The organism is Chryseobacterium sp. UYP7 (assembly GCF_056279225.1).
The window spans coordinates 57,672-173,014 of sequence record NZ_JBWBQW010000008.1 but is presented as its reverse complement, the minus strand read 5'-3'; the positions used below and the strand labels follow the sequence as shown (position 1 = coordinate 173,014).

Below are 115,343 nucleotides of genomic sequence, written 5' to 3'. Positions count from 1 at the left end.
TTCTTACAGGAATTTTAATAAAAATCTAATAAATAATAAAAATGACAAAAGGAGCAATGCTTTATGAAGGAAAAGCAAAGCAGGTTTTTGAAACTGACAATCCCAACGAAGTGATTGTCCGTTTTAAAGATGATGCAACCGCTTTCAACGCACAAAAAAGAGGAAGTGTAGATTTAAAAGGCGAAATGAATAACGCGATTACAACGCTGATTTTCGAATATTTAAATGACAAAGGAATTCCGACCCACTTTATTAAAAAGTTAGACGAAAGAGAACAACTCGTTAAAAAAGTTAAGATCATTCCTCTGGAAGTGATTGTGCGAAACTACTCTGCCGGTAGTATGGCACAGAGATTAGGAGTTGAAGAAGGAATTAAATCTCCGGTGACGATTTTTGATATCTGTTATAAGAGAGACGATCTTGGCGATCCTTTGATCAACGATCATCACGCAGTTTTCCTGGGTGCAGCGACCTATGAGGAGCTTGATGACATGTACGAACTGACTTCCGATATTAATGATATTCTAATTGATCTTTTCGACAAAATGAATATTATTCTGGTGGATTTTAAGATTGAATTAGGTAAAGATTCTAACGGTAAAATAATTTTAGCCGACGAGATTTCTCCTGATACCTGCAGACTCTGGGATAAAGATACCGGAAAAAAACTCGATAAAGATCGATTTAGAAGAGATTTGGGAGATGTAACCGAAGCCTATGTTGAAATTTACGATCGATTAAAAAAAGTACTCAATAAATAAAAAACCTTATTCCTTCTCCATTGGAGCGGGTTAGGGTGAGGATAAAAATGAAAGATTTACAACAACAAAGAGAAGATTACTTAAATCAATTCAAAGAAAGACCTTACGGCAGAAATCTGCTGAAAACAGAAGATCCGTTTGATGCACCATCAGAAGAGTGCGGGATTTTCGGTCTGTATTCTGCGAATGATCTGGATACCTTTTCTCTTTCGCAATTTGGTCTTTTTGCCCTCCAGCACAGAGGTCAGGAAGCATGTGGAATTTCCGTTATGAAAGACGGAAAGATCACGAATATTAAAGATGAAGGTTTAGTTCTTGATGTATTTAAAGAGATCCGGAACCCAGAAACCTTTATGGGAAATTCTGCCATCGGTCACACCAGATATACGACTGCGGGCGACAAGAAGAAATATAATTTTCAGCCGTTTTTTGCTAAAAATGAATACGATCAGATCATTCTTTCCATAGCGCATAACGGTAATTTAACGAACGCTCACGAACTTAAAAAAGAGTTAGAAGCAGAAGGAGTCGTTTTCAAAGCAACTTCAGATTCTGAAGTTATTTTAAGACTTATTCAGAAAAATCTGGATCTGGGTTTACGAGGAGCGATCAAAGCCACTATGGAAAAAATTGAGGGCGCTTATTCCGTTGTCGGGATGACGCGTAATAAATTTTTCGCTTTCCGTGATTTTCATGGAATTCGTCCTTTGGTTTTAGGCGCAATTGATGAGAAAACGTTCGTTGCTGCCTCCGAATCTGTGGCTTTAGATGCTGTTGGAGCGCAATATGTCCGCGATATTCTACCTGGAGAAATTGTTTATACAAGCGAAAATGAGACTGGCTTAAAAAGTTTTCTCGTTAAAGAAAATTGCGAAAAAAGAATTTGCGCCTTCGAATATATTTATTTTGCCCGTCCTGATTCTATTTTAGAAAATATCAACGTTCATGAGATCCGCGAGAAATCTGGAATGAAAATTTGGGAACAGGCGCCCGTGGAAGCTGATATTGTAATCGGTGTTCCAGATTCCGGTGTTCCGGCTGCAATTGGTTTTTCAATCGCTTCAGGTATTCCTTTTCGTCCGGTTCTTATTAAAAACAGATACATCGGCAGAAGTTTCATTGTTCCTTCTCAGGAAATGCGCGAAAGAATTGTCAATTTAAAGCTGAATCCTATCGTTTCTGAAATTAAAGGAAAAAGAGTAGTAATCATCGATGATTCGATTGTTCGTGGAACGACTTCAAAACGTTTGGTCAAAATTCTGAAAGATGCGGGCGTAAAAGAAATTCATTTCCGAAGCGTTTCGCCGCCAATTATTGCGCCGTGCTATTTGGGAATTGATACGCCATCCAAAAAAGATTTAATTTCTGCCAATATGAACGTGGAGGAACTCAGGAAATATTTGGGAGTAGATTCCTTGGAATTTTTGAGTATGGACAATCTTAAAGTTATTCTGGGCAGTTCTAATCACTGCTTTGGTTGCTTTACAGAAGAATATCCCGTTCCCGCCGGACCAAGTCCCGATTATACAGATGAGTAAAAATAAAAAAGGTTGAGAATTAATTCTCAACCTTTTTTATTGTAAGTAAAATGCTATTATTTACCAAATTTGTAAGCTAAACCTACTTGGAATACATTATTTTTTACTGAATCTCCTGAGTTGTCTTTAATAATGTCAGACAAACCTGCAGTATATCTTGCAGTCAAACCTAAACTAGGTGTGAAATAATATCCAGCTCCAATCCCTAATCCAAAGTCAAACGTGTTGAAGTTATCTTTATCTAAAGAAACAATATTAGAATTGTTTGTATCTCCGTTTGTTGATGTTTTAAATTTGTCATTAGCACTAACTAAGAATCCAAACTGTGGACCTGCTTCAAGGTAAAATCCAGGAGTTGCGTTGTACTGAAACATTACAGGTACTGAAATATATCCTAAATTTCTTGAATAGTCTGCAGAATAAGTATTTCCAGCTATTGTCGTGCTTCTTGTTACTTTAGATCCAAGATCGTTATACAAAACCTCCGGCTGAATGCTGAAGTCTGTTCCAATTGGAGCATTCATAAATACACCAGCGTTAAAACCGATCTTTGAAGCCTGATCGCTTAAAGAAGCATCTTTTGATAATGATGAAACATTCATTCCACCTTTAACTCCGAACTGTTGTGCAAATGTCAATGAACTCATTGCTACTGCTGCACCTAAAATTAATTTTTTCATAATTCTAATTTTTAATTAAATTTTTGTGAATTTGATAAATATTTTTTTGAAGTCTAATTAATAATGAATGAAGAAACCTAACATTCAAAAAAAACCTCATCAGATTCACGGTTTTAAATTTTGTTTTACTCTGGCTAATTGTCAAAAGCTATGCCAAAACTCAATTCAGGATCAAAAAATTAAACAATGGTTTAAATAACGTAATAGATAATGTATTAATAGTCAGTACGTTAAATTAATTAAAAAATTTAGAACTGAAATATAAACGAGGTGAATAGAATGTCGTAATTATGTCCGAAATTGATAATTATGTCAAATTTTGATAAAAATGTAATGCATAATTGATGTTTTTTTCCGCCACAGAGCAGTCAAATTTACAGTCGCCAATTTTGGTAAGCAAAGAAAAACTGATTTTACCTTCAGAATTCTTTTTATCATTTTTCATTAACGATAACAGGTGGGAATTCTCAAAATCATTAATAGATATATAAGGATAAAACTTTCGGATGTTTTCTATCACCGTATTTGCGGTTTCTTCAGTAATTAGATTTTCGAGAAAAGACAAGTGCGTTTCGCAGATCATTCCCAAAGCTACCGCTTCGCCGTGAGGGATAGATTTGCCTTGCTGTAAAAAAAGACTTTCTACCGCGTGACCGATCGTATGTCCGAAATTTAGAGTTTTCCGAACGTTTTGCTCCGTGAAATCCTGATCCACAACATTCTGCTTGATCTTCATCGATCTTTCGATGAAAGGAAATATATTTTCTGGAGTTAATTCATCAATAGAAATTAAATCATTCCAGTGCTTCTCATCGGTGATCAAACCGTGTTTCAACATTTCTGCAAAACCACTTCTCAATTCTTCAAATGGTAAAGTCCGCAAGAATTCAGAATAAACAAAGATTTGTTTCGGTGTAGCAAAAGTGCCTACAATATTTTTTAGAAACTGGTGATCGATACCGGTTTTGCCGCCAATTGAGGCATCGCACATTCCCAAAAGCGTGGTTGGAATATTGATGAATTTGATTCCCCGTTTATAAGTTGACGCCACAAAGCCACCCAGATCCGTAATTACGCCACCACCTAAATTAATGATTAATGACTTTCTGTCCGCTTTAAATTCCGATAAAATTTCCCAAAGATGTGTTGCCGTTTCAATTGTTTTCAGGTCTTCACCGGCTTCAATCTCAATAATTTCAAAAGGAATGTTGGTTTCAAGATTTCCTAAAAGTGTCGGAAGACAGTATTCATGGGTGTTTTCATCTACCAAAATAAATAGCTGCGAGGGTTTTAAGTCGGCGAGAAACGCATTGAGTCCGGAGAAATCCTGATCTAAAATTGAAATCATTTTTACTGAAATTTGTCACAAAATTAAACTTTAATTTAGTTTTTGCAATTCATATAGTATGATTAAATTTGCTAACAATAAAAAGGATCAATGAGCATTTTCAACAATACCCAAATTGCCTTCGCCGATAAAACGGATTCGCAGTTGCGGAAAGCCTTCTGGATGTTTAAATTAATAGAACAACCCCTGCTGACCAAATTCGGCACAAATATTCTGAATTTTGCAGTTCACAATAGTATTCCATTTGCGGGAGACGTCGTAAAAGCGACTTTATTCGAGCAGTTTTGCGGTGGCGAGACACGCGAAGAAAGCATGAAAGTGGTAATACAGATGTTTAAACGCGGAGTCGGAAGTATTTTCGATTATTCTATTGAAGGTAAAGAAGAAGAAGAAACCTTTGATGCTGTTTGCAAAGAAATTAAAGATATCGTGCGCTTTTCTGTCGGAAATCCTGCAATTCCTTTTATCGTTTTCAAGCCAACAGCGTTCGGAAGAATTGATATTTATGAGGCCGTTGGAAAAAACAGAGAATTAACAACCAGTCAAAAAGAAGAGTGGCAAAGAGTCGTACAGCGTTTTGATGAAGTTTGTAAATTATGTTTCGAAAACAATAAAAAAGTCATGATCGATGCCGAGGAAACCTGGATGCAGGATGCAGCAGACCATTTGGTAGAAGAAATGATGGAGAAATACAACAAGGAGCAACCCATCGTTTGGAACACGCTGCAAATGTATCGAACCGGCCGCTTAGAATATATGCATCAAAATCTTCAGCGCGCCAAAGAAAAAGGATATTTCATCGGCTATAAAATTGTTCGCGGCGCTTACATGGAAAAAGAAAGGGAACGCGCTACCGCAATGAATTATCCGGATCCGATCCAGCCTACGAAAGAGGCATCGGATAATAATTATAATGATGGCGTCGATTTTATACTGGCAAATCTCGACCGCGTTTCCGGTTTTTTCGGGACTCACAACGAAACATCTACAGAATTGGTCATGGATAAAATGAAAGTCAAAGGTTTGGAGAACGGCGATAACCGAATTTATTTCGGACAGTTATATGGAATGAGCGATAATATCACCTATTATTTAGCCGATAAAAAATACAATGTTGCAAAATATCTTCCGTACGGACCTGTAAAAGACGTGGTGCCTTATTTAACAAGGAGAGCGCAGGAAAACACTTCAGTTGCCGGACAAACAGGTCGTGAACTGGGTTTAATTCAGAAAGAATTGGATCGAAGAAAACGCAAATAAGCAGACGTAATTTTTTTGTTTTGAATTTTCGAAATAATGATCATCTATAAAAACGGGCTTAAGCCCGTTTTTGTTTTCAGCAGTGCCAATTGGTTTTAGCCAAAATTTATTTCTAAATTTGTAAATCAAACTTTCATTCACCGTCAAATCATCATTATACTAAATTGACTTTCGCACAAATTATTCTTCCCCTCAATCTTAAAGGAACTTTTACCTACAAAGTTCCCGATGAACTGGCAGAAAAAATCGAAATCGGAATGCGTGTTTTGGTTTCTTTCCGAGGCAAGAAGATCTACACCGGAATCGTTTTCGATCTGCACGATGTTGCGCCGGAAAATTTTGAACCAAAAGAAATTATCAATCTTCTGGATGAGTTTCCTATCTTACCGAAAGAACAAATCTCATTCTGGAGCTGGCTTTCCGACTATTATCTTTGTAATCTAGGCGAGATTTACAGATTTGCTTTTCCGTCTTCCTTAAAACTGGAAAGTGAAACCTATTTAAAATTAAAATCTAATGTAACCGTTGATTTTGAGAATTTAGATGTGAACGAAATGTACCTCATTCAAGCCCTGGAAGTTCGTCAGCTCATCAATTTAACAGAGATCGAAGCATTTATCCCGAAAAAGGAGATCGTAAAAACAATTAAATCATTGATCGATCTGCAATACATTGAGATCGACGAGAAAATTGCGGAGAAATACAAAGCAAAGGAAATCGCTTTTCTTCGGATCAATCAGGAGGAAGTTTCTAAAAACAGTCTTGCTCAAATTTTACTGTTATTAAAAAGATCGCCGAAACAACAGGAATTATTCCTCTTGCTTTTGGAAAAAAACACCGAAGATCCGGATCAGCACGTCAAGAAATCAGATATGTTCGACGAAGGAAATTTTGCACATTCCCAGTTGAAATCTTTAGTAGAAAAAAAACTCGTTCAGGAATATTATCTTCAGAAAGACCGCTTACAGAGTTATGAAGGCGAAATAGAAACCTTAGAGAAATTAACAGATGCACAACTCCAGGCAAAAGAAGAAGTAGATCTGGCTTTTAGTGAGGATAAAAATGTTTTACTGCACGGCGTGACTTCTTCCGGGAAAACTCATATTTATCTGGAGAAAATAGAAGAAACCGTTACGGCCGGAAAAAATGTATTATTTCTGCTTCCCGAAATTGCCATTACCAAACAGATCGTACAGCGTTTAGAAAAAAAGTATGGTAAACAGTTAGGATTCTATCATCAGAAACTGACCGATTTTGAAAGGGTAGAAGTTTGGCGGAAAGTAAAGAATAACGAACTCAAAATTTTGATAGGAACGCGAAATGCACTTTTTCTTCCCTACCATAATTTAGGTTTAATGGTGATTGACGAGGAACATGATTCTGCCTACAAACCGCGGGAAGTTTCCCCTTTTTTCAATGCAAAAGATGCTGCTCAGGTTTTGGCAAAAATGTATGGAGCGAATGTGATTCTGGGTTCAGCAACGCCGTCGGTAGAATCTTATTATCTGGCTAAAAAGGATAAACTGAAGTATATTTTTCTGGGTGAAAGGTTTGGAAATGTAAAACTGCCCGAGTTCGAACTGATCAACTTTAAAGAAGAGCAGGATTCGAAAAAGATCATCGGGAACTTCTCTTTAAAACTGATCGACGAAATAAAGATAGAATTAGAGCGAAAAAAACAAACCATGATCTTGCACAATCGCCGCGGTTACGCCAACGTGATCGAGTGTGAAAGTTGTGGTTACGTAAATTACTGTTCGAATTGCGATGTAGTGATGACCTATCACAAATTTGCAAATGAGATGAAATGTCACTATTGCGGTCAAAAAGCCTCAAAACCAAAAGTCTGTCCCAAATGCAATTCGGAGAATCTTAATGAAAGAGGAGTTGGAGTGGAACAGATTCATGAAGAAATGGTAAAAATTTTCCCGGAATCCGAAGTAGATCGAATGGATGTGGATTCTATGCGAAAGAAATTCGCCTACGAAAAACTTTATGAAAGACTGGAAGAAGGGGAAACTGAAATTTTAGTAGGAACTCAAATGATCTCCAAAGGACTTGATTTCGATAATATAGAACTGGTTGCGATTCCAAGAGCGGATTCCATGTTATATGTTCAGGATTTTCGTGCAGAAGAAAGAGCTTATCAACTTATTACGCAGGTTTCCGGCAGAGCAGGAAGGATTTCCGGGGAAGGAAAAGTTTTGATTCAAACTTATAATCCGGAGCATTCTGTTTTTCAGTTGATTAAAGAAAATGATCCCTCAAAAATTTACACGCATTTTTTAGAAGAGCGAAAGAAATTTCTTTATCCGCCCTTTGTAAAATTAATAATGATCGAACTGAAACACCGAAAGGAAGATAAAGTAAACCGTGCTTCTCAGTTTCTGGGTTCTATTCTGCATAAATATCTACCGCCGGAATGCATTTTAGGACCGGAGAAATCGCCTATCGGGAAACTCAATTTGTTGTATCAATATCAAATTTTACTCAAGCTTCCACGTGGGAAAAACTACAGTGAATATAAAAAACTGGTGTTGAAAAGTCTGGAAGAATTCAACGAAATAACTGCATATCAAAGCATTAAAAAGCTGATTTTTGTCGATTTTTAACAAAGTTTAACAGTTATTTGATTGTTTTAATAAGGTGAAATCACTGTTTTTCGATAATAATTAATACTTTTGACCGTTGGAAAGATGTTGCATTATTAATAAATACATAATATCATCATTCTGCGATAATCAAATAAATTAATATTAAATGATTAGACTTAAAAATATTTTTGCTTCCTCCGCACTTGCTTTCTCAGCTTTTGCATTCTCTCAGGGGACATTTACCAATTCAAATTATCCTCAGTCTTACGAAAATCAAACCTCAAATTCAGTTAAGGATTTTTCGTCCTCTTCTGCAGAGAAATTGATGACCGCCAAAGAACTGGTCGACATTAATATCAATTCTATGATGAGCGATCCCGTTCTGCGAAATGCGAGCTGGGGTTTTGTTGTTTATGATCCGAAGACGAAGAAGATCGTAAGTTCTTATAATGAAAACACGCCTTTGGTTCCGGCTTCCACGACCAAGTTGTTAACGACGGAAACTACAATGAATTTACTGGGAGAGAAATTCCGCTGGATGACTCAGTTAGAATACTCCGGTACTATTGATGCAGACGGTGTTTTACAGGGAAATTTATATATTGTAGGAAGTGGTGATCCGTCTTTAGGGACCAACAAAGCTGGCGCTTCTACGTACAAAAATATCGTTTCCGATTTTATTTCAGCAACTTCGGGAAAAGGAATTAAGAAAGTTAATGGCGATATTATTATTCAGACCGGCGTTTTTAAAATAAACAAATCACAGAATTTACCGCAAAATATCGTTTGGCTTGAAAACGGTAATTATTATCTTCCGGTCGGCTCCACTTATGAGATTAGTCCTGCGAGTGAAAAACTGATCGCGAAACAGGCAAATCCTTTCTCAGAAAATAAAAATTTCTACTACATATCTCCTTACATCAAACAAATGGTGTATGCTGATAAATTTGAAGGAATTGGCTTAACTACAAAATTACCGGATGCTCCGGCTTACTTAGCAAATTCTTTAAGAGCGACGATGTTGAAGAGTGGAATTCATGTTAGTGGAAAAGTAATTTCTAAAACGACCGATATAAATCCGGAAAAACGTGAAATTATTACCGCTTACCAATCTCCGACTTTAAGCGATATCATTCAATACACCAATCAGCACAGCGATAATGCGTTAGCAGAAGCTTTTCTAAGAACGGTAGGTTTCCAAAAAAATGGAGATCAAACTTTAGAATCGGGTAGAAGTGTTGTGGTTGAGCATTTAAAATCAATCGGTTTCGATACCAGCGGTTTAAATTATATGGATGGAAGCGGATTGTCCAGAAGTAATTTGGTAACTCCCATTTCTCAGGTTAAATTTTTGACAGGTCTAATGGATGAGAAATATTTTCAAACGTATTTTGATTCTTTACCGATCGGCGGACAAACCGGAACGTTGAAAAGAATGTTTTATGGAAATGGAAACGGCCAGATCTTCGCAAAAACAGGAACGTTAAATAAAGTAAAGACTCTAGCGGGATATATGAAAACCAATACGGGGAAAACATTAGTATTCTCCCTTCTCATTAATAATTATGCTGGTTCTGTAGATCAGGTAAAAAGCAAAATGGAACAGCTTTTACAGCCAGCGTTGAGTTTATGATAACGATTTAGTAAAAAGATTGACCTTTCAATAATTATTGGAAGGTTTTTTTTATCTTTAGCGCTAAATATTTTTTAAATGAAAAAGCTTTATGTCCTAATTCTTGCCTTGATATTTGTTCAGATTTATTCGCAGAGAAATGAAGAAGCCGAACGAAAAAGTTTGATAAAAAATGAATTGGATCAATATTCGAAAATGATTGATTACAATGAGAATCCAAATACCTTAAACTACGATTTAAGATATCAGCGGTTGGAATTAGAATTAAATCCTTCTCAACAATATGTAAAGGGTACGGTAACAAGTCATTTTGTAGCGAAACAAAATATGTCCAGTATTTATTTTGATCTTTCTAATGTACTCACTGTTTCTGAAGTTAAATATCACGGTGCAAATCTCACGTTCACCCAATTGTCTACTAAACAGGTTAAGATTGATTTCCCAGCTAGCATTCCGGCTGCTACGACAGATTCCTTATCTATTAAATATTCCGGCGCTCCAGATACTTCTGGCAGCGCGGGTGATGCATTCACCATTTCTACGCAGGGCGGAACTCCGGTTTTGTTTACGCTTTCTGAACCTTATGGCGCTCAGGAGTGGTTTCCTACCAAGCAGAGTATGAATGATAAAATTGAGAAAGTTGATATTAAAATTACAACACCATCGCAATATAGCGTAGCGTCAAACGGGAAGCTTTTTTCAGAAACCATTGTAACGGGCGGAAAAAAACTCACCTTCTGGCAAACGAACTATCCAATTCCGGCCTACTTAATTGCTTTAGGAATTACGAACTACACAAAAATTAATGACACAATGGGAACTCCGCCGTTTCCGTTTGTGAACTACCTTTATCCGGCGACGACTTCAAATACGACCACCATGTCGAATATCGCCTGGACTAAAACAGTAATGAACACCTTCGAAGAATATTTTGGCCCTTATCCGTACCGAAATGAAAAGTATGGACACATGCAGTTCAGTTGGGGTGGCGGTATGGAACATGCAACAATGTCATCAATGGGAGCCTGGAGCCGCGGAATTATTGCTCACGAACTTGCACACCAGTGGTTTGGCGACAAAGTAACCTGTGGAGCCTGGAATGACATCTGGCTGAATGAAGGTTTTGCCACTTTCGGCGAACATGTTGCCAACGAAAAATTATTAATGACGAATGCCCAGTTCATGAATTATCTTATTAATGAAATGGATTATATCACCGGTTCTACGGGTGGAAGTGTGTATGTTGCAGATAGCAATTTAGGAAATACCAATGCCATTTTTAGTGGAAGATTAACTTATTCCAAAGGCGGTTACGTTCTGCGAATGATGAAATGGATCCTGGGTGACGAGGCTTTTTATGCTGCTTTAAAAGATTATCATTCCAGACCAAACCTTGCTTATAATTACGCAAAAACAGGCGATTTTACAGCCTCCGTTTTACAATCGACAGGAAAAGATTTTACCGAATTTTTTAACGACTGGATCTATGGACAAGGATATCCAACGTACCAGATCCGTTGGAACCAGACCGCCGATCAGGTACTTAGATTTAAAGTGAGCCAAACGCAGAGCAATTCATCGGTAAGCTTTTTCGAACTTCCTTTACCGATCAAAGTAAATGGAACTGGTGGACAAGTCGCTTACGTAGTTTTAGACAACACGGTTAACAATCAGAATTTTGCAAAAACGGTTGGTTTCCCAGTCGCTTCAATACAATTTAACTATGAAAATCAGATTGTACAGCGAAACTCTACGGTAACGAAAGACACCGGAATTCTTGCAGTGGGCAATTCAGAAAAAGAAGCAGTTAAAATTTATCCAAATCCAGTGAAGGGACAATTATCACTTTCTGGCATTACCAGAGATCAGCCTTTTGAGATCTATAGTTTAGATGGCAAATTGATCAAAGCCGGAAAATACACTTCCGATCAAAAGATCAATGTAAACAATCTTCCAAAAGGAGTTTACCTCTTGAAAATAGAAGATCAAAATCTTAAATTTATTAAAGATTAAATCGAAAGCCTTCAGAAATGAAGGCTTTTTTCTTAAATTAGCAGTTCTAAAAATTCAATTATGATTTCTAAAAATTATCTGGAAACCCTACAGGCAGAACTTCAAAATATTAAAGATGAAGGTCTTTTTAAAACCGAAAGAATCATCACGTCGCAACAGTCCGCAGAGATTGAGGCGAACGGAAAAAAACTTTTAAATTTTTGTGCAAACAACTACTTGGGACTTTCTAATAATCCTGAAGTCATGAAAGCTTCTCAGGATATGGTTGATAGTCATGGTTATGGATTATCTTCCGTACGTTTTATCTGTGGAACTCAGGATATTCATAAAACGCTGGAAGCGAAACTTTCCGAGTTTTTAGGAATGGAAGATACTATTCTTTATGCTGCTTGTTTCGATGCAAACGGAGGAGTTTTTGAACCATTGTTCACCGATCAGGACGCGATTATTTCAGACTCCTTAAATCATGCTTCCATTATTGATGGCGTTCGTTTGTGTAAAGCAGCTAGATATCGGTATCAGAACAATGATATGAAGGATCTGGAAGAGCAATTAAAAGCGGCTTCTGAAAAAGATCACCGTTTCCGTATTATTGTTACCGATGGCGTTTTTTCTATGGATGGTATTGTGGCGAACTTAAAAGGTCTTTGCGATTTAGCAGATAAATACGATTGTATGGTGATGGTTGACGATTGTCATGCCACCGGATTTATTGGTAAAACAGGTCGTGGAACTCACGAAGCAAATGATGTAATGGGAAGAGTAGATCTAATTACTTCGACTCTTGGGAAAGCTTTAGGTGGTGCTTTAGGCGGATTTACTTCCGGTAAAAAAGAAATCATCGATATGCTGAGACAGCGTTCCCGACCGTATTTATTTTCAAACTCGTTACCTCCCGGAATTGTGGGTGCAGCGACGAAAGTTTTAGAAATGATCTCCAAAGATACTTCTCTTCGTGATCAGGTGATGGAAAACGCAGCATATTTCCGAAAAGAAATGAAAGCCAAAGGATTCGATTGTCCCGACGGTGACGCTGCAATTGTTCCAGTGATGCTTTATGATGCGCCTTTAGCTCAAAAAATGGCCGAAAAATTAATGGATGAAGGTATTTACGTTATTGGATTCTTCTATCCTGTTGTTGCGAAAGGGAAAGCCCGGATCCGCGTTCAGCTTTCTGCGTCCCATACCAGAGAACACTTAGACAAAGCCATTGCCGCTTTCGAGAAAGTGGGTAAAGAGCTGGAAGTTATTTAAAATGTTTAAAAAAGGATATTTTTCGTTAGGTTTATTTCTAATTTTTTCTTGTTCGCCTTCAAAAATCAACCAATATATAAAGGTTGAAGGCGAAGTTCAAAGAAGAGATGGGAAATGGATTGAAGAATATTCCTCCAGTGACGGAAATTTAGTGTCGAAAGGGAACTATGAGAATGGTGAAAAAATTGGTGTCTGGAAGACGACCCTGAACGGAAATGCTTATCAAAAAGATCGGTACCGAAAAAGTATAACCAGAACAAAAGTTTATTATCCAAGCGGAAAAATTAGAGAGAAAGGTCAGTCTAAAACCGAGATAAAAGATGATTTCAGACATTGGTACTACAGCGGCGACTGGAAATACTATGATGAAAATGGAAAATTGTGGTATATTAAAAGATATTATGGCAATAATAAATTCGACAGTATTGCTGTTGGAAAGTAAGTTGATTCATAGAACTGTTCAAGAACAAATTGTATAAATGTTTTCTAAACAAGAAGCCCAACAATTTAGAAAAGAATTCTGGATCGCTTTCGGGAAAAGTTTTCCCAGAAAGTGGATTTTATACAATACTAAAATCAAGGATTTCTCTTTTAAATTTAACGCAGATCCAAATAAAGCCGAAGTTTCTTTAGATATAGAAATGAACGACGAACTTTTCCGCAATGCCTATTTCGAAAAGATCTGGTCTTTAGAAGACCTGTTGAAAGAGGAAATCGGTGCCTTTCAAAAAGAGGAATTTTACACTTTAGAAAACGGAAAAGTTATCGCAAGAATTTGGGTAACAAAAGAAAATGTGTCCATCTACAACAAAAAAACATGGTGTGAGATCTTCGAGTTTTTTGTGGAAAAAATGGATGGTTTCGAAAGATTGTTTTACGAGTATGAAGATTTTATTAAGGATGTTTGATCGCAGCTAATTGGGCGAAATTTAAAGGGTTAAACTCAAATGGTCAACGCTAAAAAAATGATTTATAAATTGAGAGCAAACTCATTATAATAATAAGGCAGCCGATGATCACAAACATTTTTTTAATAGGAAGTTTAGAAGTAAGCATGGCGGAAAAAGGAGCGGTGACGATTCCGCCGATCAGCAATCCCAAAATAATATTCCAGTGTTGAACGCCAATTGTTAGGGCAAAAGTAAAAGCACTTGTCACCGTCAAAATAAATTTTGCCATCGTAGAACTTCCAATGACATATCTTGGAGTTCGCCCTTCTTTCAGTAAATTTCCTGTAACCATAGGACCCCATCCACCGCCTGCAAAGGAATCTATAAATCCGCCAACCAGTCCCAGAGTAGTTATATTGTGACGTGATTTGTGTTTTAAAATCTTCTTTTCTTTCTTTTTAAAGGCATTTTTAAGAATATTGATTCCTAAATATAGCGTATAAACAGAAATAATCGGTTTTACAAAATGTACAAAATGTTCACCGAGATAAGAAAGTGAAATTGCTCCAATAATTGCTCCAACAACTGCCGGAATCGCTAAAGCTTTGACCAGTTTTTTATTGACATTTTTTAATTTAAAATGGCTGATGCTTCCTGCCAAAGAAGTAAAAGATTCAGCTGAATGAATGCTCGAACTGACGATGGGTGGTGCAACATTCATCATTAATAAAATACTCGTACAAATTACGCCATAACCCATACCCATGCTTCCTGCAACAATCTCTGCGAAAAAACCAACACCCACCAATTTATAAAATAGATGATTATCCTGATTAAGAAATTGAACAGTAGCTGGCAATAGCTGCCACTCAAAAAGTACAAAAGATAGCAACGCTAAGGAAATTAAACTACCGATAATTCCGAGATAAATATTGGCGCGTCTGCGAACGGCTTTATTTACTTTAGAAATATTTTCAAATTCTGAATCGGAGAGTTGAGTTTTCTCTTTTTTTTCCGTAATGCGATCGAGGTTTTTTAATCCTTCCTCTTTATTCATTAAAGGATACTTTCTAGCAAAATTGAGTTTTTTAATAATTTCATCAAGATCAATTGGTAGGCTGCGTTCTATTATATTATTGATCCTTTTTTGAACTTCTGCAGAATAGTCATCAGAGGAAATACCGAGTGTTAAAGAGTCTTTTTTAAGCAGAGAAACCAGAGAAAAATCGCTGATCTGTGGTTTCCCGACAACGTGAATGAGAACGTTTTTATCTTGAGAAATTTTTAAAAGAGATTCTTCATACTCGAAATCATTAGTAGAAATGATTAGAAGTGAAAAACTTTTTAGATCTTTTTCTTCCAGATTTTTTTTTATCAGAACTAAATTGGGTTTGTCTGAGCAAAACTGAGTTAATTCTTTCGATAGATCAGAATTAAAAATCCTAACATCATTGATAATAGAATTTCCCCAAATTTGTTTTATTATGTGGAAAGCAGAATGGTTATTGCCAACAATTAAAAGTAGAATCCTTTCTAAATCCAGAAAGAATGGGTGCATTTTATTTTGTTGACTTCCGTTCATTGTTTTATAAAATCAAAAGCGCTCCAACCGTTGAATTGCTGGTTTCATCAATAAGAATTGCGCTTCCTGTTGTTTTATTTTTATCAAAAGAATCGAAAACCAGCGTCGTTGCAGTTTTTAACCGAACTTTCACAACTTCATTTAATTTTATAGAAAGATCAGCCGGAATTTTTTCTAAAGTATTGACATCAATTTTATACTCTATTTCTTTGATAATCGCTTTTACAAGCTTGCTGTTGTGTTGCAGAAAATATTTATTTCCAGGTATTAATTCTTTTTGATCGAGCCAACAAACCAGAGCTTCAAATTCATTTTCTGTTCTAGGTAATTGATCGGTTTTTACTAAAAAATCTCCTCTCGAAATATCAATATCATCATTTATTTGAATGACGGCGGGTTGTGGAGCAAAAACTTCTTCAACTTCTTTTCCAGCTGTTTCGATTTTAGAAATGGTAGTTTCTATATTCTGGGGCAGAATTTTAATTTTATCACCTTTCTTGTAAGTTCCACTGATGATTTCGCCGGCGTAACCTCGGTAGTCGTGCAACTCTTCAGTTTGTGGACGAAGAACCAGCTGCACTTGAAATCGCGAGTCCTGTATGGAGTTTTCCTTTTTTACTTCTATTTTTTCAAGATAATCGAGTAATAAATCACCTTTGTACCAATCCATATTTTTAGATCGATCTACGATATTGTCACCATCTAACGCTGATATTGGAAAAAATTCAATATTCTCTAAATTTACTTTATCGGCAACCTTCTGATAGTCTACTTTAATTTGATTAAAAACTTCTTCCGAATAATTCATCAGATCCATTTTATTTACCGCAACTACAATATGTTTCATTTGTAACAGTGATGCGATAATGGAATGTCTGCGTGTTTGTTCGATAACGCCTTGTCTGGCATCGATAAGAATAATCATTAAATCAGACGTTGAAGCACCTGTGATCATATTTCGGGTGTATTGCACATGTCCTGGTGCATCTGCAACGATAAATTTGCGTTTTGGCGTAGAAAAATAGCGATATGCCACATCAATGGTAATTCCCTGTTCGCGTTCTGCCCGTAAACCATCGGTGAGAATCGCAAGATCAATTCCGTCCGCATTTTTGTTCTTAGACTGTTGTTCTAAGACTTCTAATTGATCGACCAAAATACTTTTGCTATCGTATAAAAGGCGGCCAATTAAGGTACTTTTACCATCATCAACGCTTCCTGCTGTTATTAATTTTAATAAATCCATGTATTTTATTTATGATTTGTGATGAGAAATAAATTTTTAACAATCATTAAATTGCCCATTGTTTTCGATAATCTCTCATTAAAAATACCCACCTTTTTTTCGGTCTTCCATTGCGGCTTCGGTCACTCGATCATCAATTCGTGTTTCGCCACGCTCAGAAATTCTAGAGGCTGAGATTTCACTAATCACTTCATCTAAAGTTGCGGCATTGCTTTGCACTGCAGCGGTGCAAGTCATATCACCAACCGTTCTAAACCGGACTTTTTTGGTCGAAACAGAATCATTTTCTTCAATCTGTATGAAATCTGAAACTGCCAATAATTGTCCTTCATATTCCAAAACTTCCCTTTCATGCGCAAAATAGATGGAAGGAAGCTGAATTTTTTCTTTTTTGATGTAATTCCAAACATCCAATTCCGTCCAATTTGAGATTGGAAAAACGCGAACATTTTCTCCTTTGTTAATTCGTCCATTGTAGGTGTGCCACAATTCTGGACGTTGTAACTTTGGATCCCATTGTCCGAAATCATCTCTTACCGAAAAAAATCGTTCTTTAGCGCGGGCTTTTTCTTCATCTCTCCTTGCACCACCAATACAGGCATCGAATTTAAATTCTTCTATCGTATCGAGCAAAGTATGCGTTTGAAGCCAATTTCGTGAGGCAAATTTCCCTTTAGGTTCTGCTAATTTTTTTTCGCGAATCGTATCTTCTACGTTTCGTACGATTAATTCTGCACCAATTTCTTTAACCAAGTCATCCCTATATTTAATCGCTTCCGGAAAATTATGTCCGGTATCGATATGCACCAAAGGAAAAGGGACTTTCATTGGAGCAAATGCTTTTTGAGCCAAATGAACCAACGTAATCGAATCTTTTCCACCACTGAAAAGCAATGCTGGTCTTTCGAATTGTGCGGCAACTTCGCGCATGATATAAATACTCTCTGCCTCTAACTGATCAAGATAGTTTAATTGTTGTTGTAACATATTTTGTTATTTTGTTTCAGAATGCAGACCGCATTCTTTTTGAGATTCTTCCCACCACCACCGGCCGGCGCGTGGATTTTCACCAGGGTCTATCGCTCTTGTACATGGCTTGCAACCAACGCTTATAAAACCTTTTTTGTGAAGTGGCAGATCTTGTATATTATTTTCGGTGATATATTTTAAGACTTCATCATAAGTCCAGTTGATGAGCGGATTAAATTTGAAAAGATTCTTTTGATCGTCCCATTCTATAATTTTTGTCGCATTTCTACTTTCAGATTGCTCACTTCGCAGGCCGGTGATCCAGACTTTCGCACCTTGCAAAGCACGATTCAATGGTTTTACTTTTCGAATATTACAACATTCTTTTCGGTCTTGTACAGAATGAAAAAAAGCGTTGATTCCCTTTTCATTCACGTACTTTTCCACGTCATCCGAAGCTGGAAAGTAGACTTCTGTTTTCTTTTTATAACGGGCGTTGTTGTTTGAAAGTAAATCATAATGTTCGTAAAATAATCGTCCTGTGTCTAGTGTAAAAACTTTAATGGGAAAGTTATTTTTAAATATAACATCGGTAATAATTTGATCTTCCTGCCCTAAAGAAGTTGAGAAAACAATTCCGTCGGGAAATTTTTCGCAGATTCGCGAAATGCTGTCTTTCAAAGATCTTTTTTCCAGATCTTGAATTTCTATGGGTGAAAACATACTTTCTTTATTGTAGTGGGCAAATTTGCGATAATTTTATAAACCTACCAAATTGGTAGACTATTAAAACAAATAAAGAGCAGTGATTAATCAACCAGATCAAGTAGAGATTTTTTTTCTAAAATAGCCAAACTTGCATCCCGAACCTCAATTAAAACATCGTGTAAACCGCAGTGCTCCTGGTTGCAATTAAGGCAACCTTCGTAAAAATTTAAACTCACACAAGGGATCATTGCGATGGGACCGTTTACGAGACGAATAATTGTTGCAAGATTGACTGCCGCAGGATTTTGATGAAAGAAATAACCACCTCCTTTGCCTTTTTTACTATCTAGAATTTCTGCTTTTTTTAATTGAAGCAAAATACTTTCTAAAAATTTTAAAGGAATATTTTTCTTCTCTGAAATTTCTGAGATCAAAACAGGCCCATTGTTTTTTTTCTGAACGAGATAGGAGAGGGCTTTGAATGCATATTGGGATTTTTTGGAAAGCATAGCGCAAAATTAAGTAAAATGTTATTAGCAAATTACCCAAATTTTCTTTTTCTCCACCAGAAGAAAAATCCGCCCAAAAGTCCAATAATCAGTAGAGGAAGTAAAAGATTGATCCATTGCCATTTTGTTTGTTCTTCATCAATTCTTTGTCGGTCCAGTAATCGCGCTTCAATGTTGCGGTTTCTCAATTCCATAATGTTGGAATCATCTAAAAGAAAATCTAAAGCGTTACGCAAAAATTGTTCGTTTCCGTAGGTTTGTTTGGTGAGCAGGTCTTCGCCCAAAGGCAACGCTTTTCCTTTGTAGACTTGATTTTTTCCCACATCACCATCTGCAATTACGATCATTTTATTGTCGGAACTTTGCGCTTTAAAATTGGGATATGCATTCCTTTCGCTTCTTGTCGCGTAAGCAGAGTTGAATTTCCCTTCTAAACTTACGGCGAAAATTTTCGGTGAACTTTGCTGATTGAAATCGTTCAAAGAATCTGTCTGCACAATTTCTGCCAGGGAAACATAATTTGGAACCTGTTTTACGATGGTTCTTTCGCTTGATTCAAAAAGTACTTTTGTTTTAATATTTTTCCTCCCTAAAGTATCGATTGATGTCGGAAATTCAAATTTTACAGGATTAATATTTTTCGTTATTGAATTTTTATTCTCTGCGATTCCCAAAGGAAAATAGGGCCAGAGAAAACTGCTGTACTGAGGGTTTCCCGCAACTTCTCCGGAAACAATTCTAATTAGCGAAGATTTTTTCATGTCTTTCACCAAACCTGGATTAATACGCAGTCCATAATTGAAGAAGAAATCCGTCAGGTTAGTATCCATCGGGTAAGCCATTATTTTTTTGGATTGAAAGAGCGTGTCCATTTCGGCATTTACAGCATCGATCATCCACAAAGTTTTTCCGCCGTTCATGATGTACTGATCCAGAATAACTTTCTCATTTTCTGTGAAAGCTTTCCGTGGTTTTGCGATAACAAGCGCATCCATTTTTTTAAGTTTCGGAACGTCGGCAAGAGAAAGTTCATTTTCATTTGCCGGAATAATGGGTCCAGCATTGTAATTTTCCAGTGCCATATTCATGAAACCCTGAAATTGACCTGGTCCTAATTCATCCTGATTAATTAAAATCCCGACCGTTTTTTTATGTTCTTCCGTGATCAGTTTAATATTGGAAGCGAAATTATATTCCAGATTTTCGATGGACCGGTTCAGTTGCTCGGAAGCATCGATGCCGGTTTGATTAATAATTAAAGGAATAGAGGAGCCACGCGAATTATATTTGAGCGCAGCAAAAGGAAACATAACGATCTCTGAAATTTTGCCGTCTTTCATATCAGGCAGAACAGAGGGCTGCATTCCCATTGCTGCCAAAGTATCTTTCGACATTTTTGTTTTGATGGGATCAATAAATTGAAATTCGATATTTGGATTTATTTTTCTGAATTCCTCCAACATGAATTTCGTTTCATTTTGAAGCTGCCGAAAACTTGCCGGAAAATCTCCTTCCAGATAAACCACCACGTTCAAAGGCTTTTTTACAGACTTCAAGATCTTAACAGTAGAATCGGAAAGTGTATATCTTTTTTCCTGCGTGAGATCGAATCTTTTCGAAAAGATGCCGAAAACGCCAAGCAGCAAAAAAATTCCACAGAGAAGAAAGATGATATTTTTTTTGTTCATTTTGTAATTTCTAAAATCGGATTTTACTTTTTCTTTTCAACAAAGATTTTAGCCAGAAAAAGACAGATCCCGATAATCAGAAGAAAATAAAAAACATCGCGGGTATCAATTAATCCTCGTGTAAAAGCGATAAAATGTTGATAAAATCCAATAGTACTTAGGAAATAATCTGCGCCACCCAATAACTTATAGCTTGCCAGCTGTTCAATTCCGAAATAGAAAAAGAAACACATAAAAACGCCCAGCAAGTAAGCCATAATTTGATTCTGAGAAAGGGAAGATGATAATATACCAACGGCGGAGAACGCAGCGATTAAAAGAATTAATCCAAAATAACTGCCGAAAGTGGCACCCAGATCGACATTACCTTCGGGAATTCCAAGAACATAAATGGTGTACAAATAAATGAATGATGGGATTATGCATAAAATTCCAACAAGCCAGACCGAAAGAAATTTGCCACCGATGATTTCTGATATCTTAATCGGTTGGGAAAAAAGCCAGTTCAAAGTTCCGGACTGTTCTTCTTCTGCCAAAGTTTTCATTGATACTGCCGGAATAATAAACATTAATAACCAGGGCGCTAAAACGAAATAGCTTTGTAAACTTGCGGTTCCAATATCGAAAATATTAGAATCATTTTCAAAGAAAAATAAAAAGAGCGATCCGATCAAACTGAAAGCCCCAATAATTAACCATGCGCTCCAATTCCCGAAATAGCTCCAAAGTTCCTTTTTAAATATTGAAATCATAAACTCTATTGATTTTAAAAACTCGTCGTTACCTCCAATTTTTAGTTGTGCTTTCTTTTGTTTACCAGCTTTACCGTTGCCATGATCAGCACAACCAGAACGAAAAATCCGGTAATTAATTGCCACCAATATTCGATGACCATGGATTTTAAGATGACCGTAAAAATGACGAGGAATAAAATAAAAGTGGCGATTTCGTTTGCCTGACGAAGTTTAAGATTTTTAATGGATAAACTTTCACCGTTAAGATCCCGCAACTGCAGCACTTTTTTCCAGCACCAGTAATGATAAACAGCCAGTCCGACCAAAAAAGTCAATTTAAGATGAAACCAGGGAGTTCTCATCAATCCGAAATTAAGAAAAATCATCGTAAGTCCGCTGACCAGCATAATAATTCCGGCTGGTACAGTTATGATATTCCATAATCTTCGCGCCATAAAAACGTACTGTTCCCGAAGAACTTTTTTCTTCGTCTTCTCAAAATCATCTGTATCCTTATAGTATACAAATAATCGCACAAGATAAAAAATCCCTGCAAAATAACTGACCATGAAAATAAGGTGAATAGCTTTGATGACGGTGTAAAGCATCTAAAAAAATTTAAGCAACAAAGATAAAAAATTAAACGGTTACAAGTTTATATTGTTTTCCGTGGTAAATGTTCCAAATCTAAAAATCGTGTTTTGTTGGCTTTTTTAAATATAATTTAGTTATTTTGCAAAATAATAATATAAAGTTTAATGATTATGAAAAGAATTTTTCAATTGTGTTTCACTTTGGTATTTTTCGCTCTCGGATTTTCGCAGAGTTTAAAACCCATTGCTGAAAAAGTTAAACAGTCTCATTTATCAAACAAAGTTTTTGGTAGTTACAATTTTTTCTCTGTCGATGCGTCAGGGCAAAAGCAACATGCTTATGATGCGGCTGCAGAGGGAATCACGGTAATGAAATTAAATAAGACTGAAATTCAGAGAATTAACTCTGAAAGACCTGAAGCTCTGGAAATGAGTTTTCCTTTTGAAGGAAAAAATATTATCCTGGAACTGGTAAAAAATAATTTTTTTACACACGATTTCAAAGTGAATACCAATAAGGGTTATGTGAACTATACGCAGGGCGTCTATTATCAGGGAATTGTAAAAGGTGATAATGAATCGATCGTAGCCATCAGTTTTTTTAACGATAATGTTATTGGAGTAACTTCCATTGCAGATGTTGGGAATATCGTGATCGGAAAAGCTAAAAATTCAGAAGATTTTGTTTCGTACAACGATCAAAAATTGAAAGGTTCTAATCCGTTCTCTTGTGGTACTGATGAGTTGATCGACAATCAAAAAATGTCGCCTCCTTCTTACGATCCTAAAACAATGACCGCAAAGAAAACCGATAACTGCGTTAGAATTTATTACGAAGCAGGTTACGGACCGTACACCCAAAATGGTTCCAGAGTGAGTACTACTGTGGACTGGGTTACGGCAATGCATAATAATATTTCTACCTTATATTCCAATGATGGCATTACGGTGGCCTTAAGTGAAGTTTTTGTTTGGACCACTGTAGATCCGTTTACAGGAAGTCCGTCAGAGATTTTAAATAAATTCAGAACAACGCGTACTTCCTTTAATGGCGATGTTGCGCAACTATTAAGAAATCCGGCAACAACAAGTATTGCTTTTGTAAATGCGCTCTGTACGAATTCCAGATATTCCTATTCGGGAGTTAATTTTGAATTTGCTCAGATCCCAACATACTCCTGGAATATTGAAGCAATGACCCACGAGATCGGACATAATTTAGGTTCTCCGCATACGCACGATTGTGTATGGAATGGCGACAATACCCGAATCGACGGTTGCGGTCCTGCTTCTGGAAATGCTGGAAACGGAACCTGCCCGAGCGGACCTATTCCTTCGAACGGCGGAACGATCATGAGTTACTGCCATTTGCTATCTTCTGTTGGAATTAACTTTACCAAAGGATTTGGACCACAACCTGGAGCGTTAATCAGATATACTATTAATTCTAAAGGTTGCTTAGGAACAGACTGTATTGCTTCTTGTCCTGCAACGATAACGGGTTTAACGGTCAGTAATCTTACCAAAACTTCATTAACTGCAACGATTGTGGATGCAACCGGAACCAGCTGGAAATACAAACTGGCAAAAATGGATGGTACCATTGTTTCCTCTGGAGTTACAAATACCAAAGTTTTAAACTTTACTGATCTTGTACCAGGTGCTTATTATACAATTGCCGTTGGAACAGATTGTTCGGGACCACAAGCTTATGCTTATGAGCAGCTTGTTTTAACCGATGCAGACTGGTGTAGTGGAGTGGTATTTACAGATTCCGGTGGTGCAGACGCTCCTTACGGAGATAACCAATCGTATGTGAAAACTTTCTATCCTAACAATCCTGGCGATAAAGTAAAGCTGACTTTTACTCAGTTTGATACGGAACCCAGTTTCGATTTTATGAATGTGTATGATGGACCAAATATTGCCTCGCCAAGATTTGCTGGCGGTACTCAAATTAGCGGAACTACCATTCCGGGACCATTTGAATCTACTCATGCTACTGGTGCGGTAACGATTCGATTTATTTCGGATGCCGGTGCTGTAGGCGCAGGCTGGAAAGCTACAATGGAATGTTTAACTCTGGCAACTGGGGAAAACGCAATTGCTGCTGATCTAAATATTTCAAAAACTTCCGCAAATGGGGTATTTGTAATTACTTCGAAAGATAAAATTCTCTCTTACAAAGTATTCGATACTTCAGGAAAACTAATAAAAAATTCTAATCAGCTGAACAGTGCAGAAGAAAGAATGGATATCGCTAAATATCCTGCCGGAACTTACATGGTAAGTGTTACCACTGCAAAAGGAACTGTAACTAAGAAAATTATTAGATAAGTATCTTAGAATAATACAAAATAGCCGACTCCATTAGAGTCGGCTATTTTTTTTAAATTTTTTAAAACTTATAAAAACTCGATATAAATATTTTCACCCACTTTTAAACCGAACAATGTTTTGGCACCATTGTGTTCGTTGCCTTTATAAATAGTCAGTTCCAGCAAGCCGGCATCATTAAAAACTGCAGCAGATTTACCGTGATATTCGTGTTCGTTACTCCAGTCGTTTACAAATTCGGTATATTGACTGTAGATTTTTGAAAGGGCTAAATTTCGGAATTTGATGATGAAATTTTCGAGTGCAATATTATTCTTTTCGAAAAATCGCCTGCTGATATTAGACACGACATTCCCGAAATTATCGATATACATAATTTCCCCGATGATCATTTTTTCGCTTTCGTGATAAACCGCTCTCGGAAAAGAAAGCTGCTTCGGCGTTTTAAATTTTCTGCCGATCACTTCCGGCAGACCGCCATTGTGAAGATGAACAGCAACCGGCGCAAAAATATCTGTTGAGGTAAAACTTACTTCGTCGTCAAACCTGTTGTTTAAGGTTATTTCATAGACTGATTCTGGCTTAATGTCATAAAAAATTAAACTCAAAACTCCATTGTCTGCAGCGATAAAATAATGCCCGTCCGTTTTATAAAGGATACACTTTCGATCTTTCGTAAAAAAACTGTCTACCGCTATAATATGAACAGTGCCTTCCGGAAAAAAAGAGTAAGAATTCCGAACAATATAAGCGGTTTGAAGCAAATTATAAGCCTGGATCTGATGCGTAATATCAACAATATTCACTTCTGCATTTAAGCTTAAAATTCTGCCTTTCACAGAGGGAACTCTGTGGTCAACTAACCCGTAATCTGAAGTAAAAGTGATAACTGCCATGAATAATTTTAGAGGATCACAAATTTAGTTTAAATATAATATTTAGAACCCCTTTGTGGAAAAGTAAAACTTGTTATTAAAAATAAAATTGATACATTTAATTAAAATATAAACCCAAATAGTCAATAAATGTTTGAATTGAATTATGAACTGAGCGGCATTGATGCCAAAACTTTTTATGGGATCAACAACCAATATTTTAACTTGCTGAAATCCAGTTTTCCAACTTTAAAAATTACGGGCAGAGACCATTTTGTTTTTGCTATTGGAAATCAGGAGACGCTGGATATTCTTCAGAAGAAATTAGATGATATCGTAAGTTTTATATCGAATAATAACGCCATCAATTTAAAGGATTTCGAAAGCATTCTTAAAATTAAAGATGAATCTGAAAAACAACTTGTTTTTGATCAGGATATCATTGTGAAGGGCATCAACGGAAAAATTATAAAAGCTAAAACCTCCAACCTTAAAAAACTAGTGCGGGCAACCGACACGAAAGATATGGTTTTTGCAATTGGACCCGCCGGAACTGGAAAAACGTATACCAGTGTTGCGCTTGCAGTAAGAGCACTGCGCGATAAAGAGGTTAAGCGAATAATTTTAACGCGACCTGCAGTGGAAGCCGGAGAGAGTTTGGGTTTTCTTCCAGGTGATCTAAAAGAAAAACTTGATCCTTATATGCAGCCGCTTTATGACGCACTTCGAGACATGATTCCGCATGAGAAGTTAGAAGGTTTCATGGAAAAACGTGTGATTGAAGTAGCGCCGCTCGCTTTTATGAGAGGTCGAACTCTGGATGAAGCTTTTGTTATATTAGATGAGGCGCAAAATACCACTCACGCGCAAATGAAAATGTTTCTGACCAGAATGGGTATGAATGCGAAGTTCATCATCACAGGAGATCCAAGTCAGGTCGATCTGCCAATGCGACAAAAATCTGGTTTGCAAGAAGCGATGCGAATCTTAAAAGATGTGAAAGAGATAGGATTTGTCCATCTTACTGAAGAAGATGTAGTTCGCCATCCAGTGGTAAGAAAAATTATAGAGTCTTATAATAAAGAAGAACAGAGAATGCGGGAAGAGTGATTTGTTTATTTATTAATTTTTAGTGAAAAAACAACACTATTAATTGTTAATTTTTGTTAATTGGGAATGTTTTTATATATTTGCAACTAATTAAAATTAAAATTATGAAAAAAGTACTATTAGTTGGTGCGGTTGCGCTTTTCACAGCAGTAAGTGCACAAAAACAGAATCCTGCATTAGTGAAGGGAAAATGGTTAGTGGAAGCAAATACAAACTTTGGAGTTTTGAGTCCTTCAAATACTTCTATCGGTTTCTATACAAATGATGGAAATACATTATTCAAAATTGGTGGTGAAGCTGGATATTTTGTCGCAAATAACTTGGCGCTAAAAGTAGGTTTGGGTATAACCTCTATAACTGCTGACAATTATTTAGGAGATTCAGAAACATCGTCTGCGTTTAATTATAAGATAGGAGCAAAATATTATATTGCTAGTATGTTCCCAGTTCAAATTGATTTTAACGGAATAACGAGTGAAGGAGAAAATATTAATGCTGTTGGTTTTCAAGGAGGATATGCTTGGTTTGTCGCACCAAATATTTCTATTGAACCAGGACTGAGATATGATTTAGGAACGGCTGAGGGATCAACAGGAATTTTTTCTGGAAATGTTGGTTTTGCGATTCATTTTTAAAGATAAAATTTATAAAGACGAAGTCCCGATTCAATCTGAATCGGGATTTTTTTATAGAAAAAGTAAATTTGGTCAAAGGTTTACTAAAAATTTTAATATACAAGTTTCGATATTTTCTTCTGAGGTGGAGACACTGCTTTGAAAATATTTCGGTCGAAGGTAGAAATACATTTAATTTAACAAATTACTTAAAACTGGTTGTTAAAGAATCTTCTACAAAAATGAATTTTTTTCAAATAGATTTAGGATATAAATTCTAGAAATAAGTTTTTCCCTTATATTTTGTAAATCCTGCTTTTAGCGGGATTTTTTATCTATAAGATATTACTACAATTTATTTCTGAAAAGCGTCAATCAAAATTCACTAAATTTGTTACTTACTCAAAAATATACTTCTATGAAAAATTATTAATGACGATGGTTTTCGCTGTAGTGGGAATCAACGCAAGTGCGCAGTTACAAAAAGGATATTACATGATCGGAGGCGAATAGTTGCGGCAAACTTTGGTCTTAATACCGGTTACGGATATAATTTTTCGGTAAGTCCGCAAGCTGCATTTTTTGTAAAAGACAATTGGGCAGTTGGACCCTGTTTAAGAGTAGGAGTTTCCGGTGCAAAAGATTCACCTATCACTTTTAATTATGGAGTAGGCGCTTTATCACGCTATTATCTTTCTTCAAAAGAGGGGTTAGATAACCTTTTAAAACATGGGCGGTTTTTCTTAGAAGGTAATGCCGGAATTGGTGGAACTTCTATTTCTGATGGAGGTGATTCTGCAAATGGTTTAGATTTAGGATTCGAACCTGGTTATACTTATTTTATTACCGAAAATATTGGCTTAGATGCCACCCTAAAATTAAATGGGAATTTAGGTTTTGGAAACAAGGGAGCCACTTCAGATGTAGGTTTTAGATTAGGACTTAATATTTTCTTTCCTGCAACAAAGGCTGTTCGAAATTTAAAATCTGAGTAATAAGTTTTTGTGCTTTTTTAAAGATATTTTTATTCGGCATATTATTTAGACTATTGATTATTACTGCTATAATTATCATTTAGCAATCATACGACTCTACAAATCTTTTCATTTCTCATTTCATAATAAGGAACTTTTTACGATCATTTTAATCATTTATATGCACTTATTTTTTAGCTATTCTTAAAATCTATTAATCACTTTATAAAATTGGCATAAATTATGTTAAGTATTGAGAAATTTAACTATTATGAAAAAATTATTATTAGCAGGAGCTGTTGCATTTTTCGGAATCACAGCTAATGCACAATTACAAAAAGGAAATATTATGGTTGGTGGCGAATTAGCTGCTGCTAATTTCGGACTTAACGAAGGTGCTGGTTATAATTTCGCAATTACTCCACAAGCTGCGTTCTTTGTACAGGATAACTGGGCAGTTGGACCGTATGTAAGATTAGGTATTGCAGGAGCTAAAGGTGCTGATACTCAGTTCAGCTATGGCGTAGGTGCTTTATCAAGATACTACTTTTCTCCAGGTGAGCAAGGTGTAGACAGTCTTTTGAAGCATGGTAGATTCTTTGTTGAAGGTAATGTAGGAATAGGAGGTAAAAACGCTTCTAATGGTGGAGATTCTGCAAACGGTCTTGATTTAGGTTTCGGACCTGGTTATACTTATTTTATAACATCCAACATCGGACTTGATGCTTCTGTTAAAATTAATGGTGACTTAGGTTTCGGAAATAGAGGAACTACCTCTAATATCGGTTTCAGATTAGGACTTAACATTTTCTTACCACAAGGTAAAGCGATGAGCAACATGAAAACTGAATAATCCATCGGAATTTTATATATTAAAAAGGCTGAATCATTATTGATACAGCCTTTTTTTCGTGAGTATTCGTAATCCTCATTGCTCTTCTGGCATAGGTTGTTTTGAGTCGATTTTTAAAATATTTTTATTAAATTGATTTTCTGAAAACAGATATTAATCACACAATTTATCGCCAGAATAACACGAATAATCACAATTGTATTAATTAGATAATTGCATTTTTTCAATTCATGCATTAATGAAAATTAAAGTCTATTTTTGCCGATTAAATTTTAAACTATGTGAAAATTACTACAAGTTGGTGCTGTTGCACTTTTCGGAGCAATGAATGCTCAAATGGAAAAAGGTTCCTGGATCGTTTCTGGGAAAACTGGAATTGGATTTAATTCTGCAACTTCAAAATATTCTGCAGAAGGACAATCATTTGACGGTCCAAAAATTTCTACGTTTACCATTACTCCAAGTGCAGGTTCTTTTGTAATGCCTAACCTTGCAATTGGTGTAGATCTAGGTTTCAATTCTACGAAAACGACCTTTAAAAATTCTGATTTAGATATGGATTTTGAAGATAAATCTTCTACTTTTTCCATTTTACCTAACGCCACTTATTATTTCCCGACAGCAAGTAAAGCACGTCCTTATCTTGGAGCAGGTGTTGGTTACGGAAGTTTAACTTCTACTGATTTTTTCGAAGATAAACAAACAACAAAAGGTGGTTTGCTTTGGGGCGTGAAAGGTGGATTTGTTTACCTTTTGAATTCGAATGTTGGAATCGATCTGGGAGCAGGTTACAATAGTTTTACGACGAAACAAACCGTTGAAAATGTTGAAATTAAAACGGTAGCAAACACTTTTGGTGTTAGCGCTGGTGTTTCTTTGTTTTTCAAATAATCTTTTGTAAAAAAGACCAAAATAAAATCCCGAATCGAACGATTCGGGATTTGTTATTTCTTGTAAATTTTATATTTATTTTCCGAAAAGGTTTCCGCCACCTCCGGGCATTTTTGGCATTCCTTTGCTCATCATTTCCATCATTTGTTTTCCTTGTGGTCCCTGCATCATTTTCATCATTTTCCCCATCTGTTCAAACTGTTTCATTAAAGCATTTAGATCTTCAATTTTTCTGCCGGCACCTTTTGCAATTCGATTTTTTCTTTGCGTATTGATGATCGACGGTCTTCTTCTTTCGTCCGGCGTCATCGAGTGAATCATGGCTTCGATATGTTTAAAAGCATCATCTTGAATATCAACATCTTTCATAGCCTTTCCAACTCCCGGAATCATGCCCATCAAATCTTTCATATTACCCATTTTTTTGATCTGATTGATCTGTTTTAAGAAATCATCAAAACCAAATTCATTTTTGGCAATTTTTTTATGAAGTTTTTTCGCTTCCTCTTCATCAAACTGTTCCTGAGCTCTTTCAACCAAAGAAACAACATCTCCCATTCCAAGAATACGGTCTGCCATTCTTTCCGGATAGAAAACATCGAGTGCTTCCATCTTTTCTCCCGTCGAAATAAACTTAATTGGTTTTTCAACCACAGAACGAATCGTTAAAGCCGCTCCACCTCGAGTATCACCATCTAATTTCGTTAGTACAACACCATCAAAATTTAAAGCATCATTAAAGGCTTTAGCCGTATTCACCGCATCTTGTCCCGTCATGGAATCTACCACGAACAAAGTTTCATTTGGTTTAATGAAATAATGAACCGATTTAATTTCGTTCATCATTTCCTCATCAATCGCCAAACGTCCTGCGGTATCCACGATCACAACATCGTGACCATTTTCTTTTGCAAATTTTACAGCGTTCTCCGCAATAGATGACGGATTTACTGCACCTTCTTCAGTATAAACAGGAATTCCAACTTGCTCTCCTAATATTTTCAACTGTTGTATTGCAGCCGGACGGTAAACGTCACACGCAACCAACAATGGTTTTTTATTTTTCTTCTGCTTTAAGAAATTCGCCAGTTTTCCGGAAAAGGTAGTTTTACCAGAACCTTGTAATCCCGCAATTAAAATAACGCTTGGTTTCCCGGAAAGATCAATTCCTTCGTGCGTTCCACCCATTAAATCGACCAGTTCCGTATGAACGATTTTCGTCATTAACTGTCCCGGACTTAAACTCGTTAAAACATTTTGTCCTAAAGCTTTATCCTGAACTCTTTTGGTTAGATCTTTCGCAACTTTATAATTTACATCGGCATCAACCAATGCACGGCGAATTTCTTTAACCGTTTCAGCAACGTTAATCTCTGAGATTTTACCACGCCCTGAAATATTATGAAGCGCTTTGTCTAATTTATCCTGTAAACTGTTGAACATTGTTTTTAATTTAAGAATTGCAAAAATAGGGAAATAAAAGAGATTTTATTTATTCAGGATTATAAAATTTATTTTGGCAGACATTTCCGTACTCCATTCCCGCTTTTTTGCCATACAATTTGTTTAAAAATTGGAAGATTTCGTTTGGCAAAAAGAGCTCCATTCAGTCCGGGCTGCAATTTTTCGCCCACTCCAACACTCTTTATAAAAGAGAATGTTTAGAAAGAAAAAACAATAAAGGAAAAATATTTGGTGTATATTTACATCACATAAAATTTCAAATCATGACAAGACAAAGTATCACATTAGCAGAAAAAAACGATGAATGGTTAAAAACCCAAGTCGCAGAGCAAGAATTTAACAGCAAAAGCGAAGTAGTAAATTTTTTAATCAAAAAAGCACGAGATCAAAAAGAGTATGATGATTACGTACAAATCAAAATTGATCGCGGGTTGAAAAGTGGTTTTAGCACCAAAACAAAAGAAGAACTTTTGGTTGAAATCAAAAATAAATTAAAAATTGTATAGTTACAAACTGTCTTTGCAAGCGGAAGATGACCTTCTAAGAATTTATAATTATGGGTTTTATCGCTTTGGTTTAAATCAGGCAAATAAATATTACGATTTACTATTTGAATCTTTTAATAAAATTGCTTTAAATCCCTTCATGTTTCCTGAAGATTTTAATCATAGAGGTGTTGACAGATTTTGCGTATGTGGTTCTAATACCATTTTTTTTAACATTGTTGATTTAGAAATTGAAATTATTACAATCATCGGAAGACAAGATTTTTAATATTTCACACCTATATTTTTCCCTATTTTTGCAAAAATAAATAAATGGCCGACGAAAATCCTTCCAATCAGGAATTCAACGAAGAAGACCAGAAGAATTATAATAAAAATGGACTTCGACAATACGGCGTTTATTCCGCGATTGTTTTTCAGATGTTGGCAACGATGGGATTGGCTTTCTGGGGCGGAAATAAACTGAATGAATATTTAGAACTTCCAAACAAATTGCTAACCGTTGGAATCGGTTTTCTGGGAATGGCACTTGCCTTTTACAATCTTTTAAATCAACTAAAAAAAGTTCAGAATAATGAAAATAAAAAGTAATACTTTATATATCGTCCTTTATTTCTTTATGTTTTTCATTCATTTTGGGATTTGGCAGGTTCTTGATATCGGTTTTGAAACTACTTTTGTTCGATACTATTTATTTCTAACGCTATTGTTCGTCATGGTTTTGACCATTCTTTCCATCATCAAGAAAATTTATCCAACTTATATAGGTTTTGCTTTCATGGGTTTAATTTTGTTCAAATTGATGATCATGTTTCTGATTATGAAGAAATTGAATCTTGGCGAAGTTCCTAATTATAAAATTCATTTTATTGTTCCTTATTTAATTTCACTTATTCTTGAAACTTTGTACGCCGTTAAGTTGATTCCAAAAGATGAAGTAGTAAGTGGAGCAAAAGATGAATAAAATCAGGTAGAAAGGATTTTTATATTATGATTATTTGTCCTATTTTTGCAAAACTTTAAAATAAGATATATCAATGCTGAAAAGAGTAGTACTTATAATTGGATTTTTATCGACATTTTCGTCATCGTTCGCGCAGAACGATTCTAAAGTTATTTCTGCAACGGAAACAGCGGTAGGTGATGACAATTCTCAGAAAGTAGCATCTGAGCTTTCTGCACCAGATGAAATTAAAAATGAAAATAAAAACTACATTGATCATCACCTTTTAGATAGTCACAGTTTTGATCTTTTGGTTTCTAAGAATGATGATGGTACTGAAACACATGTTGGTTTTCCTTTACCCGTAATTTTTTATGACAGCGCAAACGGAATGCATGCTTTTATGAGTTCTAAATTTCACCACGGTGAAGAAGTTGTAGAAAGTAATGGCGGACACTACGCTCTATCTCACGAAAAGATTTATAAAACAGATTCGAACGGAACATTAACTCTTAATGAAGAAGGTCACGCAACCAACGATAAAGTTTTAGATCTTTCTATCACTAAAAGTGTTTTCATGATCCTAATTACTTCGTTGATGTTGATTTTAATCTTCGTTTCAATCGCAAGAGGTTATAAGAAATCATTAGTTCCATCGGGTACTGGTAAAATTTTCGAACCGGTGATCTTGTTTATTAGAGATGATATCGCAAAACCAAACATTGGTGCGAACTACAAAAAATACATGGGTTATTTGTTAACCATCTTTTTCTTTATTCTATTTTTAAATATTTTTGGATTAATGCCTTTCGGGATTAATGTTACTGGGAACATCGCGATCACTTTCGCTTTAGCCTTATTAACATTCCTGATCACTCAATTTACAGCGAACAAAAATTACTGGCAACATATTTTCTGGATGCCGGGATTGCCTTGGCCAATGAAAATTGTAATGATGCCGATTGAGATTATTGGATTATTTATCAAGCCTTTCTCTCTGCTTATTCGTCTTTTTGCGAATATGTCGGCAGGTCACATTATCGTGATGAGTTTGATCGCTTTGATTTATTATTTCCAAAATGTAATTGCGGGAATTGCTTTTCCTTTCTTGACATTCGTTATTTATTTGTTGGAAGTTTTGGTAGCGTTTTTACAGGCGTATATCTTCACCATGCTTTCTGCGGTATATTTCGGTATGGCAAATGAAGAGCACGGTCATGAGGGAGAAGAAGGAATGGCTCATTAATAAAAGAAACTAATTTTTTAAAATTTATATTATGCAAGAAATGCCAAAAATCATCGGTGCAGGTTTAGTAGTAATCGGAACAGGTATCGGTATCGGTAAAATCGGAGCTGCTGCTTTGGAAGGAATGGCTAGACAACCAGAACAAGCTGGTAAACTTCAAACAGCGATGTTGATCGCTGCAGCTCTTGTAGAAGGAGTTGCTTTTGCTGCATTATTCGCAGTAAACTAAGAAGTTTCTACACAATTTATCACTTGTCGGGAACGGTTGGTTACGGCAGGTGATTTTTTAAAAAATTAAACGAATTAATTACACTATTTTATTATAACTCATATGGGATTATTAGAAAATTTTTCATCAGGTTTATTCATCATTCAGACAATCATTTTTTTGATCTTACTTTTAGTTTTAAGAAAGTTTGCCTGGAAACCGATTATGGATGCTGTTAACGAAAGAGAAGTGACCATTGTAGATTCTTTGAACCAAGCTAAATTGGCAAAGCAGGAAGTTTTAAATTTAAAAGCAGAAAACGAAGTAATTATCCGTGAAGCGAAAGTAGAACGTGATAACATTTTAAAAGAAGCCAGAGAAATTAAAGACAGAATCGTTGGTGAAGCAAAAGAATTGGCACAAACAGAAGGTGATAAAATGATTGAGCAGGCAAGACAGTCTATTCAGGCTGAGAAAGCTTCTGCAATGTCTGAAATCAAAAACCAGATTAGTACTTTATCTGTCAACATCGCAGAAAGAATTTTGCAACAGAGATTAGACAACGATGGTGCGCAAAATGCTTTGGTAGAAAATATGCTTAACAAATCAAACCTGAACTAAAATGCTTACAAGTAAAGTAGCAAAAAGATACGCGCAGGGTTTGCTTAATTTCACACAGGAATCTGGGAGCACTGCTTCTGTTTTCGGTGAAATGGGAGACATTGTGAAAACCATCAATAACTCTAGAGAATTGCAAAACTTTTTCAGTTCTCCGATCATCGATGTAAAGAAAAAAATTAGTATTGCGTTGGAAATTTTTAAAAGTTTTTCTCCGGTTTCTCAGAATATGATCACCATGGTCATTAAACACGGTAGAGAAAGCCAAATGCAGAATATTGCTCAGGAATTTGTGAACAAAGTAGAGGATTTAAATGGAGTTCAAAGAATTACTTTAACTGCTGCAACTTCACTTTCTCAGGAAAATATTCAAAATATTTTAAAATCGTCAGCTTTGGTAAATCATGACAATAAATTTGACGTGAAAACCATTATTAAGCCTAATATCTTAGGAGGTTATATTTTGAGAGTGGGTGATCAGCAGATTGATGCTTCGGTAAAATCTAAACTGACTCAACTTCAAAAAGAATTTCAATTAAATTAAGACAAAAACAACCATAAAATGGCAGAAATAAATCCGGCAGAAGTATCTGCAATTCTTAAACAACAGTTAGCAAACTTTGATACACACGCAAATGTGGAAGAAGTAGGAACTGTATTGACTATAGGTGATGGTATCGCTTTGGTGTACGGTTTAGAAAATGTTCAGTACGGTGAATTGGTAAAATTCCAAAGCGGTATTGAAGGAATCGTTCTTAATCTTGCAGAAGATAATGTTGGAGTTGCACTTTTGGGCGAGTCTAAATTGGTGAAAGAAGGAGATACGGTGAACAGAACCAAAAGAATTTCTTCTATTAAAGTAGGAGAAGGAATGTTGGGTAGAGTAGTTGATACTCTTGGGAATCCTATCGATGGTAAAGGTCCTATCACCGGTGAATTATATGAATTGCCTTTGGAAAGAAAAGCTCCGGGAGTAATTTTCCGTCAGCCTGTTACAGAGCCACTTCAAACGGGTATCGTAGCAATTGACTCTATGATTCCGATCGGAAGAGGACAAAGAGAGTTGATCATCGGTGACCGTCAAACTGGTAAAACAGTGGTTGCGATTGATACGATTTTGAATCAAAAAGAATTTTATGATGCGGGTGAACCTGTATTCTGTATATATGTAGCGATTGGGCAAAAAGGTTCAACCGTTGCACAAATTGTAAAAACGTTAACGGATAAAGGAGCAATGGCTTACACAGTTGTTGTTGCAGCAAATGCTTCTGATCCAACTCCAATGCAGGTTTACGCGCCAATGGCGGGTGCTGCAATCGGTGAGTTTTTCCGTGACACTGGTAGACCGGCTTTAATCATTTATGATGATTTATCGAAACAAGCTGTTGCTTACCGTGAACTTTCTTTGTTATTAAGAAGACCACCGGGTCGTGAAGCGTATCCAGGAGATGTATTTTACCTTCACTCCAGATTATTAGAGCGTGCTGCAAAAGTGATCAAAGATGACAAAATTGCTTCTCAAATGAACGATTTACCGGAAGCTTTGAAACCTATTGTAAAAGGTGGCGGTTCATTAACTGCGCTTCCAATTATTGAAACTCAAGCAGGTGACGTTTCTGCATATATCCCTACAAACGTAATTTCGATTACAGATGGTCAGATTTTCTTGGAAACAGATTTGTTTAACTCAGGAGTTCGTCCGGCGATCAACGTAGGTATTTCTGTATCCCGTGTTGGAGGAAATGCTCAGATTAAAGCGATGAAAAAAGTTTCAGGTACTTTGAAATTAGATCAGGCTCAGTATAAAGAATTAGAAGCATTTGCTAAATTCGGTTCTGATCTAGATGCTTCTACACAAGCAGTAATTTCGAAAGGGGAAAGAAACGTAGAGATCTTGAAACAGCCGGTAAATTCACCACTTCCTGTAGATTCTCAGGTTGCAATGATTTACGCCGGAACTGAAAATCTTTTGAGAAATATTCCTATTAGCAAAGTAAAAGAATTCCAAAAAGAATACGTTGCTTTCTTAAGATCAAAACATCCTGAAACAATGGCAGCCATTAAAACAGGGAAAATTGATGACAATATTACAGGAGTTCTAAAACAGGCAGCTGCTGAATTAGCTTCTAAATACAACTAAAAACATTTAATTTTCAGTATTCATTATTTCGGTTTTGAATACTGAATTTTTTAAACTTTGAATTCAAAGAATGGCAAATTTAAAGGAAATACGGGCAAGAATTACTTCGATCTCTTCCACAATGCAAATTACGAGTGCGATGAAAATGGTTTCGGCAGCGAAACTAAAGAAAGCAACCGACGCCATTGTGATGTTGAGACCATACTCCGAAAAACTGCAGGAAATCATCGAAAACGTAAGTTCCACTACAGATCTGGAAGGCGTTTCTATGTATACTGCGCAAAGAGAGGTGAAAAAAGTGCTTTATATTGTAGTAACTTCAAACAAAGGTTTGGCCGGTGCATTCAACTCTTCTGTAATTAAAGAATTGAATACTGCCATTAGCAATACTAATCACGAAGTTGAAATTCTTTCGGTTGGTAAAAAAGTATATGATGCGGTTAGAAGAAACCAAAAGGTGTACGATAACCAAAGTGCAATTTTTGATTCGATGAGTTTTCAGGGCGTTTCTAATTTTATGGAAAACGTGATGAATGATTACAGAGAAGGACAATTTGATAAAGTTTTTGTCATCTACAATAAGTTTATTAACGCGGCAACGCAGGAAGTTCACTCAGAGCAGGTTTTACCAATTGCTTTTGCTGAAAAAGAAGGCGCCGGGAACACTGATTATATTTTTGAGCCTAATGCAGGAGAAATCCTAAATGTATTAATGCCAAAGTCGATTAAAACACAGGTCTACAAAGCAATTCTTGATTCTGTTGCCTCTGAGCACGGAGCGAGAATGACTGCGATGCACAAAGCGACAGATAATGCTGAAGCCTTAAGAAGTGATCTGAAGATATTCTATAATAAAGCCCGTCAAGCTGCAATTACCAATGAAATTTTGGAAATTGTAGGAGGAGCGGAAGCTTTGAAGAATTCTTAAAAAAAAGATTTCTAAATAATATAAAAGACTGTGATTTTTCACAGTCTTTTTTGATTTAACTGTATTGCGTGATATCACTTATTGATAAAAGGTTATTACATGAATTGAGCCTTGTGTTATACTTCTAATTTTATGGCGAATTATCGTTGGAGGTGGAGTTTTATTAAAATCAAACGAAGGAGGTGTTTTTAGTAACGATATTTCTTTACAACAAAACCCAGTTTAAGACGACCTCAAATTAAATGTTCAAAAATATTTCAAAAATTTAGTTTTCGAAATTTACGACGCCAGCGGAAAAATCATAAAAAAAGAAAATAAGATGAATACTAAAAGTGATTTCAGTGTCGATGTCAGAACCTTATCTCCCGGAATGTATCTTATCATTTCAATTAAAAATGGCGATCGCAAACAAACTATTAAGATTTTTAAGAAGTAAGAAATTATTCTACTAATAAAGAAAGCATCGAATCATTTTCGACGCTTATTTCTTGACCACATAGATTTGAAAGTAACTTTTCCCTGTTTAAAATCAGAAATTTAATAATTAATTTTTCTCTATCTTTGCATCAAATATTTCAAAAATTAAATGGACTCAGACGTCGTCAAGCTTTTATTAGCTTTATTCTTAGTAGTACTCAATGGTTTTTTCGTAGCCGCAGAATTTTCTATCGTTAAAGTTCGTTATTCCCAAATTCAGATCAAAGCTGCCGAAGGTAATTCGATGGCAAAACAAGCGGAACATCTAATCAAACATTTAGATGAATACCTTTCTGCCACGCAGTTAGGAATTACATTAGCCTCTCTGGCTTTAGGTTGGGTGGGAGAAAGTGCCATGCATCACGTCATCGAGAAGTCCTTCCACTATTTCAATATCGCTATCGCAGATGCAACAATTACAACTGTTTCCCTCGTAATCAGTTTCTTCTTGATTACCGTAATGCACATTGTATTTGGTGAATTGATTCCGAAATCCATTGCGATCAGAAAATCTGAACAAACTGCAATGATCATCGCCATGCCTTTGCGCGTATTTTACACCGTTTTCAAACCATTTATCTGGACGATGAATCAAATGTCAAACGGTTTTTTAAGATTGGTAAAAATTCATCCCGCTTCAGAACAGGAAATCCATTCCACGGAGGAGCTTCAGCTTTTAGTAAAACAATCTGCAGATTCAGGAGAAATTGAAGAGGAGAATTACGAGATCATTAAAAATGCCTTTGATTTTACAGATCATTCAGCGAAACAAATCATGGTTCCCAGACAAAATATTTCTTCCATCGATATTGAAGATCCAGTAGAAGAAATTATCGCTATAATAATGGATGGCGGTTATTCCCGACTTCCTGTTTACAGAGATTCAATCGATAACATTATCGGGATTTTCTACGCAAAGGAAATTATTCGGGAGTATGTAAAGCGAAAAGGTGAAATCGATCATAACGATCTGCAGGAATTAATGCGCGAAGCCTTTTTTGTGGTCGGAAGTAAAAAGATCTCTGATCTGTTAAAAGTTTTTCAGCAGAAAAAACAGCATTTAGCAGTTGTTATCGATGAATTTGGTGGAACTGAAGGAATTGTTACGCTCGAAGATATCTTAGAGGAATTGGTGGGCGAAATTCAGGACGAAGAAGATGACGAAGAAAAAATTGTAGATAAAGTAGGAGAGAATATTTTCTGGGTTCAGGCGACTCAACCCTTAGATGAAATTAATGAACATTTGCCTAAATTATTCCCTTTGTCGGAAGATGGTGAATACAATACTTTAGCCGGTTATATTTTACATGAATTGGAAGATATCCCAGGCGAAAATCAGGAGTTTACAATGAACGAATATCACGTAAAGATTCTGAAAATGCAGAATAAGAGTGTCGACCTGGTAGAATTGGTTTACGAAGAACCGAATATTTCCAGTGAACTTTCTTCTGAAATGGCAGAACTTTAATTGCCTGAAAAATCAATATAACTTTTACACTTATTAAAATTCAGATTATGTTTAGTATTATTTATAATTCTAAAAATTACGATAAACCACAGCGCGAGTACGAAGAAGACGTGGCGCTGCTCGAGAAAGAAGACGAAATTTACAAAATTGTTCTCTGGAATGACGATGTAAATACCTTTGATGATGTTATTGACGCATTGGTCGAGATCTGTGAACATACTTTAGAACAGGCAGAACAGTGCACAATGCTTGTTCATTATAAGGGAAAATGCACCGTAAAAACAGGCAGTTTAGAAAAACTAAAACCCATGCACGAAAAGTTACTTTCGCGAAGTTTAACTTCAGAAATTGTTTAACTAAAGTTTCGATTTTCGAAACTTTTATTTTATAAAAAAATATGAATTCAGTCCTAATCATCGTTATTGCAGTCACTGCTATCATAAGCTATATCGCTTTTAATAATCAGGCAATTTTCGAGAAATATAAATTTAATGTTGGAGCGATCCTTCAGAATAAAGAATACGTAAGGCTTTTATCAGCGGGCTTTTTACACGCCGATTATATGCATTTACTGCTGAATATGTATGTTCTGTACATGTTCGGACAGCCAATTTTTCAGACTTTCGGCACGTTTGGTTTTATTATTATTTATTTTGGATCGATCTTGCTGGGCAATTTATTCAGCCTTTATCTTTACAAAAACCAACCTTGGTATTCGGCAATTGGTGCCAGTGGCGGGGTTTCCGGGATCATCTTTGCGAGTGTGGCGCTTTTTCCAGACATCATTAAGATCGGCATTATTTTTCTGCCCTCAGAATTAAGTTTGCCCGGTTACATTTTTGGATTTCTGTATTTTAGTTACTCGGTTTATATGATGCTAAATCCAAAGCACAATGATAATGTTGGTCACTCGGCGCATTTGGGAGGAGCATTTTTCGGTTTAGTTTACACCGTTGCACTTTTCCCTATGAAATCAATTGAGAATGCGTTTTTCTTAGGAATTATGGCTTTACCGCTGTTATACATGTCTTACATGGTTTTTATTAAAAAGAAAATTAGATAATTTTTTAGGAGCCCGAAGAGTTTTTTGCCGTTCCAACATTGTACCCGTTTTCCGTTGCAATCTTTTTAATAATTGTTTTCAACAACAATTAAAAAGGATTTCCACTTCAACCGGGGCTAGAATTTCAGGAATCTCTTCTCCGAAAATTTTCAATACTTTCCTTGCCCAAAATTTTCTGCAATAATTATAAAGATCTGTCATTCTGACTAAGAATCCCCAGTGCAGAATATTAATTAATTTATCTCAACAATTCACCTTGCGTTTCCTCCAAAATATTTACCTTCTGACTTATCGACCCTCGCTTCGCTCGCGCCTAATCTATATTACTTTCCTTCCCAAACATCCAGCATCCAGCATCCAGCATCCCGCATCTTAGCATCGAGCATCCATCATCCCGCATCCAGCACCCATCATTTCCTTCCCCAAACAAACCGATTATTCCCCGACAGATCTTTCATCAATTCGACTTCCGATAAAATATTTACAAACAATTCCCGCGTTTCTTTTCCTAATTTCTGATTAATTTCCAGAAAAACCATTCCACTTTTCGAGAGATAATTCTCGCAGTCTTTTGCGATCTTTTCGTAAAACACAAGTGCATTCTCTGTCGGAGAAAATAGCGCCATTGCAGGTTCAAATCCTTTCACCGAATTTTCAATTTCCGATTCCTCATTCATTCCAATGTAAGGTGGATTAGAAATAATGATTTCGTAAACCTGGGCTAAATTTTCTTTCAAATAATCCGCATGAATAAATTTAATCTCGACTTGATGAAAATCTGCATTTTTTTGAGCTACTTTCAAAGCATCTTCCGAATAATCGATGGCAGTAATACTCGCTTCGGGGAAATTCTTTTTCAACACGATCGGAATTATTCCGGAACCAGTTCCAATATCCAGTATTTTAAAATTTTCCTTTAATCCGGATTTTTTTATTTTTTGAATTGCGAGTTCCAAAAGCTCTTCGGTTTCCGGACGTGGAATTAGAACATGCTCATTCACAAAAAACGATAGACCGAAAAATTCAGTTTCTCCCAAAATCTGCTGAAAAGGTTTTCCTGTTTTGAGCTCAGCAATGATTGCATGTAATTTTTCAACTTGATCTGTCGAAAGGATTTCATTTAATTGCTGTCGCTGCTGAAATTTATTTTGCCCCGTTAAATTTTCAATAAAAATAGCGTAGAGTTCCGCACATTCCGAGCTGCTGTACATAGAAATTAATTCCTCAGTAAAATATTTTTTAAATACTAAAATAGTCATGTTTTTCTCCAGTTTGATAGTTTTTAAATATAAATCCTTTTTCTTTAAAAGTCAGAATAAACTTCTAAAACATTTATTAAACAAGGAAAATTTATAAAATTCTGGCCAAATGGAAATAATTTTACTATTTTTGAGAAATAGCTAAAATAAAAAATGAAAAAGTGTTTATTTACAGTACTTGCATTCCTGTTTCTAGTTTCCTGTGGAGCTTCAAAAACAGTTGTTAAAAGAACGATACCCACCAAAACCGTTGCGAAAAGTCCGGACCTTAAAACTTTGGAATCCAATTTTTCGGGTAATGTGAACGGAGACATCAAAGAAATTTTGAAAGACGCCGAAAAGTACCTCGGCGCTCCTTACAAATACGCAGGCAATACTTCTTCTGGCTTTGATTGCTCTGGTTTTACAACCAAAGTTTTCGATGAGAACAGTACTAAACTTCCACGCCGGTCTGAAGATCAGTCCAACACAGGAAAAGAAATTGCCATCAAAGAAGCGAAACCTGGCGACCTGGTATTTTTTGCAACTTCCGGCGGTAGCAGAGTTACGCATGTTGGAATTGTTCACGATATTGGCAACAGTGGTGAAGTTAAATTTATTCATGCTTCTACATCCAAAGGCGTGATCATTTCTTCGCTCAACGAAAAATACTGGAACAAAGCTTATCTTTTCGCGCGCAGAGTTTTGTAAATTTACGCCTCAAGATTATTTAAAATAGTAATCAATCATCCATCAATAAAATTATATGTTACAAGAAACGATAGAAAATATTTGGGACAACCGCGAGTTGTTGCAGAATGAAGAGAGCAAACAAGCGATCCGCGAAGTAATCCGTCAGCTGGATTTAGGCGAACTTCGGGTTGCAGAACCTACAGAAAATGGCTGGAAAGTTAATGAATGGGTGAAAAAAGCCGTTGTGATGTATTTCCCTATTCAAAAAATGGAAACCATCGAAGTTGGTCCTTTTGAATTCCATGATAAAATGCCATTGAAAAGAAATTATGCAGAAAAAGGAGTTCGTGTTGTTCCACCTGCAGTTGCACGTGAAGGCGCTTATATCGCACCCGGCGTAATTTTGATGCCGTCTTATGTTAATATCGGTGCATATGTAGATTCCGGAACGATGGTCGATACCTGGGCAACTGTTGGGAGCTGTGCACAAATTGGTAAAGATGTTCACTTAAGCGGTGGAGTTGGAATTGGCGGCGTTTTGGAACCTCTTCAAGCTGCTCCCGTAATTATTGAAGATAACGTTTTCATAGGTTCCAGATGTATTGTTGTGGAAGGAGTTTACGTAGAAAAAGAAGCGGTTTTAGGAGCAAATGTCGTTTTAACTGCCTCCACAAAAATCATCGACGTTACCGGCGGTACTCCAGTCGAAATGAAAGGGCGCGTTCCTTCCAGATCTGTTGTGATTCCTGGAAGTTATACCAAGAAATATCCAGCCGGAGAATATCAGGTCCCATGTGCTTTGATCATTGGACAAAGAAAAGAATCTACAGATAAAAAAACCTCGCTTAACGACGCGTTGCGAGAGAATAACGTTTCCGTTTAGATTTTTTATCTCCACCATTGAAAGATAAATTCTTAAAATTCATATCAAATCCCAAATATATTTTTGGGATTTATTTGCTTGTTTCTATTTTATCTGCCATTGCAAAGTATCGCGGCGGACCTTTAAAATATAACAATTATCTGATCTTCAAAAACGTTTTTTTCAATACGTTGCATGAAAAAAACATCTATCTTTTATATCCTGATTTTCATTTCGACTCAAATCATTACGGCGTATTTTTTAGCGTACTCATCGCGCCCTTCGCTCTTTTACCGGATTGGTTCGGCATGGTTTTATGGAATATTGCGAACACTTTAATTTTTCTTTTTGCCATTCATAAACTTCCATTTTCAAATGCGAAAAAAGCTTTTTTTGCCTGGTTATGTTTGCAGGAATTTATCACGGCGGCAGTAAGTTTACAGTTCAATATTGCCTTAACAGGACTTTTAATATTGTCTGCTGTTTATATTTACGAACGAAAAGAAACGCAGTCAGCGATATCTATTATGATTGGTTTTTTTGTGAAATTATACGGAATTGCAGGACTTTCGGCCTTCTTCTTTGTAAAAAATAAACTAAAATTTATCTTAGCTTTAATTGGCTTTGGAGTGCTGTTTTTAATTTTACCAATGTTGTTTTCCAGTCCACATTTTGGGATCCAATCTTACGCAGACTGGTTCCAGTCTCTGTCCGAAAAAAATGCTGCAAATCAGGTTTTAGGGAATCGTCAGGATTTTTCATTAATGGGAATTGTAAGAAGAGTTTTGGGCGATGCCTCCATTTCGAATCTTATCTTTTTAATTCCCGGATTGGCAGTTTTTGCTTTACCTTATTTACGAATTAAACAGTTTAAAAATCTTTCCTTTCAATTAATGATCTTAGCTTCAACGCTTCTATTCATCGTGCTTTTTAGTTCGGGATCCGAATCACCAACCTACATTATTGCGGTTGCTGGAGTGATGATTTGGTTCATTATGCAGAAAGAAAAAACACCCTTAATTGTCGGTTTATTAATTTTTGTCATCATTTTAACTTGCTTTTCATTTTCGGATCTATTTCCCAAATTTATTAAAGATAATTATATCATTAAATATTCCTTAAAAGCCTTACCTTGTTGTTTCGTTTGGTTTAGAGTGATTTACGAATTGCTGACCAAAGACTTCGAAAAAGATTATAAATTAGATTAATTCTGTGAAAAAAATTTCCATCGTCATTCCTGCACATAACGAAGAGGATAATGTCGCTTTGATCCATCAGAGAATTAAAGAAGTCTTCTCGCGTTTAGAGAATTATCGTTTTGAGATTATTTTTGTGAACGACGGAAGCCGCGATCAGACTCAGGCAAAAATTGAAAATCTGGCGAAACAGTTTGACGAAGTAAAATTTCTTGAATTTTCCCGTAATTTCGGTCATCAACCTGCCGTGAAAGCTGGTATGGATTTCTCCAGTGGAAATGCGGTCATTTCTATGGATGCAGATCTGCAGCATCCGCCTGAACTCATTCCCCAAATGATTAAAAAGTGGGAAGAAGGTTTTGACATTGTCTACACGATTCGCAAATATCCGAAGCAAATTTCTACTTTTAAAAAGCAAACTTCCTCTCTTTTCTATAGATTTTTATCGAAAATTTCCGACGTTAATTTGAGTGAAGGTGGCGGCTCTGATTTTAGATTGATGGATTCATCTGTGATCGAAGTCATGCGAACCATGAACGAATCCGACATATTTCTTCGGGGATTATCAAACTGGATGGGATTCAGGCAAACCGGAATTCATTTTACAGCAGGAGAAAGAGCATCGGGTGAAAGCAGTTACAATCTGCAAAAAATGATGCGTTTTGCTTTTACTGGAATCACAGCATTTAGTGTGAAGCCGCTTTATTTAGCTGCTTATCTTGGATTTATTTTCTCTGCGATCGCTATTCTAGGCTATGGAATTTACGTTATTCATTCCTTTATGGCACAAACAGAAATTTCTGGTTGGGCTTCTCTAATAATGACGGTCGTTTTTTTCGGCGGCTTACAACTGATCATTCTGGGAATTATCGGAATTTATTTAGGTAAAATTTTTAAGCAGGTAAAAGAACGTCCGAATTATATTATTCGTTCCAAAAATTTTTAACAATGGTTTTACTGAGTTTTGATATTGAAGAATTTGATATGCCTTTCGAATACAAAGGCGAAATTTCCTTTGAAGACCAGATTGCCATTTCCCGAAAAGGTTTGCAGAATATTTTAGTACTTTTGAGAAAACATGGTGCAAAAGCAACTTTTTTTTCAACCGTAATTTTTGCCGAAAATAATAAGGATTTAATTACTGAACTTTTAAATGAAGGTCATGAATTGGCTTCTCATACTTGGTTTCATTCAAAATTTGAAGTGGAAGATTTAAAGAAGTCGCGGAAAAAATTAATGGAACTTTTTAATACAAATATCACTGGCTTACGAATGCCAAGAATGATGGAAGTTGATCCCAATGAAGTTGAAAAAGCAGGATATTCCTATAATTCCTCCGTTAATCCTACATTTCTTCCGGGACGGTATAATAATCTGAAAGTTTCCCGAACCTATTTTAAGGACGGAAATGTGATGCAGATTCCGGCTTCGGTTTCTCCAAATTTTCGAATTCCCCTATTTTGGTTGAGTTTTCATAATTTCCCCCTCAGTTTCTACAAAAAGCTCGCAAAAGATGTTCTGAAAAAAGATAATTATCTCAACGTTTATTTTCATCCCTGGGAATTTGCAGATATTAAAAATGATGCATTTAAACTGCCGGCTTTCACGACCAAAAAATCAGGTAAAGAAATGGTTCAAAGGTTTGATGATTTTTTACTTTGGTTAAAGACTTCTGGCTATGAATTTGGCACTTTTCAACAATTTCAAAAAAGTCTAAACTCATGAAAATTGCTTATGATGGAAAACGTTTTTTCAATAACAGTTCTGGTTTAGGCAACTATTCGAGAGATCTGGTGCGTGTTTTAGCTACTCATTTTCCGGAAAATAAATATGTACTTTTTAATAAAGAAAAGTCTGATAAAGGAAAGGAAATTTTGAATTTGACTAACGTTTCTTTTGAGCAAACTTCGAAAGGAAATTTGTCCCGTCAATTCAAAATGGGTAAGGATGCACAGAATTTAGATGCTGATATTTTCCACGGACTTTCCGGCGAATTGCCTTTAAAATGGAATGAGAAATCCATTAAAAAAGTGGTTACAATCCATGATTTAATCTTCATGAGATTTCCCCAATATTACTCATTCTTCGACCGTAAAATTCATTTCTGGAAATTTAAAAAAGCCGCTGAACAGGCGGATTTAATTATCGCGATTTCTGAACAGACAAAACGCGATATCATTCAATTTCTAAAAGTTCCGGAAGAGAAAGTAAAAGTCGTTTACCAAGGTTGTCACAAAGCTTTTAAAGAAGTTCAGAGCGAAGAATTCTTAGCTTCAGTTAAAGAAAAATTTAATCTTCCGGAAAGATTTATTTTGAATGTCGGAACCATCGAAGAACGAAAAAATGTGTTGAATATCGTAAAAGCGATTAATGGAACAAAAATTCCTTTGGTTGTCATCGGTAAAAAAACAAAGTACTTCAACAAAGTTCGAAAATTTATTAACAAAAACAAGTTAGAAAGTCAAGTCTATTTTTTAGAGAATGTTTCTATGGAAGAGCTTGCCGCGATTTATAAACTCGCAGATATTTTTGTTTATCCAAGTTTTTTCGAAGGTTTCGGCATCCCGGTCATAGAATCATTATTTTCGAAAACGGCTGTTATCACGAGCAATCTAAGCTGTCTTCCGGAAGCTGGTGGAAAAGATTCTGTTTACATTGATCCTCATAATTTCGAAGACATCAAGGCAAAGATTTTATTTCTCTGGACTAATGAATCGGAGCGAAGTCGAAGAGCTGAAAAAGGTCTGAGATTCGTTCAAAAATTTAGAGATGAGAATATAGCAGAGGAGTTGATGAGTCAATACCAAAAGTTAGTAAAATGTTAGTTTAATTAATCAGATGTTTCAAAAATTATTATCGCCATGCAGAAAATTTTAACTGTGATCTTCTCTCTTTTTACGGTGTTTTTATTAGCCCTAATTCCCCAAAAGAAAATTACAGAGAATACTCATGAAAGGCAGCTTCCCAATGATGTTTCCGAAAAATTGATTACCGAGAGCCAAAGAAATTCGAGAAATAATTCGGTAGAAAATTTAAATCAATTGAATGAAAGATTTGATTTCAATTTTGTAGAGAAGCAAAACTTAGAATCAAAATTGAATAATTTAGAAGAGAAAAAGAATACGTAGAAAGCAAATTACTGACGTCTAAATCTGAGGAACAAAGCACTAATTTTAAAGAAAAGATAGAGAAAATAAATTTTGATCTGGAGAGATTAAATGAAAGGTTGAGAAACAATGAAAAAGATTTAGTAGAACTTCAGACATTATATAGTAATCTAAAAAAGTAGTTGAGTAAAAAATAGCAGTTAAATCTGTTAGGATAGCAATTTACTTACATTCATAAGATTCAATAATCGTAATTTTAAATTTTATGCATTGTTTTTCAGCTATTTATCAGAAATTATATGTAAAAGTTTGCATGATAACTTTTTTATTAGATATATTTGCACCAGTTATTACAACATGAAAAATACAATCGCTTTATTCCATCACCATCATCTCATCTAAAGACGAGTTGATTTAATATGGTCCAAAGTGACTACAAATAATAAAAACCGTCTGAATAAGATGGTTTTTTTTTGTATACAACATAAAAAGCATTTGTTCAGACCTAATCTCAAAATTGAAACATGAACAAATTAAAAATAGCCATCCAAAAAAGCGGACGCCTAAGCGAAAAGTCCCTCGAACTTTTAAAAGAATGCGGAATTAAAATCCCTGATTTTAAAAGCAAACTCAAAAATTCAGCTACTAACTTTCCTTTAGAAATCCTTTTTCTTCGTGATGATGATATTCCGAAATATGTAGAACAAGGCATTGTCGATATTGGGATCATTGGAGAAAACGAAGTTCTGGAACAGAATAAAAATGTGGATTTGGTGCGTAAATTAGGTTTCGCCAGCTGCAGATTATCATTAGCAATTCCGAAAGATCAGGAGTACACGGACGTGAATTTCTTCCAGGGAAAGAAGATTGCCACCTCTTATCCGGCAATTGTTAAAAATTATTTTGAAAGTAAAAATATCACCGCCGAGATCGTAGAAATTTCCGGAAGTGTGGAAATTGCACCAAGCATCGGTTTAGCAGACACGATTGCAGATTTGGTAAGCTCCGGAAGCACTTTATTACACAATGGTTTAAAAGAAGTGGAGCAGGTTTTGAAAAGTGAAGCCGTTTTAATTTCCAGCCAAAATCTTCCTGATGATATTTCAATTATTCTAGAATCTTTTCTTTTCCGTATTCAAGCAGTCATTAATTCACGTGAAAATAAATACATTTTGCTCAATGCTCCGAACGATTCCATTGAAAAAATCATAGGAATTTTACCCGGAATGAAATCTCCCACTGTTTTACCTTTGGCACAAACTGGATGGAGTAGTATTCACTCTGTAGTTCGGGAAAATGAATTCTGGAAAATTATCGATGAGTTGAAAAAATTTGGTGCAGAAGGAATTTTGGTGATTCCAATTGAAAAAATGGTAATGTAATTTAAGGAAAAATGAAAAATATATCTAAATATCCAGAACGAAACTCTTGGGAAAGTTTATTACAAAGACCAACGCTTGAGAAAAAGGACTTAAGAAATACAGTTCAGGAAATTTTCTTGAAGGTTAAAAACGAAGGAGATTATGCTTTAAAAGAATTGTCGGAAAAATTTGATCAGGTTAATATTGAAAAGTTATTGGTTTCTGAAGAAGAAATAGAATTTGCGATTAATGAAGTTTCAGAAGAGTTGAAAAAGGCAATCAATCAAGCCAAAGAAAATATCTATAAATTTCACGTTGCTCAAAAAGGACAAATCGATGAAATTGAAACCACAGAAGGAGTTATTTGCTGGCGAGAATCCAGAGCGATTGAAAAAGTTGGATTGTATATTCCAGGCGGAACAGCGCCGCTTTTTTCAACGGTCTTAATGTTGGCTGTTCCCGCTCAAATTGCAGGTTGTAAAGAAGTTGTTCTTTGTACACCACCGCAAAAAGATGGTTCCATAAATCCCGCCATTTTATTTACCGCTCAATTATGTGGAGTAACAAAAATTTTCAAAGTAGGTGGAGCTCAAGCAATTGCGGCCTTAACTTTTGGAACAGAAACTATTTTAAAAGTTAATAAAATATTCGGTCCAGGAAATCAATATGTCACTCAAGCGAAACAATTGGCGATGGAATATAATGTGGCCATCGATTTACCGGCAGGACCAAGCGAAGTTTTAGTGATTGCTGATGAAACTGCAAATCCTGAATTTTGTGCCGCAGATTTACTATCTCAAGCGGAACATGGAACTGATTCTCAAGTGATTTTTATTTCGACGGATGAAATGATTTTTAATGAAACTTTAAAAGAAATTGAAAAACAATTAGCAGAACTTCCGAGAAACAAAATTGCGAAGTCAGCTTTAGAAAACAGCCGTTTTATTTTATTAAAATCGATTGATGAAGCGCTTGAAATGAGTAATTTTTACGCACCGGAACACTTAATTTTATCCGTTGAAAATGCAAGAACATATATTTCAAAAATTACCAACGCAGGATCTATTTTCCTCGGAAATTACACGCCGGAATCAGCCGGAGATTACGCCAGCGGAACCAATCATACTTTGCCAACGAACGGTTTTGCCAGAAATTATAGTGGTGTTTCTTTGGATAGTTTTATAAAGAAAATTACCATTCAGGAAATTTCAAAAACAGGAATTCAGAATATTGCAAAAACAATCGAAATCATGGCAGCTGCAGAAGGTTTAGATGCTCACAAAAATGCAGTTTCGCTTCGCTTAAAATCTTTAGAAAATGGAATTTAATTTAAATAATAGGATTCGCCCGCATTTAGCGGGAGTAAAATCTTACCAAACTTTACGCGATTCATACCTCAATAAACCTGCGATTTATCTGGATGCGAATGAAAATCCATTCGGTGAATTTAACCGATATCCGGATGGTGATCCGATTCAGTTAAAAAAGAAATTAGCCGAAATTAATCAGGCAAAAACAGAGAATTTATTCTTAGGAAATGGCAGCGACGAATTGATTGATTTGACTATGCGAATTTTCTGTGAACCAAAGAAAGATTCTATTCTGATGATGGATCCAAGTTTTGTGATGTACGAGATTTACGCCAGAATGAATAATGTTCAAGTTGAAAAACTGCAACTTAATTCAGATTTTGAATTAGAAAAGGACTCATTTTTAAATACAGCTTCTAAAAGTCAGGCTAAAGTTTTATTTCTCTGTTCACCAAATAATCCAACAGGAAATTCGATTACTGATTTAGAATTTTATATTCAAAATTTTAACGGAATTGTAGTTGTTGATGAAGCTTATATAGAGTTTTCACCTGAAATTTCTGCAGTCAGTTTATTGAATAAATATCCGAATTTAATTGTTTTAAAAACTTTATCAAAAGCTTTCGGAATGGCAGGTTTAAGAATTGGAGTTGGTTTTGCCTCAGCAGAAATTGCTAATCTTTTCATACAATTGAAACCGCCATACAACATCAGTTCGGAAAGTCAAAGATTGGCTTTGGAACAACTGAACAACGCAGAACACATTGAAAATAATATCAGATTTATTCTTGAAGAAAAGAAAAAATTGAAAGAAGGATTAGATCAAATTAATGAGGTCGTGAAAATATATCCTTCCGATGCTAATTTTTTCCTGATTGAATTTAAAGAGGCAGAACTGGTTTATCAAAAATTATTAGCAGAGAATATTTTAACTAGTTTAAGACATCCAGCCTTAAAGAATTGCCTTAGAATTAGTGTTGGAACCGCGGAAGAAAATTCCAAATTATTAAACGTTTTATCAGAACTATAAATCATGAAAAAAGTTTTATTCATCGACCGCGACGGAACTTTAATTTTAGAACCGCCTACGGATTTTCAAGTTGATTCTTTAGAGAAATTAGAGTTTTATCCAAAAGTGATTCAGAATCTAGCTAAGATCGTAAAAGAATTGGATTACGAATTAGTCATGGTCACGAATCAAGACGGTTTGGGAACGGATTCTTTTCCGGAAGAAGATTTCAGAATTCCACAGGAAAAAATGCTGAAAACTTTAGCCAATGAAAGTATTATTTTTTCAGAAATTTTAGTTGATAACAGTTTTGAATCAGAAAATTCACCCAATCGCAAACCGCGAACCGGAATGCTTCAAAAATACATTTACGGAAATTATGATCTGAAAAATTCCTTCGTCATCGGTGATCGTAAAACGGATGTTGAATTGGCGAAAAATCTCGGTACACAATCTATTTTTATTGCAGACGAACAATTAGATGAAGCGACTTTGACGACTAAAAGCTGGGATGAAATTTATCAATATTTAAAGCAAATCCCACGAAAAGCGAAAGTAAACCGTAAAACGAAGGAGACAGAAATTACGGTTGAACTCAATTTGGATGGAAGTGGAAAATCAAATATCAATACGGGTCTGGCGTTTTTCGATCACATGTTGGAACAGATCTCGAAACACGGTAATTTCGATTTAGAAGTTGTTGTTAATGGTGATTTAGAAGTTGATGAACATCACACGATTGAAGATACGGCTTTGGTTTTGGGAACCTGTTTTGAGCAAGCTTTAGGTTCAAAAAAAGGAATTGAAAGATATGCTTTTGCTCTACCTATGGATGATTGTTTAGCGCAAGTCGCTCTTGATTTTGGCGGAAGAAACTGGTTAGTTTGGAACGTCGATTTTAAAAGAGAAAGAATTGGCGATGTACCAACGGAATTGTTTCATCACTTCTTCAAATCGTTCACCGACACTGGAAAATGCAATTTGAATATTCAATGTGAAGGCGAGAATGAACACCACAAAATTGAATCGATATTTAAAGCATTTGCGAAAGTTTTACGGGATTCTGTAAAGCAGGATCAGAATAATTTTTCCATCCCAAGTACCAAAGGAATATTATGATAGCGATTATTGATTACGTTGCGGGAAATGTAAAATCCGTTGAAAACGCGGTGAGAAAATTAGGTTTTGAAACCATCATCACTTCAGATTTTGAAGAAATTAGAAATGCCGTAAAAGTGATTTTTCCTGGAGTTGGAGAAGCTTCGACAGCGATGAGTTATTTGAAATCTTTAAAATTAGATCAACTAATTCCAACTTTAAAGCAACCTTTTTTAGGAATTTGTTTGGGACAACAATTATTATGTGATTTTTCCGAAGAAGGGAATACAAAATGTCTCGGAATTTTTGATTTGAAAGTAAAGCAATTTCCAGCGACAGACATTGTTCCGCACATGGGTTGGAATAATTTACAAAAAACGCAAGGACCTCTTTTTCACGGAATTTCAGAAGATGATAATTTCTATTTTGTGCACAGTTATTATTGTGAAGTAGGAGAAAACACCACTTCTGAATGCGATTACATTTTACCTTTCAGTGCGACTTTACAGAAAGATAATTTTTATGGAACGCAGTTTCACCCAGAAAAATCTGGTGATGTTGGATCCAAAATTCTTCAAAACTTTTTAAAACTAATATAATTTAAACACATTAGTCACATTAGAGTTGATGAAAATATTGCTTATAAAAGTTCACATAAGTTTCTAAAATCCAAGATTTTCAGCTTTGTGTTCTAAAATTTTTCAAAATAAGAACTAATTCTTATGTAACTAATGTGTTTTATGAAAACTGTAAAAAAGCCCTAAAACTGTTAAAAAAAAAATAGAAAATGAAAATAATTCCTGCTATAGATATCATCGACGGAAAATGTGTTCGACTTTCAAAAGGTGATTATCATACGAAGAAAATCTATCACGAAAATCCTTTAGACATTGCGAAAGAATATGAAGCCAACGGAATCCAATATTTGCACTTAGTCGATTTGGATGGTGCAAAAGCGAAAACAATTAAAAATTTGAAAACTTTAGAGATCCTCGCATCTGAAACAAATTTAATCATCGATTTCGGTGGTGGAATAAAAACCCGTGAAAGTTTAGAAAGTGCTTTTAACTCCGGAGCCAATCAAGTAACAATTGGCAGTATCGCTGTCGAAAATCCAGAATTGTGTGAAGAATGGATCAAGGAATTTGGTGCGGAAAAATTAATTTTAGGCGCAGATTGTTTGGACCGAAAAGTGAAAACTTCCGGTTGGTTAGAAAACTCAAATCTTGATGTGATTGCCTTTATTCAATCCTATCAAAAGGAAGGAATTAAGGATGTGATTTGTACCGATATTTCCAAAGACGGAATGTTAGAAGGACCTTCATTTGAATTGTATCAAGAAATTTTAAAGGAAAGTGAAGTTTCATTAATCGCAAGTGGCGGAATTTCTTCCATTCAGGATTTGGAGGATTTAAAAGAACTCGGTTGTTCCGGAGCAATCATTGGAAAAGCTTTATACGAAGGAAAAATTACTTTAAAAGAACTTCAAAAATTTTTATAGGATGTTGAAAAAAAGAATTATTCCGTGTTTAGACATCAAAGATGGAAAAACGGTGAAAGGAATTCAGTTTGAAGATTTGCGAATTGCCGGAGATCCAGTGGAACTTGCAAAAAAATATGTAAAAGATGGCGCAGACGAATTGGTTTTTCTCGATATTACGGCAACTTTAGAAGGACGAAAAACTTTAATTGAACTCGTTGAAAAACTCAGTTTAGAAATCAATATTCCTTTTACGATTGGAGGCGGAATTTCCTCAGTTCAGGATGTAGAAGCTTTATTAAAAGCTGGAGCAGATAAAGTTTCCATCAATTCTGCTGCAGTACGACGTCCGGAATTAGTTCGGGAAATCGCCCAACAATTTGGAAATCAATGTGTCGTAGTTGCAATCGATACCAAAAATATTAACGGTGAAGATTACGTTTTCATCAATGGTGGAAAAATTCAAACCAAATATAAAACTTTAGATTGGGTGAAAACCGTCGCAGATTTAGGAGCCGGCGAAATCTTGCTGACTTCTATGGATTTTGACGGAACAAAAAATGGTTTCGATATCAGAATGTTACAAAACGTTTCAGAAGTTTGCCAACTTCCAATCATCGCTTCTGGTGGTGCCGGAAAGATGGTAGATTTTACCGAAGTCTTTACCAAAACCAATGTTACCGGTGCTTTGGCAGCAAGTATTTTTCACTTCAACGAAATTAAAATATCCGACTTAAAAGAAAATTTAAAACAAAATAAAATATCTGTAAGATGAACTTAGATTTTGAAAAAGGAAATGGTTTAGTTCCTGTAATTATTCAGGACGACCGAACGCAGCAGGTTTTAATGTTGGGCTATATGAACGAAGAAGCTTTAGAACTAACTCAAAAAGATGGACGTGTTCATTTTTTCAGCCGCGCCAAAAACCGAATTTGGCTCAAAGGAGAAACTTCTGAAAATTATCTTTTTGTAAAAAGCATCAAACAAGATTGTGATTCCGATGCGCTTTTAATTCAAGCAAAACCAGCAGGAAATGTTTGCCATACCGGAACTTTCAGTTGTTTCGAAGATAAAAATTCAAAAGGTTTTTTATATGAATTAGAAGAAACGATTTCAGAAAGAATCGATCAAAAAGTGGAGAAATCTTACACTTACGATTTGTATCAAAGAGGCATTAATAAAGTTTCGCAGAAAGTAGGAGAGGAGGCTGTAGAATTGGTCATTGAAGCGAAAGATGACAACGCCAAATTGTTTAAAAATGAAGCTGCAGATTTATTATATCACTTCTTAATTTTACTCAAAGCGAAATCATTTTCACTGACGGATATCGAAGAAGTGTTGCTGGAGAGAAATCGGAAATAGGTGAGAATGTTTTGAACCACAAATTCACGAATAATATCTGTTAAATTATTCTGATAAACTTTTCAAGAATTGAAATACAACTGCCTTTTGTGAATATCGAAATCTTTATTTTCACATAATTCGAAAATCGAAAGATTTTCAAACTTTGTGTACTTTAGCAAAATAGTAATCACTTAAATCTTTTGTGACTTTGTGGTTAAATTTAAACGGTATTTTACTGAATGCTTTATTTTAAAATTTTATGATTTGCTATTAGCAGTAAGAAAACTCATGTACTAGTGCCAAAACCCTATTTTTTAATCATCAATTTTTTCGTCACTTTCTGATCTTCAACCGTCATCGTTCCCAAATAAACCCCTGAAGAGAGTTTCGAAACATCGATCCGGTTTTCATTCTTAGTCTTAATTAAAGTTCGTCCGCTCAGATCTGTGATCGTAAAACTGAAATCTTTTTGGTTGAGATTCACCATTTCGATCTGCACAAAATTCTTCGCTGGATTTGGGAAGATCTTCATAGATTCTAACATTTTTTCCGGCGGACAATCAACCGCAGCCAAAGTGGTCGTATTCGCAGTTGCAAAATGTTGAACCGCACCCAAAGCAGCTTTTCCAACATTAAAAACATACACAGGATCCATATTGGCGTAAGTGTCATTGGGAGTGTGCGGTTTGGTACTGATGTTATGCTCGTAAAAACCAGTAATTATTTCCCCGTTTTGCTGGAACGGAACATAATCTGAAGCATAAGCAGGATCGAAATCCGTTAAAAGAGGCGAGTACAATCCTACGCAATTGGCGAGTTGCTGCGTAATTGCTGCAGAAGCCGCGTTATTACTGGAGGGTGAACTTTCATCCCGGTCACAGAAAATGGTATTGTTCACCATTCCTGCAATTCCACCCACTTCATCAATGTTGAAGACGAGTTTAATATCCATTTTTGGACTGGTAGAATTAACAACGTTCTGCACATAATGACGACTTCCATAAACACCCTGTTCTTCCCCAGAGAAATTAATAAACCGGATTGAATATTCAGTCGGAACGTCTTTCAAAATTCTTGCAATTTCCAGAATAATAGAAACACCACTTCCGTTATCATTTACACCGGGACCTGCGATCGTATCGAAATGTCCACAAACGATCACAAATTTGTTCGGATACAAAGTTCCTGTCTTAGTCACCACCAAATTTTTGGAAGTGTAACCACCTCCTGTCCAGGGATCTTCTACGATTTGTTCCGCGGTATATCCGAAAGAAGCATACTTTGCTTTCAACCAATTCAGTGCATTGGCGTTGGCAACAGATCCGGTTCTCTTTACGCCGTAAGTCGCAAATTCGGTAAGATAGGTGTTGATGTTTGTTTGGATGATTAAATTCGCGCGATCCTGATACGTTTGAATAAAACTTTGAGCAGAACAAAACACAGAGAACAGAGCGGTACCCAACAAAAATACTTTTTTCATAAGAATAAAAATTATTGTCAAAGATAAATAAAAAATCCCTCAACGAATTGAAGGATTTATAATTGATAACAAAAAATTTTACATTTATTTTAATGAATCTACGATCGCTTTGAACGATTCCGGGTGATTCATTGCTAAATCAGCTAAAACTTTTCTGTTCAATTCGATGTTCTTCGTTTTTAGAGCGCCCATAAACTGGGAGTATGACATTCCGTGTTCTCTTGCACCTGCGTTGATACGCATGATCCATAAGCTTCGGAAACTTCTCTTTTTCTCTTTTCTACCGCGGTAAGCATATTGCATTGCTTTTTGTACGGCATTTTTTGCTACGGTCCAAACGTTCTTTCTTCTACCGAAAAAACCTTTGGCAAGCTTCATTACTTTTTTTCTGCGAGCTCTGGAGGCTACTGCATTTACTGATCTTGGCATAATTTAAATTTGTTTTTTTGAAAAGGGCGGCAATTTATTTCATTGCACTTTTTTGCACCGTTTCAGGGTTAAATTTTCTGAATTTGTTAATTCTTATAAACCGGTTGATTTATAAAAACTATCTTAAAGCTAATTGACGTAAAACGCTCTTTTTGTCCACTTTTGCAACATAAGAAGTCTGCGTAAGATTTCTCTTTTGCTTCGTTTCTTTTTTAGTCAAGATGTGGCTTTTAAAAGCACCTTTTCTTTTAATCTTTCCGGTTCCGGTCAGCTTAAAACGCTTCTTAGCACCTGATTTAGTTTTTAATTTTGGCATTTTGCTTAATTTTATCTATTTGTTATCAATGTCATTTTTCTGTAGATGTGGGAACCTCGCGGTATTCTGCACATTTTTCAGACTGCAAAAGTACAATTTTTCACCCGATTAAAAAAGAGATTCTATTTAATTATTTCAATATTTTGGGCGTGTCCTTCAGTCGTTCATTCTCTCGTCTTGAGGACGAGACCATTCACTCCTTCAGGTCGGGCTATCCACTCCTACTCCTCACGCCAATGCTTTTCCATCCGCTTGCTGTGGGGTAACCGTTTCTATCCCTCACGCGGGAACGAGAGAATTTATTTATAGACGAATATTTTAAATGTTATAACTTTATAAAAATTAGAATAGCAGGTTAACACTAGATTTATTAAAGTAATTTGTATTTTTTTTAAATTCTTTTTCTAAAATATTCATTAATCAAACTTAAATTAAATGATGAAATTAATTTTCTTTTTTTTAACCCTTTTCTTATATTCATGCGAAAATAAAACATTGGTAGATTCTGCTGAAATTATCAGCAAAAATAATTCTGATAAAAATTTAATTCAAAGCCAAAAAATAAATAAATCGCAAGATTCTCTTTCTATCAATTATTTAGAACACAAAAATCTGCTCGATGTCTTGACAATTTTACCAGATAGTACTTTCAGTAGTTGGAGCTGGAAAAAAGATGATCGAAAAGAATTTGTGTCAGTTATTGAAAAAAATAATTTCACTCCAACTTCCAATAAATACTTTTCAAAATTTTCTCTTATTGGTCCAAATACTATAGGAATTCAAGTTGTAGATGGGTTTTGGACCTTGGCAATTTATAAGATCAAACCAAGCAATTATATAGTAATTACAGATGATCGGGTGGGAGATGGAAATGAATTAATGGCTTTCGAATATAAAAATGAAGATCTAAATTATATAAAATTTGATGATTTGTTTGCTAAGTCATTTTCAGAATCATTATTATCTGGCAATGAATTAAGTTGCAAAGAATTATTTGAAGATAATTTGATAGGATTTGACTATGATTTTACGGATTCAAAAAAAATATCGATTTCGAATTCTTATTTAAAGAAAAAAGCAAGTTGTTTTAAAGGAAACACTTTAGAATATCAGTTTAATGCGCACACTAAAAGATTTGATCTTGACAAGATAAAATGGGTGAAAGAAAATAAATGAAATCGCGATTGAAAGCTTTAATTTTATCAAAAATTGCGGTAAGATCGAAATAGAGTTCTGAATTTATTTTCTAATTGTTGGGAAATAGATCCATAAAAATCTATGATCTGCCAGGATGTAAACTTTACGAGATAAATTGTAATAAAACTTTCAAAAAATGAACATAAAAATTCTGACTTTAATTTTTTCACTTTTTATTTTCCTGCAATCGTGCGAAACCAAACAGGAAAAAGTGAATGAAGCAAAAACTGTTAAACGCGGGAAAGAAAATCGTGCTAACAATAGTAATGCCGTGAAGCAGAGTGATGAGATTACTGCTGAAATCAAAGAGAATTCTAAAGAGGATGAAGATGAAAGCAGTCTCCGGGAAAAAGAGTTTGTTTTTCCTAAAACGGGAAATAAAGCATCAGATTTTCTACCTTCATCGCGTATTTACAAAATTCAATATGAAACAACAGGAGATTTAAATAAAGATGGACTCGATGATCTTGTTATTGTTCTGGTTGATAAAAAAGTAAAGACGGCAGAACGCCCGATGTTGATTTTGTTAAAGAACAAAGATCAGTCTTATCGCTTAGATCAACTTTCTAAAGTAGCCTTTCCCGTTGAATACAATGAGTATGATTACAAACATTTTGGTACGGAAGACATTAATGTTAATAAAGGAGTTTTGCAAATTAATCTTTACAGTATTGGTCCCGATGGAAATATTTTCGCAGCATTTAAATATATCGGCAAGGAATTTATTCTTATTTATGCGGAAGGAGATTTTCGAGGTGCGGGAGGAAGTTCAAGCGTAACGTATGATCTTGCGAAGAGGAAAATAATTGAGACTGAAACCAACACCATGAAAGAAGAGATGCCGACAACAACCACGACAACTAAAATTAAGAACCAGGCCCATTCTTTTGAAACGACTTCAATCACTGACTTTTTTCAGAATGTACAGTAAAATGGCTCTCTAATAATTAAGTACAACTTTAAATAAAATGATTGCAAACATCCTCCTTAACTCTTTATAATTTGGGCGTGTTCTTCAGTCGTTCATTCCGTCCCGTCTTGGACGAGACTTCATTCACTCCTTCAGGTCGAGCTATACATTCATACTCCTCGTCTCGTCCTTAGAGACGAGACTGTGGGGTAACCGTTTCTATCCCTTACGCGGAAGCAATTATTAAGAATTAACATTATTGTAAGAAATTTAAAACTTGCGTATATTTGAGAGTTGGTGGCAATATTAACCCAAAATGACGAAAAAATTGATATTCAACAATCCCATTTTATCTGATCAAACTTCATTAGATTTCTCTGAAGATTTTAGAAAATTAATGACTTTTCAGGAATTACCTAGCAAACATCTGTTGCACTGCGAAGGAACGATTTGCGATCATTTTTTTATCCTTCACAAAGGATTGGCAAGAGCGTTTTATCACAAAGACGATAAAGATATCACTGCTCATTTTGCGATAGAAAACACAACCATAACAGCGATTGACAGTTTTATACAAAGAAAAAAAAGTCGTTATAATATTGAGGTATTAGAAGATACTTCTTTGTCTTATATCAACTACGAAGATTGGAAGAACTTGCTAAAAGATAAGCCACATTATGAAAAATATGCGCGTATGTTTTTAGAAAACATTTACATCGATATTGCAGAGCGTATTGAAGATTTACTCTTTCATTCCGCAAAAGAGCGATATGAAAAATTACTTCATAAATTTCCTACCCTTCAACAAAGAGTAAATCTTGGACATATTGCTTCATATATAGGAATTACACAAGAAACATTAAGTAGAATTAGAGCGGAAAAATAAAATACGATTTTGATATTTGTCAAAAAGAAAGCAGGTTACCAAACAGTAACTTTGTCAAAAAAAATTATGGAAAATATCGTATTCGAAAGTGCAACAGCACTCGTTAAGAAAATAAAAAATAAAGAAATAACAGTAGTAGAAACTGTAACCACTTTTTTAAATCAAATTGAAAAATATAATCCTAAAATTAATGCCATATCAGATTTAAGGGAAAAAGAAGAAATTTTAAAAGAAGCAAGAGCAAAAGATTTAGCTATTGAACACGGCCAAGAATTGGGATTACTTCATGGATTACCATTAACCATAAAAGATAGTTTTCTAGTAAAAGGATTAAAAAACTCAAATGGAGATCCTTTTTTAAGAAATTATATTGCCACAGAAGATGCAGAATTGGTTAAAAGATTAAAAGATGCAGGCGCTATTATTATTGGCAAAACAAATACTGCGCTTTACTGTATTGATTGGCAAAGCACAAACTTTTGGAATGGACAAACCAACAATCCTTATGATATTTCGAGAGTGGCAGGTGGTAGTTCTGGCGGTTCTGCAGTTTCGGTCGCTTCTGGATTTAGTCCGTTAGAATTAGGAGCTGATGCGGGAGGATCTATAAGAGTTCCAGCTCATTTTAATGGCATTTGTGGAATGCGTCCATCAGAAAATTTTCTCTCAAATAGAGGTCACCTCAAGGTTAAAAACAAACCACAAGGAAGACGACATTTTATTACACCTGGTCCTTTTGCAAAAAATGTAACAGACTTAATTTTAATGATGGAAGTTTTAGGGAATAACTCAAAATATGAACTTCCAGAATTATCACCTACTAATTTAAACAACAGTAAATGGAACAAAAAATCATTAACTATTGCTTATTCTGAAACCATAAATGATACAGAAGTCGATGCTGAATATTTAGATTTGTTTAGGACTTTTATAAACAAAATCAGAAATGAAAACCATGTTTTAAGTATTGACCATCCAAAATATGACGAACAAAAAGCCTATTTAGAATGTAGTAAGATCATTGGATTTGAAATAGGAATTAACAATCCCAAAGTACCATTATTAGCAAGTTTTATGTTTGCATTTATTGGTTTGAAATACAGAGACTATTTGTGGGCAAAAGGAATGGCCCTGGGACAACGTTTGACGAACATCAATTATGCAAAAGCAATAGATTATAAAGATCAATTTTCTGAAATTTATAATTCTTTTTTGACAACTTATGATATATGGATTACTCCTGTATGTTCCTTTGAAGCCTATAAACATCAATCTGCGGGAAAACCCTTTTCAGTTAATAATAAAAAAATAGGTTACACAAAAGCTATTGCTTCTTTTAACTTTACGACTGCATTTTCAGGACATCCAATTGTCGTTATTCCTATTGGGAAAAATAAGAACGGAATGCCAGTTGGAATTCAAATACATTCAAAAAAATGGACTGATAGGAAATTACTGGAAATCGCTCAACATTTTGAAAAATTTACTACTGGATTTGAAAAACCATTACTGTAAAAAATACTGCCACCAACAACGTATTTCTATTAGCGGGCCGAAAGTTCCTATCATTAAGATTTTCGCTAATTGCTTAATTTGTTATATTTACAAAGACTTGTTAAACAAGTCCCCGCCAACAGAAATACCCAACCGTTATACGACATCTCAAAACACCTGAAATCAATGAATAATATTAACCAAACTGAATTTTTTGAATATCTTCAAAACAACAGCAAATTTCTATATGAAGATTATAAAGAATTTGAATACACTGGCGAATTTGATGGATACTGTAACTATTGCAAAAAAGAGGTATTTCTAAAAATTATTTCAAAAAAATATTTATCAGGTATATTTAAGGACGACGTAGAGTTTCCTGCTTTTTATACTTTACAACTAAAATGTCCGAAGTGTTTAAGAATCGTCATTAAACAACTTGTCAAATTAAAAATAAAAGAAATTTATAATTCCAAAGAGGAATTAATGGAAGCAAATATAGATATCGATGATGTTAAATATGATGATGAAGAATTCACTTATAAATACAAATTTATCATGTATGAAATTTTATCAATTCCTACATCAGAAATAACTGAATCATTAGATAATATCCCTTCAGAATACTTATCGTTGAAACAAACGATATCAGAAGCATTATTTGCAATGAATCATGATAAAAATATTTCTGCTACGATGATGTTTAGAAGAGGTCTTCAAATTATTGCGAGAGAAATTTTAGGAGCGGAGGGAAAAACACTTTATAAACAATTAGAATGGCTAAAAACCAACGATAATAAACTTAAATTCGACTTATCAGAAATTTTTCATGAATATTCTAAACTTATTAAAGACGTTGGAAATCAAGGTGCTCATCCTGAAGATGATATTGAATTACTAAATTTTTCAAAAGACGACATCAATTCTTTGCACGATTTATTTTTAGTGATAGTTTTTGAAATTTTTGTAAAACCTGAAAAAATAAAACAAATGAAAGAAGAGTTAAAAAATAGTAGAAAATTATCAAACTAGAAACGTAGTATAACAGCGGTTTTGCAATAGTGCGGAGGAATCGGAAGTTGAACATTTCAGATTTGCTGAAGTCTACTTTATAATACAAACAGTTGGCATATTAATTCGCACCATCGCAAAGCCACAAAAAGATACCTACATTTCATTAAAAACAGTCTCCTCCAACAGTAATATCCAACCGTTAGCAAAAATTTTATGAGAACATTCGTAGCAGACATAATACCGAAAATCCAAAGGTTTTCACAAAGACTCGACAATTTAACATTATTGACAAATCAACATTGGGTCGTTTTAGATGAAATTGGTCAGTCGAAAACTGTTTATATTTTTAGGTCTACAAATGAATTGATTATTTCTGTAGATGGTGTTGTCGAAAAGGCTAAATGGGAATATTTAGGACAGAATACAATAATGATTGACCTTAAAGACAGGTCATACTTATTTAAACATGGTTTTTTCGATGAAAATGTTTTAGCATTAAAAATTGATAGTAAAGATGAGTATGCTTTGCTTATAAATGAAAATAAATATCACGGTGAATTAAATAATTTATTTGCTGTATCTGAATTCCTTCAGCAAAAATATATTCTGAATGCTTTTCCAACTAGAAATCAACTTGGGGAACAAAAAAATCCTATTGTTGACATTCAATATAAAAAAAGTAGCTACTCTTTAAAAATGGGCTCTTACAAAGAATATGTTATTAAATTAGCTAATGGACAAATCTTTACAATAAATGAAAAGATATCTAATGGAAAATATTTTATTTATTTAAGAGGTGAAATTAACCTTTTTGCAAATCAGGAAACCTGTTTAAATTATATTAAGCAACAAATTTGTTAATGAAAAAAAGTTCTTCTATCTAGACATTTTTACATCTCCAAAGTGGTAATCCTTATTATCTTCAAATCCTAACCATCCATGAAAAGAAGCGATTTTTTAAAGACCACAGCTTTGGCCGCGATCGGTATTCCAACACTGTTGGTCACTAACTCTTTAACCGCAAAAACACCAAATTCTAAATTAAAGAGTATTTCTGAAGAATCCGACAATAATTTTGAATTAGATGAAATCACTGTTTCAGAACTTCAAGATAAAATGAAGAAAGGAACTTACACGTCTGCGCAAATTACTCAACTTTATCTCGACAGAATTGAAGCCATTGACAAAAATGGACCGAAGATCAACTCAATGATCGAAATCAATCCAGACGCTTTAAGTATTGCAAAATCCATGGATCAAGAAAGAAAAGATGGCAAAATAAGAGGACCTTTACATGGAATACCGGTGGTGATTAAAGATAATATTGATACTGCAGATAAAATGATGACGACCGCCGGAGCACTAGCCTTGGTCGGACATATCGCAGAAAAAGATGCTTTTATTGTGACGCAACTTAGAAATGCGGGCGCCGTAATTTTAGGAAAAACCAATTTAAGTGAATGGGCTAATTTTCGCTCCACTAATTCCTCGTCCGGTTGGAGCAGCCGTGGTTTACAGACAAAAAATCCTTATATTTTAGATCATTCGCCGTGTGGTTCAAGTGCAGGTTCCGGTTCGGCGGTTTCAGCAAATTTATGTGCGATCGCCGTTGGTACAGAAACGGATGGTTCGGTAACTTGTCCGGCTTCGATCAATGGCACAGTCGGTATAAAACCAACGGTTGGTTTGGTGAGTCGTTCCGGAATTATTCCCATTTCAAGTACGCAGGATACCGCAGGACCGTTGACGAGAACGGTCACCGATGCAGCCATACTTTTGGAAGTTTTAACAGGCGTTGACAGCGCGGATTCTGTGACTAAAGAAAGTCGTGGTAAAAATACCAATTACACCCAATTTTTAAATAAGGAAGGTTTAAAGGGAAAAAGAATTGGCGTGGAAAAGAAAATATATAACAATCAATTCCTCAATGAATTACAGGACAAAGCTTTAGATGTTCTCAAAAAACAAGGTGCCACAATCGTAGAACTCGATTATTTAGACAGTATCAATGCATTGGGAAGTGACGAATTAGAAGTGTTGAAATATGAGTTCAAAAGTGGCGTAAATAATTATCTTTCAAATACGAACGCTAAAATGAAAACTTTGGCAGACGTGATAAAATTTAACAAAGAAAATGTAGACGCAGCAATGCCGACTTTTAAGCAAGAACTTTTGGAACAAAGTGAAGCCAAAAAAGATTTAAATGATCCTGTTTATATTAAAGCATTAAAAAATAGTCATAACGGATCTCAGAAAATTATTGACAGTATCATGAAAAAAAATAATCTGGATGCGATCACTGGTTTAACAATTGGACCCGCATGCAGTATCGACGTTATTTATGGTGACAAATGGGGCGAAGTTTCTCTTACCGCGCCGGCTGCAATGAGCGGTTATCCTCATATTTCTGTTCCTTGCGGGAAAGTTTATGATTTGCCGGTTGGTTTGTCTTTCTTTAGCGGACCTTATCGCGAAGGTGAAATTATTTCTTTAGCCTACGCTTTTGAACAAGCGACCAAACACAGAGTGAAACCGGAATTTAAAAAGTCGTTTTTGGCTTAAGGGTTTGTTTAAATTTTTAATATGCTTCCGTTTTCACTCATAACCTGATAACGGTGCTCTCAAAGATTCTGTCTCCAAAATATCGCCGATTCAATACATAAACGGATTTATTGAGGTAGAGTTGTAAATTTTTACGTTTTATTTTATCATATTTTCTTTAAAAGTTTCTCTTTGTATCGCTTATAAAGATTTGAAACTGCTCTGTAAAGTCTCCGGACTTCAAGACGTTTATCAAACTATTTCATTTATTGTAGTAAAAAAAAGAGACTCAAAAAAGTCTCTTTACTATTTTATAATTCAAGCGATGTAATCATCAAATTAACACATCACCAAATTTTGAAATTATTTAACCGGTTTTATCAAATGCTCATTTCCGTGTAAAAGGGGTAAACATTATTTGCTATGCTTTGTTTTATTTCCCTCTGTTTTATTTATGTTCGGCAATAAGTTTTGTACGCCTTTTGCCCGGTCGATTGAAATGCTTAAAAAGAGTAACGATAAATGAAGTGCCATTTTCTTCTGTATTTTCCAGTTTAATATTTCCTCCATGTGCTTCTGCCACCATTTGAGCTAAAGTAAGACCCATTCCCCAACTTTTCCTCACTTTGCAGCTGCTATTGTTATCTTTTCCTAAAAATTTAAAAATGTGCGCTCGTTTTTCTGCAGAAATAGGTTCGCCATAATTCTGAATTACAATCTCTATGGCATCTTTACTGTCTTTAAGACTAATGGTGATAGGTCGTTGCGAAAATCCATGCTTTACCGCGTTGGATATAAGGTTTTCTAACAGACGCCTGATTGCAATATTATCAAAAACACCTCTAATTTGATCTTCCTGACATTTTAAGAATATTTCGCTTGCGTAGACTTCTTTCGATTCAGCAAATACCCATTTAATATCTTCCAAAATGTCGACATTTTCAAAATGGAGCATCATTCCCTCGCCCGCTTTTACGGAAATACCGTCCATGAGATTTTCAGTAAGGCTTAAAGCGTTATGCACACTTCGATGGGCTGTTTCAAGCATTTTTGCGGAGTACTCATTATCCTGTACATCCTGTATCATTTTTATAGATAATTGGGCAGCTGAAAGTGGATTTCGAATATCGTGTGCAAGGGTTGCAATCAACTTTTCCTGCATTACCTGTATGGAACGGGAAAATGAACCGACTGATTTTAGAATTGAGTTTTCGATTGCATACTTAAGTAAATCCAAAACTTGAATGACATAACAATCTTGAGATTTTATAAATTCACTCAAAGTATGGTGAAAGATAATGTATTCGTGTACAATCTGTTCAACCGTGTAGTTGGGTGAGGTCGACCTGTGTCTACCATGATTTTCGCTATTTTGAAAAATTTCTTTAAATTTTTCATCTTCGTAAATATTTTGCAATTCAGGGTATCGCGACATGATGTCGGCGATATCGTTTATGAGATTTGGTAAATGGTCATATAACGCAACTGAGTTTGCTTCTCTGCTAGCAGGCACTTCTTGCAAAACTTTGTCCTCCCAACGTTTCATGATTTCGGCGTTGTTTTCGCGCAGTATTTTTGCGATTTTTTTCATTTGTGTGTAATGTATTTACAAATCTAACATTTTACAGATATATTTTAAAAGTTTAATCAATCTGCTGCGCAAAATCTCCCGACCTTGAGCCTTCTTAAATATTTCTTTTTGCCAATAAAGCAATACTCATTAAAAATGATTATTTCTAAAAACAAAAAAAAGAGACTCCAAAAGAGTCTCTTTAATATTATAATTCAAAGCGATGTACTCATCAAATGATCACATCACCAAATTTTCAAATTATTTAGCCGGCTTTTTAGGGCTCATCATCATAATCATTCTCTTACCTTCTAATTTAGGCAATTGATCAACTTTTCCGACGTGCTCTAGTTCCTGGGCTAATTTTAAAAGAAGGATTTCTCCCTGATCTTTAAATATGATTGAACGTCCTTTAAAGAAAACGTAGGTTTTCAATTTTGAACCTTCTTCTAAGAATTTTTCTGCGTGTTTTTTCTTGAAGTCGTAATCATGCTCATCAGTTTGAGGACCGAATCTGATTTCTTTTACGACAACCTTAACTTGTTTCGCTTTTAGCTCTTTTGTTTTTTTCTTTTGCTCATAAAGAAACTTTTTATAGTCCAGAATTCTGGAAATAAAAGGTTCTGCTTTGTCTGAAATAACCACTAAATCCAATTCCAGGTCTTTAGCTATTTCGAGAGCTTTTTCTAGCGGATAAACGCCGGGTTCCACATTATCACCTACTAAACGAACTTCTCTTGCACGGATCTTTTGATTGATCTGGTGCAAATCTTCCTGAACTCGTCTCTGTGGACCTCTACCTCTGTAATGAAATTTCTGTGCTATGGTTTTAAATTTTAATTGGTTATATTTTAAATTTTAATTTTTGCTTCTTTTTTGAAGTAACTGATGAAGTCTTCTACGCTCATTTCGCCCAAATCGCCTTCGCCTCTTCTTCTTACAGAAATAGTGCCATTCAATTCTTCGTTTTCTCCTACAATAAGCATAAATGGTAGTTTGTTCATTTCCGCATCGCGAATTTTTCTACCCGTTTTTTCGTTTCTTTCGTCAACTATTCCGCAAATATCGTGATTTTCCAGCAATTGTGAAACTTTTTTTGCATAATCCAAATATTTTTCGCTGATCGGTAAAATCGTGAATTGATCCGGAGCTAGCCACAATGGGAAATCTCCCGCAGTATTTTCCAGCAAGATCGCGATGAACCGTTCCATAGAACCGAATGGCGCTCTGTGAATCATGACCGGTCTGTGTTTTTCACCATCACTTCCTGTGTACCAAAGATCAAATCTTTCGGGTAAGTTGTAATCAACCTGAATCGTTCCTAACTGCCATTTTCTACCCAACGCATCTTTTACCATGAAGTCGAGTTTTGGACCGTAGAAAGCGGCTTCACCATATTCTACCACATAGTTCAATCCTTTTTTGATGGCGGCCTGAACAATTGCATCTTCTGCTTTTTTCCAGTTTTCATCGCTGCCAATATATTTTTCTTTATTATCAGGATCTCTTAGAGAAACCTGCGTCACGAAATCTTCGAAACCTAATGATTTAAAAACATATAAGGTTAAGTCAATTACATTTTCGAATTCTGCCATCAGCTGATCTGGTGTACAGAAAATGTGCGCGTCATCCTGAGTAAATCCGCGAACTCTGGTTAAACCATGAAGTTCACCCGATTGTTCGTAACGGTAAACGGTTCCGAATTCTGCGAAACGTTTCGGAAGATCGCGATATGACCATTGACCGACTTTATAAATTTCGCAGTGGTGTGGACAGTTCATCGGTTTCAACATAAACTCTTCGCCTTCGTTTGGAGTTTTGATGGGTTGAAAACTGTCGGCGCCATACTTATCCCAGTGACCGGAAGTTACATACAATTCTTTGGACCCAATATGTGGCGTCATCACGAATTCGTAGCCTGATTTTTTCTGTGCTGCAGAAAGAAAATCTTCTAATTTTTTTCGTAGAGCGGTTCCTTTTGGTAACCACAAAGGTAAACCGGCACCAACTTTTTCAGAGAAGGCGTAAATTCCTAATTCGCGACCGAGTTTTCGGTGATCACGTCTTTTTGCTTCTTCTAAAAGTTCTAAATATTCGGTTAAGTCTTTTTGTTTTGGGAAAGAGATGGCATAAACTCTTGTAAGTTGTTTGTTCTTCTCATCACCTCTCCAGTAAGCGCCGGCTGCGTTTAATATTTTTACGGCTTTTACAATTCCTGTTGCTGGAATATGACCACCACGACATAAGTCGGTAAAGTTTTCGTGGGTACAGAAGGTAATTTCACCATCGTTTAAGTTGGTGATCAGTTCTGTTTTATAAGGATTGTCGAGATATTCCTTTAATGCGTCGGCTTTTGATACCGGATAAATACTGAAGGTTGCATTTTTCTTCGCGTTCTCCAACATTTTCTTTTCGATCTTCTCGAAATCTTTCTCCGATAAAACCTCATCACCGAAATCAACGTCATAATAGAAACCTTGCTCAATTGCAGGTCCGATCGTTAATTTAGCTTCCGGATAAAATTCCATGATCGCCTGCGCCAAAAGGTGAGCAGAAGAATGCCAGAATGCTTTCTTGCCCAAATCATCATTCCAGGTGAGCAACTGAACCGTAGAATCTGTCGTGATCGGCGTGGTATTTTCAACCTGCGTTCCGTTTACCAAAGCAGAAATAACATTTCTTGCTAAACCTTCACTGATTGATTTTGCGACTTCAAGCGGAGTTACTGCGCTTTCAAATTCTTTGATGCTCCCATCGGGAAGAGTAATTTTTATCATTTTGAACGAGAAATTTTAGGTTGCAAAAATACGGATTTTCTATGAAAGAGGCTTTTAGTTTTAGGGTTTTTATGAGGTTCTGATTTTATTTCCTCTGAATTTTTTTGAAATTTTGTCTGAAATTCCTCGGAAGAAGAACGAAATGTAATTTTAGCCCAGATTGAACGGCGTGTTTGAGCTCTCCCGATTCATCGGGAAGCGAGTAGTGAAAGCTGGTGGAATCTTCGGAATATACAATACTGTTATAGCTCCCAAAAAAAAACCGGCTTCAAAAAATTGAAACCGGTTATTATCTGATATCTTTTTAGAAAGTATTTCTGCTTCCGTCCGGATCCATATCTGATTCCATACCGTCGCTCGTTGCGTCATAAAATCTTTTATCGTCGGTCATGTAAAGATTATTTTTTGCTTTACTGATGATTCTTGCATGTTCTCTTTCACTTAAATCAGTACTGTTTTGCTGATTTGGATACCGATCTTTTGTAAATTCATTCACGTTGATCGCTCCCTGATCATTCATGATATCTCTTGCTTTTTCCGCACGCTCCATATCGTCCGCATAAACCGTTAAGAGGTTGCTTTTGGTTCCTGCATAACTGTATTTATTCTTTTCGTCTTCGTCATCACCAAAAAGCCAGTTCCAAAATCCAGATGTTTTTTCGTCTTCTTTGTAATGATAATTGCTGGTTGATTTATCGTAATTTCCGGTGGTAGAGTAGCCGGAGACCTGGTATTCTTCTTTTGCAAAACCGGAGTTATCTAATTTATTTGATGCTTTATCGGCATCTTCGTTTGTTGGGAACATTCCTACGATTGTGTACGACATAATTTAATTTTTAATGTTAATAAATTTTGATTTGGTACTTGATAGGTATCAAATACCGTGACAAAAGCGGGGATGCGCATAAAGTTTAAGGGTTTTTAACAGAGTTTAGAATTGATGCGCTCATGATTAACTTCTTTTATCACAATTCTCATTACGTGTGAGGTTTAGGTTCTCGGAAATAAAAAAGCGAAAAATTAATTTTCGCTGTTGTGTTCGTTGTTATCGGTTTTTCCTTCATTTTGAAGTTTAGAGGTTTTCTTGATCTCCTTGTGTGCGGTGTCTCCGGATTGAATTTTTTCTGAAGCTGCAGGAATATTGGGGAAATCCTCATTCTGCTTCTTAACTTCGGATTCCGGAGTTTCTTTTTTGTCTTTGTCCTGGTGCATTATTTTATTTTTTTGGTTATTTATTTTGATGAGGTCGATCTTCTGCAGTCTTTCTTCAAAGCCTTTGTCAAAGAATAGAATGATAAATTTAATGATTTATAATTAAATAAAAAGGCGCCTCAAAAATTTTCATTTCCGGGCGACTTTTTTCTTAGTTTTAAATACGTGCGTTTATTTTTTTGTAAACTTATTGGTCGTTTTGTCACCGTTTCTGTCTGTAAGTTCGATCAGATAATTTCCGACCGGTCCTGCCACATGTATTTTTAAGCACCTACAATTTTAACTACTTCATTAAAGGCAGTTGTTGTAGAGATTTCCGGGTAATAGACCTTGGGATTATCCTGAAAGATTTCCCCGTTTATGTTTACTAAATTTCCATTTTGATAATGAAGATTATAAATTCCATCTTCCACCTTTACGTTTTGTAATGAAACTGATATTTTTGTCCACAAAATTTCCGGTGAAATCCTTTTCTGAATTTACCAATTTTAATTCTTCGTCTTTGGTCAGCTTTAAGATCTATTGAAAATGTCTTTCGCAGAATCCGAATTTATTTCAGAATTTGCTTTAAAAATCAGGAGACTAATGCCACCATTTTAATTGGTGATTTTTTGTGCGACGAAGTCCTGGGCAGAAACGCTTTCGGAGCGCTATAGAAAAAGACCCAAGATTCCAAGCGTGACTAATCGTTTTTTCCTAATTATTGTTTTAATTGGATGTAAAAATAATATTTTGTCTCTTTTTTTATTGAATTATTGAATTATTGATAGTGAAATTTGCGTTCAGTTAAGCAATAAATATCAATAGTTCAATCAAAAACTTTTGGCAAAATGGCAACGCGTTTTTGTCCAGAAAATTTAATTTCTGAATTTATTTTAAGATTGTAAAGATTTGGATCTGAATTTATTTACAACTTGCTCGCATCGAAAGTTCCGGTTTTGTCTTCGATGGTGTATTGAAGGGCTTTGGCTAAAACAAAAATATTGTCTAGATTTTCCAGCAGTTGTTTTCGGCCTTCGTTGCGCAAACGGGTCTGGTTTACGGTTTTGTAGGCATTATCTTTCGCAGATTTTGTGATCTTTTGAAAATCTTTTTGATCGAAACGGTTGAAAAATGAATCATCTAAAGACTGAATTTCTACACTTGGTGTAATTCGAATATCAGCGTCGGGTAATTCTTTGATGATCAGTTTTTTGTTTACAGAATCCACTTCGATCTTCATTTTATTAAGATCGTAAGAAACCTGAGCATTAGTCTTGGTAAAAGTGATGATTTCTTTTTCGCTCTTTGGAAGCATTCCACCAAAAAGTTCCGACGTCACTTTGGTTTTCTGGATGCTCGAAAAATCCTGTTCCATCACCACCATTTTGTTCATCTTTCGAATCTGATTGGTAATAATGTAATAGTCGTTCTGAACTTTATCTTCGGCTTTCTTCGTAATGCTGTTCCAAATGAAAAATAGGAGCAACATTGCGGCAGCTCCTAAAACAAATGATAATATCTTTTGGTTCGTTTTCAATTTATTTAAGTAGATCTTTAATTGAGGTGTTATCTTTTTTCAAAATTTCGACCAGGTCGCGTTCTAAATAGCCGGACTGTGGACTTTCGATAATCCTACCAATTTCTTTGCCATATTTTTGAACGATAACTGTGGGAACTTTCTGTATGTTCAAAGGGCCATCTTCACCGTTCGGCGCTTCTTTTTTTCGGTTAACAGCGATCATGGTCAATTTGGTATCCGGAAAATCAACCGCTTCCAGGATCTTAAACAATCGCGGCACTTCCCGGTGACTGTCTTCACACCATGTTCCCATGACCAGAGTAATATTGTAAGAACTCAATTTTGCTTTCTTTAATTCTGCAACTGCATTTTTATCAATTGCATACTCATCGTGTTCGTTTGTATACCATGAACTGTAAGGTTCTTTCAGCAACTGGTTTTTTGTTTGGTGTCCTAATAGCATTTTACCGTCGTTTGTGGTTTCAACTTCGCGGTTAACAACGATCTTCTGCGTTTCGCAGGATTGAAGGATTAAAAATAGAGAAGTTGCAGTTAATAAGATCTGAGTGATTTTTTTCATTTGATCAGAGAACTTTAAATTGAGGGAAATTAGTTTTCTAAAATAGTTTTTAGGTCAGCCGGAGAATAATATTTATTTTTCAAAACTTTATGATCGGACTTTCTGTGAACATTAATTTTATCGCCGGAGAATTCAGAGAAAGCTTCTTCGCCTTTTTCTTTGTAAAACTCGATCGTGTCGTCGGCTTCCTTTTGATTGGAACAAGCTTTAGACATGTTCGACCGTTGAACTTCATTAAAAAGGGCTGGGAATTTTTCTCCCAAACCAAACTCTAAAACAGCACCGCTCAAAACATATTGCAGATCGCATAATGCATCGGCGATCTCTACCATGTCGTTATCTGCAATTGCGTCCTTCAACTCATTTAATTCTTCCTGAAGCAGAGAAACTCTTAATTCGCATCTTTCTCTGGAGGGAATTTGAGGAGTTTCTAAAATCGGAGCGTTAAAAGTTTTGTGAAATTCTGCAACCTGATTCAGCGCGTCTATTTTTTCCATTCAATTTTAATTTGAACAAAGATAAACATTCAGTTTAATAAATAAAAAACCGCCTCAAATAAATTGAGACGGTTTGTAAAACGAATAGATTTTAATTTATTCTTTAATAAATCTTTTTGAAACGTTTCCGATTCTAATGATATAAACTCCTTTTGGCAGGTTGTTTACATTCACTACTTTGTCAGAAATTTCGCCTGATTGCAATAATTTTCCACTCATGTCGAAAATTTTGAAATCATTTGAAGCCGCATTAGAAATATTCAATACTTGTCCTTTTAACGGATTTGGATAAATTGAAAGATCTTTTGTAATAACTACTCCAACTGCTGATTCTTTCGCAGCAGAAGTTACATTAACTGTATAATCTTCAACCTGACCATAAGTATAAGTTCCGCAAGGTGAAGTTGGTACAGAATTGTACTGCATCATTAGTCTCATTCTTGTTGCGCCTAACTTCGCAGTTGTAGGAATTGTAACAGAACCAGTGACTGGAGAAGTTGTAGAACCAGTTTTGCTCCAAACTTTTTCACCTGTATCTGTAAATACTCCGTTTCCATTATAATCAATGTAAACCGCGTAAGCTTCTTTGTATTTTGTAGAAGTCCAAACTGGTGTAATTGATAATGAATAGACTTTTCCTCTTAAAACATTTGTTGAAACTGATGTAAAGTTTTCATATCCAGCTGTTCCTGTAGAACTGTTATTAATGGTATTGAATTTTACATTTCCAATTCTTTCATCTGCGGTATTATTTGCAGAAGCGGTGCAGTAATTTACAGAATTAGCAACCGTAATCACAGAAACTGAGTTACTCGCAACAGAACTATTTCCAGCTGCATCTTTTGCTTTCACTGTGAAAGAATAGTTGGTAGAAGCTGAAAGTCCTGAAACTGCATAAGTGGTTGATGTGGTTGAACCTAATAAAGTTGCACCTTGATAAACATCATATCCAGTTACGCCAACATTATCGGTTGCGCCACTCCAGGCAAGATTGGTTGAACTTGCAGTTGTTCCGGAAGCTGATAAATTAGGTGCAGTTGGAGCCGTAGTATCTGAAGTCGAAGCTAAGGTTGTTACTGAAACCGCATTACTTGCTGGAGAATCATTTCCTGCAGCATCTTTTGCTTTTACATTAAATGAATAAGTAGTAGAAGCGGTAAGTCCAGTAATATTAACTGTCAAATTCGCCGTAGAACCTAATAAAGTTGCCCCTTGATAAACATCGTAAGCTGTAACTCCCACATTATCTGTTGCTCCACTCCAAGTTAACGTTGTGGTTGTTTGAGTGGTTCCAGAAGCAGAAAGAGTAGGAGCAGTTGGAGCAACGGTGTCACTTGTACCTGCTGTTACAGAAATGTTCGCTTTGTTTACATTAAAGAAAACATGGTTTGTTCCTTTCACCATGATTCTTCCTGTTGAAGTTGCAGCGTTTGGAATATTTACATTTTGGGAACCGTCGTTGGGTGTTCCTGCCAGTAAAGTAGTCCAGGAATTTCCGCTGTCGGTGGACCAGAGAATATCAACATTTGCAGCGTTAACTCCGTTTGCAGTGGTTCCGGCAACGTTCCACGTAATCGTTTGTGCAGATCCTCCTGCGTAAGATGTTGATGTTGACTGCGACGTTACAGCGAAAGGTCCGGCTGTCGAATTTACGGTGATTTTTGCATCATCGGAATTATTTCCGGAGCCTGTTACTCTGTTATCGCGAACGGTATATCTGAAATTTAAAGTTCTTGATACTGATGAAAGCGCTTCGACCGTAATTTCAGCACCCGCAGTTGTTGTTGCACCTGCTAAAACAGATTGTATTCTTGGGAAGTATCTTGTTGGAGAAGTGGTTGGAATCCAGCTTCTGAAATTAACCCCTGTCGTTTTTGTCGCACTTGGCGCTGCAGAAGTTGTTTGATTATCCATTTCCTCCCAGATATAAGTTAAGGCATCACCGTTTGCATCGGTTGAAGTTCCGGTTAACATAAAAGGAGTGCTTTTTGGAATCGTATAATCTAAACCTGCGTTTGCGGTGGGAATTGAATTTCCGGTCGCAGTGTTTACAGAGCAGGTTTTATTTTTAATATTGTTCGTGATCTGTTGAATCGTCACTGCATGAAAAATAGGATCAGAATGTGGTTGCACATCTAAAGAAGTAATACCTGCATAACCCATAATTGTGGAGCCGGAACCAGGTTCCATTTGAACGCCGCTTCCTTCATTAGAATGAGTGAAAGTGTGATTTCCGCCAAATTGATGACCCATTTCGTGAGCAACATAATCGATATCGAAATTATCTCCAGACGGAATATTGTCGGCAGGCGAAGTAATTCCAGAACCTTTCGATCCGTTCACGCAGACACAACCGATGCAGCCTGCATTTCCACCACCACCAGAAGCTCCAAATAAATGTCCAATATCATAATTCGCTTCGCCAATAACAGAAGTTAAGGTGGACTGAAGTTGCGCATTCCACTGTGACATCGACGAGGAATTTGAATAAGGATCGGTCGAAGCGTTGGTATAAATCACCGAATCATTATTAGCGATTAAAACCATTCTTGCAGAGAAATCTTTTTGAAAAACCCCGTTTACCCGAGTCATCGTGTTATTCATTGCAGCTAAAGCCTGTGCTTTTGTTCCGCCAAAATAAGTCGTGTATTCTCCAGTGCAGGATAAAGCGAGACGGAAAGTGCGGAGCACAGCGTCATCTGCGTTTGGACGTGCATTAAGATCAACTTGACTTTTTACATCATCAATCGTGGAGCATTCGAATTTATTTAAATTGTCTTTTTTATCAGTTTTTTGATAAACGATGTAGGTTGAGACATCTTTGGTGTAAGGCTCAATAAAAACTGCAGAATTGTCTGAGTTAATTTCCATGGAAGATAACCCAAGTGGAGAAACACTAAAATAGATCAGATTCGCCGGATTGTCTAAACTCTGTCCGACATAGGATTTAATGTCTGGATATTTCGCTGCCAAAGCCGGTTCGAAATTTGAGTTTTCAGAAACTTTAAAATTCTCCATTTTTCCGTCGACAGACGGAAACGAAATGATGGTTGAGGATTTTTCATCTACCGCCACTTTATTGGGCGAATTTTTTAGCGAGGCTTTTAAACCTTCTACATCTAAGGCAAATAATTTGGGACTGGCGATCGAAGTTTTGTTCCCTAAAACTTCCGAATCTGCAGATTTAGCCGCATTTGTCCACAAAGAGCCGGTTTGACCAAAGGTAAAACCGGCAACTGCTACGAAAGCGATCGATAATAATTTTGTTTTCATAGATTAAATGAATTTTTAATTTTGTTTAAGAAGAATCAAATGTATTAATTAATTTGAAACAAAATCAAAAATATTTATGAAAAACAGAATCATTTACAATACTAATTGCGGAAACCGTAATCATCAGCATTTATCTGTTCATTTCAAAAAAAAGCACCGAAAATTCGGTGCTTTAATTTAATATGTTTCGGATCGATTATCTGGAAATTTCTCTTCCGATAACCAGTCGCTGGATTTCCGAAGTTCCTTCGCCGATCGTACAAAGTTTTGAATCTCTGTAAAATTTCTCTGCAGGGAAATCTTTGGTATAACCGTAACCTCCAAAAATCTGTACGCCATTATTGGCAATTCTTACACAAGCTTCAGAAGCGTAAAGTTTCGCCATTGCTCCTTCCTTCGTCATTGGTTGTTTCGCGTTTTTCAAAGTCGAGGCACGCTGGATCAGCAATTCTGCCGCATCAATTTCTGTTGCCATATCAGCAAGCATAAAGTTGATCGCCTGAAATTCGTTGATCGCTTTTCCGAATTGATGTCTTTCTTTAGAGTATTTTAAAGCAGCTTTGTAAGCTCCTCTCGCTGTTCCTAAACTTAAAGCAGCGATTGAGATTCTACCACCATCCAAAATTTTCATGGCCTGTTTAAAACCTGAACCAACTTCACCTAATCTGTTTGCATCTGAAACTCTTACGTTATCAAAAATTAATTCAGCGGTCTCTGAAGCACGCATTCCTAATTTGTTTTCTTTTTTACCAGAAGTGAAACCTGCCATTCCTTTTTCCAAAACAAATGCCGTAGAATTATTCTTTGCTCCTTTTTCTCCTGTTCTTGTCATTACCACCGCAATATCACCAGAAATTGCATGTGTAATAAAGTTTTTTGAACCATTAATGATCCACTCGTCGCCGTCTTTTACAGCAGTTGTACTCATGCCGCCAGAATCTGATCCTGTATTATGTTCAGTTAATCCCCAGGCTCCGATCACTTTTCCGGAGGCTAATTGTGGTAACCAGCGATGTCTTTGCTCTTCGCTCCCGAATTCGTAAATATGATTTGTACATAAGGAGTTGTGAGCTGCAACGGATAATCCAATGGAAGGATCAACCTGAGAAATTTCATCTAAGATCGTCACATATTCGTGATAACCTAAACCAGAACCACCATATTCTTCAGGAATAACAATTCCCATAAATCCCATATCGCCTAGCTGATGAAAAAGTTCAACCGGGAAAGTCTGACTTTCATCCCAATCCATAATGTTCGGACGAATATTTTTTTCTGCAAAATCCCGCGCAGTTTCTGCTATCATATTAATGTTGTGTAGAGTATCGTTATTCATATCATTTATTTGTTTTCAAAGATAATTAAAATGCTTAAGTCTGAAAATATTTTTTGATAAGAAAATACTATGCTGTAGTTGATACATTTTGGTAATCATCGATTTGTACACATTTAGCCTCAAAAATTTAATATGAAATGTATTTCTGCCATCACTTAAATCTTTACTTTAGCACCCAATATTTTTATCAATGAAAAGAATTTTACTTCCCTTTTTCCTGCTTCCCTTTTTTGGTTTTGCTCAAATTCCTGCAAATTATTATGGTGGAACTTCGATTTTGACCGGTTACGCTTTAAAGTCAAAATTACACGACATCATTTCGCAGAGAAATATCAGTTGGCATTACGGAGATTTAAATGCTTTTTACAATCAAAGCGATTTAGATCGATATTACGATCATGATGCAACCAATACGACCATTTTTTTAGATATCTATTCTGAAATTCCTGCTGGTCCAGATGCCTATGAATATACGATAGCAAACGCGATAGGATCTGCAAATGCAGAAGGGCAGGGTTGGAACAGAGAACATATGATGCCGCAAAGTACTTTTAACAGCAACTATCCAATGTACTCGGATCTTTTTTTTGTAGTTCCAACCGATGCGAGAATTAATCAGTTAAGAAGTAATTATCCTTACGGAAAAGCGGGAGCAACAAATTATTACACTTTTACAAACGGTTCGAAGATCAGTTCAAACGGTACTCCAAATGCAGGTTACACCGGTAGAGTTTATGAACCGATCGATGAATTTAAAGGCGATGTAGCCAGAAGCTTACTTTACTTCGCCGTTAGATATGAAGGGAAACTGAGTTCTTTTAATTTCTACAACGGAACTTCAGCGGCTAACGATAAAAGTCCCTTAGATGGTACGGAGGAAAAAGCTTTTGAGAACTGGTATATCGCGATGTTGCTTCAATGGAATAATCAGGATCCAGTTTCGCAAAGAGAGATCGATAGAAATAATGAGGTTTATTTCATTCAGAAAAATAGAAATCCCTTTATTGATCATCCAGAATGGGTAAATATGATCTGGTCACAAACTCCGGATGGCATAATTCCGCAATCACCTGTAAACCTGAACGTTCAGCAAAACAGTGCTTACTTTGTAAATTTAAATTGGGCAGCTTCAACAGAAACTGATATTCTTGGCTATAATATTTATCAAAACGGAACCTTTGTTGCGACTACAAAAAATACGATGATCAGTGTCGATCATTTAATTCCTTCGACTTTATATCATTATACCGTTCGGGCTTATGACAACGGTTATTTAGAATCACCCGACAGTAATTCGATTTTAACCACCAGTTTAGAATCCGATATTTATTCGAAAGATTTAATGATCACGAAATATCTGGAAGGAACTGCCGATAACAAAGCCTTGGAAATCACAAACAGAACGGGTCATGCTGTCAATTTGAATAAATACCGGTTAAGCATTCAGTTTAACGGACCGAATGGTTACTACTTTCCAGCTCCTTATGAATTTGAAGGCATAGTGCAGAATAATGAAACATTTGCCGTTTTAAATCCCAATGCCAATTTCTCTTGTGTAACGAATGATGATGCAAGATTTGTTACTGCTGCACCACAACTGACCTATTCTGGAAGTCAATATTTAGAACTCCGTTATGCTTCCTCAATTGTTGATGCGATTGGGATGAAAGATATTAGCAATACTGATACCTTAGGAAATATTTCATTATATCGGTTGAATGGGATTAAGCAGCCAACCAACACTTTTTCTCTGGCAGAATGGCAAGCTTACCCTCCCGATTATTGCGAAGATATCGGGACTTTAGCAGATTCAAAAGTTGAGGTTGATACTGAAAAAAATTATTCAGTTTATCCAAATCCTGTTATTTCTAGTATTCTAAATGTTAAAGGAAGAAATCTTGACCAAATTAAAAATGCTTCGGTTTTCGATTTATCTGGTAAATTGATCTACACCGAAAGCCGACCATTCAAAACTAAGAATTCAATAAATGTTCAGCAGTTAAAATCTGGAGTTTATATTTTAAAACTGGATGCACAATCAATTAAGATCATTAAAAAATAGATCGTTGAAATAATGATCTGAAAATCCCTTTCAATATTTCTGAAAGGGATTTTATTTGGTACATTTTAATAATTAATCTAGACTAAGATATAACTTCATCCGAGCTTCGTATTCCGGTTTAACTTTGATGAATTTCCAGATCTTTTTTTCGTTAGGATTGGTAATTCGAAAGTAGATGATTTTGTCTGCAGAATATTTGAAATAAGGATGATTTTTTAACCAATCTTCCGGCGCATCTGCTAAAGTGTACTTTGCCACTTTAGAATTGTCGAGTTTTGAAGTCGCAACCAGTTTTTGCGCTAAATTTTTATCAATGTCGTAAGTGTCAATGATCTGCTGCGTATTTATAAAACCGCCTAATTTCTTGCGGAAACTCAGCATCATTGCAGCACTTTTTTCGTCGAAACCAAACTCGATCATCTGTTTAAAAGTAATTTGATTCAAATCAATTGCAGAAAAATCTGTTTTGGATTCCGACATGGTTATTTTTGAATTTGAAGTGGCATTTCCCTCATATTTTTTTGCAGAATTAGTCTTGATGTTATCAGGGTTCAAAACGATAAAAGGTTTCATTTCCTCAAATTTTTCTTCAGATATTACGAAGCACTTCTGAATATCTTCCAATGTTTTGAAACTTCCTCTTAGATTTCGGTCTCTATAATTAAGAATGACCTGTGCTTGCTTTTCAGAAAAACCAAGTTTTCTCCAACCTTCAAAATCAGTTGTATTTGGATCAAAGTTTTGGTAAGAAACTTTAACTTTTTCAGTTTTGTAATTTTTGAATTCAGAAGAATTGGAAGAAGTTGCAGGCGCAGTTTGCGGCAACAGAAGAAAAGGTTCCATTTTTCTGTAATTCTCTTCGCTAATGATAAAACACGCTTTAAATTTTTCTTTGCTGATAAAACTTCCACCCAAATAACTTTTGTACTTTAAAATAGAATTCGCCTGATTTTCTGAAAATCCCATTTTCATAAAATCATTTCCACTAAAATGATCAGGATTAAATTTCCCGGGAATGATCAGCTCTTTCTTTTTGAAAGTTTTATAATTGGTGGAATAACTCGCGAAGTTACTTTTATAACCTTGCGAATTTTTTGAGTAATAATTTTTTGAGGAAGATGATGAGGTTTCCGGAAGTAAGATAAAGGGCTCCAGTTCTTCAAATTTTTCTTCAGAGATTGCGTAGCATTTCTTTAACTGCTCTTTAGAACTGAAATTTCCGCCAACTACGTCCTTATATTTTAAAATAGTGGCGACTTTTCTTTCTGTAAAACCCAGCTTTTGCCAGCCGTCTGCATTCAACTCGTTGGGATTAAATTCCTGTAACGAAATTTTTTCTGCGGCTACATAATCCACGTTTGAAAACACCGGTGTTTCTTCTTGATGATTTTTCGAATTATAATAAAGTAAACCCGAAAAAAGGATCGCTCCGGAAGTAGCGAGTCCTAAGAAATAACTTTTTGCAGCGGCGATTTGAAGGTGGAAACTCATCGTGTTATATTTATACAAACATAACTTCATTACCAAAAAAATTAATGAGGGATTACACCTTTTCGGAGGGAGAAAATAACCTTTTTTATTCGGGTTTATCCACGAGTGAATCCTTGAGTTTCTGTAATTCGGCTTTCACAAACTCCAGACGGTCGATCATACTCACGGTTTCCGAAATTTTAGAATTGGTCGTTAATGCAATTCGGGCACCGTCTAACGTGTATCCTTTCTCTTTAACAAGATGATATATGATTTTTAGATTTTTAATGTCTTCGGGCGTGAAATAACGATTTCCTTTTTTGTTTTTTTTAGGCTTAATGATGGGGAACTCCTGCTCCCAATAGCGAACCAGAGACGTATTTACATTAAATGCTTTTGCAACCTCACCAATGGTGTAGTAGAGTTTGTCGGGTAAGTTTAGTTTCATTTTAAATAGATGACAACTTCAAATTTAAATAAAATTAAAGACTTTGTGATAACGAGATTAATCGTGTTTTAAAGCGATAAAATTATGCCATGAATACACGAATAATGTAAGTTGTATTAAGAAAATGTAATAATACAAATGAAAAGAAATTCGTGTATTCGTAGTTAATTAATAAGCAATTTCAATTTTCAACTTTTTATTTTTCAGTCTCTGATTTTCAAGCTTTTTAAGAAGTGCAACCACTTTCTGTCGGTTGACTGCAACATAAGAAGTTGTGTCTTTCACTTCGATGAGACCGATATCGTCTTTCTCTAATTCTCCTTTTTTGATGAGGAAACCTACAATGTCAACTTTATTTACCTTGTCTTTTTTTCCGGCACTTATATAGATGGTAAGATACGGCGTTCTCGAAGGCATTTTATAATCCTGCGTCAATTTTTCTTCTGGCGTATTTTTCTTAATGAAAGGAAAATTCTCATCTTCAGTCATTATTAAATAAACAAAACCTTTTGCATTCATTCGCGCAGTCCTACCATTTCGGTGGATAAAAGCATCTTCTTTCGGTGGCAATTGATAATGAACGATTGACTCTACTTCGGGAATATCTAAACCACGGGAAGCTAAATCTGTAGTAATTAAAATTCGGGAAGAGTCATTTTTAAATTTCAGTAAAGCGCGCTCTCTTTCATCTTGTTCCATTCCGCCGTGAAAAGTTTCGCGGGAAATTCCTTTCTCCTTCAATAATTCTGAAATACGATCAACCGCGTCTCGGTGATTGCAGAAAATCAAAGTTCTTTTGTTTCCTATTTTACAGAGAAGTTGAAAAAGAGTTTCCAGTTTTTCTTCTGAAGTCGTGATGACTTTTTTTAATTGAAAATCCGGTTTTATTTCCAACACTTTCAGGAAATCGACTTTCTCTTCGTTATTCAATCCTGTGAATGATGGGATTTCAGGCATCGCAGTTGCAGATGTCAGAATTCTTTGGGAGAGAAGTGGCATTTCACTGATGATCAAACTCATATCATCGTGGAAGCCAAATTCTAAGGATTTATCAAATTCGTCTAGAACGAGAGTTTTGATCGTAGTGGCGTCGAAATTGTCGTTTTTTAAATGGTAAGCAATTCTTCCGGGTGTTCCTATTATTAACGCCGGAGCTTCGATCAAGTTATTGACTTCAATTTTTTTATCGTGACCGCCATAGCAAACACTTACTTTATAATCAGTTCCCATTGATTTGAAAACCTGTTCTATTTGCAAGCCTAATTCTCGCGAAGGAACTAAGATCATGGCTTGAATTCCTGAAAGTTCTTTTTTAAGATTTCTTAAGACCGGAAAGAGGAAAGCAAGCGTTTTTCCTGAACCTGTAGGAGATAAAAGGAGAAGATCTTTTCCGTTTTCGGAAGCTTTGTAAGCAGATTTTTGCATTTGATTCATGTCTTGAATCTGCAAATTTTGATAGAGTGACTGTAATTCCATTTTGCAAAGGTAAAATAATGCGTTGATTAAAATATTCAATTCAATAAAATAATAAGAGATGTTGCTGAACAACAAATTTTAGCGGTAAATTGCCATTTTAGCAAAAGGAAAGTATTAAGTTAATGATAAAGCTAAAAAATATTAACTAAAATTAAAAAATATTTATTTATTGAGAAAATAACTTATTTAAATGAAAACAAGTTATATATTTGATCATCTAAAAAAAAACATATGAAAACAAAACTATTTTCTGTAGCAGTCCTTCTTGGATCGCTACTAAATGCACAAACTTACAACAACGGACCGTTGAGTACAGGTGCAACAACATCTGGCGGAACAACTGCCCCTGCAGGCTATACCTGGAGTGAGTTACAAGGTGGTAATACAAGTTTAGGTGCGGCGGGATATATTTCGGCAACCGCAAATTTTAGACTTGCAGACGATTTTATAGTGCCTGTTGCAGAAAGCTGGGCAATATCTTCGGTAGAGGTTTATGCCTATCAAACAGGATCTACGGTGATGCCTTTTAATCAGTTAAACTTAAGAATTGTAAATGGAGATCCTACAACCGGAACCACGGTTTTTGGTGATACTACAACTAATATCTTTGCAGGCGCATCAGATTCTTTTATTTATAGAACAGCTGCTACAGGTGGAACAACCAGAAGAATCTGGAAAGTAAAAGGAAATGTTGCTAAAACGCTAACTCCCGGAACTTATTTTATAGATTATCAAGTACATGCGACCAATGATGGTGCTGCGTTCTTGCCACTTACAACTGCTGTTGGAGTAGTTTCTCCGGTTGGTGCAAACGCACAACAATTTGGTACTACTGGTTGGCTTCCGCTACAAGACGGTGGCAGTTTAACAAATCAGGAACTTCCTTTTGTAATTACTTATGTTGCAACATTCCTAGGAACGACAGAAACAAGACAATACGATAGCAGAGTAGTTGTTTATCCAAATCCGACGGCTGACTTTTTTAAGTTAGATATTCCATCCGAATCATTGGGAGCCAAAACATCTGTGAGCATTTATGATGCGAGTGGGAAGATGGTTAAAACTTTTAAAGTTTCTGAATCTTACAACGTAAAAGATCTGACCAAAGGAGTATATTTAATTAAAGTTAATGATGGTACGAACCTAAAAGTGACCAGATTGATTAAAAAATAATTCTTATTTCTGAATTTATTTGTTGAGCGTTCTTCCGAACGCTCAATTTTTTTTATAGCCTTACATGATGATACTGCAGATTTTGACAGAAAGTTTCGATTTATATTTCGATAAGATAAAATCTCAACTAATTGTTTTAATGTTCCAATTTTCTGTAAAGCGAAGAATTTTCTAGCCCGGATTGCAGCGGCATCCTTTTTTTTGTCGGTGAAGGGAAAAGGAGGTGGGAAAAAAGATAGTCCTTCGACATGCTCAGGATAAATTCCAGCCGGAAATAGCTTCGGAATATTTAAAAATACATACAACCACTTTCATAAAAAACACTTATCTTTGCACCACTTTTTGTGGAAGCATTTGGCGCAGTTAAAACATTAACAATTAACATCTTCTCTATTTTTCATCCCACCACATTGAGCCAGAATTGAAAAATTTAGAATACAAATTATTTATTTTATGTCAGAAACGACAGACACAGCAGAGGTTTTATTGAACCAGAACGTAGCACCAGAAGAATTTGATTGGGATTCATTCGAATCAGGATTAGATGCAGATGCCAGACAGGAAAAAAGCGATCTAGAGGAAATCTACAACGGTTCCCTTAACAATCTACAAGACAATGACGTACTTATTGGTAGAGTTGTAAGACTTACAGATAAAGAAGCTATTGTTGATATCAACTTTAAATCTGAAGGAGTTATTTCTTTAAACGAATTCCGTTATAACCAAGGACTTGCTGTAGGCGACGAGGTGGAAGTAATGGTTGACAGAAGAGAAGACAAATCCGGTCAGTTACAATTATCTCACAAAAAAGCAAGAACGCTTAAAGCTTGGGATCGTGTAAACGAACTTCATGATACTGGCGAAATCGTAAACGGTTTTGTAAAATCAAGAACGAAAGGAGGTATGATCGTGGATATTCACGGTATCGAAGCTTTCTTACCAGGATCTCAAATTGATGTTAAGCCGATTAAAGATTACGATCAGTTCGTAGGAAAAACAATGGAATTTAAAGTTGTGAAAATCAACCCAGAATTTAAAAACGTTGTAGTTTCTCACAAAGCGTTGATCGAAGCAGATCTTGAAGGTCAAAAACGGGAGATCATTGGTCAACTAGAAAAAGGACAGGTTCTTGAAGGAACTGTTAAAAATATTACTTCTTACGGGGTATTCGTAGATTTAGGTGGTGTTGATGGATTGATCCATATTACAGACCTTTCGTGGAGCCGTGTTAATCATCCATCAGAAATCCTGGAGGACGGACAAACTGTAAAAGTGGTAATCCTTGATTTTGATGACGAGAAAACGAGAATCCAATTAGGTATGAAGCAATTGGAAGCACATCCTTGGGATGCACTTTCTGCTGATTTAAAAGTTGGTGACAGAGTAAAAGGAAAAGTAGTAGTTCTTGCAGATTACGGTGCATTCGTTGAGGTTGCTCCAGGTGTAGAAGGATTAATTCACGTTTCTGAAATGTCTTGGTCAACTCACTTAAGAAGTGCAGGTGATTTCGTCAAAGTTGGTGATGAAGTAGAAGCAGAAATCTTAACTTTAGATAGAGAAGACAGAAAAGTTTCTTTAGGAATGAAACAATTAAACCAAGATCCTTGGTCTAATATCGAAACTAAATATCCAGTAGGTTCTGAGCACACAGGAACAGTAAGAAACTTTACTAATTTCGGTGTATTTGTAGAACTGGAAGAAGGTATTGATGGATTAATTTACATCTCCGACCTTTCCTGGACTAAAAAAATCAAACATCCATCAGAATTCTGTGCGGTAGGTGATAAATTGAAAGTGGTTGTTCTGGAATTAGATACAGCTGCAAGAAGATTATCTTTAGGTCACAAACAATTGTTAGAGAATCCTTGGGATAAATTTGAAACTAAATACGCTGAAGGAACTGTACATGCAGGAAAAGCAACAGAAGTATTCGACAAAGGTGCACAGGTACAGTTTGACGATGCTGAAGTTGAAGCATTCTGTCCATCAAGATTATTAGAGAAGGAAGACGGATCTAAAATCAAGAAAGGAGAAGATGCTCAGTTTAAAGTGATCGAATTTAACAAAGAATTCAAAAGAGTTGTAGTTTCCCATACAGGAATCTTCAGAGACGAAGAAAAGAAGAATACAAGAGACAACTCTAATTCATCTTCTTCTGTTAAACCGGCATCATCTTCAAACAACGAAGAAAAATCAACACTTGGTGATTTAGATGTTTTAGCAGAATTGAAAAAGAAAATGGAAGGGAATTAAAACCTGATTTTCAATTATAAAAAAGACGCCTCATTAACTTGAGGCGTTTTTTTATGTTAAAAATTCAAAACATATCGAAATTTTTTATAAATTCGATGCCAATTAATTAATATATATGAAAAATAGAAATTTACCTTTAAAAATTGTGGCGGTTTGCTTTCTGTTTTCTTTGGGTAATGTGAATGCTCAGGATTTTAAATCGATCATCCAGAATCACATCACTGCTAAGAATACATTCTTAAAACCGAACCTCAATAATTTCGAGATCCTGAACCAGGATTTTTCCAAAACAATGAATGGCGAAGTTGTTAAGATACAACAGTCTTTCAACGGAATTCCGGTTTACAATGCAGTTGGAACCGCTTTGATTAAAGATGCAAAAGTCACTTACATTAACGATGCTTTTGCTAAGACTTACGTAAACGCTTTGCAACCAAGTTCTGCAAAAGCTTCTAAATCCGTTTTCGGAAATGTAGCTCAAAGTTTGAATTTAAAGAATAGCAGTACTTATGAATTAATTGGTGCTAACGAAGCTGATAAAGACGGCGCTGCATTTGTAAAAACCCGCTTAATCTATTTCCCGACCGAAAGTAATGACCTTAAATTATGTCATGAATTTATTTTCGAAGAAAAAGGAACTTCAAACTACTGGGATATTCTTGCAGATGCTAATACGGGGGAAATTGTAAGCAAACAAAATCTTACGCTTTCCTGTACTTTTAATCACGATGCTTACAGCCATGATTATTCAGCACATACGCCGGAAGGTTTTGCAAGCGATTTTTCTTCTAACAAAGAAGCAGGCGCGGCAGCAGCTTTAAATGCAAGTTACCGCGTATTCGCTTTACCTCTTGAAAGTCCAAATCACGGGGGCAGAACTTTGGTTAATAATCCATGGTTTATTGATGCTTCACCTGATGGATGGCATTCTATTGCTGGCGGAACTTACGTTGGTGATTACAATACAACCAGAGGAAATAACGTAATGGCGTACGATGACAAAGCAAACACCAATGCAGCGGGATCATATGCCGATGGTGGTGCAGCCCGTGCTTTCGATTTTCCTTTTGTAGAAAATGCAACTGCTGGAAATTTAAATGCAGCAACAACCAATTTGTTTTATGTCAATAACAAAATTCACGATATTTTCTATCGTTTAGGATTTACAGAAACGGCAAGAAACTTCCAGGCCTGGAATTTTGGTAAAGGTGGTGCTCAAAACGATTACGTTCAGGCAGAATCTCAAGATGGTGGTGGAACAAATAATGCTAATTTCGCTACCCCTGGCGACGGAGGCAGACCAAGAATGCAAATGTATCTTTGGGATGCTACCGTTATAGAAAGAGTTTTTTATAACGCTCCAGCCGAAGCTGTAGGAAGATCTGTACCTAATTATATTTCAACTACTTTCGGTCCTGCTTTAGACGCTACAGGTGTTACTGCAGATGTAAAAATTGCAGCTGTAATTGATGGCTGTTCTCCATTACCTGCCGGTTCACTAGCAGGAAAGATCGGATTAATTGCAAGAGGAACTTGTGAATTCCAGGCGAAAGTTCAGGCAGCACAAGATGCCGGAGCGGTAGCAGCGATCATTTATAATTTACCGGAATCTGCTCCAACAGGTGGGATGGCCGGAGTGAATCCTAACATCACAATTCCTTCAGTATTGATCGATAGTCCTGAAGCTATTTACATGAAAGGTTTATTAGCCTCACAAAATGTAAATATTACTTTAAAATTCGATGCGGCTGCTCAAAAAACAAGAGATGGTAGTTTCGATAACGGAATTGTAATTCACGAGTATGGCCATGGAATTTCTAACAGAAATACAGGGAACGGATCTTCTTGTCTAAACTCTTCGGCTTCAAAAGAGCAAATGGGTGAAGGTTGGTCCGATTTCTTCGCATTAATGTTAACAAATCAACCTAATGCTACTGCTGCTGTTGCAAGAGGAATTGGAACTTACGCAACGACTGAGCCGATTACAGGAGGTGGAATCCGACCTGCAAAATATTCACCGGATACTGCAATCAACGGTTACGGATACGGTGATACCAATGGTATGGAATTTACTAATCCTTCAGGACAGATCGTTCCAGATGTACATTCAATTGGATTTGTTTGGGCGACTATGCTTTGGGATCTGCACTGGAAATATGCTGAAAAATACGGTTATTCCTCAGATGTAAGTGCTAACGCAACGAACGGAAGTACAAGAGTATTGCAAAACGTAATGAATGGTTTAAAACTTCAGGTTTGTAATCCAACGTTTATCGATGGTAGAGATGCTATTTTAGCTGCAGAAGCTGCTAACGCCGCTACTGGAGGTGCTGATAAATGTATGATCTGGAATGTATTTGCAGCCAGAGGTTTAGGGATTGATGCATCTGCCGGTTCTAAAACAGACATCAACGATCAAACTTACAGCTACGATGTTCCTACAGAATGTGTTTTGGCAACGAATGATGTGAATGCCGGTAAAGCTTTCAGCATCTATCCAAATCCTGCTAAAGGAGAATTTCACTTAAAATCAAACCAAACTATCTTAGGTAAATTGAATGTAGAGATCTTCGATGCTTCAGGCAGAGTAGTTTCCAGTCAAAAAATTGCCAGTACAGACGCTGTAAATACACAAGCTTTAACAAACGGAGTTTATGTAGTAAAAGTAACAGGTTTAGGAGTTGAGTATTCTTCTAAACTAATGATTAAAAAATAATTTTTTAATTATATTTTATCAACCGTGCTGCAATTGCAGGACGGTTTTTTTTTATGGATTTTATTTAGATGAGATTTTTAGTAAAACATGCATATCTTTATTTAAACTAAAAACACCATCATGAAAAAGAGTTACCTTCTATTATTTCTTTTCTTATCCGTGGCCTTATTTGCGCAACCTTACAGTTCTTTACTCAAAAATACAGACTGGACCATTGTAAAAATTCAGTGGAACGGTACCGAATATTATCCACCTGATCCTTTTGCGCAAGGCGGCAAGGTCGCTTTTGATGATAATAACGGATTCAAATCTACATTTTTCAACACAGCATTCGGTATGGTGACATTTGGCGCGGACAACGCCACCTATTTTAATTTACAAAATGTCGCCGTGACGCTTGCAGATTATTTTGGAGAAAATGCAGACGAAGTTCGGCACTTCGATTATATGACCACTAACTTTTATTTCGGCTTTCAAGCTGCGGATCAATTCAATTTTGAATATCAGGAAGTTTTTTCGGGAAGAAACCTTACGGTTACCAATAAGTGGGGAAATAAAATATTCTATTCCAACTTGCTCTTAGGAAATTCTGAAGCGGGTTTAAACGAATCAATCAACCTTTATCCAAATCCAGCGAAAAACCAAGTTTTCCTCAAACCAAACAAAAGTATTTCAGGTAAAGTTGATGTCGATATTTTCGATATTTCTGGTCGAAAAATTTCCAGTCAAAAAATTAATATACCAGATGCGATAAATACTCAGGCTTTAAAAAACGGAACTTATGTTGTAAAAGTTACTGGAACAGGACTTAAATATTCTTCAAAATTGATCATCAAAAAGTAAGATGCTTAACTTCACTTTTATGTTCAAAGACAGATTCTTAATTTTCAACAAATAATTAAACCATCTTAAAATCGACAATTGAAAATAATTCTACAAAAGACCGGCAGAATATCGAGCCACTTCATCAAAATAGGCATTCTGGATTTTGACAAAGCTTCAGAATACGTTAAGAATTTACCGTACAAAAGGAATATACAAAAGGAAAACCTTCTTTGTGTATTAGAAGATCACGGTGGAACTTGCAGTACAAAACACGCTTTACTCAAAAGACTCGCAGAGGAAAATACTGTAGAAAATGTAAAATTGATGCTTGGAATTTTTAAAATGAATACTGCAAACACACCAAAGATTTCGACCGTTCTGCAGAAATATGATCTTCAGGAAATGCCCGAAGCGCATAACTATCTAAAAATAGAAGATCAGATTACAGATTGCACCAGAAGAAATTCCCGACCCGAAGACTTTATAAATGATCTCGTGGAAGAAATAGAAATTCAGCCATCTCAAATCACCCATTTTAAAGTCGAATATCACAAACGTTTCCTGGAAAATTATCTTCAACAAAATCCTCAAATCAACTATTCGCCCGAAGAATTCTGGAAGATCCGCGAACAATGTATCGCCGCTTTACAGCAATAAAAAACCCATCAAAATTAATTGATGGGTTTTTCTATTCTGGTAAACAGAATTACTTTTTGTAAGCAGCGTCTTTAATTCTCGCTTTTTTACCTCTAAGTTGTTTAAAGTAGTAGATTCTGGCTCTTCTAACTTTACCTCTTCTGTCGATTTCAATTTTTTGCAAAGCTGGCATGTTCAAAGGAAAAACTCTTTGTACACCAACATCTCCACTCATTTTTCTGATCGTAAATGTTTTGGTAGCACCAGTTCCTCTAATTTGAAGAACAGTTCCTTTAAAGAACTGAGTTCTTGTTTTTGCGCCCTCTTTAATCTCGTAATACACAGTGATGGTGTCACCGGCTTTGAATTCCGGGAATTCTTTTTTTGTGATGTACTTGTCTTGTACGTACTTTACTAAATCCATTTTTATAATAAAAATTTGTTTTGTCGAGCTAAGCAACTTTCACGGCCATCGTCAGAGGTTGATTAACAGGTTGCAAAAATACTACAAATATTATTATCACCCAACACTTTAAGAAAATAAATCACACATTTCCACACCTCAACCATCAACTTTACAAATCACTCAATGATCCATTCACCCAATCATTCATTTACCCAATCATTCCTCCACTCAATTTGGGCGTGCCCTTCACTCGGTCATTACGTCTCGTCTGCAGACGAGACTCCATTTCCTCACTCAGGTCGGGCTGTCCGCTAAATCTTTTTTTGCCTTTCCTTTTCCCTCTGCAAAAAAAGGATACCGCTTCCATCCCTCACGCAGAGATTCCGCCACTTGATCAATATTTATTTGAAATCAAAATGTCCCAGAAAAATAGTAAATTTAATATCCGAAAAAACAACAGTTAAAATAATCGAAAATGAGTAGAAATGTTTTAATCACAGGAAGTACAAGTGGCATCGGTTTAGGAATTGCCGAAGCTTTTGCCAAAAATGGCGACAATATCGTTTTTAATGGTTTAGAAGAAAACGGTGCAGAAATCGCAAAATCGTTGGGCGAAAAGTATGGCGTAAAAACCGTCTTTAAAAACTCAAATCTAATGACTCCGGAAGGCGTTCAAGAATTGGTAGATTTCGCTTATGCTGAAATGGGTACTATTGATGTTCTCGTCAATAATGCCGGAATACAGTATGTTTCCCCGATTGAAGATTTCCCCATTGAAAAATACCAGCAGATTATTGCTTTAAATATGAACTCGGTATTTTATGCTTCGAAAGCGGTTTTCAAAAAAATGAAAGACCAAAAGTTTGGACGTATCATTAATGTTTCTTCAGTTCACGGCATTCGTGCTTCCGAATTTAAATCAGCTTACGTAACTGCAAAACATGGAGTAGTAGGATTGACCAAGGTTTTGGCTTTAGAAGGCGCTGCATTTAATGTGACTTGCAACGCTATTTGTCCAAGTTATGTGAAAACACCTTTGGTGGAAGGACAGATCAAAGATCAGGCAAAATTACACCATATGAGTGAAGAGGAAGTCGTAGAAAAAGTGCTTTTAGAAAAACAAGCCGTAAAAAGTTTTGTTCCTGTTGAGAAAATAGGAGAAATTGCCGTATTTTTAGCAGCAGAAAACGCCACTACCGTTACAGGAACAACTTTCGCATTAGACGGAGGGTGGAGTGCACAATAATAAGCAAAGATTATGATTGATAAGAGAGTACAAAATGTAGAAGAAGCCATCGCCGGAATCAGCGACGGAATGACCTTAATTGTTGGTGGATTTGGCCTATGCGGAATTCCGGAAAATACAATTCATGCTTTGGTAGAAAGCAATGTTACCGATTTAACCTGTATTTCCAACAACGCCGGAGTTGATGATTTCGGTTTAGGTTTGCTTCTACAAAAAAAACAGATCAAAAAAATGATCGCTTCTTACGTGGGCGAAAATGCAGAATTCGAAAGACAAATGCTGTCTGGTGAATTAGAAGTGGAATTAACGCCGCAAGGAACATTAGCCGAAAAATGCCGTGCTGCACAATGCGGAATTCCAGCGTTTTACACGCCTGCAGGTTTTGGAACGGAAGTCGCAGAAGGAAAAGAAACCAAAGATTTCGACGGTAAAATGCATATTTTAGAACACGCTTTCAAAGCAGATTATTCCATCGTAAAAGCCTGGAAAGGTGATCACGCCGGAAATTTAATTTTCAAAGGAACCGCAAGAAACTTCAACGCTCCAATGGCAGGAAGCGGGAAAATTACCATCGCCGAAGTAGAAGAGTTGGTTGAACCAGGAGAACTTGATCCCAACGAAATTCACATTCCCGGAATTATGGTTCAAAGAATTTTCCAGGGAGAAAAATTTGAGAAGAGAATTGAGCAGAGAACGGTGAGGAAAAGAGATTAAACCGAATTTAAATTTATTGATAAAAAACCGCTATTTAAAGCGGTTTTTTCCATTTGGAGTAATTTCTTCTTCATTATCAATTACTTCTTATCTTTTAAAACACTTACTATTTTACAAGAACATTATTATAAAATAATTCTATTTCCTCCAACATACTTTTATAATTTGCTTTTATTTCTTCTGTCGTAATTTCATGTTCAAATATAGTTTCGGGATTAATTCCAAAATTCATCATCTAACTGTTTTAAAATGCTTTCTTTTGAATTTGAATCAATTTCAATATGGGCATACCAAAATGGTCTAGGATCTCCTCTTTTAAGAGACAATAAATTTTCTGCTTCTACAAAATCATCAAATTTAACAGGAATATCAAATTCATATCCATCAAGTTTAGCTAACGGAAATAGTAAGAACAGACCATCTTGACGTCTCATTCTAGGATTTTTCACTTCTGGATCAACTAAATAGAAACCATCTGCATCCTTTAATCTATAAAGTTCTTTCTTCACACTTTCTATATAGTAAAAGTTAAATGACTGACTGTAATATGTAGGAAAAAAGTCTCTGTTAAGTACAAATATTTTCCCATTTTTTTCTTCATTATTTGAAAATGGATCGTAACAAGCGAAAAAAATAGAAGTATAGAAATTGTTAGTAAAGTCTAGTAATCTAGTTGAACCATCATAATGTTGTAAATTAATTAAATGTTCTATTGGGGAATTGTAATGAATATAATATTTGGCTCTACTATTAATGTATGGTCTATAACATGCAATTTCATATTTTGCAGAATTTATGATACTTGGTTTTTCTCTGAACAACTTTGGAACTAAGGGCCATTCACAATTTGTTTGACCTCTGAAAATTAAAGATGGTACTTCAGTAGATAGATTAAAATCTTTTACGTCTTCTAAACTTTTAATTATCATAATTTGAGGTAAATTTCAGTTAGTCAATAAATATAGCAAATTGTCTTAAAACATATGTGAAACTTTAAGGATAATTTATTTTGGAAGTAAAAGTATTTTCACTTTCATATTCTCGTCTCATCAGCTCTCTTGTAATACAGTAATTTTCTGTACACTTTCTATCGCAGAAAATACAGCTCCTTCCATATATCCAGGAAATTGTAAGGAAGATTCCGAACCGGAAATGATTAATCGATTCTCAAAAAGCGAATTGGTAAAAATAGGATGTCCATTATTTTGATGTGGAAAAAGCGAAGGTTCAGAAATTTGAAAGGTTTGGTCTTCTATACTCCAAACACATTCTTCGTAATTTAAAAATTCTGTCACTCGAACGCCAAAAACATTTTTCAACTGATTAATGACAAGTACTTTTCTATCAGAATAGGAGAGTTGTTTAAATGAAGAATTGATAAAGCCACAAAGCGCATATTTTGAATTTTGGTAATCGCATTGATCATAAAATTCGGTAACTGGACCAACATTGCTGAACAAAGTTCGTGGTAATTTTTCTTCCGCCCAAAATGGTTGGCTAAAAGTAATGGCAACTTTGATCGAATCTTCCATCCAGGTATGAGTTTGAGAGGCAATCTTTTTCAAATTATCCGGAAGTTCAGGTTTAAAGGTGATACGATTTTCCCACAATTTCGGCGGAAGAGCGAGGACAACGGCATCGGCTTCAAAATTATTTTCTGCTTTTATCGAAACTGAATTTGTATTGAACTCAATTTCATTTATTTCTTGATTAAGGATTACATCTTCTGGATTTAATTTCTCTAATACCGTTTTGATGAGATTTGAAGTTCCACCAGAAATCCGATAACTCGTTTCGTTCTCTGGAATCTCAACTATTTGTGCAGGAAAATTAGTGTTAGGTTGATAGAAAACTTTTGGATCAATAAATTGCTCAAATTTTTCAATTTCCAATTCTTCTAAAAGTGCTTTTAAATTCGAATGTTGATCATTAAACCAGGTCGCGCCCATTTCAATCGAAGCTTCCTCTTTTCTGTAGATGGTGTTGATTCTTCCGCCAACTCTGTCTCTGGATTCTAAAATTTTAAATGGAATACCTTCTTTTTTCAAGAGGTAAGCGGTCAAAAGTCCCGATAATCCAGCTCCTACTATGATGATCATTCTTTATAATTTTCTTATTGTAGTAAAATTTGAATATTCCGTTTTCCGTACTTTATGAAAAATTTGATGATGGTGCTTTCTTAAAGAAAGTTATAATTCCTGCAATAAACAAGAAAATAAAGCTCAAAAGCCAAAGATAATAACCAGAACCAAGTGCTGTGATTTCAGTCGTTGCGCCACTTTCACCGTCCATTATAGAATTGAGACTTGTGAAATAGATCGCAAGAATTAGAGATAAGGTTATTGGTATAACCGCAAATTTCTCTTTATTGAGTATCAAAAAACCACCAAAAAAATAAAGTGGATTTGCGAGCCAGATGATTGTTGGGATTAATCCTCCTCCCAAAATGGCCATCCATCCTGCAAGCAACATAAAAAAGGAATTGGAATAAATATCTGCCTCTGGATTGGCAACATAGAAAGGGGTAAAAAACATCGATAAGATGTAGAGCACGATACTCACTATGACCAACCAAAATTGTGGGCTATTTATTTCTTCTTTAAGCATTTTGAAATGATTTGATTTACAATTATGTAAATCAAATCATTTAAATTTCAATATCCAAATTCTTACATTTTCCTCTCCCCGATCTGCTGTCTCCACATCGCATAATACAAACCTTTTTCCGCTAATAAATATGCATGAGAACCGGTCTCGATAACTTGTCCACGTTCTAAAACATAAATTCGGTCTGCGTGCATGATTGTGCTTAAGCGGTGTGCGATGAGAACGGTGATTTGTTCTTTTTCTTTTGAAATTTCCCGTATCGTAGAAGTAATTTCTTCTTCTGTAATACTGTCTAAAGCAGAAGTTGCTTCATCAAAAATAAGTAAATGTGGTTTTCTCAACAATGCTCTCGCAATAGCAATTCTTTGTTTTTCTCCACCGCTCAATTTTAAGCCGGCTTCACCAATTACCGTTTCGATTCCTTTTTCTGCTCTCTCGATTAATGCCGTACAACTGGATTTTTTCAATGCCAGTCGAAGATCTTCTTCGGTTGCATTTGGATTGACGAACAAGAGATTTTCTTTGATGGTTCCTGCGAAAAGTTGCGTGTCCTGAGTAACAAAACCGATCTGATTTCTCAGTTCATCAAAATCAAATTCATTTCCGTTGATGTTATTGTAAAAAATGGCACCTTCTTTCGGACGGTATAATCCAACGAGAAGCTTAACTAAAGTGCTTTTCCCGGAACCACTTGGACCTACGAACGCGATCGTTTCTCCGTTTTTCACTTCAAAAGAAATATTGTTCAAAGCTTTATAAGATGCAGATTGATGTTGGAAAGAAACCTTATCAAACTTCAATTTTTCTATGGCTCCAATTTGTTTTGGAGTGTGCGGTTTTTCTTCCCGCGGTTTCTTCATCAAATTATCAAAATTGAAAAGCGAGGCTTCCGCTTCCCGATAAGAAATAATGATGTTTCCGATTTCCTGCATGGGACCGAAAATAAAGAATCCATAAAAAACCAGGGATAAATATTGTCCCGGAGTCACAACATTTTTGAAAATCAGAAACAACAAAGTAAACGTGATCACCTGTTGTAGAAAATTAACCAGCGTTCCCTGAATAAAACTGAGTGACCGAATGCTTTTTACTTTTCTTAATTCCAGTCCTAAAATTTTGTAGGTATTGCTGTTCAGTCGTTTAACTTCCTGATTGGTTAGACCTAAACTTTTCACGATCTCGATATTTCGTAAACTTTCTGTCGTGCTTCCTGCTAAAGCGGTTGTTTCGGCAACAATGGTTTTCTGAATCCCTTTAATTCTCTTACTCAACATATTGGTAATGAAAGCGATAAAGAAAATTCCCACCACATAAACAGGCATGATCGACCAGTGCAAACGGATCGCATAAATAGAAACAAAAATAATACTCACCAAAATCCCGAAAAAGATATTGATGAAATTGGTGATAAATTTCACAGAATCTTCCCGAACTTTCGTTAAGATTGAAAGGGTTTCTCCACTTCGCTGATCTTCAAACTGCTGATAAGGAAGCGCCATTGAATGCTGCAAACCATCCGTAAAAATATTAGCGCCAAATTTTTGAGTGATCACACTCACTACATAATCCTGAAAAGCTTTCGCAATCCGACTTACCATTGCGGTTCCGATCAATAATCCTAGAAAATAAAAAACCCCGTGATAAAGGTCTGTTCCTTTTAAAAATTCGTCTAAGGTTCGGGGCAATAGTTTTTTGGTATCAAAAAAATTAGGATGTGTTACCAATTGATCTAATATATTTCCCGTAATCGCAGGACCAAATAAAGAGAAAACCTGATTAATTGTCGCTAAGGCTAAAGATAAAATAAGCAGCCATTTATGAGGTTTTAAATAGCGTAGTAATGTTTTCATTCTGTAAAAATAAGTGGGCGCAAAATTACAGATATAATTCGTATTGATTGCGATATAATATAGATTGGCTCAATCGTGTTTTTGTATTAGATGAAATTTATTTAAATTGCAGCATAAGATTTTAACATGCTTACAAAAGAACAGATCGCACAAAGAATTTCTAAAGAAGTAAAAAACGGCTATTACGTGAACCTTGGGATCGGAATTCCGACTTTGGTTGCGAACTTCGTTTCTCCTGAATTATCCGTTGAATTTCAAAGTGAAAACGGCGTGCTTGGAATGGGACCTTTTCCTTTTGAAGGCGAAGAAGATCCGGATTTAATCAATGCTGGAAAACAAACCATCACGACACTTCCCGGAGCGTCATTCTTTGATTCTGCATTCAGTTTCGGAATGATCAGAAGTCAGAAAGTTGATCTCACGATTCTTGGTGCTATGGAAGTTTCGGAAAACGGCGACATCGCTAACTGGAAGATTCCCGGAAAAATGGTAAAAGGAATGGGTGGAGCAATGGATCTGGTCGCTTCTGCAGAAAATATTATCGTTGCGATGATGCACGTTAATAAAGCGGGAGAAAGCAAAATCCTGAAAAAATGTACGCTGCCATTAACCGGCGTTGGATGTGTGAAAAAAGTCGTTACCGAAATGGCAGTTTTAGAAGTAACGCCAAACGGTTTCAGATTGTTGGAAAGAGCGCCAGGCGTTTCTGTCGAACAAATTATCAAATCTACCGAGGCCGATTTGATCATCGAAGGAGATATTCCGGAGATGCAATTCTAAATTTTACCCATCATAAAATAATTAATCCTTTTCAAAACTGAAAAGGATTTTTTTGAAGTTAATTCTGTAATGATTTCGGTAAATTATATTTGCATTTTCACAAAAGGTTTCGACAGGCTCAACCTGACAGTGACGAAGTTAATTTTTATAGATAAATTTTTGTCATGCTGAGCTTGTCGAAACATCTTCAGAGCTATCATTAGCTTTACAAAAACTTTGCTCTTCTCTATCAAAAAAAAACCTTTTCAAAACTGAAAAGATTTTTTAAATGCTTTCGCTCTCGCTGATTTTGCAGATGAAGCAGATTTTAAAACAGGTGCGAATTGAATCTCCATCATCAGCTCAATCTGCGAGAAATGATTTTAGTAATTTCTGTCATGCTTTTCGTCGAAGAGCGAATGAATGATCTTATTTCAAAATTTCTTTCAAAAACATGATGGTGTGATCCCAGGCTCTTTTCGCCATTACTGCGTTGTAATCGGGCGATTCAGGATTGGTGAAAGTATGTTTGGAATTCGCGTAAGTGATGATTTGCCAATCTGCTTTTCCTTCCTTCATTTCTGTGACCAACGCGTTATAATTCTCCTGCGTTACGCCTTCATCATCTGCACCATTTTCAACCAGCATTTTAATGGAGATCGGATTGTTTTTTCGCGCCATGTCTTTGCCTAAACCGCCATGAATTGAAACCGCTCCAACAACCGGCATGTTTGCTCTCGCAACTTCCAAAGCTCCGGTTCCACCAAAGCAATAGCCGATTACCGCAATTTTTTCCGGGTTAGCGCCACTTTTTTTCAGCTGGTCTAAAGCTAAAAAAATCCTTTTTTGATATTCTGCATAATTCTGTTTGTAATATCCCGCTAATTTTCCTGCAGAAGCATTGTCAGTCGGAATATTACCTTCGCCGTAAATGTCTGCAACAAAAGCGATATAACCTGCTTTTTCTAATTCCGTCGCGGCCATTTTTGCTTCGTCATCGATTCCCTTCCAGGCGGGTAAAATAAGAACTCCCGGAAGTTTTTTTCCTGCGTTTGAAGTGACTAAGCCACTTAGTTTTTGCGCGCCGTCCTGATAAGAAACGGTTTTTAATTTTTGACTGAAAGCCGTATTTGATGCCATAAACAAGCCCATTAATAATAGTGATCGTATCATTTTGTTAATTTAATTCCGTTAAAAATACGCACAAAGTTTACTAAAGTCAGAAAAAAAGATAAAATAACTTCGATTGATATTGTATATCAGGAAAACATCTAATTTTTTGATCATCAAGAATTTTAAAATTGATTGTTATACACATTATTTCGAAAAAAAGAAGTTCAGTTGATTTTATAGTTTCAATTTTTTTTACAGCTTCAATGCGATGTTCGAAAGATTTTCAAATTAAATTTGTAATTTTAAACTTCATTAAATTAATGTTTATGTCAAAATTTAAAATACAGAAATCACCTTTTATTGTTCCTACAACAGATGGAAAACTCATCGAAGAAATTTGGGGAAATTCCACAGAGAATAAAGATATTTCTATTGCGCACATGGTTGCGCCACCAAACTGGAGCGAGCCTTTTCAAACGCCTGAATTTGATGAATATACTTACATTATCAAAGGAAAAAAGCAATTTGAGATTGATGGAGAAATTATCATCTTAGAAACAGGGCAAAGTATTATGATTGAAAAAGGAGCAAGAGTGAAATACAGCAATCCTTTTGAAAATCCGTGTGATTATTTAGCGATCTGTTCACCGGCTTTTTCTATGGATCTTGTGAATAGGGAAGAGGTTTAGAACGAAATCTAATAAAGATTTGGGTCAATTAAAAGATAAAATTAATAAGGTTTATTTTTTTGAAGTCTCCCGTCATTTGATAAGCATTTAGGGTGATAATTAGAATTCCAGGTCCAATTTTCGCAACTCGTGATCCAAATCGGTGTCAACTTTAAGAAGAATACAAATAAATCCTAAGTTTTTAGCCACCTCTATATTTTTCAAATTATCATCAATAAAAACCGATTCTTCCGCTTTGATTTGATAACGTTCCAGTAAAACTTCCCATATTTTGGGATTAGGTTTAATGAGTTTTTCTGTACCTGAAACCACGATCTTATCACCAAATATTTTAAAGAAATCATAATTCTGCAAAGCATAAGGAAACGTTTCTGCGGACCAGTTTGTCAAACCAAAAAGTTCATATTTAGAATGTTCCAGCTTGCGTAAAACTTCGACATTTTGAGGAATATCAGCTTTTAACATGGTGGTCCAGTTGTCATAATAGGCGCGAATTTCTTTTTCCCATTCCGGATGTTTTGCGACCTGGATTTCGGTGCCTTCTGCCAGAGTTCTGCCGCGATCCTGTTCGGAATTCCATTCATCGGTCACGATATTTTTTAAAAAATGTTCCATTTTTTCATCATCTTTAAAATGATCTTTGAAAAAATAGCGTGGATCCCAATCCATAACGACACCGCCGAAATCGAATATGATATTTTTGATCTTCATTAATTTTGAATTGATAATGCTTGTCTTTTCATTTCACTGGTTTTCTTTCGGAAAAATATCGAAACCAAAGTGATCACCAAAAGTATGTGCAGATAAAAAGAGTTTTGAATCAAATCCAGATAACTCATTTTGAAATTACTCAACGAGATCAAAAGCAAAATTTGCGCACCGTACGGAATAATTCCCTGAACATAACACGCAAATATATCGAGAACTGAAGCGCTTTCCTGAGGTTTTAGCCCATATTTTTCTGTAAGTTCTTTTGATACTTTTCCGGAAATTAAGATGGCAATCGTGTTATTGGCAACACAAAAATTCGCAACTGTTACCAAACCGCCGATTCCGAGTAAAGCTGTTTTCTCGGAACTGATGATTTTATTGATGTTTCTGAGAAGGAAATTAATACCACCTGCTTTTTCCACCAACGCAGCCAAACCTCCTGTGAGAAGAGACAGCAAAAATATTTCCGTCATTCCTGTAAAACCGTCGTAGGTATTTTTAGCGAATTCCATCAAACCAAAAGTTCCGTAGCCCATTCCTAAAATACCGGCGAAGATCAGACCTGAAAAAAGAACCACAAAAACGTTGATCCCAATAATTGAAAGCGTGATAACGAGTAAATAGGGCAGAATGAGAATGAAATTAAAATCCTTTTGTTCCATAACGACAGAAGTTGATTCCTGATTAAAACCAATCAGAATCAATACGACAATCGAAATGAGGGCGGCCGGAAAAGCAAGTTTGAAATTGACCCGAAATTTATCTTTCATTTCGCATCCTAAGCTCTGAGTTGCAGCAATAGTAGTATCTGAAATAACGGAAAGATTATCGCCGAACATCGCGCCCGAAAGCAATGCCGCACCAATCAAACCAAGCGGCGAACCACTTTTCTCTGCCAGTTCAATAACAATCGGAGCAAGCGTAACGATCGATCCCACCGATGTTCCGGAAGCAAACGACAGAAACGAAGCGATAACAAAAATTCCCACCGGAAAATAAGCGGCTGAAATGTAGTGTAGTCCTAAATTCACGATCGTATCAACACTACCGGTCGCTTTTGAAACCGTTGCAAACGCCCCTGCCAAAAGGTAGATCATGCACATCGTAAGGATTTTACCATCACCGCAACCTTTTAAAAAAGTATCAATTTTATCGTTGATCTTCCCTTTCAGGAGAAGGAACGCAGAAACAATTCCGATAAAAGCTGCAATTGGAGAAGGTAAGGCGTAAAAATCCTGATTATAAATTCCGAATCCTAAAAAAACTCCTACAAAAAGGAGCAATGGTAAAATGGAAACGATGGAGCCGTTCGTTTTTGTCATGGTGCAAAACTAAGCTTCAAAAAGAAAAAAAACAAGAGGCTTTTCTATAAAAATGTAGAGACAAAAGTTCAATTTAATTTAGAATAAATAGAGGAATTTATTCGTGAAAAATTGTGATTTTAATTTTGTTATTGTTTCCTTTGATCGATTTCAATTTTCCTGATCTATACTTATAAAAATCATCAAAATAAGTAAAATTAATAGATCCGATAGATTTGATCTTCCCTTTTTGATAGCTGTAAAATTCATCATAATAATCAAATTTTACATCACCAACAGAACTGATTTTACCAACTCGATAGGAATAAAAATCATCAAAATATTTGATCGGAATTCCGTTCACTGATTTTAATTTGCCACTGCTGTATTTATAAAAATCGTCGTAATACTCAAAATCTGAATCGGAAGAAATCGCTGAATTTGGATCGCGGTAAGTAAACTCAACATCATTTTGGAATGTTGCCGTTGTAGACTGGTTTAAAAATGCATGAGTGTCCGTCATTAAATTCATTTGCAACAGATTCCCATTCGTATCGATGGATATTAAAGTTCCTTTCAAGTTTAAATTGACGATGGATTTTTTGCCATTTTGACTAAGGAGAATTTCTTTAATTTCTTGAGCCTGAAATAAATAAAAACTGATTGAAAGAAGTAGAATAAAGAATTTTTTCATAAAGAAGTTATTTTAAAATTCAAACGGACAAAACTCATACCCTTTGTCGCTAAACTTCGCAAAAATATGGTGCAGACCATTGCTCAGAATAATTTCTTCAGCATGCAAAACCGAATTATATCTGGCGGTTTGCTCAAAGGTTTTTTGAGTGAGTTTAATTTCCGGAGCTTTACATTCTACCAAAATTTTGGCTATCGTTCTTTCCGTCACGAGTAGATCGATTCTCTTAGTTGTGCCATTTAATAGAAGCTTTTTTTCCAGGATTAAAGACGACAAATTTCTGCTCTTAATAAAGTGAAAATAATGCACCCAATGTTGTCGTACCCATTCTTCCGGCGTGAGCAGGAGGTAGGTTTTTCGAACAAGATCATAAATAAAAAACTTATCTTTGTCTCTCTTGATATCGAAATCAAAAGTGTCCTTAAAATTCAGTTTCGGAAGTTCCATTTATGAAAGAATTAGATTTAATCCTCAAAAATATTAAAAATAAAGAGCTTTTGCCCATTTATTTTTTTCATGGCGAAGAGCCTTACTTTATGGATGTTGCTTTAAAATCCTTTGAAAATGATTTTTTAACAGAAGACGAAAAAGCCTTCAATCAAACCGTAGTTTACGGCAAAGACACTAATTATTCCGATGTACTTTCTTTGGCCCGGCAATTTCCCATGATGGGCGACAAGCAAGTTATTATTCTGCGGGAAGCGCAGGAAATTAAAATGACGGAGAAGGAAGCAGAAGCACTAAAGATGTATTCCGAAAATCCCGTAGAATCAACCTTACTCGTTATTGCGCACAAGTATAAAAAAGTAGATGCCCGCAAAAGTTTCGCTAAGAATCTGACGAAAAGTAAGATGATGTTCCTCAGCGATAAAGTTCGGGATTACGAAGTTGCAAAATGGATCACGGCTGAGATGCAAAAGCTGGGTTTAAAAAGCAAACCGCATATTCCGGTTCTACTTTCCGAATATTTGGGAACCGATCTGTCCCGGATCGCCAATGAATTGCAGAAGCTCAAAATGATCCTGAAACCTGGCGAATTGATCGACGAAAAGATTATTGAAACTCATATCGGGATCAGTAAGGATTTTAATATTTTCGAACTCATCAAGGCTTTGGGAAAAAAAGATTCCACGCAAGCCTTTAGAATAGCGCATTTTCTGGGGAAATCTCCGAAGCAAAATTCCTTTCCAATGATGATGGGGAATTTGTATAACTTCTTTTCCAATCTGGTTATTTTTCAAACCATGAAAGGGGAATCTCCGCAAAATCAAGCCTCAGCGATGGGAATTAATCCCTATTTTATTAAAGATTTCGCAGAAGCCACGCGTTTTTACAACCTTAAACATTGCACCAGAATTATTTCTATCCTGCGCGAAATGGATCTGAAAAGCAAAGGATTAGGCGCCGTAAATATGACCGAAAGTGAATTGCTGAAAGAGATGGTTTACAAAATTTTGCATGTAGATCAGTACAAGGTAAAGACTTGATTAGCTATTTATTTGGGCGACAATTTCCATCCTCCATTCCCTCCCGATTTTACATCGGGATCCATTCAGGCTGGGTCGCAACTGGGGTTTTTTAATTGAAATTTGAATTTGCTGAGAGAGCATTTGTTTTGAGAAATCTTTTTTTCAAGGTTAGAACTTCTTTTTGAGGACAAGATCAAATAGACAGTCGCCTTTTTCCAATTAGATTCTTCCTTCTTCAGAATGACAAAAGCGAAAAAATATATTCAATTTTGTTTGAAGACAGAAGGACAAGAGAAAAGTTATGTAAAGTAATTACTGATGAGATTCTTCCTTCGTCAGAATGACAAAAACAAAAAATAATATTCGATTTTGTTCCAAGACAAAAGGACAAGAGAAATGTTATGTAAAGTAATTACTGATGAGGTTCTTCCTTCGTCAGAATGACAAAAACAAAAAATAATATTCGATTTTGTTCCAAGACAAAAGGACAAGAGAAAAGTTATGTAAAGTAATTACTGATAAGATTCTTCCTTCGTTAGAATGACAAAAGCGAAAAAATATATTCAATTTTGTTCCAAGACAAAAGGACAAATAAAATATTGAAAAAGTTATTAGAATCAAGAATCTTCATTCATCAGAGTAAAAAAAACTACCATAAATAATCTTCTTCAAAACCATCAACTCATTCAAAATTCAAAAAAAAATATTCCCTAAAAATTATTAGTGATTGAAAAAATTCATCATCAAATACTTCCTTAACCCAAAATAAAACCCGATTTTTGGGAACTCAAAACCTTTAACTCAACCTTAACTTTATTTAATGGAAGAAAATATCTTAGAATGTGTCATCGTAGGTTCCGGACCAGCCGGATTTACTGCCGCAATTTATGCAGCCAGAGCCGATCTGAAACCTGAACTATACACGGGATTAGAACCCGGCGGACAATTAACAACCACCACAGAAGTTGATAATTTCCCGGGTTATCCAACCGGAATTACAGGCCCGGAAATGATGATGGATCTTCAAAAACAAGCCGAGAGATTTGAAACTAAAGTTCACTACGAGATGATCACGAAAGCTGAGTTTTCAAGTGAAATGGGTGGAACGCATAAATTGTGGGCCGGAAACAAAGAGATCCTCGCAAAATCTGTGATTATTTCAACAGGAGCCACTGCAAAATATTTAGGATTGGCCGATGAGAAAAAATATATGGGTGGTGGCGTTTCTGCGTGTGCAACTTGCGACGGATTTTTCTATAAAGGAAAAGATGTAGTTGTTGTTGGAGCTGGCGATACTGCAGCCGAAGAAGCGACCTATTTAGCGAAGTTGGTGAATAAAGTAACCATTCTTGTCCGTAAAGATTATATGCGGGCTTCTAAAGCTATGATTCACAGAGTGAGCAACACGCCAAATATCGAAGTAAAATTCAACCATGAACTCATCGCTATTGAAGGCGAGAACTCATTAGTTGAAAGAGCAGTGGTCATCAATAACCAAACTCAGGAAACTTCAAAGATCGACGTACACGGAATTTTCATCGCGATCGGTCACAAACCGAATACAGAGATTTTTAAAGACCAGATTACACTGGACGCCAACGGATATATCGAAACCATTCCGGGAACTGCAAAAACCAATTACCCGGGCGTTTTCGCGGTAGGTGATGTTCAGGACAGTCATTACCGACAGGCAATTACTGCGGCAGGAAGTGGATGTATGGGCGCGATGGATGCGGAAAAGTATTTGGGCGAATTAGTCTAGTGGTTTCAAAGAGCCAAGTAAAATGTAAAAAGAGCCAGGTAAAAGAGTTCAAAATATATCAGTTTACTTTTAAAAAATAGACGTTGGTAAACGCTCAAATAAATTTAATTTGTCTTAAGAGAAAGTGAAAAACTTAATCTACATATTTATCGGTGGGGGATTAGGAAGCGTTTTGCGTTTTCTGATCTCTAATTTTACCCAAAAGCTTTGGAATATCAATTCCTTTCCGATGGGGACTTTTGTCGTAAATATTATCGGGTGTTTTTTGATCGGAGTTTTTACTTCTTATTTCATTAAAGTAGACAGTTATTTGAAGTTTGTGCTGATCACGGGATTTTGTGGAGGCTTTACAACCTTCTCGACGTTTTCCGCAGAAAACTATTCTTTGTGGCAAAGCGGGCATTATTCCATCTTGCTTTTATATGTTTTACTTAGTCTTATTGTGGGTTTAGTGGCGGTTTATTTCGGTTTACAGGTGGCTAAAAATTAATTTCTCCTTTGATACTGAAAGGTTTAAAAGTTTTTTGCATAAATAATTTGGTCAATATATAAAAGGTTTTTATATTTGCACCACTGAAAAAGAGAAATCTCTTTCAATGGAGAACTGGCAGAGTGGTCGATTGCGGCAGTCTTGAAAACTGTTGACTGTAACAGGTCCTGGGGTTCGAATCCCTAGTTCTCCGCTAGTAGCGGAACTAGAAAGCATCAAAAGCCTTTAAATAGTAGTATTTAAAGGCTTTTTTGTTTTTACTTATGTATCAAAATATATCATTATAATACAAATCATAGGTGAGTAGGTAGGTGAGTACCAAGAATTAAAAAATAGGTACGCACCGAATTTTAACATAAACAGCCTGTTCATCATTTATACAAGCTATTGAACATCTTGCAGGTTTAAAGGTTCAGATATACATTTATTAACCTTTTAAATCATCACCTATGCAAACTTACAGTTTACTGTTCTACGCCAAAAAAACGAAAAGTAATCCTAATTTTTCGGCCATTTATTTACGAATCACAGTGGATGGAGAAAGAAAGGAAATTTCCACAGGTAAGACCATTAAAACCACTGACTGGAATTCTAATTCAGGACAATTTTCCGGGCGCTCTTCCAACGCAAAATCTTTTAATTCATTTTTAGAAAGTCTGAGAACAAAAATGTTCGAATCTTACGCCAATCTTTTAAATAACCGGAAAGTAATCACCGCCGAAAGCTTGAGAAACCGATTTATGGGTATTGATGAAAGAACAGTCACTTTGGTAGAAGCATTTACGGATCATAATAATCAAGTAAAAGAATTAATAGGAAGAGGGTTTGCTCAAGGAACCTGGGAGAGGTACGAAACTTCTCTTAGACATACTCAACAATTTATGAAGTGGAAATATAATATTTCAGATATTGATGTGCGAGAGATTAATCCTGCATTTGTTTCCGATTATGAATTCTTTTTGAGAACGGTGCGCAATTGCGCAAATAATTCTGCTGTAAAATATGTCAAAAATTTTCAAAAAATAATTAATATATGCTTAGATAATGAATGGATGGTCAAAAATCCTTTTTCGAATTATAAATCTAAAATTATCATTACTGATGTACGTTTCCTGACAGAAGACGAGTTAGAAAGCATAAAAAATAAATTATTCAGTACTGAACGATTAACGATAGTTCGCGATATATTTCTCTTTTGTTGTTTTACAGGACTTGCATATTCAGACGTGCAGAAATTGGCATATGAAAATATATCAGTTAGTGCAAATAGTGAAAAATGGATTAAAATTAAAAGAACAAAAACAAAAGTTGAAGCAAGTATTCCTCTTCTTCCAATTGCGAACGAGATTTTAGACCGTTATAAAACAAATATAAAGTGTTTAAATGATGAAAAAGTCTTACCAGTTTTAAGCAATCAAAAGATGAATGAGTATTTGAAAGAGATAGCCACGTTATGTGGACTGGACTTCGATATTAGTTTTCATACGGCCCGACACACTTTTGCAACTACTGTTACATTAAATAATGGGGTGCCACTTGAAACAGTTAGTAAAATGTTGGGTCACTCTAATGTTCAAATGACCCAACATTACGCTAAAATACAAGATAGGAAAATTGGGGATGATATGAATTTGTTAAAAAAGGTTCTAACTACGAAAACTAAAAAAAAGAAGGTAAAAGAGAATGACATCTAGAAAATACATATCGATAGGTGTTATTAAATAATTTCACACGAAATTTCTTAAAATTCTCTGATGTTTTTTTTATTAATCAATTATCACCATATTTGATTCTGCTTACAATTTTTACATTTCAAAATTCAATAAAATTATAAATGGAACCCGAAGAACCGCAGCAGATAAAGAAACCTGAGGATAATCATAGAGTAGCAAGACCAACGCAAACTGGATTTTCCAGTCCGGCAACGCATTATAATGAACCACGAATTGATCTGAATACAGTATTGGTTTCTAATTCCGAAGCAACTTTTTATATTCGCGTAATAGGTGATGCCCACTCCGAATATGAGATCGTTAAAGATGACGTTTTGATCGTGGACAAATCTTTAAATCCGAAAAATAACCAATTGGCTGTGGTGATATTGGATGGTAATTTCCAAATACTTCGAATTGATGAAGATGTTAAGGAGGAATTAAATGTTTGGGGAGTAATTACCTATGTTATAAAATCTGTCTTATGATTGCTTTAGTCGACTGCAACAGTTTTTATGCTTCATGTGAACTTGTTTTTCGTCCGGATCTACAAGGCAAACCTGTCATTGTATTAAGTAATAATGATGGCTGTGTCATTGCAGCAAATAAACAAGCCAAAGAATTAGCAGAAATGCCCATGTTTCAACCAATATTTAAGATAAAAAGATTTCTGGATGAAAATGAAGTTTCGTATTTTTCCTCTAACTATACATTATACAGTGATATGTCTCGAAGAGTAATGGATACCTTAAAAATGTTTTCACCTATCGTAGAAGAATACAGCATTGATGAAAGTTTTGTAGATTTATCCTATTTAGCCGACAATGATTACGAATCGATGGGTAGAACCATAAAAAATACTGTTCAAAAAAATACGGGAATACCTGTAGGTGTTGGAATTGCAAAGACAAAATCCCTTTCAAAATTAGCCAATAAGTTTGCGAAGAAATTCCCGGAACATCATGATGTATATGTCGTTGATTCAGAAGAGAAAAGACAATATTTATTGCGCAGTTTAAAAGTGAAAGATATTTGGGGAATAGGAAAAAAACATGCTGAAAAATTACAAAATAATAATATTCAAACAGCCATGGAATTTGCTGATCTTCCCGTGGCCTGGGTAAGGAAAGAGATGACCGTTATCGGCGAAAGACTGTGGCGGGAACTTAATAATGAGCCATGCTTAGATCTCGTTTCTTTACCAGAAGCTAAACAGGGAATCGGAACAGCGAAATCGTTTGGTAAAAAATTATCAGATTATAGTTTGATCGAAGAAGCTTGTAGCTTTTACGTCGCTGAAGTTGCAGATTTATTGAGACAGCAAAAAAGTTCAGCTTCCCAAATAGAAATTTCCATTCAAACTAATTATCAAAGTGCTCACGATAATCAATATCAGAATAAGATACTTATTACTCTTGATAGTCCTTCCAATAGTACTGTTAAATTGACAAAAGAAGCATTAAAAGGATTAAAAAAAATTTATAAACCAGAATATCGTTACAAAAAAGTCGGAGTTAATTTATTACAACTTGTTCCTGATAATGAAATACAAACGAGCCTCTTTGAGACTAAAAGCAAAAGTGAAAGCAATGAAATTACTCAAGTAATAGATAAATTAAACAATAAATTTGGTAAGAATAAAGTAAAAGTTGCAACTGTTGGAAACAGAGAGAAGGAATGGGCTTTGGTTAAAGAGCACAGAAGTCCAAGATTCACAACGCAATGGGAAGAATTACTAACAATCGGCAAAAATATACCACTCTAGCAAATCTATTTCATATCTTAATTCGTTAATATCTTCAACACAAATTTACTATAGAGAAAATGCAGCGGATTTAAAGACTCGTTATGAAAACGTTGTGTTTTTTATTTATCAGAATTTCTGCACAATAGATTAATACCTTTATAATGATTAGCAAAGTTTACGAGAATAAATTGATACATATTATATCATAAAAAATTTTAGAATTGATATAAAACCGATCTATATTTGCTTCATGAAACTAAATGCAATTATTAGGGAGACTGTTGAACTGCAGAGTGACACAACTCCCAAATCGATAATCGTAGAATTCGTTGGAGACAAAGAAAAACAACATTTTGAAGTACTGTTTTACGATTTTGATCCTTATCATTTTAAGATAAGAAAATGGGATACTTGGGAATTAACGATAAAGTGGAAAAGTGAAATTTTCATTGACTCTAAAACTGAAGATAAATCATATTTCACATATTTAATCTGTACAAAAGCAGTTCCTGTACACCAAATGCAAATTTAACGTGTAAATTTCTTTTACCTTCATAGATTTCTAAAAAATGCTATTTGGAATAGAGATGATGTTGTGCCATTGTTGAACTTTTGGAACAAAATAATAATGTTCAATAGAATTGATGATTAGGGACTTTTCATTATGTAAATTGAAATTCAAACGAAAGATGAAGAAGGTGATATTTCGAAACTCGACATGAAACTCGCAGAGCTTATAAAAATAAAAGAAGTATCAATTTTTTAAGTATCAAAAAGAAAAAAGCAACAGCTCACCATGAATGAGAATAAAGACTATGATGAGGAAAGAATGTGAAAAAATAAAACCTCATAAAAATGCCCAATGTTTACTGTAGAAAATGTGAGCAGAGAATTTGTGGAAAACACATTTGTTAGTACATTGGATTGTAGTAGGTTCTCTCTGAGAAGATAATTTTAATAATTATTTCGGACAGATATAAAAATTATATCTCTCTGTAAAGGAAATAATGTCACCACAACGATAGTTAATTAGTACCAAAAAAATAAAAACACATTTATTCGCTGTGATAGCAGGACTTCCCCTTTTATCCGATTCCCGTTAATATTACCAACCGATGATTTTTTAATCGTGTTTTAAAGGAGATTATTGCCATTTTTGAAATTGTTGGAATGATTTAAAAGAAACATTATAATCCTCGGCTTAATTAAAGAAAGGAATCTGAGCATCTCAAAAAACTGAAGTTTAAAAAAAAGCCGTTAATCCAAAAGAACTACATTTTGATTTATATCCAAAATTGTTGAATAAATTCTGGACAGACCCTTAGGCAAATCCTCCGGGAGAAAGTTTAATTTGAGCATCGACAACAATTCAACGAACTTTCTTTACTTGTTTTGCAGATTAAAAGGTAAATAGTTTTCGAGCAGTTTTATTGTGAAATAATATCTTCCATTATTTCACAATTAAATCCCGACTTCGTGACCATCAATATTATTTCTCTTGGATAAATAATTTCTCCTTCTATTCGCAATACCGTATGTCCATGTGGAAAAGGTAAATTTGTTTCATTCATGTCAAAATTAATTTTCAACTCATAATAAACCCTTATGAGGTCTTTTAATATTTTTTTTGCTTGACTTTTCTTTTTTATATCTGTAATGAATACTTCAATCATAAGTTTTTATTTTTTACTATGCTAAAATTGCTTAGACGATAATTCCATATTGATCATAGCTCCAACAATACTCCCAGATGCTACTGCATTTGCAACAGAACGCATTCTAGAGCAATTGTCTCCGCACGCAAATGCACCTTCTACGGTTGTTTTCTGCATCATATCAACTTTTATATATCCTTGTTCATTAAGTTCACAGCCCAAGGATTCGGGTATTTCAGAGTTTTGTTTAAATGTAAGAGCAGCATACGAAGCTTCAAATGGCTCTTTGCTTTTATCATCGAAAACTATATTTGTTATGTAACCTTTTTCATGTTCAATTTTGAAAATCTTTTTTTCAATTATTTTTATATTATTATTTTTAAGTTTTGATAATTGTTCAGGATTGAATTTTACTTCTCCAGATGTTAAAATACTTACGTTATCCGTAAGATTTTTTACCAAGGGTGCCAAGTGAAATGCCATTTCCCCATTGGCGATTATTCCGGTTTTTTTATTTCTTATTTCATAACCATGGCAATATGGACAATGAATCACTGAAATTCCCCAGCAATCAGAAAATCCTAAAATATCTGGTATTACATCTCTTATTCCAGTTGCGAAAATGATCTTTTCAGATTCAAATTTTTTCCCCGATTCGGTAAAGATTTGAAAATTATCGCCTGTTTTTACTCCTTGAATGGCCTTGTCTTCCAGGAAACGAACAGTATTATATTTTAGAACTTGTGATTTTGCTATTTTCGAAATTTCACTAGGTGTCGCGCCGTCTTGAGTTATAAAGTTATGTGATTGTGGCGTTTGACGGTTGCAGGGCAAACCATTGTCAATTATCAAAACAGTACGCAAAGAACGGCCAAGTGTCATTGCAGCGGATAAACCAGCATAGCTTCCTCCAATGATTATTATTTCGAATTTCTTTGTAGTATTCATTTCATTATATTGGGTTAAACTGGTTCGAGTAATTGGACGTTTATTATTTAAATCTGCCATTTCTGTTTTTTCTCTCTTTGTGAATTATTATAGTTTGTAAATGCAACAGTATCGCATTTATGTATTTGGCAAATATAGGAATATTTTGTATTATTGCAACATAATCGCAATAAATTATTTCATGACAACGAAAAGACGAAATACGGCTACTAAAGAAGCAGTGCTTTTTGTTTTAGCTTCATCGACTAAGGCAATGAGTCAGGGTGCTATTGAAGAACAAATAGATATTGATATTGATAGGGCGACAATATACCGAGTGTTAAAAAGATATTGCGAAGATGGGATTTTGCATAGGATCGTGGCAGACGATGGGAAGCAGTACTTTGCCCTTTGTATGCAGTGCGACGATAATAAAAAGCCACTACATCATTTTCATTTTCGCTGTAAGAATTGCGAAACTATAGAGTGTTTGTCTGCTCCAGTACAATTTACATTACCAAATAATTATCAAGTGGAAGAAGTTAATTGTGTTATAACTGGAATTTGTAAAGATTGTATCTAGTACAGATAATACCGGCTGGTAGGTTTCTTTGCTTTTCTTTCTCAATTACTCGCGTAAATTATTCTTAATTTTTGTTAGCTTATTTGGAGGCTTTACAACAACCTACACTTCTCAATGTAATATCTCATTATTTTTAATACGGGAGAATTTCTTTTGGTTTTAAAAATGTTGTACGGTGAAATCTGCTTATTTGCAGAATGATTTCGAATGTATTTGAATCGATATTTTTGTTAATTCTTGGCTGCAACAACTGTAATTTCGATCCTTGCATTTAATACAAGTTCTTTAGCACCAACGCATGTTCTTCATGGATAAGGAGGTTGAAAATGCTCCAAATAAATTTCATTAAATTTTTTAAAATCTTTCATGTCTTTAAGATAGACTGTTACACTAACAATATCTTTTAATGATGTGCCGGCGCTCTCCAAACCAAGTTTTATATAATAATAGCTTCTTTAACCTCGTCCTGAAAACTTTTATTGTATTCTTTAAGATGCTTTGTCCCTATCTGACCAGACAAGAAGACTAAGTCAGAGCTTACAATATAATTACTATAAGGCGGGTTATTTTCTTTTACATTTTGCCCAAAAGTATTTATCGAAAATAAAAAGCTGAGCAGTATTGAGAAATAAATTGTAATTTTCATATCATTAAATGTTTATAATCCGTATTTTAATATTAGGAGTGCTAGAGATGTCATCGCTGCTGCTCCGCTTTGAACTTCTCTTATATTAACTTTATCGAAAGTGTCGAGACTACTGTGATGAATATCAAATAATCGTTGATCATCGCAGTATAGACTTATTAATGCTTTTGACATTGATTTCATTGGTACAAGATCGACACCACGATGGTTATCTAAAAAATCATCAGCTTTGTAAGGAACAAAAAGCGATTGCCACTGAGTAATTTTCGCTTTTACATTTGGCTCTGCGCTAATACGGAAACCTCTTGGTGTGAATCCGCCAGCATCAGATTCTATTATGGCAATATGATTTTTTTTAAAAGATTGCGATTGAATTGCATATTTTTTGGCACCGTGAGCCCCAGACTCTTTATTCATATATAAAATCGCTCTAAACGTGCGGTCTGGCTTAATGCCAGTTTTCTTAATTAATCGCAATGCTTCGATGGTCTGCACGACACCTGTACCATCATCAATAGCACCCTCACCAACATCCCAGGAATCCAGGTGAGCTCCAATTGTTACTATTTCACTTGGATATTTTATACCTTTTATTTCACCGATGACATTGTAAGAAAGTACATTCGGAAATTATCTACAGTCAATCATCAATGAAACGGTTAAATTGTTGTCACTTTTTAATGCCCTACTTAACATGTCTGCACTATTAGTACTAATTGCTACTGCGGGAATTTTGGTTATTCCTAATTCGTATTCTAATGCACCTGTGTGAGGAAT

The 115,343-nt window shown here is 35.5% G+C and carries 111 protein-coding genes, 1 tRNA gene and 3 pseudogenes (1 of these 115 only partly in view); 70 read left to right on the top strand and 45 right to left on the bottom strand.

Annotation, left to right across the window (positions count from 1 at the left end; all coding sequences use genetic code 11):
- The 3 genes in view from ACZ9HT_RS15275 to purF are tightly spaced (at most 47 nt apart) and all read left to right on the top strand, a layout consistent with a single transcriptional unit that may run on beyond the window.
- Positions 1-29, top strand: the end of a protein-coding gene (locus tag ACZ9HT_RS15275; RefSeq protein WP_476041360.1) for a DUF3307 domain-containing protein. The gene continues 673 nt to the left of window position 1, outside the view; only the last 29 of its 702 coding nucleotides appear in the window; its start codon lies off the left edge, out of view; its stop codon occupies positions 27-29.
- Between the two features lie 12 nt (positions 30-41).
- Positions 42-761, top strand: coding sequence for a phosphoribosylaminoimidazolesuccinocarboxamide synthase (gene purC / locus ACZ9HT_RS15270; protein ID WP_476041359.1), 720 nt, complete (start codon positions 42-44; stop codon positions 759-761).
- Between the two features lie 47 nt (positions 762-808).
- The gene (gene purF / locus ACZ9HT_RS15265; protein WP_476041358.1) at positions 809-2,299 is read left to right on the top strand and encodes an amidophosphoribosyltransferase; all 1,491 of its coding nucleotides are present in this window, start codon (positions 809-811) and stop codon (positions 2,297-2,299) included.
- Between the two features lie 56 nt (positions 2,300-2,355).
- On the opposite strand, the gene ACZ9HT_RS15260 is transcribed toward purF, so the two are convergent.
- On the bottom strand, positions 2,356-2,979 hold the full coding sequence (locus ACZ9HT_RS15260) for a porin family protein (protein ID WP_476041357.1): 624 nt from the start codon (positions 2,977-2,979) through the stop codon (positions 2,356-2,358).
- Between the two features lie 307 nt (positions 2,980-3,286).
- Positions 3,287-4,327 carry a 3-dehydroquinate synthase gene (aroB, locus tag ACZ9HT_RS15255; RefSeq protein ID WP_476041356.1) on the bottom strand — a complete coding sequence of 347 codons (1,041 nt, stop codon included), beginning with the start codon at positions 4,325-4,327 and terminating at the stop codon, positions 3,287-3,289.
- 90 nt (positions 4,328-4,417) lie between these two features.
- Here aroB and ACZ9HT_RS15250 point away from each other — a divergent pair, with 90 nt between their 5' ends.
- From ACZ9HT_RS15250 to ACZ9HT_RS15220, 7 genes are all read left to right on the top strand, one after another.
- Positions 4,418-5,587, top strand: a complete 1,170-nt coding sequence (locus tag ACZ9HT_RS15250; protein WP_476041355.1) for a proline dehydrogenase family protein — start codon at positions 4,418-4,420, stop codon at positions 5,585-5,587.
- Positions 5,588-5,751: 164 nt separating this feature from the next.
- Complete coding sequence (gene priA, locus ACZ9HT_RS15245) at positions 5,752-8,199, top strand: replication restart helicase PriA (RefSeq protein ID WP_476041354.1); 2,448 nt, start codon at positions 5,752-5,754, stop codon at positions 8,197-8,199.
- 148 nt (positions 8,200-8,347) lie between these two features.
- Entirely contained in the window at positions 8,348-9,814 is a 1,467-nt protein-coding gene (dacB, locus tag ACZ9HT_RS15240; protein ID WP_476041353.1) for a D-alanyl-D-alanine carboxypeptidase/D-alanyl-D-alanine endopeptidase, read from the top strand.
- Positions 9,815-9,892: 78 nt separating this feature from the next.
- The gene (locus ACZ9HT_RS15235) at positions 9,893-11,827 is read left to right on the top strand and encodes a M1 family metallopeptidase (RefSeq protein ID WP_476041352.1); all 1,935 of its coding nucleotides are present in this window, start codon (positions 9,893-9,895) and stop codon (positions 11,825-11,827) included.
- A 60-nt stretch (positions 11,828-11,887) separates the two neighbouring features.
- Positions 11,888-13,081, top strand: coding sequence for a glycine C-acetyltransferase (kbl, locus tag ACZ9HT_RS15230; protein ID WP_476041351.1), 1,194 nt, complete (start codon positions 11,888-11,890; stop codon positions 13,079-13,081).
- 1 nt (position 13,082) lies between these two features.
- Positions 13,083-13,523: a toxin-antitoxin system YwqK family antitoxin gene (locus tag ACZ9HT_RS15225; RefSeq protein WP_476041350.1), complete on the top strand. Its 441-nt coding sequence runs from the start codon at positions 13,083-13,085 to the stop codon at positions 13,521-13,523.
- 37 nt (positions 13,524-13,560) lie between these two features.
- Positions 13,561-13,989 carry a DUF4268 domain-containing protein gene (locus ACZ9HT_RS15220; protein WP_476041349.1) on the top strand — a complete coding sequence of 143 codons (429 nt, stop codon included), beginning with the start codon at positions 13,561-13,563 and terminating at the stop codon, positions 13,987-13,989.
- A 49-nt stretch (positions 13,990-14,038) separates the two neighbouring features.
- Here the strand turns inward: ACZ9HT_RS15220 and ACZ9HT_RS15215 are convergent, their stop codons facing one another.
- The 8 genes from ACZ9HT_RS15215 to ACZ9HT_RS15180 form a co-directional block, all read right to left on the bottom strand.
- Positions 14,039-15,553: a TSUP family transporter gene (locus ACZ9HT_RS15215; RefSeq protein WP_476041348.1), complete on the bottom strand. Its 1,515-nt coding sequence runs from the start codon at positions 15,551-15,553 to the stop codon at positions 14,039-14,041.
- Positions 15,554-15,557: 4 nt separating this feature from the next.
- Complete coding sequence (locus ACZ9HT_RS15210; protein WP_476041347.1) at positions 15,558-16,799, bottom strand: sulfate adenylyltransferase subunit 1; 1,242 nt, start codon at positions 16,797-16,799, stop codon at positions 15,558-15,560.
- A 78-nt stretch (positions 16,800-16,877) separates the two neighbouring features.
- Positions 16,878-17,786: a sulfate adenylyltransferase subunit CysD gene (gene cysD, locus ACZ9HT_RS15205; protein WP_476041346.1), complete on the bottom strand. Its 909-nt coding sequence runs from the start codon at positions 17,784-17,786 to the stop codon at positions 16,878-16,880.
- Between the two features lie 6 nt (positions 17,787-17,792).
- Positions 17,793-18,491 (bottom strand): phosphoadenylyl-sulfate reductase, encoded by a 699-nt coding sequence (locus ACZ9HT_RS15200; protein ID WP_476041345.1) that lies wholly within the window; start codon positions 18,489-18,491, stop codon positions 17,793-17,795.
- 86 nt (positions 18,492-18,577) lie between these two features.
- Positions 18,578-18,985, bottom strand: coding sequence for an RrF2 family transcriptional regulator (locus ACZ9HT_RS15195; protein ID WP_476041344.1), 408 nt, complete (start codon positions 18,983-18,985; stop codon positions 18,578-18,580).
- Positions 18,986-19,017: 32 nt separating this feature from the next.
- Entirely contained in the window at positions 19,018-20,673 is a 1,656-nt protein-coding gene (gene gldG, locus ACZ9HT_RS15190; protein WP_476041343.1) for a gliding motility-associated ABC transporter substrate-binding protein GldG, read from the bottom strand.
- A gap of 23 nt (positions 20,674-20,696) precedes the next feature.
- Positions 20,697-21,425: an ABC transporter permease subunit gene (locus tag ACZ9HT_RS15185; RefSeq protein ID WP_476041342.1), complete on the bottom strand. Its 729-nt coding sequence runs from the start codon at positions 21,423-21,425 to the stop codon at positions 20,697-20,699.
- Positions 21,426-21,466: 41 nt separating this feature from the next.
- On the bottom strand, positions 21,467-22,015 hold the full coding sequence (locus ACZ9HT_RS15180; RefSeq protein ID WP_476041341.1) for a CopD family protein: 549 nt from the start codon (positions 22,013-22,015) through the stop codon (positions 21,467-21,469).
- Between the two features lie 156 nt (positions 22,016-22,171).
- Between ACZ9HT_RS15180 and ACZ9HT_RS15175 the strand changes: the two genes are divergently transcribed.
- Positions 22,172-24,337, top strand: coding sequence for a M12 family metallo-peptidase (locus ACZ9HT_RS15175; RefSeq protein ID WP_476041340.1), 2,166 nt, complete (start codon positions 22,172-22,174; stop codon positions 24,335-24,337).
- A 68-nt stretch (positions 24,338-24,405) separates the two neighbouring features.
- On the opposite strand, the gene ACZ9HT_RS15170 is transcribed toward ACZ9HT_RS15175, so the two are convergent.
- Complete coding sequence (locus tag ACZ9HT_RS15170) at positions 24,406-25,233, bottom strand: SAM hydrolase/SAM-dependent halogenase family protein (protein WP_476041339.1); 828 nt, start codon at positions 25,231-25,233, stop codon at positions 24,406-24,408.
- A gap of 129 nt (positions 25,234-25,362) precedes the next feature.
- Here ACZ9HT_RS15170 and ACZ9HT_RS15165 point away from each other — a divergent pair, with 129 nt between their 5' ends.
- From ACZ9HT_RS15165 to ACZ9HT_RS15150, 4 genes and pseudogenes are all read left to right on the top strand, one after another.
- Complete coding sequence (locus ACZ9HT_RS15165) at positions 25,363-26,322, top strand: PhoH family protein (protein ID WP_476041338.1); 960 nt, start codon at positions 25,363-25,365, stop codon at positions 26,320-26,322.
- A gap of 104 nt (positions 26,323-26,426) precedes the next feature.
- Positions 26,427-26,957 carry a hypothetical protein gene (locus tag ACZ9HT_RS15160; RefSeq protein WP_476041337.1) on the top strand — a complete coding sequence of 177 codons (531 nt, stop codon included), beginning with the start codon at positions 26,427-26,429 and terminating at the stop codon, positions 26,955-26,957.
- 1,224 nt (positions 26,958-28,181) lie between these two features.
- On the top strand, positions 28,182-28,763 hold the full coding sequence (locus tag ACZ9HT_RS15155) for a hypothetical protein (RefSeq protein ID WP_476041336.1): 582 nt from the start codon (positions 28,182-28,184) through the stop codon (positions 28,761-28,763).
- Positions 28,764-29,078: 315 nt separating this feature from the next.
- Positions 29,079-29,654: pseudogene (locus tag ACZ9HT_RS15150) on the top strand (OmpW family outer membrane protein); the annotation flags it as partial.
- 75 nt (positions 29,655-29,729) lie between these two features.
- Here ACZ9HT_RS15150 and ffh read toward each other — a convergent pair.
- On the bottom strand, positions 29,730-31,097 hold the full coding sequence (gene ffh, locus ACZ9HT_RS15145; RefSeq protein WP_476041335.1) for a signal recognition particle protein: 1,368 nt from the start codon (positions 31,095-31,097) through the stop codon (positions 29,730-29,732).
- A 284-nt stretch (positions 31,098-31,381) separates the two neighbouring features.
- Here ffh and ACZ9HT_RS15140 point away from each other — a divergent pair, with 284 nt between their 5' ends.
- The 14 genes and pseudogenes from ACZ9HT_RS15140 (at position 31,382) to ACZ9HT_RS15075 (ending at position 40,715) form a co-directional block, all read left to right on the top strand.
- On the top strand, positions 31,382-31,624 hold the full coding sequence (locus tag ACZ9HT_RS15140; RefSeq protein ID WP_476041334.1) for a ribbon-helix-helix domain-containing protein: 243 nt from the start codon (positions 31,382-31,384) through the stop codon (positions 31,622-31,624).
- A gap of 13 nt (positions 31,625-31,637) precedes the next feature.
- Positions 31,638-31,892: a type II toxin-antitoxin system RelE/ParE family toxin gene (locus ACZ9HT_RS15135; protein WP_476041333.1), complete on the top strand. Its 255-nt coding sequence runs from the start codon at positions 31,638-31,640 to the stop codon at positions 31,890-31,892.
- A 44-nt stretch (positions 31,893-31,936) separates the two neighbouring features.
- Positions 31,937-32,215, top strand: coding sequence for an AtpZ/AtpI family protein (locus ACZ9HT_RS15130; protein ID WP_476041332.1), 279 nt, complete (start codon positions 31,937-31,939; stop codon positions 32,213-32,215).
- Positions 32,199-32,588, top strand: a complete 390-nt coding sequence (locus ACZ9HT_RS15125; RefSeq protein ID WP_476041331.1) for a hypothetical protein — start codon at positions 32,199-32,201, stop codon at positions 32,586-32,588. The genes ACZ9HT_RS15130 and ACZ9HT_RS15125 overlap by 17 nt, the downstream gene beginning before the upstream one ends.
- Before the next feature lie 73 nt (positions 32,589-32,661).
- Positions 32,662-33,813 carry a F0F1 ATP synthase subunit A gene (gene atpB / locus ACZ9HT_RS15120; protein WP_476041330.1) on the top strand — a complete coding sequence of 384 codons (1,152 nt, stop codon included), beginning with the start codon at positions 32,662-32,664 and terminating at the stop codon, positions 33,811-33,813.
- Between the two features lie 31 nt (positions 33,814-33,844).
- Complete coding sequence (gene atpE / locus ACZ9HT_RS15115; RefSeq protein ID WP_027377418.1) at positions 33,845-34,042, top strand: ATP synthase F0 subunit C; 198 nt, start codon at positions 33,845-33,847, stop codon at positions 34,040-34,042.
- 102 nt (positions 34,043-34,144) lie between these two features.
- Complete coding sequence (gene atpF, locus ACZ9HT_RS15110; RefSeq protein ID WP_476041329.1) at positions 34,145-34,642, top strand: F0F1 ATP synthase subunit B; 498 nt, start codon at positions 34,145-34,147, stop codon at positions 34,640-34,642.
- A 1-nt stretch (position 34,643) separates the two neighbouring features.
- Positions 34,644-35,183, top strand: a complete 540-nt coding sequence (atpH, locus tag ACZ9HT_RS15105) for an ATP synthase F1 subunit delta (protein ID WP_476041328.1) — start codon at positions 34,644-34,646, stop codon at positions 35,181-35,183.
- An 18-nt stretch (positions 35,184-35,201) separates the two neighbouring features.
- The gene (gene atpA, locus ACZ9HT_RS15100) at positions 35,202-36,779 is read left to right on the top strand and encodes a F0F1 ATP synthase subunit alpha (RefSeq protein WP_476041327.1); all 1,578 of its coding nucleotides are present in this window, start codon (positions 35,202-35,204) and stop codon (positions 36,777-36,779) included.
- 70 nt (positions 36,780-36,849) lie between these two features.
- Positions 36,850-37,707 carry an ATP synthase F1 subunit gamma gene (gene atpG, locus ACZ9HT_RS15095; RefSeq protein WP_476041326.1) on the top strand — a complete coding sequence of 286 codons (858 nt, stop codon included), beginning with the start codon at positions 36,850-36,852 and terminating at the stop codon, positions 37,705-37,707.
- A 250-nt stretch (positions 37,708-37,957) separates the two neighbouring features.
- Positions 37,958-38,143, top strand: a pseudogene (locus tag ACZ9HT_RS15090) (T9SS type A sorting domain-containing protein); the annotation flags it as partial.
- 150 nt (positions 38,144-38,293) lie between these two features.
- A complete protein-coding gene (locus ACZ9HT_RS15085) occupies positions 38,294-39,652 on the top strand; it encodes a hemolysin family protein (RefSeq protein ID WP_476041325.1) in 1,359 nt (452 codons plus the stop codon).
- A 47-nt stretch (positions 39,653-39,699) separates the two neighbouring features.
- Entirely contained in the window at positions 39,700-40,008 is a 309-nt protein-coding gene (locus ACZ9HT_RS15080; RefSeq protein ID WP_476041324.1) for an ATP-dependent Clp protease adaptor ClpS, read from the top strand.
- Positions 40,009-40,049: 41 nt separating this feature from the next.
- Complete coding sequence (locus ACZ9HT_RS15075; protein WP_476041323.1) at positions 40,050-40,715, top strand: rhomboid family intramembrane serine protease; 666 nt, start codon at positions 40,050-40,052, stop codon at positions 40,713-40,715.
- 410 nt (positions 40,716-41,125) lie between these two features.
- Here the strand turns inward: ACZ9HT_RS15075 and prmC are convergent, their stop codons facing one another.
- Positions 41,126-41,974, bottom strand: a complete 849-nt coding sequence (gene prmC, locus ACZ9HT_RS15070; RefSeq protein WP_476041322.1) for a peptide chain release factor N(5)-glutamine methyltransferase — start codon at positions 41,972-41,974, stop codon at positions 41,126-41,128.
- A gap of 153 nt (positions 41,975-42,127) precedes the next feature.
- On the opposite strand from prmC, the gene ACZ9HT_RS15065 reads away from it, so the two are divergent.
- The 15 genes from ACZ9HT_RS15065 (at position 42,128) to hisIE (ending at position 55,431) form a co-directional block, all read left to right on the top strand.
- Positions 42,128-42,664: a C40 family peptidase gene (locus ACZ9HT_RS15065; RefSeq protein ID WP_476041321.1), complete on the top strand. Its 537-nt coding sequence runs from the start codon at positions 42,128-42,130 to the stop codon at positions 42,662-42,664.
- Between the two features lie 55 nt (positions 42,665-42,719).
- Positions 42,720-43,529: a 2,3,4,5-tetrahydropyridine-2,6-dicarboxylate N-succinyltransferase gene (locus ACZ9HT_RS15060; RefSeq protein WP_476041320.1), complete on the top strand. Its 810-nt coding sequence runs from the start codon at positions 42,720-42,722 to the stop codon at positions 43,527-43,529.
- Positions 43,530-43,546: 17 nt separating this feature from the next.
- Entirely contained in the window at positions 43,547-44,716 is a 1,170-nt protein-coding gene (locus ACZ9HT_RS15055; protein ID WP_476041319.1) for a glycosyltransferase family 87 protein, read from the top strand.
- Positions 44,717-44,720: 4 nt separating this feature from the next.
- Positions 44,721-45,650, top strand: coding sequence for a glycosyltransferase family 2 protein (locus ACZ9HT_RS15050; protein ID WP_476041318.1), 930 nt, complete (start codon positions 44,721-44,723; stop codon positions 45,648-45,650).
- Between the two features lie 2 nt (positions 45,651-45,652).
- Complete coding sequence (locus tag ACZ9HT_RS15045) at positions 45,653-46,429, top strand: polysaccharide deacetylase family protein (RefSeq protein ID WP_476041317.1); 777 nt, start codon at positions 45,653-45,655, stop codon at positions 46,427-46,429.
- Positions 46,426-47,529, top strand: coding sequence for a glycosyltransferase family 4 protein (locus ACZ9HT_RS15040; protein WP_476041316.1), 1,104 nt, complete (start codon positions 46,426-46,428; stop codon positions 47,527-47,529). Before ACZ9HT_RS15045 ends, ACZ9HT_RS15040 begins: the two co-directional genes overlap by 4 nt.
- A 36-nt stretch (positions 47,530-47,565) precedes the next feature.
- A complete protein-coding gene (locus ACZ9HT_RS15035) occupies positions 47,566-47,832 on the top strand; it encodes a hypothetical protein (RefSeq protein WP_476041314.1) in 267 nt (88 codons plus the stop codon).
- 503 nt (positions 47,833-48,335) lie between these two features.
- A complete protein-coding gene (hisG, locus tag ACZ9HT_RS15030; protein WP_476041313.1) occupies positions 48,336-49,193 on the top strand; it encodes an ATP phosphoribosyltransferase in 858 nt (285 codons plus the stop codon).
- An 11-nt stretch (positions 49,194-49,204) separates the two neighbouring features.
- The gene (hisD, locus tag ACZ9HT_RS15025; protein ID WP_476041312.1) at positions 49,205-50,500 is read left to right on the top strand and encodes a histidinol dehydrogenase; all 1,296 of its coding nucleotides are present in this window, start codon (positions 49,205-49,207) and stop codon (positions 50,498-50,500) included.
- Entirely contained in the window at positions 50,490-51,512 is a 1,023-nt protein-coding gene (hisC, locus tag ACZ9HT_RS15020) for a histidinol-phosphate transaminase (protein WP_476041311.1), read from the top strand. The genes hisD and hisC overlap by 11 nt, the downstream gene beginning before the upstream one ends.
- A 3-nt stretch (positions 51,513-51,515) precedes the next feature.
- Positions 51,516-52,610 (top strand): bifunctional histidinol-phosphatase/imidazoleglycerol-phosphate dehydratase HisB, encoded by a 1,095-nt coding sequence (gene hisB / locus ACZ9HT_RS15015; protein ID WP_476041310.1) that lies wholly within the window; start codon positions 51,516-51,518, stop codon positions 52,608-52,610.
- Positions 52,607-53,188 (top strand): imidazole glycerol phosphate synthase subunit HisH, encoded by a 582-nt coding sequence (gene hisH / locus ACZ9HT_RS15010; RefSeq protein WP_476041309.1) that lies wholly within the window; start codon positions 52,607-52,609, stop codon positions 53,186-53,188. The genes hisB and hisH overlap by 4 nt, the downstream gene beginning before the upstream one ends.
- A gap of 188 nt (positions 53,189-53,376) precedes the next feature.
- On the top strand, positions 53,377-54,090 hold the full coding sequence (gene hisA / locus ACZ9HT_RS15005; RefSeq protein ID WP_476041308.1) for a 1-(5-phosphoribosyl)-5-[(5-phosphoribosylamino)methylideneamino]imidazole-4-carboxamide isomerase: 714 nt from the start codon (positions 53,377-53,379) through the stop codon (positions 54,088-54,090).
- Position 54,091: 1 nt separating this feature from the next.
- A complete protein-coding gene (gene hisF / locus ACZ9HT_RS15000; RefSeq protein ID WP_476041307.1) occupies positions 54,092-54,844 on the top strand; it encodes an imidazole glycerol phosphate synthase subunit HisF in 753 nt (250 codons plus the stop codon).
- Entirely contained in the window at positions 54,841-55,431 is a 591-nt protein-coding gene (gene hisIE, locus ACZ9HT_RS14995; RefSeq protein WP_476041306.1) for a bifunctional phosphoribosyl-AMP cyclohydrolase/phosphoribosyl-ATP diphosphatase HisIE, read from the top strand. The genes hisF and hisIE overlap by 4 nt, the downstream gene beginning before the upstream one ends.
- Positions 55,432-55,720: 289 nt before the next feature.
- Here the strand turns inward: hisIE and ACZ9HT_RS14990 are convergent, their stop codons facing one another.
- The 3 genes from ACZ9HT_RS14990 to rpmI form a co-directional block, all read right to left on the bottom strand.
- Entirely contained in the window at positions 55,721-56,893 is a 1,173-nt protein-coding gene (locus ACZ9HT_RS14990; RefSeq protein ID WP_476041305.1) for a M28 family peptidase, read from the bottom strand.
- A gap of 84 nt (positions 56,894-56,977) precedes the next feature.
- Positions 56,978-57,322, bottom strand: a complete 345-nt coding sequence (gene rplT, locus ACZ9HT_RS14985) for a 50S ribosomal protein L20 (protein WP_476041304.1) — start codon at positions 57,320-57,322, stop codon at positions 56,978-56,980.
- A gap of 118 nt (positions 57,323-57,440) precedes the next feature.
- Positions 57,441-57,638, bottom strand: coding sequence for a 50S ribosomal protein L35 (gene rpmI, locus ACZ9HT_RS14980; protein WP_039348142.1), 198 nt, complete (start codon positions 57,636-57,638; stop codon positions 57,441-57,443).
- A 624-nt stretch (positions 57,639-58,262) separates the two neighbouring features.
- Between rpmI and ACZ9HT_RS14975 the strand changes: the two genes are divergently transcribed.
- The 7 genes from ACZ9HT_RS14975 (at position 58,263) to ACZ9HT_RS14945 (ending at position 65,701) form a co-directional block, all read left to right on the top strand.
- Positions 58,263-58,814 carry a hypothetical protein gene (locus ACZ9HT_RS14975; RefSeq protein ID WP_476041303.1) on the top strand — a complete coding sequence of 184 codons (552 nt, stop codon included), beginning with the start codon at positions 58,263-58,265 and terminating at the stop codon, positions 58,812-58,814.
- A gap of 157 nt (positions 58,815-58,971) precedes the next feature.
- Positions 58,972-59,766 (top strand): hypothetical protein, encoded by a 795-nt coding sequence (locus tag ACZ9HT_RS14970; protein WP_476041302.1) that lies wholly within the window; start codon positions 58,972-58,974, stop codon positions 59,764-59,766.
- Positions 59,767-60,061: 295 nt separating this feature from the next.
- The gene (locus tag ACZ9HT_RS14965) at positions 60,062-60,631 is read left to right on the top strand and encodes a Crp/Fnr family transcriptional regulator (protein ID WP_476041301.1); all 570 of its coding nucleotides are present in this window, start codon (positions 60,062-60,064) and stop codon (positions 60,629-60,631) included.
- A 66-nt stretch (positions 60,632-60,697) separates the two neighbouring features.
- Positions 60,698-62,146, top strand: a complete 1,449-nt coding sequence (locus tag ACZ9HT_RS14960) for an amidase (protein ID WP_476041300.1) — start codon at positions 60,698-60,700, stop codon at positions 62,144-62,146.
- 165 nt (positions 62,147-62,311) lie between these two features.
- Positions 62,312-63,157: a DUF4145 domain-containing protein gene (locus ACZ9HT_RS14955; protein ID WP_476041298.1), complete on the top strand. Its 846-nt coding sequence runs from the start codon at positions 62,312-62,314 to the stop codon at positions 63,155-63,157.
- Positions 63,158-63,352: 195 nt separating this feature from the next.
- A complete protein-coding gene (locus ACZ9HT_RS14950; protein ID WP_476041297.1) occupies positions 63,353-64,000 on the top strand; it encodes a hypothetical protein in 648 nt (215 codons plus the stop codon).
- Positions 64,001-64,078: 78 nt separating this feature from the next.
- Positions 64,079-65,701: an amidase gene (locus ACZ9HT_RS14945; protein WP_476041296.1), complete on the top strand. Its 1,623-nt coding sequence runs from the start codon at positions 64,079-64,081 to the stop codon at positions 65,699-65,701.
- A 37-nt stretch (positions 65,702-65,738) separates the two neighbouring features.
- Here ACZ9HT_RS14945 and ACZ9HT_RS14940 read toward each other — a convergent pair.
- From ACZ9HT_RS14940 to ACZ9HT_RS14885, 12 genes and pseudogenes are all read right to left on the bottom strand, one after another.
- Positions 65,739-65,852 (bottom strand): annotated as a pseudogene (locus ACZ9HT_RS14940) (IS1595 family transposase); the annotation flags it as partial.
- A 276-nt stretch (positions 65,853-66,128) separates the two neighbouring features.
- The gene (locus ACZ9HT_RS14935) at positions 66,129-67,271 is read right to left on the bottom strand and encodes an ATP-binding protein (RefSeq protein WP_476041295.1); all 1,143 of its coding nucleotides are present in this window, start codon (positions 67,269-67,271) and stop codon (positions 66,129-66,131) included.
- A 240-nt stretch (positions 67,272-67,511) separates the two neighbouring features.
- Positions 67,512-68,018, bottom strand: coding sequence for a translation initiation factor IF-3 (infC, locus tag ACZ9HT_RS14930; RefSeq protein WP_185113915.1), 507 nt, complete (start codon positions 68,016-68,018; stop codon positions 67,512-67,514).
- Between the two features lie 83 nt (positions 68,019-68,101).
- Positions 68,102-70,027: a threonine--tRNA ligase gene (gene thrS / locus ACZ9HT_RS14925; RefSeq protein ID WP_476041294.1), complete on the bottom strand. Its 1,926-nt coding sequence runs from the start codon at positions 70,025-70,027 to the stop codon at positions 68,102-68,104.
- A 304-nt stretch (positions 70,028-70,331) separates the two neighbouring features.
- Positions 70,332-70,853: a hypothetical protein gene (locus ACZ9HT_RS14920; RefSeq protein WP_476041293.1), complete on the bottom strand. Its 522-nt coding sequence runs from the start codon at positions 70,851-70,853 to the stop codon at positions 70,332-70,334.
- Positions 70,854-71,047: 194 nt separating this feature from the next.
- Positions 71,048-71,239 (bottom strand): hypothetical protein, encoded by a 192-nt coding sequence (locus ACZ9HT_RS14915; protein ID WP_476041292.1) that lies wholly within the window; start codon positions 71,237-71,239, stop codon positions 71,048-71,050.
- 263 nt (positions 71,240-71,502) lie between these two features.
- Positions 71,503-71,691 carry a hypothetical protein gene (locus ACZ9HT_RS14910; RefSeq protein WP_476041291.1) on the bottom strand — a complete coding sequence of 63 codons (189 nt, stop codon included), beginning with the start codon at positions 71,689-71,691 and terminating at the stop codon, positions 71,503-71,505.
- Positions 71,692-72,146: 455 nt separating this feature from the next.
- A complete protein-coding gene (locus tag ACZ9HT_RS14905) occupies positions 72,147-72,758 on the bottom strand; it encodes a DUF4230 domain-containing protein (protein ID WP_476041290.1) in 612 nt (203 codons plus the stop codon).
- Between the two features lies 1 nt (position 72,759).
- On the bottom strand, positions 72,760-73,320 hold the full coding sequence (locus tag ACZ9HT_RS14900; RefSeq protein ID WP_476041289.1) for a TlpA family protein disulfide reductase: 561 nt from the start codon (positions 73,318-73,320) through the stop codon (positions 72,760-72,762).
- Between the two features lie 29 nt (positions 73,321-73,349).
- Positions 73,350-73,817, bottom strand: coding sequence for a pyrophosphohydrolase domain-containing protein (locus tag ACZ9HT_RS14895; protein WP_476041288.1), 468 nt, complete (start codon positions 73,815-73,817; stop codon positions 73,350-73,352).
- A 96-nt stretch (positions 73,818-73,913) separates the two neighbouring features.
- Complete coding sequence (locus tag ACZ9HT_RS14890; protein ID WP_476041287.1) at positions 73,914-77,090, bottom strand: reprolysin-like metallopeptidase; 3,177 nt, start codon at positions 77,088-77,090, stop codon at positions 73,914-73,916.
- Positions 77,091-77,286: 196 nt separating this feature from the next.
- Positions 77,287-78,426: an acyl-CoA dehydrogenase family protein gene (locus tag ACZ9HT_RS14885; protein ID WP_476041286.1), complete on the bottom strand. Its 1,140-nt coding sequence runs from the start codon at positions 78,424-78,426 to the stop codon at positions 77,287-77,289.
- A 190-nt stretch (positions 78,427-78,616) separates the two neighbouring features.
- Here ACZ9HT_RS14885 and ACZ9HT_RS14880 point away from each other — a divergent pair, with 190 nt between their 5' ends.
- Positions 78,617-80,488 (top strand): endonuclease, encoded by a 1,872-nt coding sequence (locus ACZ9HT_RS14880; protein WP_476041285.1) that lies wholly within the window; start codon positions 78,617-78,619, stop codon positions 80,486-80,488.
- 72 nt (positions 80,489-80,560) lie between these two features.
- On the opposite strand, the gene ACZ9HT_RS14875 is transcribed toward ACZ9HT_RS14880, so the two are convergent.
- From ACZ9HT_RS14875 to ACZ9HT_RS14865, 3 genes are all read right to left on the bottom strand, one after another.
- On the bottom strand, positions 80,561-81,979 hold the full coding sequence (locus ACZ9HT_RS14875) for a helix-hairpin-helix domain-containing protein (protein WP_476041284.1): 1,419 nt from the start codon (positions 81,977-81,979) through the stop codon (positions 80,561-80,563).
- A gap of 85 nt (positions 81,980-82,064) precedes the next feature.
- Positions 82,065-82,406 carry a MerR family transcriptional regulator gene (locus tag ACZ9HT_RS14870; protein ID WP_476041283.1) on the bottom strand — a complete coding sequence of 114 codons (342 nt, stop codon included), beginning with the start codon at positions 82,404-82,406 and terminating at the stop codon, positions 82,065-82,067.
- Between the two features lie 168 nt (positions 82,407-82,574).
- Positions 82,575-83,882 carry a DEAD/DEAH box helicase gene (locus ACZ9HT_RS14865; RefSeq protein WP_476041282.1) on the bottom strand — a complete coding sequence of 436 codons (1,308 nt, stop codon included), beginning with the start codon at positions 83,880-83,882 and terminating at the stop codon, positions 82,575-82,577.
- Between the two features lie 231 nt (positions 83,883-84,113).
- Here ACZ9HT_RS14865 and ACZ9HT_RS14860 point away from each other — a divergent pair, with 231 nt between their 5' ends.
- From ACZ9HT_RS14860 to ACZ9HT_RS14840, 5 genes are all read left to right on the top strand, one after another.
- Positions 84,114-85,055 (top strand): T9SS type A sorting domain-containing protein, encoded by a 942-nt coding sequence (locus tag ACZ9HT_RS14860; protein WP_476041281.1) that lies wholly within the window; start codon positions 84,114-84,116, stop codon positions 85,053-85,055.
- A 453-nt stretch (positions 85,056-85,508) separates the two neighbouring features.
- A complete protein-coding gene (gene rpsA / locus ACZ9HT_RS14855) occupies positions 85,509-87,308 on the top strand; it encodes a 30S ribosomal protein S1 (RefSeq protein ID WP_476041280.1) in 1,800 nt (599 codons plus the stop codon).
- Positions 87,309-87,423: 115 nt separating this feature from the next.
- Positions 87,424-90,024, top strand: a complete 2,601-nt coding sequence (locus ACZ9HT_RS14850; RefSeq protein WP_476041279.1) for a T9SS-dependent M36 family metallopeptidase — start codon at positions 87,424-87,426, stop codon at positions 90,022-90,024.
- Positions 90,025-90,144: 120 nt separating this feature from the next.
- On the top strand, positions 90,145-90,867 hold the full coding sequence (locus tag ACZ9HT_RS14845; protein WP_476041278.1) for a T9SS type A sorting domain-containing protein: 723 nt from the start codon (positions 90,145-90,147) through the stop codon (positions 90,865-90,867).
- A gap of 78 nt (positions 90,868-90,945) precedes the next feature.
- A complete protein-coding gene (locus ACZ9HT_RS14840) occupies positions 90,946-91,506 on the top strand; it encodes a hypothetical protein (protein ID WP_476041277.1) in 561 nt (186 codons plus the stop codon).
- Positions 91,507-91,555: 49 nt separating this feature from the next.
- Here ACZ9HT_RS14840 and rplS read toward each other — a convergent pair whose 3' ends face one another.
- Positions 91,556-91,909 carry a 50S ribosomal protein L19 gene (gene rplS / locus ACZ9HT_RS14835; RefSeq protein ID WP_235141754.1) on the bottom strand — a complete coding sequence of 118 codons (354 nt, stop codon included), beginning with the start codon at positions 91,907-91,909 and terminating at the stop codon, positions 91,556-91,558.
- A gap of 457 nt (positions 91,910-92,366) precedes the next feature.
- Between rplS and ACZ9HT_RS14830 the strand changes: the two genes are divergently transcribed.
- Positions 92,367-93,137, top strand: coding sequence for a 3-hydroxybutyrate dehydrogenase (locus tag ACZ9HT_RS14830; RefSeq protein WP_476041276.1), 771 nt, complete (start codon positions 92,367-92,369; stop codon positions 93,135-93,137).
- Between the two features lie 12 nt (positions 93,138-93,149).
- Positions 93,150-93,851, top strand: a complete 702-nt coding sequence (locus tag ACZ9HT_RS14825) for a CoA transferase subunit A (protein ID WP_476041275.1) — start codon at positions 93,150-93,152, stop codon at positions 93,849-93,851.
- Between the two features lie 215 nt (positions 93,852-94,066).
- On the opposite strand, the gene ACZ9HT_RS14820 is transcribed toward ACZ9HT_RS14825, so the two are convergent.
- The 4 genes from ACZ9HT_RS14820 to ACZ9HT_RS14805 all read right to left on the bottom strand — a co-directional run bounded on the left by ACZ9HT_RS14820 (position 94,067) and on the right by ACZ9HT_RS14805 (position 98,308).
- Positions 94,067-94,780: an FRG domain-containing protein gene (locus tag ACZ9HT_RS14820; RefSeq protein WP_476041274.1), complete on the bottom strand. Its 714-nt coding sequence runs from the start codon at positions 94,778-94,780 to the stop codon at positions 94,067-94,069.
- Between the two features lie 120 nt (positions 94,781-94,900).
- On the bottom strand, positions 94,901-95,950 hold the full coding sequence (locus ACZ9HT_RS14815; RefSeq protein WP_476041273.1) for a flavin monoamine oxidase family protein: 1,050 nt from the start codon (positions 95,948-95,950) through the stop codon (positions 94,901-94,903).
- Positions 95,951-96,002: 52 nt separating this feature from the next.
- The gene (locus ACZ9HT_RS14810) at positions 96,003-96,458 is read right to left on the bottom strand and encodes a hypothetical protein (RefSeq protein ID WP_476041272.1); all 456 of its coding nucleotides are present in this window, start codon (positions 96,456-96,458) and stop codon (positions 96,003-96,005) included.
- A gap of 62 nt (positions 96,459-96,520) precedes the next feature.
- A complete protein-coding gene (locus ACZ9HT_RS14805) occupies positions 96,521-98,308 on the bottom strand; it encodes an ABC transporter ATP-binding protein (RefSeq protein WP_476041271.1) in 1,788 nt (595 codons plus the stop codon).
- A 126-nt stretch (positions 98,309-98,434) separates the two neighbouring features.
- Between ACZ9HT_RS14805 and ACZ9HT_RS14800 the strand changes: the two genes are divergently transcribed.
- A complete protein-coding gene (locus tag ACZ9HT_RS14800; protein ID WP_476041270.1) occupies positions 98,435-99,088 on the top strand; it encodes a CoA transferase subunit B in 654 nt (217 codons plus the stop codon).
- A gap of 408 nt (positions 99,089-99,496) precedes the next feature.
- Here the strand turns inward: ACZ9HT_RS14800 and ACZ9HT_RS14795 are convergent, their stop codons facing one another.
- Complete coding sequence (locus ACZ9HT_RS14795) at positions 99,497-100,240, bottom strand: dienelactone hydrolase family protein (protein WP_476041269.1); 744 nt, start codon at positions 100,238-100,240, stop codon at positions 99,497-99,499.
- A gap of 266 nt (positions 100,241-100,506) precedes the next feature.
- Here ACZ9HT_RS14795 and ACZ9HT_RS14790 point away from each other — a divergent pair, with 266 nt between their 5' ends.
- Complete coding sequence (locus ACZ9HT_RS14790; protein WP_476041268.1) at positions 100,507-100,869, top strand: cupin domain-containing protein; 363 nt, start codon at positions 100,507-100,509, stop codon at positions 100,867-100,869.
- 99 nt (positions 100,870-100,968) lie between these two features.
- On the opposite strand, the gene ACZ9HT_RS14785 is transcribed toward ACZ9HT_RS14790, so the two are convergent.
- The 4 genes from ACZ9HT_RS14785 to ACZ9HT_RS14770 all read right to left on the bottom strand — a co-directional run bounded on the left by ACZ9HT_RS14785 (position 100,969) and on the right by ACZ9HT_RS14770 (position 104,022).
- The gene (locus ACZ9HT_RS14785) at positions 100,969-101,580 is read right to left on the bottom strand and encodes an HAD family hydrolase (protein ID WP_476041267.1); all 612 of its coding nucleotides are present in this window, start codon (positions 101,578-101,580) and stop codon (positions 100,969-100,971) included.
- Positions 101,580-102,902 (bottom strand): Na+/H+ antiporter NhaC family protein, encoded by a 1,323-nt coding sequence (locus ACZ9HT_RS14780; protein ID WP_476041266.1) that lies wholly within the window; start codon positions 102,900-102,902, stop codon positions 101,580-101,582. Before ACZ9HT_RS14780 ends, ACZ9HT_RS14785 begins: the two co-directional genes overlap by 1 nt.
- A gap of 97 nt (positions 102,903-102,999) precedes the next feature.
- Positions 103,000-103,575, bottom strand: coding sequence for a hypothetical protein (locus ACZ9HT_RS14775; RefSeq protein ID WP_476041265.1), 576 nt, complete (start codon positions 103,573-103,575; stop codon positions 103,000-103,002).
- Between the two features lie 12 nt (positions 103,576-103,587).
- Positions 103,588-104,022, bottom strand: a complete 435-nt coding sequence (locus ACZ9HT_RS14770) for a type I restriction enzyme HsdR N-terminal domain-containing protein (RefSeq protein ID WP_476041264.1) — start codon at positions 104,020-104,022, stop codon at positions 103,588-103,590.
- Between the two features lie 2 nt (positions 104,023-104,024).
- On the opposite strand from ACZ9HT_RS14770, the gene holA reads away from it, so the two are divergent.
- From holA to ACZ9HT_RS14730, 8 genes are all read left to right on the top strand, one after another.
- A complete protein-coding gene (holA, locus tag ACZ9HT_RS14765; RefSeq protein WP_476041263.1) occupies positions 104,025-105,062 on the top strand; it encodes a DNA polymerase III subunit delta in 1,038 nt (345 codons plus the stop codon).
- Between the two features lie 802 nt (positions 105,063-105,864).
- Complete coding sequence (trxB, locus tag ACZ9HT_RS14760; protein WP_476041262.1) at positions 105,865-106,806, top strand: thioredoxin-disulfide reductase; 942 nt, start codon at positions 105,865-105,867, stop codon at positions 106,804-106,806.
- Between the two features lie 124 nt (positions 106,807-106,930).
- Entirely contained in the window at positions 106,931-107,296 is a 366-nt protein-coding gene (gene crcB / locus ACZ9HT_RS14755; RefSeq protein WP_476041261.1) for a fluoride efflux transporter CrcB, read from the top strand.
- 108 nt (positions 107,297-107,404) lie between these two features.
- Positions 107,405-107,489 (top strand) — tRNA-Ser (locus ACZ9HT_RS14750).
- Between the two features lie 256 nt (positions 107,490-107,745).
- Positions 107,746-108,990 carry a site-specific integrase gene (locus ACZ9HT_RS14745; RefSeq protein WP_476041260.1) on the top strand — a complete coding sequence of 415 codons (1,245 nt, stop codon included), beginning with the start codon at positions 107,746-107,748 and terminating at the stop codon, positions 108,988-108,990.
- A gap of 140 nt (positions 108,991-109,130) precedes the next feature.
- Complete coding sequence (locus ACZ9HT_RS14740; protein WP_476041259.1) at positions 109,131-109,496, top strand: S24 family peptidase; 366 nt, start codon at positions 109,131-109,133, stop codon at positions 109,494-109,496.
- Positions 109,493-110,773, top strand: a complete 1,281-nt coding sequence (locus tag ACZ9HT_RS14735) for a Y-family DNA polymerase (RefSeq protein WP_476041258.1) — start codon at positions 109,493-109,495, stop codon at positions 110,771-110,773. The genes ACZ9HT_RS14740 and ACZ9HT_RS14735 overlap by 4 nt, the downstream gene beginning before the upstream one ends.
- A 232-nt stretch (positions 110,774-111,005) precedes the next feature.
- Positions 111,006-111,287 carry a hypothetical protein gene (locus tag ACZ9HT_RS14730; protein WP_476041257.1) on the top strand — a complete coding sequence of 94 codons (282 nt, stop codon included), beginning with the start codon at positions 111,006-111,008 and terminating at the stop codon, positions 111,285-111,287.
- An 895-nt stretch (positions 111,288-112,182) separates the two neighbouring features.
- Here the strand turns inward: ACZ9HT_RS14730 and ACZ9HT_RS14725 are convergent.
- A complete protein-coding gene (locus ACZ9HT_RS14725) occupies positions 112,183-112,428 on the bottom strand; it encodes a hypothetical protein (RefSeq protein WP_476041256.1) in 246 nt (81 codons plus the stop codon).
- 21 nt (positions 112,429-112,449) lie between these two features.
- Positions 112,450-113,358, bottom strand: a complete 909-nt coding sequence (locus tag ACZ9HT_RS14720; RefSeq protein ID WP_476041391.1) for an NAD(P)/FAD-dependent oxidoreductase — start codon at positions 113,356-113,358, stop codon at positions 112,450-112,452.
- Positions 113,359-113,539: 181 nt separating this feature from the next.
- Here ACZ9HT_RS14720 and ACZ9HT_RS14715 point away from each other — a divergent pair, with 181 nt between their 5' ends.
- Positions 113,540-113,920: a Fur family transcriptional regulator gene (locus tag ACZ9HT_RS14715; RefSeq protein ID WP_476041255.1), complete on the top strand. Its 381-nt coding sequence runs from the start codon at positions 113,540-113,542 to the stop codon at positions 113,918-113,920.
- 305 nt (positions 113,921-114,225) lie between these two features.
- Here the strand turns inward: ACZ9HT_RS14715 and ACZ9HT_RS14710 are convergent, their stop codons facing one another.
- Positions 114,226-114,348, bottom strand: a complete 123-nt coding sequence (locus ACZ9HT_RS14710) for a Rid family hydrolase (RefSeq protein WP_476041254.1) — start codon at positions 114,346-114,348, stop codon at positions 114,226-114,228.
- Positions 114,349-114,578: 230 nt separating this feature from the next.
- On the bottom strand, positions 114,579-115,169 hold the full coding sequence (locus ACZ9HT_RS14705; RefSeq protein WP_476041390.1) for a M28 family peptidase: 591 nt from the start codon (positions 115,167-115,169) through the stop codon (positions 114,579-114,581).
- Positions 115,170-115,343: the final 174 nt, after the last annotated feature.

Bases quoted from the DNA above. Each gene is read 5' to 3' on its own strand.
- ACZ9HT_RS14790 (WP_476041268.1), top strand. From the start codon at position 100,507: ATGTCAAAATTTAAAATACAGAAATCACCTTTTATTGTTCCTACAACA.
- ACZ9HT_RS15185 (WP_476041342.1), bottom strand. From the start codon at position 21,425: ATGATTTCAATATTTAAAAAGGAACTTTGGAGCTATTTCGGGAATTGG.
- ACZ9HT_RS15060 (WP_476041320.1), top strand. From the start codon at position 42,720: ATGTTACAAGAAACGATAGAAAATATTTGGGACAACCGCGAGTTGTTG.
- ACZ9HT_RS15165 (WP_476041338.1), top strand. From the start codon at position 25,363: ATGTTTGAATTGAATTATGAACTGAGCGGCATTGATGCCAAAACTTTT.
- ACZ9HT_RS15225 (WP_476041350.1), top strand. From the start codon at position 13,083: ATGTTTAAAAAAGGATATTTTTCGTTAGGTTTATTTCTAATTTTTTCT.
- ACZ9HT_RS15040 (WP_476041316.1), top strand. From the start codon at position 46,426: ATGAAAATTGCTTATGATGGAAAACGTTTTTTCAATAACAGTTCTGGT.
- ACZ9HT_RS15155 (WP_476041336.1), top strand. From the start codon at position 28,182: ATGAAAAAATTATTATTAGCAGGAGCTGTTGCATTTTTCGGAATCACA.
- hisG (WP_476041313.1), top strand. From the start codon at position 48,336: ATGAACAAATTAAAAATAGCCATCCAAAAAAGCGGACGCCTAAGCGAA.
- ACZ9HT_RS14865 (WP_476041282.1), bottom strand. From the start codon at position 83,882: ATGGAATTACAGTCACTCTATCAAAATTTGCAGATTCAAGACATGAAT.
- ACZ9HT_RS14950 (WP_476041297.1), top strand. From the start codon at position 63,353: ATGAGAACATTCGTAGCAGACATAATACCGAAAATCCAAAGGTTTTCA.
- ACZ9HT_RS15075 (WP_476041323.1), top strand. From the start codon at position 40,050: ATGAATTCAGTCCTAATCATCGTTATTGCAGTCACTGCTATCATAAGC.
- ACZ9HT_RS14945 (WP_476041296.1), top strand. From the start codon at position 64,079: ATGAAAAGAAGCGATTTTTTAAAGACCACAGCTTTGGCCGCGATCGGT.
- ACZ9HT_RS14915 (WP_476041292.1), bottom strand. From the start codon at position 71,239: ATGCACCAGGACAAAGACAAAAAAGAAACTCCGGAATCCGAAGTTAAG.
- hisF (WP_476041307.1), top strand. From the start codon at position 54,092: ATGTTGAAAAAAAGAATTATTCCGTGTTTAGACATCAAAGATGGAAAA.
- rplT (WP_476041304.1), bottom strand. From the start codon at position 57,322: ATGCCAAGATCAGTAAATGCAGTAGCCTCCAGAGCTCGCAGAAAAAAA.
- ACZ9HT_RS15130 (WP_476041332.1), top strand. From the start codon at position 31,937: ATGGCCGACGAAAATCCTTCCAATCAGGAATTCAACGAAGAAGACCAG.
- ACZ9HT_RS14770 (WP_476041264.1), bottom strand. From the start codon at position 104,022: ATGGAACTTCCGAAACTGAATTTTAAGGACACTTTTGATTTCGATATC.
- prmC (WP_476041322.1), bottom strand. From the start codon at position 41,974: ATGACTATTTTAGTATTTAAAAAATATTTTACTGAGGAATTAATTTCT.
- ACZ9HT_RS15080 (WP_476041324.1), top strand. From the start codon at position 39,700: ATGTTTAGTATTATTTATAATTCTAAAAATTACGATAAACCACAGCGC.
- ACZ9HT_RS15035 (WP_476041314.1), top strand. From the start codon at position 47,566: ATGCAGAAAATTTTAACTGTGATCTTCTCTCTTTTTACGGTGTTTTTA.
- ACZ9HT_RS15170 (WP_476041339.1), bottom strand. From the start codon at position 25,233: ATGGCAGTTATCACTTTTACTTCAGATTACGGGTTAGTTGACCACAGA.
- atpG (WP_476041326.1), top strand. From the start codon at position 36,850: ATGGCAAATTTAAAGGAAATACGGGCAAGAATTACTTCGATCTCTTCC.
- ACZ9HT_RS14715 (WP_476041255.1), top strand. From the start codon at position 113,540: ATGACAACGAAAAGACGAAATACGGCTACTAAAGAAGCAGTGCTTTTT.
- ACZ9HT_RS15210 (WP_476041347.1), bottom strand. From the start codon at position 16,799: ATGGATTTATTAAAATTAATAACAGCAGGAAGCGTTGATGATGGTAAA.
- ACZ9HT_RS15175 (WP_476041340.1), top strand. From the start codon at position 22,172: ATGAAAAGAATTTTTCAATTGTGTTTCACTTTGGTATTTTTCGCTCTC.
- ACZ9HT_RS14720 (WP_476041391.1), bottom strand. From the start codon at position 113,358: ATGAATACTACAAAGAAATTCGAAATAATAATCATTGGAGGAAGCTAT.
- ACZ9HT_RS14735 (WP_476041258.1), top strand. From the start codon at position 109,493: ATGATTGCTTTAGTCGACTGCAACAGTTTTTATGCTTCATGTGAACTT.
- rpsA (WP_476041280.1), top strand. From the start codon at position 85,509: ATGTCAGAAACGACAGACACAGCAGAGGTTTTATTGAACCAGAACGTA.
- ACZ9HT_RS15065 (WP_476041321.1), top strand. From the start codon at position 42,128: ATGAAAAAGTGTTTATTTACAGTACTTGCATTCCTGTTTCTAGTTTCC.
- ACZ9HT_RS14895 (WP_476041288.1), bottom strand. From the start codon at position 73,817: ATGGAAAAAATAGACGCGCTGAATCAGGTTGCAGAATTTCACAAAACT.
- ACZ9HT_RS14820 (WP_476041274.1), bottom strand. From the start codon at position 94,780: ATGATAATTAAAAGTTTAGAAGACGTAAAAGATTTTAATCTATCTACT.
- hisH (WP_476041309.1), top strand. From the start codon at position 52,607: ATGATAGCGATTATTGATTACGTTGCGGGAAATGTAAAATCCGTTGAA.
- ACZ9HT_RS14885 (WP_476041286.1), bottom strand. From the start codon at position 78,426: ATGAATAACGATACTCTACACAACATTAATATGATAGCAGAAACTGCG.
- ACZ9HT_RS14900 (WP_476041289.1), bottom strand. From the start codon at position 73,320: ATGAAAAAAATCACTCAGATCTTATTAACTGCAACTTCTCTATTTTTA.
- ACZ9HT_RS14880 (WP_476041285.1), top strand. From the start codon at position 78,617: ATGAAAAGAATTTTACTTCCCTTTTTCCTGCTTCCCTTTTTTGGTTTT.
- ACZ9HT_RS14845 (WP_476041278.1), top strand. From the start codon at position 90,145: ATGAAAAAGAGTTACCTTCTATTATTTCTTTTCTTATCCGTGGCCTTA.
- hisA (WP_476041308.1), top strand. From the start codon at position 53,377: ATGAAAATAATTCCTGCTATAGATATCATCGACGGAAAATGTGTTCGA.
- ACZ9HT_RS14825 (WP_476041275.1), top strand. From the start codon at position 93,150: ATGATTGATAAGAGAGTACAAAATGTAGAAGAAGCCATCGCCGGAATC.
- ACZ9HT_RS14875 (WP_476041284.1), bottom strand. From the start codon at position 81,979: ATGAGTTTCCACCTTCAAATCGCCGCTGCAAAAAGTTATTTCTTAGGA.
- ACZ9HT_RS15215 (WP_476041348.1), bottom strand. From the start codon at position 15,553: ATGAACGGAAGTCAACAAAATAAAATGCACCCATTCTTTCTGGATTTA.
- hisB (WP_476041310.1), top strand. From the start codon at position 51,516: ATGAAAAAAGTTTTATTCATCGACCGCGACGGAACTTTAATTTTAGAA.
- ACZ9HT_RS14725 (WP_476041256.1), bottom strand. From the start codon at position 112,428: ATGATTGAAGTATTCATTACAGATATAAAAAAGAAAAGTCAAGCAAAA.
- ACZ9HT_RS14785 (WP_476041267.1), bottom strand. From the start codon at position 101,580: ATGAAGATCAAAAATATCATATTCGATTTCGGCGGTGTCGTTATGGAT.
- cysD (WP_476041346.1), bottom strand. From the start codon at position 17,786: ATGTTACAACAACAATTAAACTATCTTGATCAGTTAGAGGCAGAGAGT.
- ACZ9HT_RS15045 (WP_476041317.1), top strand. From the start codon at position 45,653: ATGGTTTTACTGAGTTTTGATATTGAAGAATTTGATATGCCTTTCGAA.
- ACZ9HT_RS14805 (WP_476041271.1), bottom strand. From the start codon at position 98,308: ATGAAAACATTACTACGCTATTTAAAACCTCATAAATGGCTGCTTATT.
- ACZ9HT_RS15180 (WP_476041341.1), bottom strand. From the start codon at position 22,015: ATGCTTTACACCGTCATCAAAGCTATTCACCTTATTTTCATGGTCAGT.
- ACZ9HT_RS14740 (WP_476041259.1), top strand. From the start codon at position 109,131: ATGGAACCCGAAGAACCGCAGCAGATAAAGAAACCTGAGGATAATCAT.
- trxB (WP_476041262.1), top strand. From the start codon at position 105,865: ATGGAAGAAAATATCTTAGAATGTGTCATCGTAGGTTCCGGACCAGCC.
- ffh (WP_476041335.1), bottom strand. From the start codon at position 31,097: ATGTTCAACAGTTTACAGGATAAATTAGACAAAGCGCTTCATAATATT.
- rpmI (WP_039348142.1), bottom strand. From the start codon at position 57,638: ATGCCAAAATTAAAAACTAAATCAGGTGCTAAGAAGCGTTTTAAGCTG.
- ACZ9HT_RS14815 (WP_476041273.1), bottom strand. From the start codon at position 95,950: ATGATCATCATAGTAGGAGCTGGATTATCGGGACTTTTGACCGCTTAC.
- ACZ9HT_RS15125 (WP_476041331.1), top strand. From the start codon at position 32,199: ATGAAAATAAAAAGTAATACTTTATATATCGTCCTTTATTTCTTTATG.
- ACZ9HT_RS14850 (WP_476041279.1), top strand. From the start codon at position 87,424: ATGAAAAATAGAAATTTACCTTTAAAAATTGTGGCGGTTTGCTTTCTG.
- ACZ9HT_RS14970 (WP_476041302.1), top strand. From the start codon at position 58,972: ATGAACATAAAAATTCTGACTTTAATTTTTTCACTTTTTATTTTCCTG.
- ACZ9HT_RS14890 (WP_476041287.1), bottom strand. From the start codon at position 77,090: ATGAAAACAAAATTATTATCGATCGCTTTCGTAGCAGTTGCCGGTTTT.
- ACZ9HT_RS14965 (WP_476041301.1), top strand. From the start codon at position 60,062: ATGACGAAAAAATTGATATTCAACAATCCCATTTTATCTGATCAAACT.
- atpE (WP_027377418.1), top strand. From the start codon at position 33,845: ATGCAAGAAATGCCAAAAATCATCGGTGCAGGTTTAGTAGTAATCGGA.
- purC (WP_476041359.1), top strand. From the start codon at position 42: ATGACAAAAGGAGCAATGCTTTATGAAGGAAAAGCAAAGCAGGTTTTT.
- atpH (WP_476041328.1), top strand. From the start codon at position 34,644: ATGCTTACAAGTAAAGTAGCAAAAAGATACGCGCAGGGTTTGCTTAAT.
- kbl (WP_476041351.1), top strand. From the start codon at position 11,888: ATGATTTCTAAAAATTATCTGGAAACCCTACAGGCAGAACTTCAAAAT.
- hisD (WP_476041312.1), top strand. From the start codon at position 49,205: ATGAAAAATATATCTAAATATCCAGAACGAAACTCTTGGGAAAGTTTA.
- ACZ9HT_RS15200 (WP_476041345.1), bottom strand. From the start codon at position 18,491: ATGTTTTCACCCATAGAAATTCAAGATCTGGAAAAAAGATCTTTGAAA.
- ACZ9HT_RS14800 (WP_476041270.1), top strand. From the start codon at position 98,435: ATGCTTACAAAAGAACAGATCGCACAAAGAATTTCTAAAGAAGTAAAA.
- ACZ9HT_RS14745 (WP_476041260.1), top strand. From the start codon at position 107,746: ATGCAAACTTACAGTTTACTGTTCTACGCCAAAAAAACGAAAAGTAAT.
- ACZ9HT_RS14955 (WP_476041298.1), top strand. From the start codon at position 62,312: ATGAATAATATTAACCAAACTGAATTTTTTGAATATCTTCAAAACAAC.
- hisIE (WP_476041306.1), top strand. From the start codon at position 54,841: ATGAACTTAGATTTTGAAAAAGGAAATGGTTTAGTTCCTGTAATTATT.
- ACZ9HT_RS14920 (WP_476041293.1), bottom strand. From the start codon at position 70,853: ATGTCGTACACAATCGTAGGAATGTTCCCAACAAACGAAGATGCCGAT.
- ACZ9HT_RS14990 (WP_476041305.1), bottom strand. From the start codon at position 56,893: ATGAAAAAAGTATTTTTGTTGGGTACCGCTCTGTTCTCTGTGTTTTGT.
- dacB (WP_476041353.1), top strand. From the start codon at position 8,348: ATGATTAGACTTAAAAATATTTTTGCTTCCTCCGCACTTGCTTTCTCA.
- gldG (WP_476041343.1), bottom strand. From the start codon at position 20,673: ATGAACAAAAAAAATATCATCTTTCTTCTCTGTGGAATTTTTTTGCTG.
- ACZ9HT_RS14795 (WP_476041269.1), bottom strand. From the start codon at position 100,240: ATGATACGATCACTATTATTAATGGGCTTGTTTATGGCATCAAATACG.
- atpB (WP_476041330.1), top strand. From the start codon at position 32,662: ATGCTGAAAAGAGTAGTACTTATAATTGGATTTTTATCGACATTTTCG.
- ACZ9HT_RS14935 (WP_476041295.1), bottom strand. From the start codon at position 67,271: ATGAAAAAAATCGCAAAAATACTGCGCGAAAACAACGCCGAAATCATG.
- ACZ9HT_RS15220 (WP_476041349.1), top strand. From the start codon at position 13,561: ATGTTTTCTAAACAAGAAGCCCAACAATTTAGAAAAGAATTCTGGATC.
- ACZ9HT_RS15235 (WP_476041352.1), top strand. From the start codon at position 9,893: ATGAAAAAGCTTTATGTCCTAATTCTTGCCTTGATATTTGTTCAGATT.
- purF (WP_476041358.1), top strand. From the start codon at position 809: ATGAAAGATTTACAACAACAAAGAGAAGATTACTTAAATCAATTCAAA.
- aroB (WP_476041356.1), bottom strand. From the start codon at position 4,327: ATGATTTCAATTTTAGATCAGGATTTCTCCGGACTCAATGCGTTTCTC.
- ACZ9HT_RS14860 (WP_476041281.1), top strand. From the start codon at position 84,114: ATGAAAACAAAACTATTTTCTGTAGCAGTCCTTCTTGGATCGCTACTA.
- ACZ9HT_RS14870 (WP_476041283.1), bottom strand. From the start codon at position 82,406: ATGAAACTAAACTTACCCGACAAACTCTACTACACCATTGGTGAGGTT.
- ACZ9HT_RS14810 (WP_476041272.1), bottom strand. From the start codon at position 96,458: ATGCTTAAAGAAGAAATAAATAGCCCACAATTTTGGTTGGTCATAGTG.
- ACZ9HT_RS15160 (WP_476041337.1), top strand. From the start codon at position 26,427: ATGAAAAAAGTACTATTAGTTGGTGCGGTTGCGCTTTTCACAGCAGTA.
- ACZ9HT_RS15085 (WP_476041325.1), top strand. From the start codon at position 38,294: ATGGACTCAGACGTCGTCAAGCTTTTATTAGCTTTATTCTTAGTAGTA.
- rplS (WP_235141754.1), bottom strand. From the start codon at position 91,909: ATGGATTTAGTAAAGTACGTACAAGACAAGTACATCACAAAAAAAGAA.
- ACZ9HT_RS15195 (WP_476041344.1), bottom strand. From the start codon at position 18,985: ATGCTTTCCAAAAAATCCCAATATGCATTCAAAGCCCTCTCCTATCTC.
- ACZ9HT_RS15260 (WP_476041357.1), bottom strand. From the start codon at position 2,979: ATGAAAAAATTAATTTTAGGTGCAGCAGTAGCAATGAGTTCATTGACA.
- ACZ9HT_RS15250 (WP_476041355.1), top strand. From the start codon at position 4,418: ATGAGCATTTTCAACAATACCCAAATTGCCTTCGCCGATAAAACGGAT.
- ACZ9HT_RS14830 (WP_476041276.1), top strand. From the start codon at position 92,367: ATGAGTAGAAATGTTTTAATCACAGGAAGTACAAGTGGCATCGGTTTA.
- atpF (WP_476041329.1), top strand. From the start codon at position 34,145: ATGGGATTATTAGAAAATTTTTCATCAGGTTTATTCATCATTCAGACA.
- hisC (WP_476041311.1), top strand. From the start codon at position 50,490: ATGGAATTTAATTTAAATAATAGGATTCGCCCGCATTTAGCGGGAGTA.
- holA (WP_476041263.1), top strand. From the start codon at position 104,025: ATGAAAGAATTAGATTTAATCCTCAAAAATATTAAAAATAAAGAGCTT.
- ACZ9HT_RS14960 (WP_476041300.1), top strand. From the start codon at position 60,698: ATGGAAAATATCGTATTCGAAAGTGCAACAGCACTCGTTAAGAAAATA.
- ACZ9HT_RS15140 (WP_476041334.1), top strand. From the start codon at position 31,382: ATGACAAGACAAAGTATCACATTAGCAGAAAAAAACGATGAATGGTTA.
- ACZ9HT_RS14730 (WP_476041257.1), top strand. From the start codon at position 111,006: ATGAAACTAAATGCAATTATTAGGGAGACTGTTGAACTGCAGAGTGAC.
- ACZ9HT_RS14775 (WP_476041265.1), bottom strand. From the start codon at position 103,575: ATGAAAAAATTCTTTATTCTACTTCTTTCAATCAGTTTTTATTTATTT.
- thrS (WP_476041294.1), bottom strand. From the start codon at position 70,027: ATGATAAAAATTACTCTTCCCGATGGGAGCATCAAAGAATTTGAAAGC.
- ACZ9HT_RS14780 (WP_476041266.1), bottom strand. From the start codon at position 102,902: ATGACAAAAACGAACGGCTCCATCGTTTCCATTTTACCATTGCTCCTT.
- atpA (WP_476041327.1), top strand. From the start codon at position 35,202: ATGGCAGAAATAAATCCGGCAGAAGTATCTGCAATTCTTAAACAACAG.